At 50.3% G+C, this 115,343-nt stretch carries 103 protein-coding genes and 7 tRNA genes (2 of these 110 running past the window's edge); 75 read left to right on the top strand and 35 right to left on the bottom strand.

Annotation, left to right across the window (positions count from 1 at the left end):
* The 8 genes from rpmB to AC8GDC_RS06260 all read left to right on the top strand — a co-directional run.
* Nucleotides 1-158 carry the 3' portion of a 50S ribosomal protein L28 gene (rpmB, locus tag AC8GDC_RS06295; protein ID WP_506557801.1) on the top strand. 79 nt of this gene lie to the left of the window's left edge, so the window shows 158 of its 237 coding nt (coding positions 80-237); its start codon lies off the left edge, out of view; it ends in the stop codon at nucleotides 156-158.
* Between the two features lie 10 nt (nucleotides 159-168).
* A complete protein-coding gene (gene rpmG / locus AC8GDC_RS06290; protein ID WP_506557800.1) occupies nucleotides 169-336 on the top strand; it encodes a 50S ribosomal protein L33 in 168 nt (55 codons plus the stop codon).
* A gap of 2 nt (nucleotides 337-338) precedes the next feature.
* On the top strand, nucleotides 339-644 hold the full coding sequence (gene rpsN / locus AC8GDC_RS06285; RefSeq protein WP_506557799.1) for a 30S ribosomal protein S14: 306 nt from the start codon (nucleotides 339-341) through the stop codon (nucleotides 642-644).
* Nucleotides 645-750: 106 nt separating this feature from the next.
* Nucleotides 751-1,023 (top strand): HU family DNA-binding protein, encoded by a 273-nt coding sequence (locus tag AC8GDC_RS06280; RefSeq protein WP_506557798.1) that lies wholly within the window; start codon nucleotides 751-753, stop codon nucleotides 1,021-1,023.
* An 83-nt stretch (nucleotides 1,024-1,106) separates the two neighbouring features.
* Entirely contained in the window at nucleotides 1,107-1,571 is a 465-nt protein-coding gene (locus tag AC8GDC_RS06275; protein WP_506557797.1) for a methyltransferase family protein, read from the top strand.
* Nucleotides 1,568-3,520, top strand: a complete 1,953-nt coding sequence (locus AC8GDC_RS06270; protein WP_506557796.1) for a bifunctional copper resistance protein CopD/cytochrome c oxidase assembly protein — start codon at nucleotides 1,568-1,570, stop codon at nucleotides 3,518-3,520. The genes AC8GDC_RS06275 and AC8GDC_RS06270 overlap by 4 nt, the downstream gene beginning before the upstream one ends.
* Nucleotides 3,521-3,523: 3 nt before the next feature.
* Nucleotides 3,524-4,882 (top strand): ATP-dependent DNA helicase, encoded by a 1,359-nt coding sequence (locus tag AC8GDC_RS06265; RefSeq protein WP_506557795.1) that lies wholly within the window; start codon nucleotides 3,524-3,526, stop codon nucleotides 4,880-4,882.
* A 113-nt stretch (nucleotides 4,883-4,995) separates the two neighbouring features.
* Nucleotides 4,996-5,685, top strand: a complete 690-nt coding sequence (locus AC8GDC_RS06260) for a TMEM175 family protein (protein WP_506557794.1) — start codon at nucleotides 4,996-4,998, stop codon at nucleotides 5,683-5,685.
* A gap of 53 nt (nucleotides 5,686-5,738) precedes the next feature.
* On the opposite strand, the gene AC8GDC_RS06255 is transcribed toward AC8GDC_RS06260, so the two are convergent.
* On the bottom strand, nucleotides 5,739-6,200 hold the full coding sequence (locus tag AC8GDC_RS06255) for a nuclear transport factor 2 family protein (protein WP_506557793.1): 462 nt from the start codon (nucleotides 6,198-6,200) through the stop codon (nucleotides 5,739-5,741).
* Nucleotides 6,201-6,300: 100 nt separating this feature from the next.
* On the bottom strand, nucleotides 6,301-7,410 hold the full coding sequence (locus AC8GDC_RS06250) for a DUF2834 domain-containing protein (protein WP_506557792.1): 1,110 nt from the start codon (nucleotides 7,408-7,410) through the stop codon (nucleotides 6,301-6,303).
* 92 nt (nucleotides 7,411-7,502) lie between these two features.
* On the opposite strand from AC8GDC_RS06250, the gene dcd reads away from it, so the two are divergent.
* The gene (gene dcd / locus AC8GDC_RS06245) at nucleotides 7,503-8,099 is read left to right on the top strand and encodes a dCTP deaminase (RefSeq protein ID WP_506557791.1); all 597 of its coding nucleotides are present in this window, start codon (nucleotides 7,503-7,505) and stop codon (nucleotides 8,097-8,099) included.
* On the opposite strand, the gene AC8GDC_RS06240 is transcribed toward dcd, so the two are convergent.
* The gene (locus AC8GDC_RS06240) at nucleotides 8,096-9,433 is read right to left on the bottom strand and encodes an MFS transporter (protein ID WP_506557790.1); all 1,338 of its coding nucleotides are present in this window, start codon (nucleotides 9,431-9,433) and stop codon (nucleotides 8,096-8,098) included. The two genes, dcd and AC8GDC_RS06240, sit on opposite strands and share 4 nt — an antisense overlap.
* Before the next feature lie 212 nt (nucleotides 9,434-9,645).
* On the opposite strand from AC8GDC_RS06240, the gene dnaK reads away from it, so the two are divergent.
* Genes dnaK through AC8GDC_RS06220 form a run of 4 tightly spaced genes read left to right on the top strand, consistent with a single transcriptional unit; the run spans nucleotide 9,646 to nucleotide 13,405 of the window.
* Nucleotides 9,646-11,487, top strand: coding sequence for a molecular chaperone DnaK (gene dnaK, locus AC8GDC_RS06235; RefSeq protein WP_506557789.1), 1,842 nt, complete (start codon nucleotides 9,646-9,648; stop codon nucleotides 11,485-11,487).
* The gene (locus AC8GDC_RS06230) at nucleotides 11,487-12,053 is read left to right on the top strand and encodes a nucleotide exchange factor GrpE (RefSeq protein WP_506557788.1); all 567 of its coding nucleotides are present in this window, start codon (nucleotides 11,487-11,489) and stop codon (nucleotides 12,051-12,053) included. Before dnaK ends, AC8GDC_RS06230 begins: the two co-directional genes overlap by 1 nt.
* Before the next feature lie 4 nt (nucleotides 12,054-12,057).
* The gene (locus tag AC8GDC_RS06225) at nucleotides 12,058-12,975 is read left to right on the top strand and encodes a DnaJ C-terminal domain-containing protein (protein WP_506557787.1); all 918 of its coding nucleotides are present in this window, start codon (nucleotides 12,058-12,060) and stop codon (nucleotides 12,973-12,975) included.
* 16 nt (nucleotides 12,976-12,991) lie between these two features.
* Nucleotides 12,992-13,405: a heat shock protein transcriptional repressor HspR gene (locus tag AC8GDC_RS06220; RefSeq protein ID WP_506557786.1), complete on the top strand. Its 414-nt coding sequence runs from the start codon at nucleotides 12,992-12,994 to the stop codon at nucleotides 13,403-13,405.
* Here the strand turns inward: AC8GDC_RS06220 and AC8GDC_RS06215 are convergent.
* Nucleotides 13,402-14,175, bottom strand: coding sequence for an exodeoxyribonuclease III (locus AC8GDC_RS06215; RefSeq protein WP_506557785.1), 774 nt, complete (start codon nucleotides 14,173-14,175; stop codon nucleotides 13,402-13,404). The genes AC8GDC_RS06220 and AC8GDC_RS06215 overlap by 4 nt on opposite strands.
* Nucleotides 14,176-14,191: 16 nt before the next feature.
* Between AC8GDC_RS06215 and pyrE the strand changes: the two genes are divergently transcribed.
* Genes pyrE through AC8GDC_RS06185 form a run of 6 tightly spaced genes read left to right on the top strand, consistent with a single transcriptional unit; the run spans nucleotide 14,192 to nucleotide 18,982 of the window.
* Nucleotides 14,192-14,752, top strand: coding sequence for an orotate phosphoribosyltransferase (gene pyrE, locus AC8GDC_RS06210; RefSeq protein ID WP_506557784.1), 561 nt, complete (start codon nucleotides 14,192-14,194; stop codon nucleotides 14,750-14,752).
* Entirely contained in the window at nucleotides 14,753-15,988 is a 1,236-nt protein-coding gene (locus AC8GDC_RS06205; protein WP_506557783.1) for an MFS transporter, read from the top strand.
* On the top strand, nucleotides 15,988-16,644 hold the full coding sequence (locus AC8GDC_RS06200; protein ID WP_506557782.1) for a TrmH family RNA methyltransferase: 657 nt from the start codon (nucleotides 15,988-15,990) through the stop codon (nucleotides 16,642-16,644). Before AC8GDC_RS06205 ends, AC8GDC_RS06200 begins: the two co-directional genes overlap by 1 nt.
* A 45-nt stretch (nucleotides 16,645-16,689) precedes the next feature.
* The gene (locus tag AC8GDC_RS06195; RefSeq protein ID WP_506557781.1) at nucleotides 16,690-17,979 is read left to right on the top strand and encodes an adenylosuccinate synthase; all 1,290 of its coding nucleotides are present in this window, start codon (nucleotides 16,690-16,692) and stop codon (nucleotides 17,977-17,979) included.
* A 59-nt stretch (nucleotides 17,980-18,038) separates the two neighbouring features.
* Nucleotides 18,039-18,632 carry a hypothetical protein gene (locus AC8GDC_RS06190; protein WP_506557780.1) on the top strand — a complete coding sequence of 198 codons (594 nt, stop codon included), beginning with the start codon at nucleotides 18,039-18,041 and terminating at the stop codon, nucleotides 18,630-18,632.
* On the top strand, nucleotides 18,629-18,982 hold the full coding sequence (locus tag AC8GDC_RS06185) for a hypothetical protein (RefSeq protein WP_506557779.1): 354 nt from the start codon (nucleotides 18,629-18,631) through the stop codon (nucleotides 18,980-18,982). The genes AC8GDC_RS06190 and AC8GDC_RS06185 overlap by 4 nt, the downstream gene beginning before the upstream one ends.
* Before the next feature lie 17 nt (nucleotides 18,983-18,999).
* Here AC8GDC_RS06185 and purL read toward each other — a convergent pair whose 3' ends face one another.
* The 5 genes from purL to purD are packed head-to-tail and all read right to left on the bottom strand — an operon-like array spanning nucleotide 19,000 to nucleotide 24,369.
* On the bottom strand, nucleotides 19,000-21,282 hold the full coding sequence (gene purL / locus AC8GDC_RS06180; protein WP_506557778.1) for a phosphoribosylformylglycinamidine synthase subunit PurL: 2,283 nt from the start codon (nucleotides 21,280-21,282) through the stop codon (nucleotides 19,000-19,002).
* On the bottom strand, nucleotides 21,279-21,974 hold the full coding sequence (purQ, locus tag AC8GDC_RS06175; RefSeq protein ID WP_506557777.1) for a phosphoribosylformylglycinamidine synthase subunit PurQ: 696 nt from the start codon (nucleotides 21,972-21,974) through the stop codon (nucleotides 21,279-21,281). Before purQ ends, purL begins: the two co-directional genes overlap by 4 nt.
* Nucleotides 21,975-21,978: 4 nt before the next feature.
* On the bottom strand, nucleotides 21,979-22,230 hold the full coding sequence (gene purS / locus AC8GDC_RS06170) for a phosphoribosylformylglycinamidine synthase subunit PurS (protein ID WP_506557776.1): 252 nt from the start codon (nucleotides 22,228-22,230) through the stop codon (nucleotides 21,979-21,981).
* Between the two features lie 47 nt (nucleotides 22,231-22,277).
* A complete protein-coding gene (locus tag AC8GDC_RS06165) occupies nucleotides 22,278-23,192 on the bottom strand; it encodes a phosphoribosylaminoimidazolesuccinocarboxamide synthase (RefSeq protein ID WP_506557775.1) in 915 nt (304 codons plus the stop codon).
* Nucleotides 23,146-24,369 (bottom strand): phosphoribosylamine--glycine ligase, encoded by a 1,224-nt coding sequence (purD, locus tag AC8GDC_RS06160; protein ID WP_506557774.1) that lies wholly within the window; start codon nucleotides 24,367-24,369, stop codon nucleotides 23,146-23,148. The genes AC8GDC_RS06165 and purD overlap by 47 nt, the downstream gene beginning before the upstream one ends.
* Nucleotides 24,370-24,424: 55 nt before the next feature.
* On the opposite strand from purD, the gene AC8GDC_RS06155 reads away from it, so the two are divergent.
* Genes AC8GDC_RS06155 through purM form a run of 4 tightly spaced genes read left to right on the top strand, consistent with a single transcriptional unit; the run spans nucleotide 24,425 to nucleotide 27,633 of the window.
* Nucleotides 24,425-24,781, top strand: coding sequence for a sterol carrier family protein (locus AC8GDC_RS06155; RefSeq protein WP_506557773.1), 357 nt, complete (start codon nucleotides 24,425-24,427; stop codon nucleotides 24,779-24,781).
* The gene (locus AC8GDC_RS06150) at nucleotides 24,778-25,038 is read left to right on the top strand and encodes a hypothetical protein (RefSeq protein ID WP_506557772.1); all 261 of its coding nucleotides are present in this window, start codon (nucleotides 24,778-24,780) and stop codon (nucleotides 25,036-25,038) included. Before AC8GDC_RS06155 ends, AC8GDC_RS06150 begins: the two co-directional genes overlap by 4 nt.
* Complete coding sequence (gene purF / locus AC8GDC_RS06145; RefSeq protein ID WP_506557771.1) at nucleotides 25,035-26,546, top strand: amidophosphoribosyltransferase; 1,512 nt, start codon at nucleotides 25,035-25,037, stop codon at nucleotides 26,544-26,546. Before AC8GDC_RS06150 ends, purF begins: the two co-directional genes overlap by 4 nt.
* Nucleotides 26,539-27,633, top strand: a complete 1,095-nt coding sequence (gene purM / locus AC8GDC_RS06140) for a phosphoribosylformylglycinamidine cyclo-ligase (RefSeq protein ID WP_506557770.1) — start codon at nucleotides 26,539-26,541, stop codon at nucleotides 27,631-27,633. The genes purF and purM overlap by 8 nt, the downstream gene beginning before the upstream one ends.
* Here purM and AC8GDC_RS06135 read toward each other — a convergent pair.
* From AC8GDC_RS06135 to AC8GDC_RS06090, 10 genes are all read right to left on the bottom strand, one after another.
* Nucleotides 27,630-28,655 carry an ABC transporter ATP-binding protein gene (locus AC8GDC_RS06135; protein WP_506557769.1) on the bottom strand — a complete coding sequence of 342 codons (1,026 nt, stop codon included), beginning with the start codon at nucleotides 28,653-28,655 and terminating at the stop codon, nucleotides 27,630-27,632. The genes purM and AC8GDC_RS06135 overlap by 4 nt on opposite strands.
* Entirely contained in the window at nucleotides 28,655-30,196 is a 1,542-nt protein-coding gene (locus AC8GDC_RS06130) for an ABC transporter permease (protein ID WP_506557768.1), read from the bottom strand. Before AC8GDC_RS06130 ends, AC8GDC_RS06135 begins: the two co-directional genes overlap by 1 nt.
* The gene (locus tag AC8GDC_RS06125; protein ID WP_506557767.1) at nucleotides 30,196-31,176 is read right to left on the bottom strand and encodes an iron ABC transporter substrate-binding protein; all 981 of its coding nucleotides are present in this window, start codon (nucleotides 31,174-31,176) and stop codon (nucleotides 30,196-30,198) included. The genes AC8GDC_RS06130 and AC8GDC_RS06125 overlap by 1 nt, the downstream gene beginning before the upstream one ends.
* A gap of 109 nt (nucleotides 31,177-31,285) precedes the next feature.
* Nucleotides 31,286-31,483 carry a DUF3073 domain-containing protein gene (locus AC8GDC_RS06120; protein WP_506557766.1) on the bottom strand — a complete coding sequence of 66 codons (198 nt, stop codon included), beginning with the start codon at nucleotides 31,481-31,483 and terminating at the stop codon, nucleotides 31,286-31,288.
* 92 nt (nucleotides 31,484-31,575) lie between these two features.
* Entirely contained in the window at nucleotides 31,576-31,911 is a 336-nt protein-coding gene (locus AC8GDC_RS06115; RefSeq protein ID WP_506557765.1) for a fluoride efflux transporter FluC, read from the bottom strand.
* Complete coding sequence (locus tag AC8GDC_RS06110; protein ID WP_506557764.1) at nucleotides 31,911-32,315, bottom strand: fluoride efflux transporter FluC; 405 nt, start codon at nucleotides 32,313-32,315, stop codon at nucleotides 31,911-31,913. Before AC8GDC_RS06110 ends, AC8GDC_RS06115 begins: the two co-directional genes overlap by 1 nt.
* Before the next feature lie 4 nt (nucleotides 32,316-32,319).
* A complete protein-coding gene (locus AC8GDC_RS06105; RefSeq protein WP_506557763.1) occupies nucleotides 32,320-33,921 on the bottom strand; it encodes a DHA2 family efflux MFS transporter permease subunit in 1,602 nt (533 codons plus the stop codon).
* Nucleotides 33,922-34,085: 164 nt separating this feature from the next.
* Nucleotides 34,086-34,161: transfer RNA gene (locus tag AC8GDC_RS06100), tRNA-Phe, on the bottom strand.
* Nucleotides 34,162-34,223: 62 nt separating this feature from the next.
* Nucleotides 34,224-34,297 (bottom strand) — tRNA-Asp (locus AC8GDC_RS06095).
* Nucleotides 34,298-34,321: 24 nt separating this feature from the next.
* Nucleotides 34,322-34,394: transfer RNA gene (locus AC8GDC_RS06090), tRNA-Glu, on the bottom strand.
* 151 nt (nucleotides 34,395-34,545) lie between these two features.
* On the opposite strand from AC8GDC_RS06090, the gene AC8GDC_RS06085 reads away from it, so the two are divergent.
* Complete coding sequence (locus AC8GDC_RS06085; RefSeq protein WP_506557762.1) at nucleotides 34,546-35,760, top strand: C40 family peptidase; 1,215 nt, start codon at nucleotides 34,546-34,548, stop codon at nucleotides 35,758-35,760.
* Nucleotides 35,761-35,765: 5 nt separating this feature from the next.
* Here the strand turns inward: AC8GDC_RS06085 and ppa are convergent, their stop codons facing one another.
* Nucleotides 35,766-36,242: an inorganic diphosphatase gene (gene ppa / locus AC8GDC_RS06080; RefSeq protein WP_506557761.1), complete on the bottom strand. Its 477-nt coding sequence runs from the start codon at nucleotides 36,240-36,242 to the stop codon at nucleotides 35,766-35,768.
* Between the two features lie 59 nt (nucleotides 36,243-36,301).
* Between ppa and tilS the strand changes: the two genes are divergently transcribed.
* From tilS to AC8GDC_RS06005, 15 genes are all read left to right on the top strand, one after another.
* The gene (gene tilS, locus AC8GDC_RS06075; protein WP_506557760.1) at nucleotides 36,302-37,291 is read left to right on the top strand and encodes a tRNA lysidine(34) synthetase TilS; all 990 of its coding nucleotides are present in this window, start codon (nucleotides 36,302-36,304) and stop codon (nucleotides 37,289-37,291) included.
* A 3-nt stretch (nucleotides 37,292-37,294) separates the two neighbouring features.
* On the top strand, nucleotides 37,295-37,846 hold the full coding sequence (gene hpt / locus AC8GDC_RS06070) for a hypoxanthine phosphoribosyltransferase (protein WP_506557759.1): 552 nt from the start codon (nucleotides 37,295-37,297) through the stop codon (nucleotides 37,844-37,846).
* A gap of 39 nt (nucleotides 37,847-37,885) precedes the next feature.
* A complete protein-coding gene (gene ftsH, locus AC8GDC_RS06065; RefSeq protein WP_506557758.1) occupies nucleotides 37,886-39,979 on the top strand; it encodes an ATP-dependent zinc metalloprotease FtsH in 2,094 nt (697 codons plus the stop codon).
* Nucleotides 39,980-40,534, top strand: coding sequence for a GTP cyclohydrolase I FolE (gene folE / locus AC8GDC_RS06060; protein ID WP_506557757.1), 555 nt, complete (start codon nucleotides 39,980-39,982; stop codon nucleotides 40,532-40,534). It begins immediately after the preceding gene.
* Nucleotides 40,524-41,402: a dihydropteroate synthase gene (gene folP / locus AC8GDC_RS06055; protein ID WP_506557756.1), complete on the top strand. Its 879-nt coding sequence runs from the start codon at nucleotides 40,524-40,526 to the stop codon at nucleotides 41,400-41,402. The genes folE and folP overlap by 11 nt, the downstream gene beginning before the upstream one ends.
* 3 nt (nucleotides 41,403-41,405) lie before the next feature.
* Entirely contained in the window at nucleotides 41,406-41,777 is a 372-nt protein-coding gene (gene folB / locus AC8GDC_RS06050) for a dihydroneopterin aldolase (protein ID WP_506557755.1), read from the top strand.
* Nucleotides 41,777-42,274 carry a 2-amino-4-hydroxy-6-hydroxymethyldihydropteridine diphosphokinase gene (folK, locus tag AC8GDC_RS06045; RefSeq protein WP_506557754.1) on the top strand — a complete coding sequence of 166 codons (498 nt, stop codon included), beginning with the start codon at nucleotides 41,777-41,779 and terminating at the stop codon, nucleotides 42,272-42,274. Before folB ends, folK begins: the two co-directional genes overlap by 1 nt.
* Nucleotides 42,271-42,756, top strand: coding sequence for a DUF3180 domain-containing protein (locus AC8GDC_RS06040; protein ID WP_506557753.1), 486 nt, complete (start codon nucleotides 42,271-42,273; stop codon nucleotides 42,754-42,756). The genes folK and AC8GDC_RS06040 overlap by 4 nt, the downstream gene beginning before the upstream one ends.
* Complete coding sequence (locus tag AC8GDC_RS06035) at nucleotides 42,753-43,460, top strand: DUF2520 domain-containing protein (protein ID WP_506557752.1); 708 nt, start codon at nucleotides 42,753-42,755, stop codon at nucleotides 43,458-43,460. The genes AC8GDC_RS06040 and AC8GDC_RS06035 overlap by 4 nt, the downstream gene beginning before the upstream one ends.
* 9 nt (nucleotides 43,461-43,469) lie before the next feature.
* Nucleotides 43,470-44,324 carry a pantoate--beta-alanine ligase gene (gene panC / locus AC8GDC_RS06030; protein ID WP_506557751.1) on the top strand — a complete coding sequence of 285 codons (855 nt, stop codon included), beginning with the start codon at nucleotides 43,470-43,472 and terminating at the stop codon, nucleotides 44,322-44,324.
* Between the two features lie 15 nt (nucleotides 44,325-44,339).
* The gene (gene lysS, locus AC8GDC_RS06025) at nucleotides 44,340-45,827 is read left to right on the top strand and encodes a lysine--tRNA ligase (protein ID WP_506557750.1); all 1,488 of its coding nucleotides are present in this window, start codon (nucleotides 44,340-44,342) and stop codon (nucleotides 45,825-45,827) included.
* A gap of 10 nt (nucleotides 45,828-45,837) precedes the next feature.
* Complete coding sequence (locus tag AC8GDC_RS06020) at nucleotides 45,838-46,041, top strand: hypothetical protein (RefSeq protein ID WP_506557749.1); 204 nt, start codon at nucleotides 45,838-45,840, stop codon at nucleotides 46,039-46,041.
* Nucleotides 46,042-46,125: 84 nt separating this feature from the next.
* Nucleotides 46,126-48,585 carry an ATP-dependent Clp protease ATP-binding subunit gene (locus tag AC8GDC_RS06015; RefSeq protein WP_506557748.1) on the top strand — a complete coding sequence of 820 codons (2,460 nt, stop codon included), beginning with the start codon at nucleotides 46,126-46,128 and terminating at the stop codon, nucleotides 48,583-48,585.
* Nucleotides 48,586-48,594: 9 nt separating this feature from the next.
* On the top strand, nucleotides 48,595-49,098 hold the full coding sequence (locus AC8GDC_RS06010; protein WP_506557747.1) for an amino-acid N-acetyltransferase: 504 nt from the start codon (nucleotides 48,595-48,597) through the stop codon (nucleotides 49,096-49,098).
* 26 nt (nucleotides 49,099-49,124) lie between these two features.
* Complete coding sequence (locus AC8GDC_RS06005) at nucleotides 49,125-49,751, top strand: hypothetical protein (protein WP_506557746.1); 627 nt, start codon at nucleotides 49,125-49,127, stop codon at nucleotides 49,749-49,751.
* On the opposite strand, the gene radA is transcribed toward AC8GDC_RS06005, so the two are convergent.
* Complete coding sequence (gene radA, locus AC8GDC_RS06000) at nucleotides 49,748-51,082, bottom strand: DNA repair protein RadA (RefSeq protein ID WP_506557745.1); 1,335 nt, start codon at nucleotides 51,080-51,082, stop codon at nucleotides 49,748-49,750. The genes AC8GDC_RS06005 and radA overlap by 4 nt on opposite strands.
* Before the next feature lie 52 nt (nucleotides 51,083-51,134).
* Here radA and proC point away from each other — a divergent pair, with 52 nt between their 5' ends.
* A complete protein-coding gene (proC, locus tag AC8GDC_RS05995; protein ID WP_506557744.1) occupies nucleotides 51,135-51,965 on the top strand; it encodes a pyrroline-5-carboxylate reductase in 831 nt (276 codons plus the stop codon).
* Nucleotides 51,965-52,471 (top strand): ArsR/SmtB family transcription factor, encoded by a 507-nt coding sequence (locus AC8GDC_RS05990; RefSeq protein WP_506557743.1) that lies wholly within the window; start codon nucleotides 51,965-51,967, stop codon nucleotides 52,469-52,471. The genes proC and AC8GDC_RS05990 overlap by 1 nt, the downstream gene beginning before the upstream one ends.
* Here the strand turns inward: AC8GDC_RS05990 and AC8GDC_RS05985 are convergent.
* Both AC8GDC_RS05985 and AC8GDC_RS05980 read right to left on the bottom strand, forming a co-directional pair.
* Nucleotides 52,461-52,868: an arsenate reductase ArsC gene (locus AC8GDC_RS05985; RefSeq protein ID WP_506557742.1), complete on the bottom strand. Its 408-nt coding sequence runs from the start codon at nucleotides 52,866-52,868 to the stop codon at nucleotides 52,461-52,463. The two genes, AC8GDC_RS05990 and AC8GDC_RS05985, sit on opposite strands and share 11 nt — an antisense overlap.
* 11 nt (nucleotides 52,869-52,879) lie before the next feature.
* The gene (locus AC8GDC_RS05980; protein ID WP_506557741.1) at nucleotides 52,880-53,392 is read right to left on the bottom strand and encodes an SOUL family heme-binding protein; all 513 of its coding nucleotides are present in this window, start codon (nucleotides 53,390-53,392) and stop codon (nucleotides 52,880-52,882) included.
* 84 nt (nucleotides 53,393-53,476) lie between these two features.
* Between AC8GDC_RS05980 and AC8GDC_RS05975 the strand changes: the two genes are divergently transcribed.
* Together AC8GDC_RS05975 and AC8GDC_RS05970 are read left to right on the top strand one after the other, a co-directional pair.
* On the top strand, nucleotides 53,477-53,767 hold the full coding sequence (locus AC8GDC_RS05975; RefSeq protein ID WP_506557740.1) for a 2TM domain-containing protein: 291 nt from the start codon (nucleotides 53,477-53,479) through the stop codon (nucleotides 53,765-53,767).
* A 48-nt stretch (nucleotides 53,768-53,815) separates the two neighbouring features.
* Nucleotides 53,816-53,914 (top strand): 30S ribosomal protein bS22, encoded by a 99-nt coding sequence (locus AC8GDC_RS05970; RefSeq protein ID WP_005504750.1) that lies wholly within the window; start codon nucleotides 53,816-53,818, stop codon nucleotides 53,912-53,914.
* 4 nt (nucleotides 53,915-53,918) lie between these two features.
* On the opposite strand, the gene AC8GDC_RS05965 is transcribed toward AC8GDC_RS05970, so the two are convergent.
* A complete protein-coding gene (locus AC8GDC_RS05965) occupies nucleotides 53,919-54,647 on the bottom strand; it encodes an HAD family hydrolase (protein ID WP_506557739.1) in 729 nt (242 codons plus the stop codon).
* Nucleotides 54,648-54,663: 16 nt separating this feature from the next.
* On the opposite strand from AC8GDC_RS05965, the gene AC8GDC_RS05960 reads away from it, so the two are divergent.
* Nucleotides 54,664-54,939: a glutaredoxin family protein gene (locus tag AC8GDC_RS05960; protein ID WP_506557738.1), complete on the top strand. Its 276-nt coding sequence runs from the start codon at nucleotides 54,664-54,666 to the stop codon at nucleotides 54,937-54,939.
* On the opposite strand, the gene aspS is transcribed toward AC8GDC_RS05960, so the two are convergent.
* Entirely contained in the window at nucleotides 54,936-56,243 is a 1,308-nt protein-coding gene (gene aspS, locus AC8GDC_RS05955) for an aspartate--tRNA(Asn) ligase (protein ID WP_506557737.1), read from the bottom strand. The two genes, AC8GDC_RS05960 and aspS, sit on opposite strands and share 4 nt — an antisense overlap.
* A 60-nt stretch (nucleotides 56,244-56,303) precedes the next feature.
* On the opposite strand from aspS, the gene AC8GDC_RS05950 reads away from it, so the two are divergent.
* The 5 genes from AC8GDC_RS05950 to ccsB are packed head-to-tail and all read left to right on the top strand — an operon-like array spanning nucleotide 56,304 to nucleotide 60,677.
* Nucleotides 56,304-56,945 (top strand): histidine phosphatase family protein, encoded by a 642-nt coding sequence (locus AC8GDC_RS05950; protein WP_506557736.1) that lies wholly within the window; start codon nucleotides 56,304-56,306, stop codon nucleotides 56,943-56,945.
* A complete protein-coding gene (locus AC8GDC_RS05945; RefSeq protein WP_506557735.1) occupies nucleotides 56,942-57,529 on the top strand; it encodes a TlpA family protein disulfide reductase in 588 nt (195 codons plus the stop codon). The genes AC8GDC_RS05950 and AC8GDC_RS05945 overlap by 4 nt, the downstream gene beginning before the upstream one ends.
* A complete protein-coding gene (locus AC8GDC_RS05940; RefSeq protein WP_506557734.1) occupies nucleotides 57,526-58,260 on the top strand; it encodes a cytochrome c biogenesis CcdA family protein in 735 nt (244 codons plus the stop codon). Before AC8GDC_RS05945 ends, AC8GDC_RS05940 begins: the two co-directional genes overlap by 4 nt.
* Nucleotides 58,238-59,761: a cytochrome c biogenesis protein ResB gene (gene resB / locus AC8GDC_RS05935; protein ID WP_506557733.1), complete on the top strand. Its 1,524-nt coding sequence runs from the start codon at nucleotides 58,238-58,240 to the stop codon at nucleotides 59,759-59,761. Before AC8GDC_RS05940 ends, resB begins: the two co-directional genes overlap by 23 nt.
* 4 nt (nucleotides 59,762-59,765) lie before the next feature.
* Entirely contained in the window at nucleotides 59,766-60,677 is a 912-nt protein-coding gene (gene ccsB, locus AC8GDC_RS05930) for a c-type cytochrome biogenesis protein CcsB (RefSeq protein WP_506557732.1), read from the top strand.
* Nucleotide 60,678: 1 nt separating this feature from the next.
* Here ccsB and AC8GDC_RS05925 read toward each other — a convergent pair whose 3' ends face one another.
* Complete coding sequence (locus tag AC8GDC_RS05925; protein WP_506557731.1) at nucleotides 60,679-61,674, bottom strand: o-succinylbenzoate synthase; 996 nt, start codon at nucleotides 61,672-61,674, stop codon at nucleotides 60,679-60,681.
* A gap of 17 nt (nucleotides 61,675-61,691) precedes the next feature.
* Here AC8GDC_RS05925 and AC8GDC_RS05920 point away from each other — a divergent pair, with 17 nt between their 5' ends.
* From AC8GDC_RS05920 to AC8GDC_RS05910, 3 genes are read left to right on the top strand one after another with little or no spacing between them, the layout of a single operon-like run.
* Nucleotides 61,692-62,597 (top strand): 1,4-dihydroxy-2-naphthoyl-CoA synthase, encoded by a 906-nt coding sequence (locus AC8GDC_RS05920; protein WP_506557730.1) that lies wholly within the window; start codon nucleotides 61,692-61,694, stop codon nucleotides 62,595-62,597.
* 6 nt (nucleotides 62,598-62,603) lie between these two features.
* Complete coding sequence (locus AC8GDC_RS05915; protein ID WP_506557729.1) at nucleotides 62,604-63,710, top strand: AMP-binding protein; 1,107 nt, start codon at nucleotides 62,604-62,606, stop codon at nucleotides 63,708-63,710.
* Between the two features lie 4 nt (nucleotides 63,711-63,714).
* Complete coding sequence (locus AC8GDC_RS05910; protein WP_506557728.1) at nucleotides 63,715-64,599, top strand: 1,4-dihydroxy-2-naphthoate polyprenyltransferase; 885 nt, start codon at nucleotides 63,715-63,717, stop codon at nucleotides 64,597-64,599.
* Here the strand turns inward: AC8GDC_RS05910 and AC8GDC_RS05905 are convergent.
* Nucleotides 64,579-64,854 (bottom strand): DUF4229 domain-containing protein, encoded by a 276-nt coding sequence (locus tag AC8GDC_RS05905; RefSeq protein WP_506557727.1) that lies wholly within the window; start codon nucleotides 64,852-64,854, stop codon nucleotides 64,579-64,581. The genes AC8GDC_RS05910 and AC8GDC_RS05905 overlap by 21 nt on opposite strands.
* A 39-nt stretch (nucleotides 64,855-64,893) precedes the next feature.
* Between AC8GDC_RS05905 and AC8GDC_RS05900 the strand changes: the two genes are divergently transcribed.
* Together AC8GDC_RS05900 and menD are read left to right on the top strand one after the other, a co-directional pair.
* The gene (locus tag AC8GDC_RS05900) at nucleotides 64,894-65,253 is read left to right on the top strand and encodes a PLD nuclease N-terminal domain-containing protein (RefSeq protein WP_506557726.1); all 360 of its coding nucleotides are present in this window, start codon (nucleotides 64,894-64,896) and stop codon (nucleotides 65,251-65,253) included.
* Between the two features lie 41 nt (nucleotides 65,254-65,294).
* Entirely contained in the window at nucleotides 65,295-66,827 is a 1,533-nt protein-coding gene (gene menD / locus AC8GDC_RS05895; protein ID WP_506557725.1) for a 2-succinyl-5-enolpyruvyl-6-hydroxy-3-cyclohexene-1-carboxylic-acid synthase, read from the top strand.
* Here the strand turns inward: menD and AC8GDC_RS05890 are convergent.
* The gene (locus AC8GDC_RS05890) at nucleotides 66,824-68,065 is read right to left on the bottom strand and encodes an isochorismate synthase (protein WP_506557724.1); all 1,242 of its coding nucleotides are present in this window, start codon (nucleotides 68,063-68,065) and stop codon (nucleotides 66,824-66,826) included. The two genes, menD and AC8GDC_RS05890, sit on opposite strands and share 4 nt — an antisense overlap.
* A 71-nt stretch (nucleotides 68,066-68,136) precedes the next feature.
* Between AC8GDC_RS05890 and ubiE the strand changes: the two genes are divergently transcribed.
* From ubiE to AC8GDC_RS05870, 4 genes are read left to right on the top strand one after another with little or no spacing between them, the layout of a single operon-like run.
* Complete coding sequence (gene ubiE, locus AC8GDC_RS05885; RefSeq protein WP_506557723.1) at nucleotides 68,137-68,841, top strand: bifunctional demethylmenaquinone methyltransferase/2-methoxy-6-polyprenyl-1,4-benzoquinol methylase UbiE; 705 nt, start codon at nucleotides 68,137-68,139, stop codon at nucleotides 68,839-68,841.
* Nucleotides 68,841-69,851, top strand: coding sequence for a polyprenyl synthetase family protein (locus AC8GDC_RS05880; protein WP_506557722.1), 1,011 nt, complete (start codon nucleotides 68,841-68,843; stop codon nucleotides 69,849-69,851). Before ubiE ends, AC8GDC_RS05880 begins: the two co-directional genes overlap by 1 nt.
* Nucleotides 69,852-69,876: 25 nt before the next feature.
* Nucleotides 69,877-71,238 carry an FAD-dependent oxidoreductase gene (locus tag AC8GDC_RS05875; protein ID WP_506557721.1) on the top strand — a complete coding sequence of 454 codons (1,362 nt, stop codon included), beginning with the start codon at nucleotides 69,877-69,879 and terminating at the stop codon, nucleotides 71,236-71,238.
* Nucleotides 71,239-72,498, top strand: a complete 1,260-nt coding sequence (locus AC8GDC_RS05870) for an MFS transporter (protein ID WP_506557720.1) — start codon at nucleotides 71,239-71,241, stop codon at nucleotides 72,496-72,498.
* A gap of 7 nt (nucleotides 72,499-72,505) precedes the next feature.
* Here AC8GDC_RS05870 and AC8GDC_RS05865 read toward each other — a convergent pair whose 3' ends face one another.
* A complete protein-coding gene (locus tag AC8GDC_RS05865; protein ID WP_506557719.1) occupies nucleotides 72,506-72,994 on the bottom strand; it encodes a YajQ family cyclic di-GMP-binding protein in 489 nt (162 codons plus the stop codon).
* A gap of 103 nt (nucleotides 72,995-73,097) precedes the next feature.
* On the opposite strand from AC8GDC_RS05865, the gene AC8GDC_RS05860 reads away from it, so the two are divergent.
* From AC8GDC_RS05860 to AC8GDC_RS05850, 3 genes are all read left to right on the top strand, one after another.
* A tRNA-Tyr gene (locus AC8GDC_RS05860) sits at nucleotides 73,098-73,179 on the top strand.
* Nucleotides 73,180-73,238: 59 nt separating this feature from the next.
* Nucleotides 73,239-74,516: an MFS transporter gene (locus AC8GDC_RS05855; RefSeq protein WP_506557718.1), complete on the top strand. Its 1,278-nt coding sequence runs from the start codon at nucleotides 73,239-73,241 to the stop codon at nucleotides 74,514-74,516.
* Nucleotides 74,517-74,595: 79 nt separating this feature from the next.
* Nucleotides 74,596-76,692 carry an MMPL family transporter gene (locus AC8GDC_RS05850; protein WP_506557717.1) on the top strand — a complete coding sequence of 699 codons (2,097 nt, stop codon included), beginning with the start codon at nucleotides 74,596-74,598 and terminating at the stop codon, nucleotides 76,690-76,692.
* Here the strand turns inward: AC8GDC_RS05850 and AC8GDC_RS05845 are convergent.
* Together AC8GDC_RS05845 and AC8GDC_RS05840 are read right to left on the bottom strand one after the other, a co-directional pair.
* Entirely contained in the window at nucleotides 76,682-78,352 is a 1,671-nt protein-coding gene (locus AC8GDC_RS05845) for a glycoside hydrolase family 13 protein (protein ID WP_506557716.1), read from the bottom strand. The two genes, AC8GDC_RS05850 and AC8GDC_RS05845, sit on opposite strands and share 11 nt — an antisense overlap.
* Nucleotides 78,337-79,995 carry a glycoside hydrolase family 13 protein gene (locus tag AC8GDC_RS05840; protein WP_506557715.1) on the bottom strand — a complete coding sequence of 553 codons (1,659 nt, stop codon included), beginning with the start codon at nucleotides 79,993-79,995 and terminating at the stop codon, nucleotides 78,337-78,339. Before AC8GDC_RS05840 ends, AC8GDC_RS05845 begins: the two co-directional genes overlap by 16 nt.
* 156 nt (nucleotides 79,996-80,151) lie before the next feature.
* On the opposite strand from AC8GDC_RS05840, the gene AC8GDC_RS05835 reads away from it, so the two are divergent.
* The 5 genes from AC8GDC_RS05835 to AC8GDC_RS05815 all read left to right on the top strand — a co-directional run bounded on the left by AC8GDC_RS05835 (nucleotide 80,152) and on the right by AC8GDC_RS05815 (nucleotide 82,273).
* Nucleotides 80,152-80,223, top strand: a tRNA-Thr gene (locus AC8GDC_RS05835).
* A 34-nt stretch (nucleotides 80,224-80,257) separates the two neighbouring features.
* A tRNA-Met gene (locus AC8GDC_RS05830) sits at nucleotides 80,258-80,331 on the top strand.
* A gap of 63 nt (nucleotides 80,332-80,394) precedes the next feature.
* A complete protein-coding gene (locus tag AC8GDC_RS05825) occupies nucleotides 80,395-80,838 on the top strand; it encodes an FAS1-like dehydratase domain-containing protein (RefSeq protein ID WP_506557714.1) in 444 nt (147 codons plus the stop codon).
* The gene (locus AC8GDC_RS05820) at nucleotides 80,835-81,239 is read left to right on the top strand and encodes a MaoC family dehydratase (protein WP_506557713.1); all 405 of its coding nucleotides are present in this window, start codon (nucleotides 80,835-80,837) and stop codon (nucleotides 81,237-81,239) included. The genes AC8GDC_RS05825 and AC8GDC_RS05820 overlap by 4 nt, the downstream gene beginning before the upstream one ends.
* Complete coding sequence (locus tag AC8GDC_RS05815; protein WP_506557712.1) at nucleotides 81,236-82,273, top strand: UDP-N-acetylmuramate dehydrogenase; 1,038 nt, start codon at nucleotides 81,236-81,238, stop codon at nucleotides 82,271-82,273. The genes AC8GDC_RS05820 and AC8GDC_RS05815 overlap by 4 nt, the downstream gene beginning before the upstream one ends.
* On the opposite strand, the gene AC8GDC_RS05810 is transcribed toward AC8GDC_RS05815, so the two are convergent.
* Nucleotides 82,274-83,470 (bottom strand): pyridoxal phosphate-dependent aminotransferase, encoded by a 1,197-nt coding sequence (locus AC8GDC_RS05810; protein WP_506557711.1) that lies wholly within the window; start codon nucleotides 83,468-83,470, stop codon nucleotides 82,274-82,276.
* A 176-nt stretch (nucleotides 83,471-83,646) separates the two neighbouring features.
* On the opposite strand from AC8GDC_RS05810, the gene AC8GDC_RS05805 reads away from it, so the two are divergent.
* The 7 genes from AC8GDC_RS05805 to AC8GDC_RS05775 all read left to right on the top strand — a co-directional run bounded on the left by AC8GDC_RS05805 (nucleotide 83,647) and on the right by AC8GDC_RS05775 (nucleotide 89,000).
* Nucleotides 83,647-83,719 (top strand) — tRNA-Trp (locus AC8GDC_RS05805).
* Between the two features lie 28 nt (nucleotides 83,720-83,747).
* Nucleotides 83,748-84,014, top strand: coding sequence for a preprotein translocase subunit SecE (gene secE / locus AC8GDC_RS05800; RefSeq protein ID WP_506557710.1), 267 nt, complete (start codon nucleotides 83,748-83,750; stop codon nucleotides 84,012-84,014).
* A 32-nt stretch (nucleotides 84,015-84,046) separates the two neighbouring features.
* Nucleotides 84,047-84,976: a transcription termination/antitermination protein NusG gene (nusG, locus tag AC8GDC_RS05795; protein WP_506557709.1), complete on the top strand. Its 930-nt coding sequence runs from the start codon at nucleotides 84,047-84,049 to the stop codon at nucleotides 84,974-84,976.
* Nucleotides 84,977-85,014: 38 nt separating this feature from the next.
* The gene (rplK, locus tag AC8GDC_RS05790) at nucleotides 85,015-85,446 is read left to right on the top strand and encodes a 50S ribosomal protein L11 (protein WP_506557708.1); all 432 of its coding nucleotides are present in this window, start codon (nucleotides 85,015-85,017) and stop codon (nucleotides 85,444-85,446) included.
* Nucleotides 85,447-85,582: 136 nt separating this feature from the next.
* Nucleotides 85,583-86,278, top strand: a complete 696-nt coding sequence (gene rplA, locus AC8GDC_RS05785) for a 50S ribosomal protein L1 (protein WP_506557707.1) — start codon at nucleotides 85,583-85,585, stop codon at nucleotides 86,276-86,278.
* Nucleotides 86,279-86,422: 144 nt separating this feature from the next.
* Nucleotides 86,423-87,901, top strand: a complete 1,479-nt coding sequence (locus AC8GDC_RS05780) for an NAD-dependent succinate-semialdehyde dehydrogenase (protein ID WP_506557706.1) — start codon at nucleotides 86,423-86,425, stop codon at nucleotides 87,899-87,901.
* Between the two features lie 19 nt (nucleotides 87,902-87,920).
* Nucleotides 87,921-89,000 carry a DUF3048 domain-containing protein gene (locus tag AC8GDC_RS05775; RefSeq protein ID WP_506557705.1) on the top strand — a complete coding sequence of 360 codons (1,080 nt, stop codon included), beginning with the start codon at nucleotides 87,921-87,923 and terminating at the stop codon, nucleotides 88,998-89,000.
* Between the two features lie 114 nt (nucleotides 89,001-89,114).
* Here AC8GDC_RS05775 and AC8GDC_RS05770 read toward each other — a convergent pair whose 3' ends face one another.
* Nucleotides 89,115-90,407 (bottom strand): CDP-glycerol glycerophosphotransferase family protein, encoded by a 1,293-nt coding sequence (locus AC8GDC_RS05770; protein WP_506557704.1) that lies wholly within the window; start codon nucleotides 90,405-90,407, stop codon nucleotides 89,115-89,117.
* A 207-nt stretch (nucleotides 90,408-90,614) separates the two neighbouring features.
* Here AC8GDC_RS05770 and AC8GDC_RS05765 point away from each other — a divergent pair, with 207 nt between their 5' ends.
* On the top strand, nucleotides 90,615-114,083 hold the full coding sequence (locus AC8GDC_RS05765) for a fibronectin type III domain-containing protein (protein ID WP_506557703.1): 23,469 nt from the start codon (nucleotides 90,615-90,617) through the stop codon (nucleotides 114,081-114,083).
* Nucleotides 114,084-114,249: 166 nt separating this feature from the next.
* The gene (locus tag AC8GDC_RS05760) at nucleotides 114,250-114,870 is read left to right on the top strand and encodes an LON peptidase substrate-binding domain-containing protein (RefSeq protein ID WP_506557702.1); all 621 of its coding nucleotides are present in this window, start codon (nucleotides 114,250-114,252) and stop codon (nucleotides 114,868-114,870) included.
* 30 nt (nucleotides 114,871-114,900) lie between these two features.
* On the opposite strand, the gene AC8GDC_RS05755 is transcribed toward AC8GDC_RS05760, so the two are convergent.
* Nucleotides 114,901-115,299 carry a type II toxin-antitoxin system VapC family toxin gene (locus tag AC8GDC_RS05755; RefSeq protein WP_506557701.1) on the bottom strand — a complete coding sequence of 133 codons (399 nt, stop codon included), beginning with the start codon at nucleotides 115,297-115,299 and terminating at the stop codon, nucleotides 114,901-114,903.
* Nucleotides 115,287-115,343, bottom strand: the final stretch of a protein-coding gene (locus AC8GDC_RS05750; protein WP_506557700.1) for a hypothetical protein. It continues 213 nt past the right edge of the window; 57 of the gene's 270 nt are visible here — the last part of the coding sequence; the start codon falls outside the window, past its right edge; the stop codon is at nucleotides 115,287-115,289. The genes AC8GDC_RS05755 and AC8GDC_RS05750 overlap by 13 nt, the downstream gene beginning before the upstream one ends.

The following is a 115,343-nucleotide window of genomic DNA, read 5'->3' as shown; positions in this document are numbered from 1 at the left end:
GTCGCTTTAACCCAAACATCCAGAAGAAGACTTACTTCGTTCCTTCATTGAAGCGTAACGTGACCCTGCAGCTATCAGCTCGCGGAATCAAGGTAATCGATGCCCGTGGCATCGAGTCCGTGATTGCCGAGATCATGGCTCGTGGCGAGAAGATCTAAGGAGCGCTAAATGGCTAAAGAACGCGATATTCGCCCAATTATCAAGATGCGCTCGACCGCAGGCACCGGATACACCTACGTGACCAAAAAGAACCGTCGCAACGACCCAGACCGCATCGCTTTGATGAAGTATGACCCAGTAGTGCGCAAGCACGTTGAATTCCGCGAGGAGCGCTAGAAATGGCCAAGAAAAGCAAGATTGCTCGTAACGAGCAGCGCAAGCTAGTAGTCGAGCGCTACGCCGAGAAGCGTCTAGCCCTGAAAAAGGCCCTAGTTGACCCGAATTCAACCGACGACCAGCGCGAGGCGGCCCGTTTGGGTCTCCAGAAGCTTCCTAAGAATGCCTCCCCGGTAAGACTAAGAAACCGTGACGCCATCGATGGCCGCTCACGCGGAGTTCTTGCCAAATTCGGCGTTTCCCGCATCAGATTCCGCGATATGGCTCACCGAGGCGAGTTGCCGGGCATTACCAAGTCAAGCTGGTAGTTTCAAGCCATAGCAACACGCCGTGACGATTTGTAGGGTCTTGGCCAATTGGCCCCCGATAGATTGAAGCGGACATAACGTCACTGATATCGTCCAGGAGGACCACATGAACAAGAGCGAACTAGTAGCTGCAATCGCAGAATCAACTGGCGAGTCACAGGCAGCTGTCAACCGTATCGTTGACGCAATGTTTGACACCATCGCAACTCAGGTAAGAAAAGGCACCAAGGTCACCATTCCAGGTTGGCTTTCAGTTGAGAAGGGCTACCGCGCAGCACGTGCCGGACGCAACCCTCAGACTGGTGCAACAATCCAGATTGCAGCCTCAAACACCGTAAAGGTATCTGCAGGTTCCAAGCTAAAGGCTTCAGTTAAGTAATTCCTACTTAGCAACAAAAGACGCTGGCCTTCGGGGCAGCGTCTTTTTGTTTATCTCAAGCAACCGGAAGTTAGGCTAAAGCCATGACCAAGCGCCTAAAGGGAAATTTACTTGTCCTAGGACAGTTCATTTTGTTGGGGCTTTTGATCTTTGTTCCAAACAGTGGGCTAAACACTGGGGTGTTTAGCTACTTTCTTTCTGTCCTCTCGCTGACTTCATTGTTTATAGGGTTTGTAATCCTTGCACTTTCGGCACTTGCACTAGGCAAGTCATTGACCGCGCACCCGATGCCCAGCAAAAATGCGGTGTTAGTCACCGACGGTTTATACAGATACGTAAAGCACCCTATTTATTCAGGGCTTATCTTGACCGCCTTCGGGCTGATGATTACAGGTGGCTTTTTTCCGCACGTTATCTTCTTTGTCCTTCTAGTGCTTCTGCTGAATTACAAGGCCAGCTTCGAAGAGAAGCTGCTAGCTAGTACTTATGCGGGATACGCGGAGTATTCGAAAAAAACCGGAAGGTTTATACCTAGGCTTAAGAGGTGAACCCCTTTCAAACCAGAGCTTATTCCGCAGGCTTAATAGCAACCCTCGGGGTTTTGCTTGCAGTTCTTACTGGCCTTGCAATTGGCGGCGGAGCCGCAGCCCTGCAGTTTTCAGATCCCGGTCTAGTAATTCGCTACGGAGTTCCCCTAGCTAAAGGGCTTATGAATATCGCTATGGCGATAAGTATTGGTTCCCTTGTTTTTGCAGCCTTTGCGGCCAATGACAAATCGGTTGTTTTGCGCAAGCTGCTAAACCTTGCTTCAGCCGGTGCTGCCGGATGGGCAATAGCTGCGTCAGTGCATTTTGTGTTGAGCTTTGTTTCGGTATCTGGCGCTGAGCTGTCTTTAGAGCAGACCTTTAGCCAAGGCCTTTGGGTATACGCAACTGAGATAGAACTAGGTATTTCACTGGCACTAAATCTCTTAGCGGCCTTTGCAATCAGCATTCTGGCGCTATCTATTTCTTCCCTTACCGCTACGGCTTTGACGGCAGCCCTAGGACTTGGATCCTTGATTCCCCTGGCCCTGATTGGCCACGCAGCCGGAACCGCCAATCATTCATTGGCGGTGAATTCCCTTGGCCTTCACCTAGTTGGCATAGTGACCTGGGTTGGTGGGCTGATTGCCTTGTTTGCAATCAAGCAAGACGTGCTTAAAGATGCAAGGCCCATGGTGGCAAGGTATTCATCCCTTGCTCTTGCAAGCTTTGTGATTGTTGGTTTTTCAGGGCTTGGATCAAGCTATGTTCGCATCCCTGATGCAGCAGGGCTACTTAGCCCCTACGGGCAGATGCTGTTTATCAAGGCTGTGCTGCTGGTAATACTTGGAGCCTTCGGTGCGGTGTATCGAACCAGGATCTTGTCGAAGCTTTCAGAAAAAGGCAGCTTTTTCAAGCTGGCACTACTTGAGATATTCATCATGGGTGCAGCAATTGGCATGGGTACCGCGCTCGCAAGAACTGCTCCCCCGGTAAATCAAGGCGAATTCATCATTCCAACGCCAGCGCAGCTGCTAACTGGCGAACCACTTCCACCGGAGCTTTCAATGGTGACCTTCTTTACTCAGTGGAAGCTAGATATTCTCTGGGCCCTTATTGCCCTATGGGCAATCGGTGCCTATTTAGTTGCCGTAAGACGCCTCAAGGCCCGCGGTGATTCCTGGCCGATAGCTCGAACCATCTCTTGGGTATCGGGAATGCTGCTACTTATCTTTGTGACATCAGGTTCTCTAAACGTTTATCAGGAGTACTTGTTTAGCGTCCACATGGTCGCCCACATGTTCCTGACTATGGCTATTCCTGTGCTGTTAGTTCCAGGTGCCCCGGTCACGCTTTTGACCCGTGCGGTTCAAAAGCGTGCAGATTCCTCAAGGGGAGTTCGGGAATGGGTGCTTTGGGCAGTTCACACCAAATACGCCGAGTTTGTCTCTCACCCGCTGATTGCTGCTGCCAACTTCGCAGCTTCCCTGGTGGTTTTCTACTTCACCCCGTTGTTTGAGTGGGCTACCCGTGAACACATCGGGCATCAGTGGATGATTGTGCACTTTTTAATCACGGGCTACTTCTTTGTTCAATCTCTGATTGGAATTGACCCTGGGCCATCAAGGCTTGGCTATCCATTCCGGATAGTCACTCTTATTGGCGTGATGGCTTTCCACGCCTTCTTTGGTCTTGCATTGATGGGTGGAACAGGATTGCTGCTTCCCGATTGGTTTGGTGCCATGGGTCGAACTTGGGGCTTGCCACCACTAGAAGATCAGCAATCGGGTGGAGCAATCGCCTGGGGAATTGGCGAGATACCAACGATTATCTTGACCATCATTGTCTCTGTGCAGTGGTTTAGATCAGACAACCGAGATAGCAAAAGGCTTGATCGAGCATCAGATCGCTCAAACAACCAAGACATCGACGATTACAACTTGATGCTAGAGCGCATCAACAAGCAGAAGTAGCTCATGGAACCGATCAGGCTCTCAATAGAGCAGCAGAACCTCTTTGACTACATCGAGCAGTCCGAGAACAACATCTTCGTTACCGGTCGCGCTGGAACTGGAAAATCCACTCTGCTTAGCTATCTGGTCGAAAACACCCAGAAAAACGTAGCTGTTTGCGCACCAACCGGAGTTGCTGCGCTGAATGTTGGCGGCGTCACCATTCACTCCCTGTTTGGCTTCCCTTTTGGAATCCTGGGCGAGCACGATATCGCTCGGCACCTAAACCGCAGAACCAGAGAAGTTCTAGCAGCCCTCGATGTTTTAGTCATCGACGAAGTTTCAATGGTCAATGCAGACCTTATGGACGCCATCTCAAAGTCGATGGGAATAGCCCGTGGCCGTCGCAAGATTCCTTTTGGTGGAGCGCAAGTTGTTATGTTTGGCGATCCTTATCAACTCTCCCCTGTTCCAGGCAACAACGAAGAGCGCGCATACATGGCAGAGAACTATCAATCCCCTTGGTTTTTCGATGCGCACGTTTGGCGCGAAGATTCACTTGAAAGATTTGAACTCGGCGAAATCTTCCGTCAATCAGACGAAGAGTTCAAATCAATCCTGAATGCGATTCGCGTCGGGCAAGTTGAGCAAGCAATGCTTGACCGTTTGAATCAAGCAGGCAATCGCTTTCCTCCTCACGATGACGTGATTCGCCTTGCAACCATCAATGCGAGCGTTGATAGCACAAACCGCGAACGCATGAGCCGACTAACAACAAAACCCAAAACCTTCGAAGCTGTTTATACCGCAAGTGATGAAAGTGCTTTCGGTAAAACACTTCCAGCCGATCCAATGCTTGAGCTCAAAGTTGGCGCGCAGGTTATGTTCATCAAAAACGACGACGGCAAACGAACTGGCGAAGGAACCCTCAAGCGCTGGGTGAATGGAACCATCGGGAAAGTTGTTGATCTTCCATCCTCGGGTGGCGTGACAGTTGAGGTGGATGGCGAGAAGTTAGATGTTGGAAGAGCAACCTGGGAAAAGGTTCGCTACGAAATAGAAGAAGAGTTTGACGAAGAAACCGGCAAAGTCAAAGAAGTGCTGGTAACAATTCCCCTGGCTGAGTATCAGCAGATCCCGCTTCGACCAGCCTGGTCGGTCACTATCCATAAATCGCAAGGACAAACCTACGACGAAGTGGTTATTGACCTAGGCCGCGGTGCTTTTTCTCCAGGGCAAACATATGTAGCGCTATCGCGCGTTAGATCGCTTGAGGGACTGTATTTGACTCGGGCCATCAAGATGGGCGATGTGATGGTTGATAAAGATGTGATCAGGTTCATGAGTGCCGTTAAGCAAGCACCAATCGAAAAGCTATTCTGATTTGGCCCGAGTCTGAATTTACTTTCTATTCATCGACTTTCTCAGGCGTGTCTTAGCTTGCTCGGGGCTTCTTTGTTAGGTTTGTAAAAAATTTGAAGTGATTGGACAGCCAAATGGAAATGCACGTTAAGAACATAAGTCACAAATTTATTGACACGTTGAGCGATGGGGTATTTGCGATCGCACTCACACTCTTAGGTTTAGATGTTCTATCGTTAGCCCACGATATAAGTGAGGGCGAAGATTTTAACATTGCACTGTTCGAGCATTGGCCAACTTTTCTAGCTTACTTCTTCGGATTTATAGTCCTTTTTTCATGGTGGTACGAGTACCACGTGACGAGTCAATACGTCGTGGGAACTAACGGATTTATTGTTTGGAACCACGGAATTGTCTTGGCTTGGGTCGCCTTAATACCCTTCGGTGCTGCACTCCTGGCCGAAAACCTAAATACACCAAACATGAGTTGGGGAGTTTTCTGGTTCGGGGTCTGCCTGTTTGGGCAGTATTGGTCAATTTTGTTACAGACCTTACTGGCAAAAATCTTTAGAGCGGATAGAACTTTCACGTGGTCTGATGACTTTATATTGTCAAAATTCCCTCCAAAGGAGCAGCGTAAGAATCTTCTAATCTTTCAAGCGATTCCAGCAGTGATTGGGCTAATAACTGTTCCCTTTAGCCTGATTAATCCATGGATTGCCTTGGCTGGCATGATGCTCTACGTTGTTGCGACGGCTAATCCAGTAAAGAGCATTAATCGCTTAATCCCGATGATGCTGAAACTTCAGAAAGTGCAGATATAAAAAAGAAGTATTTCACGTTCCGACGAGCATAAAAGTCAAAGAGGGCGTTTAGATTAACTCACAATTTGGGCAGCACTTGCTTCGGCAATACCTGACTTTGCCTGTTTTTCAAGTCCGACCGTAACTGCAAAAGTATCTTCATAAACATCAAAGTCATAGGCTTTACCCCACCGCAATTTGATTACGTGAATGCCTGGATTTATGTAGGGGTCTCCGTTTTTAAGAGTGCATGTCGCTACCCAGCGGGCAACTACTGTCGTGTTCCATGGCCCACCTTGGACTAGGACACTTGTCACGTTAAACTCAAGCTCCGGAAAAACTGTTCCCACCCTCATAAACCATCGACGCATAGCCTCTTTGTCATGTCGAATACCACCCAGTGAATTAGGACCTGCAAAACGATGGGTTAGGTTCCTAGAGGACAGACCACCTAAAACATATTCGTAATCATGATTTTGCACGGCAAGAAATGTTTTACGAACTAACCTCTCGACAATGGAGCTATAAATTAGCATGTGCCTCAAACCTTTCGAATTCTGCATTTTGAAAAAAGCATTAGTAAAAACTGTACCCTTTGACCACACGTCCAGCAGGCACGCTATGGCGACGCGAACCCTAGCCTTTCAGCCACCAGTTAATCGGTAGGTGTACTCGCGCAGCCCAGGCCGGCTCATTGTGTCCTGTGCCGGGAAAAGTTGCACACGTCAAATCTCTATCGCGAACATAACCTTTGGCTTGCAAAGCTGCCACGGCACCGTGATGAAAGCGCTGGTAGAACATATCTAGTTCTTCTGTTCCCGCATCTGTGTAGATTTTGTGCTTGCCGGCATCAGGCATCAAAGCGGTGAGTTCTTGGAACATGTACTCGTGACCCAAGATCCAGTGCGTTGAAAAACCCAGTGCAGCACCAAAAACATCTGGGTACTTACTGAGTAGGTAAAAGGAAGCCAAACCACCCATGCTCGATCCAGCTATTGCTGTGCGCTCACGCGCGTGATCGATGCCGTACTTTTCCAAAACCATCGGCAAAATCTTTTCTGCTAGCAGCCGATTGTATTTGGCATTCATTGGGGTCTTTGCAACCGGTTGATACTCGTCGGGCAAGTTATCCCAGATATCTGGATGAGCCTCTGCTATTTCTTGCGGTGTGAGCTCAAGCATGCGAGTTTCCTTGGAGAGGCCATGCACGGCAACAATCAGGGGTTGAAGGTCGCCTTTGATGCGACCTTCGCGCAGTGCGTCTAGGACTGCCCAGGTATTTCCATCGGTTCCGGTTTTTGGATTAAAGACGTTCTTGCCATCGTGCATCATCAAAACCGGCGTATAGGAAAGCACTTTCTCGGGAACCCAGACTTCTACTTGGTGATCATCAACAACAAACTTGTCGATCTTTCCGCCAGCCAAGGCAATCTTTTCCTTTTTGAGTTCCCTAAAGGCCATGAATAGCGGGAATGTAAAGGCAAGCGCTGTGATGCCCGAAAGCAAGAAGTAAAGCCAGACCCGCTTCATTCCAAGCTTTCTTGCTTCGTAAAGCATGAAAACGATGGTTGCTGCAGCCACAATGAATAGATCCACCGAGAGCACCCAGTCCACAACCGAGCCAAACCAGGCAGACAAGTAGTTCGCACCCTCAAAGGAGGCAATGCCGTTTAGCACCCAGGCGGTGACGAGCCCAACGGCAGCAAGGGCGAAGTAGATACGAGCTCGAAGCTGATGACCGAACAAGACAAGACTTTCTATTGGAGTGGTTGTTCTTACCCTAGCAACGCCCTCGGGGCCGGATTATTCACAATCCCCCGAGGCGATAACCTAGACAAATGCTTATGTCAGATCGCGATATCCGCGCCAGTATCGAAGCCGGCCAGATTGGCCTAGAGCCACTCGAGATGGGTTTGCTTCAGCCAAGCTCTTTTGATGTTCGCTTAGATCGCTTCTTCAGACTTTTTGATAACCACAAATACCCATACATCGATCCTTCCGAGCAGCAAGATAACCTAACCAGGCTTATCGAAGTTGCCCCGGACGAGGCATTTATTTTGCACCCGGGCGAATTTGTTCTTGGATCAACATTTGAGTTTGTGACTTTGCCAAACAACATCGCAGCAAGACTAGAGGGCAAAAGCTCGCTTGGAAGACTTGGACTACTAACTCACTCAACCGCGGGTTTTGTTGATCCAGGCTTCAAGGGCCACGTGACCCTTGAGCTTTCCAACACCGCAACGCTTCCGATTAAGCTTTGGCCTGGAATGAAGATTGGTCAGCTTTGCTTTTTCCAGTTGACCTCAGCTTCTGAATTTCCTTACGGATCAGATAAGTACTCATCGCGTTACCAGGGTCAGCGTGGACCTACAGCGTCGCGCTCACACAAAAACTTCTACCGCACTGATGTCGGTAACACTCCGCTAGAAAACTAGCTCGCGTATTTAACCTGCGGGTTTGGATTCACACGAAGCAAAAGCAGCAATCCAACAATTAAGATCACCATCAGTCCAAGCACACCGTAGATTGTTGTGTTTTCTTCCCCAGTTGTTACCGCAGCAATTGTGATTGCTGTCGCCCAGAAGAAACCAGATAGGAAGCTGATCGCACGACCGGTTGTTTGGTAAAGACCAAACACTTCACCCTCGCGACCTTCAGGCGCGAAGCGAGATACGAATGTTCTCGAGGATGCTTGAGCAGGACCTACGAACAAGCAAAGCGCGAGGCCTCCAATCCAGTAAGTAATCTGGCCAGCGTCAGCGAATAGGAACACCGAGAATCCTGCGATTATCAAGCCGATGAGAGAAGCAACAATCACGTTCTTGGAACCGACTACGTCGTCGATTCTTCCGCCGATTACCGCACCGATACCGGAGACGATGTTGGCAGCCATTCCGAAGATGATGATTTCAGTTTGGCTAAAGCCAAATGCCAGCGAACCGAGCACGGCACCGAAAGAGAAAACTCCCGATAGTCCGTCGCGGTAAACCGCGGAGGAGATGAGAAACTTTAAAGTTTCTGGTGCTTGCTTGTAAAGACTCTTGAGCTGACCCCAAAGTGCTCCGTAAGACTGTAAAACGCTTTCCTTCTTGCGGTTCTTCTTGGCTTCTATTTCCGGAACTCTAATAAGAAGTGGAATTGAGAACACCAGTGTCCAAATAGCGCAGAACAAGAACACCGTTCTTACTTCGAGGCTATCCGTAGCAGGAACACCGAAGACTGTTCCAGGCAAAACAAAACCGAATAGCGCAACTGCCAGCAGGATGATTCCACCCAAGTAGCCAAGGCCCCAGGCATAACCTGAGATGCGTCCAATAGTTGATGGTGAAGAAACTGATTTCAGCATGGCGTAGTAGTTGATAAACGCCGTTTCTTGAATCACTGAACCAAGACCATACAAAACCAAACCAAATATTAGAAACTCAGCCTTTGGCTCGACGAAGAAGCTCGCGACCATGATCAAAACCAGGATGTAGGTATTGACCATCACCCAGAACTTGCGTCTTCCGCTTTCGTCAGATCGGCGTCCCAGAATCGGAGCGATGATCGCCAGCAAGAAGCCGGCGATACCGGTTGTTATACCTAGCAGGGCATCGGCATTGGTGCCTGCTTCAGCTACTGCCCCCGCGAGGTAGACCGGGAAGATGAAGGTCTGCATGATGGTGGGGTAGGGCTGCTCTGCCCAGTCCCATAGCGCCCATGCGAAGGTGCCTTTGCGGCCGAGTTTGGTCTTTGGGACCTTTAGAGGCCCTGTGGTGTCGTTTGTCATGCCAACAAGCTACTCCTTCCAGCCCTCGGAATCGGCCAAAAGGGCCTCTGGAACGGCAAATAGCAGATGAAAACTGAGAGTTGAGTGAGAATGACTCAGCTTTTGCCAAAACCACTTGACAATAATCTGGTGAAATGTGAAACTTGAGTCAATCGGGCTCAAGTTTGGGTTCGAAGCAGAAAAACCTCAGTAAATACAAGGAGAAAACAGATATGGCACGTGCAGTAGGTATTGACCTAGGCACCACTAACAGCGCGGTTTCAGTCCTGGAAGGTGGAGAGCCTAGCGTTATCGCTAACGCGGAAGGGTTTAGAACAACCCCTTCTATCGTTGCTTTCACCAAGGACGGCGAAGTACTGGTCGGAGAGACCGCCAAGCGCCAGGCCGTCACAAACGTTGACCGCACCATCGCTTCGGTAAAGCGCCACATGGGCACCGACTGGAGCTTCAAGGTGGACGGCAAGGACTACACCCCTCAGGAGCTTTCAGCTCGAATTTTGGCAAAGCTAAAGCGCGATGCTGAGACTTACCTAGGCGAGCCAGTGACTGACGCAGTCATCACTGTCCCTGCTTACTTCAACGACGCTGAGCGTCAGGCAACCAAGGATGCCGGTGAGATCGCAGGACTAAATGTTCTACGTATCATCAACGAGCCAACCGCTGCTGCTCTGGCCTACGGACTAGATAAAGGTAAGCAAGACGAACTGATCTTGGTATTCGACCTAGGTGGTGGAACATTCGATGTTTCACTTCTTGAAGTTGGAAAAGACGATGACTTCTCAACAATCCAGGTTCGCGCAACCTCAGGTGATAACCGCCTAGGTGGAGACGACTGGGACCAGAGAGTTGTTGATCACCTAGTCAAAAAGTTCAAGGACACCACCGGTGTTGATGTTTCCAAAGACAAGATTGCACTTCAGCGTCTAAAGGAAGCAGCCGAGCAGGCAAAGAAAGAATTGTCGCAGTCAACAACTGCGAACATTCAGCTTCCTTACCTTTCTCTTACCGAGAACGGTCCTGCCAACTTGGACGAGACAATTACCCGTGCTCAGTTTGAGCAGCTAACCGCTGATCTACTAGAGCGCACCAAGAAGCCGTTCAACGATGTGATCAAGGAAGCCGGAGTAAAGGTTGCCGACATCGCACACGTAGTTCTTGTTGGTGGATCAACTCGTATGCCAGCAGTCACCGAATTGGTGAAAACGCTAACCGGAGGAAAAGAACCGAACAAGGGCGTAAACCCTGACGAGGTTGTTGCTGTTGGTGCATCTCTTCAGGCAGGTGTTCTAAAGGGTGAGCGTAAAGACGTTCTACTTATCGACGTGACGCCTCTGTCTCTTGGAATCGAAACCAAGGGTGGCATCATGACTAAGTTGATCGAGCGCAACACTGCTATTCCAACCAAGAGAAGCGAAACCTTCACAACTGCTGATGACAATCAGCCTTCGGTTTCGATTCAGGTGTACCAGGGTGAGCGCGAATTCACCAAGGACAACAAGTCACTTGGAAACTTTGAACTAACCGGTATCGCACCAGCTCCACGCGGTATCCCACAGATCGAAGTGACATTTGATATTGATGCCAACGGTATCGTTCACGTTTCAGCTAAGGACAAGGGAACCGCTAAAGAGCAGTCGATGACAATCACCGGAGGATCATCTCTTCCGAAAGAAGACATCGAGCGCATGGTTCGCGAAGCCGAAGAGAACGCCGCAACTGACAAGAAGCGTCGTGAAGAGCAGGAAACCAAGAACACTGCCGAGCAGATGGTTTACCAAACCGAGAAGCTAATTAAGGACAACGACGAGAAGCTACCTGAGGATGTCAAGACTGACGTCCAGGCTGACGTTGATGCACTTAAGACCGCACTTGCCGGTGAAGACATCGACGCCATCAAGGCAGCCAACGAAAAGTTGGTTACCTCTTCCCAGAAACTAGGGGAGGCAATCTACGCGAGTGCTTCTGAGGAAACTCCAGCCGATGCAACTGCTTCTAACGAAGATGTTGTTGACGCAGAAGTAGTAGACGAAGAGCCAGCTGAAGAGAAGAAGTAATGACTGAGGAAAACACTTCCCCAGAAAACGCTTCTGAAAACATTGAGGGGCAGGCGGACACACCGCCTGCCAACCTCGATGAAGCTAGCGGTTCTGACGAACTTGATCAGGAACTTGCCGACTTGGTTTCCGAAACTGGACCGATAAGTAAAGAAGCTGAACTACTTGCTGATTTGCAGCGCCTTCAGGCGGAATTTGTAAACTACAAATCCCGCGTGGAGCGCGACCGCGATCAGTCGAGAAATGCAGCCATTGCTGAAGTCATTCGTACTTTCCTTCCAGCACTTGATGATCTTGAGCGCGCCGAAGCACACGGCGATCTTGAAGGGACACCTTTTGCTGCCGTTGGAACCAAGCTTCGAAGCGCAGGCGAGAAATTCGGCCTAAAGCGCTTTGGTGCCAAGGGGGAGAAGTTCAATCCTGAACTTCACAACGCCCTAGCTCAGACTCCAAGCGCCGATGTCACGGAAGAAACAATAAATGAGGTCATTGAGGCCGGTTATCAGCTGGAAGATCGGCTGATTCGCCCAGCAATGGTCTCAGTTTTGGTTCCTGAAGGAAAATAGCTAAATGGCATCTCAAGACTGGCTCGACAAGGACTTTTATAAGATCCTTGGCGTAGCAAAAGACGCCCAAGAAGCTGACATCAAAAAAACTTACCGAAAGCTAGCTCGTCAGTTCCACCCGGATTCCAATCCAGGCGACGCCAAAGCAGAAGCTAAGTTCAAAGAGATCAGCGAAGCGTTTTCAGTTTTGTCAGACAAAGAACAAAGAAAAGAGTACGACGCTGTTCGTGCCATGGGCGGCGGCGCCAGATTTACAGCTGGCGGACAAGGACAAGGCGGCGGATTCGAAGATGTCTTTTCCAATTTGTTTGGTGGGGGAGGTCGAGGATTCCCCGGAGGCTTTGGCGGCGGATTTGATTTTGGACCAGCAGCAGGGGTTGACCTAACAGCAAGAACCTCGATTGACTTTATTGATTCAATAAAAGGCGCAACAATCAAACTTGCCCTGCAGGGCATGGAACCACTGAACGTAAAAATTCCAGCTGGTGTGCAAGACGGTCAAAAGATAAAACTTCGCGGCAAAGGAAGACCTTCTCCAAATGGTGGACCATCGGGAGATCTAATCATCACCGTTCGCGTAAAGCCGCATCCGGTCTTCACGCGCGATGGGGCAAACCTTCGTGTCACAGTTCCTGTGACATTTACTGAAGCAGCACTTGGTGCAAACATTTTGGTTCCAACACTTGGTGGCGAACCGGTAAAACTAAAGATCAACCCAGGTTGTCCGAACGGTCGAGTCCTTCGCATTCAAGGTCGCGGAGTTGACGCTGGCAACGCACGCGGAGACCTACTTGCAACTGTTGAAGTAGCGGTTCCATCACACATGTCCGAAAAAGCCAAGAAAGCACTTCAAGACTTCCAGGCAGTTATGCCTGACGAAGATCCGAGAACGGACCTGCTCTCACGAGCAGGACTTCTATAAAGGAAAGGGGTAGCTGATGGCTGAGTTCGATGAGAACACACCACTGTTTGTGATTTCGGTCGCAGCAGAGCTTGCCCTGATGCATCCTCAAACTCTTCGTCAGTATGACCGCTTAGGTTTGGTTTCTCCTCGCAGGACCTTAGGTCAATCTCGTCGCTACACAATGCGCAATGTCGCTCAGCTAAGACAGATTGCAGCTTTGTCTGCTGAAGGAGTATCCCTAGAGGGGATCAAAAGAATTCTGGAACTAGAAAACAATAACGCTGAGCTAAAGCAGCGCGTTCGCGATCTCGAGCAAGCATTAGCTAATGAACTAATGAATAGACCAGGTGCGAGAGTGTTTGCAGCAGGCGATCAAGGAGTCGAATCTTTGGCTGCTGGTAAAAGACCAACAAGAGCAACTCAGGTTGTTTTGTGGCGGGCTCGCTAAATCTCAACAACAACTGGCACGTGATCGCTCGGGCCTTCGCCTTTGCGCTCATCGCGTTCAATGCTGGCTGACTTCACTTTTTCCGCGAAGGCTTCAGAGCCCAAGATGAAATCAATGCGCATTCCTTCGTTTCTCGGAAAACGAAGCTGCTGGTAATCCCAATAGGTATAGCCGTCTTGAACCAGCGGTCTAACAACATCCTGCAAACCAATCTGTTCAAATGCTTCGAATGCTTGGCGCTCTTCCGGTGTGACGTGAGTTGAACCTGCAAAAAAGTTAATGTCCCAAACATCGGTATCTAAAGGAGCGATGTTGAAATCGCCCATTAGCGCCAAGGGCACATCCGGTTCGTTCTCTAGGGTTTCTGCCGTGACGGCAGCTAACCGATCGAGCCATTCGAGCTTGTAAGGAAAGTGTGGGTCATCGAGTGTTCTACCGTTTGGAACATACAAACTCCAAAGCCGAATTCCATCGAAGGTTGCAGCAATTGCTCGAGCCTCCTGGACCTCTTTGAACTCGGGCATTCCAGAAAATCCGATTTCGACATCCTCGGCGGGGATCTTGCTTGCGAAGGCAACACCATTCCACTGGTTTAGACCGTGCATGGTGATTTGGTAGCCGGCATCTTCAAAAGCCTTATAAGGGAACTGATCTGGCTTGCATTTGATCTCCTGCATAGCCAAAACGTCAGTTCCACTGGATTCTAGGAAGCCAATAACCCGATTAACACGGGTTCTGACCGAATTTACGTTCCAGGTGGCTATCTTCACTCCTTAAACTTAAGGCATGTCCGAATCCCCGGTTTCCAAAGCACGCCTTATTGAGCTGATCAAGGAACTAGCCGTTGTTCACGGGCCGGTCACTCTTTCCAGCGGCATTCAAGCCAACTACTACGTCGATCTTCGTAGGGCCACCCTGCACCACGAAGCCGCACCTCTTATTGGCAAGGTGATGCTCGAGCTGCTGGATAAATCAGGGATCAAGGATTACGACTCAGTCGGCGGATTGACCATGGGAGCAGATCCGGTGGCAACCGCAATCATGCATCAGGCTTCCGCCCAGGGAAGAACCATCGACGCATTCGTTGTTCGCAAGGCTCCGAAAGATCACGGCATGGGCAGACAAGTCGAAGGACCTGATGTTTCAGGCAAAAAAGTGATTGTTCTTGAGGACACTTCAACAACCGGCGGATCACCGTTGACCGCAGCCAGAGCTTTAGAAAAAGCAGGTGCAACCGTGTTGGCTGTTGCAACAGTTGTTGATCGTGCCACCGGTGCTCGCGAAGCGATCGAGGATGCCGGCTACCGGTATCTGTTCGCCGTTTCGCTCGCAGACTTGGGTTTGTAATTGGCCAGACAAAAGGGCAGCACGTTGCCCTATTTCTTAGTTGAACTGTCCAACATCACCAGCGTTATTTCCGGCTCAATGGTTTTTATTGCGCTTCCTTGGCTAGCTCTTGAGATAACGGGATCAGCTGCAAGTGCTGGAGCACTTGTTGCCCTTACTTCCATTCCTGGAATTTTCTTTGGCCCTATTCTTGGAACGCTGATTGATCGAATTGGAAGGCGCATCAGCGGCTTTATTTCTGAGGTTCTGACAGCAGTGACTATTCTTCTAATTCCAGTTGTACATAACTCAATCGAGATTTCCTTTGCTCTGCTTGTTTTACTAGCACTAGGTCGAGCGATTGTTAGTCCAGCTTCTAGCACCGCAAGAAAGTCAATCATCCCTGATGTCGCAGGCCCTTCCGGATTATCACTTGAGCGAGCTAACTCAATTCACGAAGCGGTGTTCGCAACTGGTTTTGCAATCGGTCCTGCGGTTGCCGCATTGTTTATTGGCTTGATTGGACCCTTCGATGTTTTCTACGTTGTTGCGTTTTTCTCCACACTCTCAGCAACAGCATTGTTCTTCGTTAGAACTAAAGAATCCAGGGGAGACGGAGTTTCTGAAACCGGAAGCCTGCTTCAAGACACGATCCTCGGGGCTAAGACTGTCTTGAAAACCCCAGCGGTTTTGTTGGGACTGAGCTTTGTGATGACTCTCGCAATGATTTATCTTCCAATCGAGATGGTAGTTCTACCCGCTCACTTCAACGCCCTCGACTATGCCGAAGGCCTTGGAATACTTATCTCCACCATGGCCGGAGCATCGGTTGTTGGAGCACTGCTCTTCGAGAAACTGCAGAAGAAGTTCAAGTACTCAACCATTATGAAATTCGGCTTTATTGGGCTTGGATCTTCTGTGCTACTGATGTCCCTGCTCCCGCCATTTTGGGTTCTTTTGATTCTTGGCGCTGTACTTGGCTTTAGCTGGGGACCGCTAATGCCGATGCTAAACACCGTGATCCAAAGGGTTATCCCCGAGAACATGCGCGGTCGAGTCTTCGGTATCGAAATGACCATTTGGGGTGCGGGACCAACCTTGACTGCGGTTGCCGTTGGTATTGCAGTCGACGGTGTAGGAGTTCAGCCGGTTTACTTATTCCTGGCCGTGATTGTTTTGGTGTTGTCGGTGTTTGTTTCCTTCAATAAGTCAAATAAGCAGCTTGATGCCGCAAGAGATTTGGCTCCGGCGACCTAATGGAAACACCTGAAAACCCAAGCCCAGAACTAACTACCTGGGGAGTTGGACCGTGGCAAGGAGATCTTCCAACAGGTCCTGGTTCGGAAAAGTATGACCCTGAACTTCTTCAATATGGAGATACCAGAAACGTTGTTGACAAGTATCGCTACTGGTCAATGGAAGCAATTGTTGCCGACCTTGATAGCAACCGTCACAACTTTCACGTCGCTATTGAGAACTGGCAACACGATCTAAACATCGGATCTATCGTTAGAACCGCTAACGCATTTTTAGCCAAGCAAGTTCACATCATCGGCAATAAGCGATGGAACAGACGAGGTGCGATGGTAACCGATCGCTACCAACACATCCTGCATCACCCAACAGTCGAAGAATTTGTATCCTGGTCGAAAACTGCAAATGACGGTAAAGCGATTCCGATCATCGCAATCGACAACGTGCCAGGTTGCAAACAACTCGAAAGCTATAAGTTGCCTGAAACCTGCGTTCTGCTTTTTGGCCAAGAAGGCCCAGGTTTGTCCGATGCTGCAATTGCAGCATCAAAAGATGTTGTTGAGATCACTCAGTTTGGCTCCACCAGGTCAATCAACGCCTCAGCGGCGGCTGCAATAACCATGCACCAGTGGGTCATGCAGAACGTAGTTCGTGGCTAGCTTGGGCCCAGCAGGCCCAAAAGCCCTAGCTGGTAGGCTTTATCTGTGCCTGCAATAGTCCTAGTTGGCGCCCAGTGGGGCGATGAAGGCAAGGGCAAAGCCACAGACTTACTCGGTGATCGAGTCGACTACGTAGTTAGATACCAGGGCGGAAACAACGCCGGACACACAGTCGTTATCGGAGACAAGAAGTTTGCTTTGCACCTACTGCCTAGTGGCATCCTTACACCCGGAGTAATTCCTGTAATCGGCAACGGTGTTGTTATTGATCTTGCAGTTCTAATCAAGGAGCTTGATGGCCTTATCGAAAAAGGCGTAGATGTTTCCAAGCTAAAGATTTCAGCTAACGCTCACATCATCACCCCTTACCACGTCACAATCGACAAGGTCTCGGAGCGCTTTCTGGGAAAGCGCGCCATTGGAACAACCGGTCGCGGAATTGGCCCTACCTACGGTGACAAGGTCGGACGACTTGGAATTCGTGTTCAGGATCTTTTCGATGAGAGTATCCTTCGCCAGAAAGTTGAAGCAGCACTTTCTCAGAAGAACCAATTGCTTTCAAAGGTTTACAACCGAGCAGGAATCAAAGCAGAGGAAGTTGTTCGTGAACTTCTTAGCTTCACAGACCGCATTCGCCCGATGGTTTCAGACACCGCACTAGAGCTTCACAAAGCCCTAGAAGCGGGAAAGACAGTGCTGCTTGAAGGTGGCCAGGGAACACTTTTGGATGTTGACCACGGAACTTATCCGTTCGTGACATCGAGCTCACCAATTGCTGGTGGAGCAACTATCGGATCCGGAATTGGTCCAACCAAAATCGACTCGGTGATTGGAATCCTAAAGGCCTACACAACCCGCGTTGGTGCAGGACCTTTCCCAACAGAGCTGTTTGATCAGTGGGGTGAATTCCTTCGCGAGAAGGGATTTGAGTTTGGAACAACAACCGGAAGAGAACGTCGTTGTGGTTGGTTCGATGCACCGGTCGCAAAATTTGCGACCCGCATCAACGGATTAACAGATATCTTCTTGACCAAGCTCGATGTTCTAACCGGCATCAAGGAAATTCCAGTTTGCGTCGCGTACGACGTTGATGGTGTTCGGATGGAAGAAATCCCTGTTTCCCAGTCTGATTTCCACCACGCTAAGCCAATCTATGAAATCTTCCCTGGTTGGGACGAGGACATAACCTCGGCGAAGAAGTTTGAAGACCTTCCTAAGAACGCCCAGGATTACGTGTTAGCTCTCGAGAAGCTTTCTGGAACCAGAATCTCCGCGATCGGTGTTGGCCCAGATCGCAACGCAACTATCGTGCGTCACGACCTTCTTCGGGCCTAACCGCAAGCAATTTTCCGATTCTGGGAACGCGCAACGCAATTACTTGGTTGAATTAGTTCGTGACCCGCGCTGAATACGCCTCCCTACCAAACGATAAAGATGACGCCATCGATCGTTGGGGATCGGCTGCTAACGGCCAAGACCCTCTGGTTGCAAGCTTTACTCTCACGCCGTATTCGAAAGCCCGCCCTCACGTTCCGTTCTATCGGTTCTTTCACTACCCAGATGTTTTAGACCTTCGAAACAATGGCTTTGAAGTTGAAAGATTTATTCCGATCTTTGATTCTCTGGATAACGCCCGGTACTCCCAAGCGGTTCAGGTTTACCACTTGTTGAAGCACGGCCAAGGCTCGATGCTTTGGAACCCAAGGCGTGCACGTGAGATGGAGTTCGAAATTCGTGCAGCTTTTCACCGTCACGGTTTATCTGATGTTCCTACCCTGCTTCGAAGAATGTTAGGTCGAGCATTTCCTGATGACTCGGTAAGTTCACTTTCTGTGAGTTTGCTCAATGTCTATTTCTGGGCATGTCTTGCCGAGGTTGCTCGAGATTACGCTTGGAAAGAGCCAAAGCTCGCGCTGTACTCCGACTACCTCGACTATCCTCTGGAAATCACAGGACTTAGCCCGCAAAGGAACCAAGACGCCGCATGAAACTAATTGCCCTGTCTCTTGCTTCAGTATTTTTACTAACCGGTTGTTCATCACTTCTTGGTGAGGAATCCGACGCAGCTGCCTGCGAAAAGCTCGCAACTGTTGTTAGCACCGAGAACGTTTCCCTGGATACTTTCTCCCCAACAGAAGTAGCAGCAAAGCTGCGCTCCGATGTTTCGCCGATTGCCGCTGGAACACTTGCAACCCGAGTTGATGACCTAGCAACGGCTCTTGAGGGTGCCGAGGTTGATGTTACCGGAGCGGGTGCTGCAGCATCTGAAATTGGTGTGCGGTGTGCGCTATCGGGAGTGAACTTTGACTCCTCGGTTATTGGAAATCTAATCAACTAATCGAGATTGGTTCGCCTCTAGCCAAATAGCTCAGGCAGGGTAGCAACCCAAGAGCTACGAAGCTCATCGAGTTTCCAGGTCGCTAGATCTTGAACCTCAAGTTCACCGGTGTTGTCGGTGACCCCGATGCGAAGAACTGGAATGTTTCTGGCATCACACAGACCTACGAATTTAACATCATCTTCCCGACCAACGCTCACAAGCACCCGACTTGTACTCTCCGAGAAAAGAGCGGAGGTTCTATCGACGCCATCTCTCTCACACAGCTCGGTAATCCAAACCCTGGCACCCATATTGAAACGCAGCACCGACTCTGTAAGAGCTTGAGCAAGACCTGCTTCAGAAAGATCCGTTGCGGATGCAACAAGTCCTTGAAGGCTTGCCCCGTGCAATAGCTCAGCAAGTCTTTTCTCGAAATCAAGGTCAACTACCGGTGGTTTTCCGCCTAAGTGATCGTGAACTACCTCAGACCAAACCGAGCCATCTAATTCGTCCTTAGTAATTCCGAGAAGGTAAATGTTGTTGCCCTCGTCCTGCCATCCGGATGGAATCCTTCTTGCGACATCGTCGATCACGCCGAGGACTCCGACAACGGGGGTTGGGAAAATCGCTACATCACCGGTTTGGTTATAGAAACTAACGTTTCCACCGGTGACCGGAATACCCAGTTCAAGACAGCCATCGGCAAGACCGGTGGTTGCTTGCTTGAACTGCCACATGACTTCTGGGTTTTCGGGAGATCCAAAGTTCAAACAGTTGGTCACTGCCAGCGGTTTCGCACCGCTGGTTGCAACGTTTCTATAGGCCTCCGCAAGAGCAAGGCGTGCTCCCTGGTAAGGATCTAGCTGGCAGTAGCGACCGTTGGCATCAGTTGATAGCGCAACACCTAAACCGGTTTCTTCTGAAACGCGAATCATGCCAGCGCCATCAGGATAAGCAAGAGCGGTGTTACCGCCGACGTACCTGTCGTACTGAGCGGTGATGTAAGACTTATCGGCCTGGTTAGGCGAGGAGACGATCTGAACAAACTGCGCTGCAAGATCTGTTGTGTTGTCATTTGCACGGTAAAGACCGCGAGCCTTCACGGAATCTGCATTCAAAGCAGCTTGCCACTTAGGCAGTTCAACTGGGCGCTCGTAGACCGGTCCATCATGGGCCACGGTGCGAGGTGGGACATTGACGATTTCTTGTCTGCCCCAATTGATCAACAGGCGGTCTTTGTTTATGACCTTTCCAAGCACCGAGTATTCGACTTCGTGCCTGTCAACAATCTTTTTGAAAGCACGAAGGTGTTTTTTAGGAACAATCGCCATCATGCGCTCTTGAGACTCGCTCATCAAGATTTCTTCTGGAGTGAGTGACTCATCGCGAAGTAGAACCTTCTTGAGCTGTACCTTCATGCCCTTGCCACCGTTTGATGCAAGCTCACTTGTCGCACAAGAAATACCTGCACCACCAAGGTCTTGAATACCGGCCACACAACCCGCAGCAAATAGTTCAAGGCAACACTCAATCAAAACCTTCTCGGCAAATGGGTCGCCAACTTGAACGGCTGGTCTGCGGGATGGACCATCGGCGTCAAATGTCTCACTTGCCAAAACGGATACTCCACCGATTCCGTCGGCTCCAGTTCGTGCGCCAAACAAAACAACAAGATCTCCTGCTTCGTCAGCTTTAGCAAGCTTTAGATCTCCGTGCTTGAGTGCTCCGATGCTCAGTGCATTTACAAGAGGATTACCTTGGTAGACCTTGTCGAAAACAGTTTCGCCACCGATGTTTGGAAGTCCCAGGCAGTTTCCATAAAAGGAAATTCCATCAACTACGCCGTGAACTACTCGAGCGGTGTCTGGATTTTCTGGGGCACCGAAGCGAAGCTGATCCATCACTGCAATTGGTCTAGCCCCCATGGTCAAGATATCTCTAACGATTCCACCGATACCGGTTGCTGCACCCTGGAACGGTTCGATGTAACTTGGGTGGTTGTGGCTTTCGACCTTGAAGGTCACGGCCAATCCTTCACCGATGTCAACAACACCGGCGTTTTCACCCATGCCAACCAAAAGGTGCTGTTTCATCTCCGGCGTGACTTTCTCACCGAACTGACGAAGATAAATCTTTGAAGACTTGTAGCTGCAGTGTTCAGACCACATAACCGAATACATCGCTAGTTCTGAGCTAGTTGGACGACGACCAAGAATTTGCCGGATGCTGTCGTATTCGTCTTCTTTGAGGCCTAGGGCAGCCCATGGCTGCTCTTTATCGGCTTCTTTCTTAGATTGCTTTACGGTATCGATGATCATGCGGAAATCACTGAGCTCAACACCGACTGGAAAATCTTCAGGCCATCAACGCCTGATCGCATGGCAACAGGGGAATCCGGTCCAAAGCCAGGCTCAACTGCGTGCTCTGGGTGAGGCATTAATCCAACTACGTTGCCGCGTTCGTTTCTAAGTCCTGCAATGTCATTCATCGAACCGTTCGGGTTTACCTCTAGATACCTGAAGGTAATAAGTCCTTCGCCCTCGAGCATCTTCAGAGTATCTTCGGTTGCGATGTAACCACCCTCGCCGTTTTTTAGAGGGATGGTGATTTCATCGCCTTTTTGGAAAGCATTTGTCCAAGCCGAGTCAACGTTCTCAACGCGAAGTTTCTGATCTCTGCAAACAAAGTGCTGCTTTTCGTTTCGGATAAGACCACCTGGAAGAAGGTGTGATTCAACAAGGATCTGGAAGCCGTTGCAGATGCCTAGAACCGGAAGGCCCTCACCTGCTTTTTTGATGATGGTTTTCATAACCGGTGCTTGGGCTGCGATTGCTCCGCAGCGAAGGTAATCGCCGTAGCTAAAGCCGCCGGGTAGAACAACCGCGTCTACCTTCTTGATCGTGCTGTCGGCGTGCCATAGGGATACTGGCTCTCCGCCTGCAAGGCGGATAGCCCTGGCCGCGTCGCGGTCATCTAGGGATCCTGGAAAAGTGACGACGCCGATCTTCATCTAATTAGTCTTGCTCAATCGATACTTCGACTACGTCTTCGATAACACCGTTGGATAAGAAGCTCTCCGCAATCTTCTTGGCTTCTTGAAGCTGGGCATCGGTCGGAGTAGTTGCGTAGTGAAGTTCAATTCGCTTGCCGATGCGGACCGCGCTGATGGCTTTGTGTCCTGAGCGCTCTAGGGCTCTTGCAACAGCTTTACCTTGAGGGTCTAAAAGGTCCTGCTTAGGCATTACCTGAACGATGATTTTCGGCAACTTTTGGCCCCCTACGGTGGCTAAAACAACTTGGGAATACCTGAAGTTTACTGGTTAGAAGCAACGAGCTTTTCGCGCAACTCCGCGTACCTGGAAGATGTTCGCGCAACTACCTCTGGGGTTAGAACCGGAGGCTTAGAACCAGATTCTGGATCCCAGTTCTCAAGCAACCAATTACGAACGATCTGTTTATCAAAGCTCTCGTTTCGGTTTCCAGCCTCGTAGGCTGCCTTGTCCCAGTATCTGCTGGAATCAGGCGTGAGCACCTCATCGCCCAAAACCATCTGACCCGTTGCAGGATCTGAACCAAATTCAAACTTGGTATCGGCCAAAATCAATCCAGCTTTTTCGGCAATCACGCTCGCCGAGTCAAAAACCGAAAGGGAAAGCTTTCGCAATTGGTTCGCTACTTCTTCCCCAACAATTTCAATTACTTTCTCGAATGTGATGTTCTCATCATGGGATCCAAGATCTGCTTTGAAAGCTGGTGTGAAAATAGGTTGCGGTAGTTTGTCGCCATCTTTCAATCCCGAGGGAAGCTTCACTGCGCAAATTGCACCAGTTGCTAAATACTCTTTGTATCCAGAACCAGAGATGTATCCGCGCACTACGCATTCGATTGGATACATCGACAACTTCTTGGCTACCGTTGCTCGGCCAGCTACTTCTTTAGGCACCGCGACACCTTTAGCTAGGTGGTTTGGAACATCAAGTTTTTCAAACCAAAAGTTTGTCACCGATGTTAGGTTCTCGCCTTTGCCTGGAATTGCAGGATCCAGAATGTTGTCGAATGCGCTGATGCGATCAGATGCAACAATCAAAATCAAATCAGAAAGCGATGCATCCTCTGATTCGTAGAGATCTCTTACCTTGCCGCTATAGACAAGTTTCCAACCGGCAATTGTCTCTGCCAACTTACTCAGCAACCTTGGTTGCAATGTCGCTTCGGTAGTGCGAACCATCAAGTTTGATTCTTGCGATTGCTTTGTAAGCGCGCTTGCGCGCTTTCTTGAATGTCTTTCCAACCGCAACTACCGATAGCACTCGACCAACGCTCGAGGCGTAGCAAACCTCAACACCGTTTACCTTCTCAGCTTTTTCGATTCCCTTGACTTCTCTGACTGGAGCTTGGGTCGATGGGTACCCTTCGCTTGCCAGAACAACAGTGACCGCCATCTCGCTAGAGAACTGCGCTTCTGGTGCAGAATCCAAATGTCCGGTGGATGCTTTGTATAGAAGTGTCTCGAGGGATGTAATAAGTCTTGCCAAAACAACTTGTGTCTCGGGATCTCCGAAGCGGGCGTTGAACTCAATTACTCTGATTCCGCGCTCTGTCACGATAAGTCCGCAATACAGAAGCCCAACGAAAGGTGCTCCAAGTCGTGCGAGCTCTTGAATGGTTGGAAGTGCAACGGTGTCTTCAACTTTTTGTACGAAGTTATCTTCTAGCCAGGGAAGCGGGCTATACGCACCCATGCCACCGGTGTTTGGACCTGCATCGTTATCGAAGGCACGTTTGAAATCTTGCGCAGGGGCAAGTGGCATAACAGAGACACCATCAGATAAAAAGAACAGGCTTACCTCTGGCCCGGATAGAAACTCCTCAACCAAAATCCCCATGTCAATAAACGCCTTGGCGTGCTCTAATGCGGCAGCAGAATCATCGGTGACTATGACACCTTTACCGGCAGCTAAGCCATCGGCTTTGATAACGTATGGTGCTCCGAAATCTTCCATTGCTTGCTCAACCTCTGCAAGTGTTTTGCACTGCCTCGCCATAGCGGTTGGAACTCCGGCTGCTGCCATAACCTCTTTAGCAAATGACTTGCTTCCCTCAAGTTGAGCAGCTAACTTGCTTGGCCCAAAAACAGCAATTCCTTGAGAGCGGAGTGCATCGGACACACCCGCTACCAGAGGGGCTTCAGGACCGATGATGGCAAGCTCAATTGAGTTTTCGAGGGCGAATTTGGAAACCGCTAGAGGATCGTTTGGGTCGAGATCCACTTGGCACTCAACTTGCGCCGCGATGCCCTTGTTGCCTGGGGCAACAATGATGTGGCTGGGATTTGTTCCAGTTTTGATTAGGGACTTGACGATGGCGTGTTCTCTGGCGCCTTGACCCAAAACCAGAATCTTCATCTTCCCAAGCTTAGTTAGTTGGTAAAGCGCCAGGCTTTGTAGTCTGGTAGCTGTGATGCGCCGAAAAATAGCAAGGGCCGACGGCCTTGAGGCAATCTCCGCATACCTTTCAGGCAGCGTATCGGATGCTTTGGTCGCAACCGCAGTTAGGTTCTTGCTCGAAGAACTCGGCACAAATCACCCAGGCAATGCCGTTGAAGTTCGGATACCTCCCCTTGGAGCGGTGCAGTGCATTGAAGGTCCTACCCACACCAGAGGAACCCCGGCCAACGTAGTTGAAATGGATCCAACCAGCTGGCTTGAGCTTGCCTTAGGCAAACAATCCTTCGAGGAGCTAGCAGTTCTAGGCAAGTTAACCGCTTCGGGCAGTCGGTCAGATCTGGCTGGATTGTTCCCTATATTTAAACCATGAGCCAAAATCCCACTGTTTCCTCGGAAGAGGTAAGCATTCGGCGTGCTCCTAAATACCTTGCCTTTTCACTCACCGGATTTTTTCTTGGCGCAGTGATTGCATTTGTTGCAGGACTTGGAACAGCAGAATTTGCAGGACTACTTGTTGCCTTCGGTGGAATCTTCGGTGGGGGAATTGGAATCTTGGCTGCGCTTTTATTTGATGTCTTCTTGAGAGGTCGTGGCTCAAAACTTCAAGCCACGAAAATCGTAGAGTGATCCGCGGCGACGGCAGACTAAACCACGACCTTCTTCCAGGAGAAAAAGGTTCGCAGGATCAGTGTGGCGTCTTTGGAGTTTGGGCTCCGGGAGAAGAAGTCGCAAAACTTACTTACTTTGGTCTCTATGCACTTCAGCACCGCGGACAAGAATCCGCAGGTATTGCAACCTCTAACGGTAAAAAATTGACCGTCTACAAAGACATGGGTCTTGTATCACAAGTTTTTTCTGAGTCTGCTTTGGAATCTTTGCGTGGCCACGTTGCCATTGGACACACTCGCTACTCAACTACCGGTAGCTCCAGTTGGAGAAACGCTCAACCAACCCTTGGTCGAACTGCCTCTGGAACTGTTGCACTAGGACACAACGGAAACTTAACCAACACAGCTGAGCTACTCGAGATGCTTATTAGCCAATACCCAGATCAATCAGAAAACGAAATCACCGGCGGAAACACAACAGACACCGCTGTGCTAACAGCACTGCTTGCAGGAAACCCAGATAACTCCCTTGAGGGAACTGCAATGGAACTTCTTCCAAAAGTCCGTGGAGCATTTTCCTTGGTGTTCATGGATGAGCAGACTCTTTACGCAGCGCGCGACCCGCAGGGAGTAAGACCACTTGTACTTGGACGACTAAACAGCGGTTGGGTTGTTGCCTCTGAGTCGGCAGCACTAGATATCGTTGGAGCTTCCTTTGTTCGCGAGGTTGAACCGGGCGAACTAATCGTGATCGATGAAAACGGGCTTCGCTCAATGATCTTTGCAAAACCAAAGCGGGCCGGTTGCGTCTTCGAATATGTGTATCTGGCACGGCCAGATACCGCCATCAATGGCAAAAATGTTTACGACGCAAGAGTAGATATGGGCAAAGCCCTAGCTCGCGAATTCCCAGTCGAAGCAGATCTAGTTATTCCAACTCCTGATTCAGGAACGCCTGCTGCAATTGGCTTTAGCCAGGAATCCGGAATTCCTTTCGGTCACGGACTAGTGAAGAATGCCTACGTCGGTAGAACTTTCATTGAGCCAAGCCAGACCATACGTCAGCTTGGAATCAGACTGAAGCTAAATCCCCTAAAAGAAGTAATCAAGGGCAAGCGAATCATCGTTGTCGATGATTCCATCGTTCGAGGCAACACTCAACGAGCTCTAGTTCAGATGCTCCGCGAAGCAGGAGCAAAAGAAATCCACGTGAGGATCTCATCCCCACCGATTACCTGGCCTTGCTTCTACGGAGTGGATTTTGCTACCCGCGCAGAACTAATTGCAACTGGACTTGCTCCAGATGATGTTCGTGCATCAATCGGAGCCGATTCACTTGGCTACCTTTCTAAAGAAGGAATGATTGCAGCCTCAGAACAAAAAGAATCTGAGCTTTGCACAGCTTGCTTCACAGGTGAGTATCCAATCGAATTACCAACCGCTGACCGGCTGGGCAAGAACCTACTTGAAAAAGGCGTTGCATCAATTCCGGTCGACGGCAGCTTCAACAAGGTGGCTAATGACTGACGCCTACGCCGCTAGCGGCGTAGACACCGAAGCCGGAGACCTAGCGGTCTCCCTCATGAAAAAAGCAGTTAGCGCAACCCACAATGACAAAGTGTTCGGATCCCTTGGCGGCTTTGCCGGAGCGATGGATGTCTCTTTCCTAAAGTCCTATCACCAACCACTTCTTGCAACCTCAACCGACGGCGTCGGCACCAAGGTTGCAATTGCCCAAGCAATCGACAAACACGACACCATCGGCCAAGACCTAGTCGGCATGGTGGTCGATGACATCGTGGTGATGGGTGCCAAAAGCCTATTCATGACCGACTACATCGCCTGCGGAAAGCTCGTTCCAACCCGAATCGCTGATATCGTGCGTGGAATTGCCGAAGCTTGCAAGAAGGTGGACGTGGCATTGCTCGGCGGCGAGACCGCCGAACATCCTGGATTACTAGGACCCGATGACTACGACGTTGCAGGGGCAGCAGTTGGTGTCGTTGAAGCTGCGAAAGTTTTGGGTCCTGAAAAAGTCAAGGTCGGCGATGTTGTTATTGGAATGGCATCTTCCGGTCTTCACTCCAATGGCTACAGCCTGGTTCGCAAAATTGTTGCCGACAGCAAACTCGATTACAAAAAACCAGTTCCTGAATTTGGCAGAAGATCTTTGGGTGAAGTGCTAATTGAACCAACCATGCTTTACACGGGAATTCTGAACCAGCTTTTGGAATCAGAACTCGGGAATTCAGTTCATGCACTTTCACACATCACCGGCGGCGGAATTGCTGCCAACCTCTCACGCGTTCTGCCTGCAGGTGTTGCACTAGAAGTCGAAAGATCTTCTTGGTCACCAGATAACGTCTTTAGAGTTTTGGCGGAGTGGGGAGCTTATTCACTCGAATCACTCGAGGGAACTTGGAATCTAGGTCTTGGGTTTGCTGCTGTTGTTTCTGCAGACAAAGCCACGGGAGTTTCTGCGAAATTGAATTCTTTGGGTGTGCAGACCTGGCAGCTTGGAGTGATTGAAACTGCAAGTGATGTTTCAGGATTTGTAACATCCGCAAAGGGTGTTGAGGGTGGAGCAGTTAGGCTAACTGGCGCTTACGCCTAAGCCTCCGGATAGAAATTCACAGCACCGCGAACCCAGACGGTGACTTTCATGCCAACCTCCGGGGCGAACGGCCCAGAAGACCTAGCGCGAATCAGTTGCTTAGGAGTCTTTACTTCCACCACTGCATCGTGACCAAAGAACTGTCTTCCAACAACAATCGAGTCACCGTTTAGATCTGGTTGCAGATAAAAGTTCTCAGGTCTAATGGCAACCTTGCCACGGCTTGCTTCCTTGGCAGAGTTCAACAAAGTTAATTGACCCAAAGAAGTGCTGACCTTACCTGATTCAATTACTCCGTCAACAATCACAGAGTCACCTAAGAAGGTTGCAACACCTAAATCAACTGGAGCCGAGTAAATCTCTCTTGGGTTTCCAACCTGAGCAAAGTTTCCGTCACGAAGGAGTGCCACGCGATCGGCAATCGACAGGGCCTCTTCTTGATCGTGGGTGACGAGAATTGTGGTGGAAGAGACTTTGTCTAAAACCTGCTTGATCTCTTCGCGAATGCGGGCACGAAGCTCAGCATCTAAAGCTGCGAATGGCTCATCAAGCAAAATCAGTTCTGGTTCAGGAGCTAATGCTCGAGCGAGCGCGACGCGGTGTTTTTGACCACCAGAGAGTTCCGTTGCCGACTGACTTTCAAAACTTTCCATGGAGACAAGCTTTAGAAGCTCACGCACGCGATCAACGCGAGCTGCCTTGCTTAAGCCCTTGAGTCCAAAGGCAACGTTTTCAAAAACCGAAAGGTGAGGAAATAGTGCCGCATCTTGAGGCACGTATCCAACTTTTCTAGCCTCAGCCGCAACGAAGACATTCTTTGAAGCGACAAGCTTTCCAGAAATTGAAATCTCACCGGAATCAGGATCATCAAAGCCGGCAATCAATCTAAGAAGTGTTGTCTTACCTGATCCAGAAGAGCCAAGCACTGCAACGAATTCGCCCTCGGTGACTTCCAATGAGAGGTCATTAAGAACTCGATGTTTACTGAAAGATTTTGAGATGTTTGAGAGCGCAAGTTTCACTAGACACGCTCCAAATCGTTTATTGGCTCAAGATCTTTTCTAATTGCTCGATTTAGCAACCAGGCTGGAATTCCTGCCAGCAATACCAAAAGTAATGCATACGGTGCCGCTGTTGAAAATGAAGCCACTCCAGTCTCAGTCCACAGTCTCGTAGCTAAAGTCTCAACGCCAGTAGGGCGAAGCAGAAGTGTTGCCGGTAATTCCTTTAGAACTGTCAAAATCACAAGTGTTGTTGCGGCAAAGATTCCAGGTCCGGCAATCGGAAGCACTACTCTTCGGAGAGTCTGAAATTTCGTGAGCCCCAAAGACGCAGAAACCTCGTCAAGTGAAATCGGCGACTGCCGAAGCGGTGTTGAAATTGCAGACAAGGCGTTGGGCAAAAACAGAGCTACATATGCAATCAAAACTAGGAACAGAGATTGGTAGATCCACGGTGCAACTTGGTTAGAAAAAAACACCAAAGATAGCGCAACAACGATTCCTGGAGTCGCGTGAGTCAGCCAAACAGACCGTTCAAGTAACTTCGAGAAAGGCGTTCTAAATCTCACCACAACTATTGCTAAAGCAACTCCGAGCATGGCGGTTAGAAGCCCACCCGAAATTGAAAGATAAAACGAGCTAAACAGGGCGTCAAGAACTTGAGCCCAATCTGTTTCCGGAAGGCCAATTATTGACCATCGAATTAAGCTAGCCATAGGTACAACAAGACCAATGCTCGCGATCCCAGCAAGAAGTGCGACCAGCGGCGTTTTATAGTTTTGCAGATCAATTCTGTTTAGACGATTTGCAATCACTGTTCCTATGGGCTTATCCCTTTGGGATTTAGACTCAATGACTAAAACTAGAACTGTGACAGCGACCAAGATTAGGGCCAGGGTTGCGGCCAAGTTTCTATCGAAGCTTGCGCGATAAGCGTTATAGATGGCTCTAGTAAAGGTGTCGTATCGAACGATGCTGACTGCCCCGAAATCGCTGAGGACATATAGAGCGGAAAGCAATCCTCCCGAATAAGCGGCACCCTTGATGTTTGGCCAAGTGACTTTCCTAAGTACAGCAAATTTCCCTGCACCCAATGAAGAAGCAACTTCCTCAGTTGCCGAATCAAACCTTGCAAGTGCTGCTGAAACAGAGAGATAAACCAAAGGTGCTGTTCCCATGGTGAGTATCAACCAGGCTGCAAAAAAACCGCTGAGATAAGGAAACACGGCTAACCAGGAGTAAGCGGCGACATAGGAGGGTATAGCGAGTGGAAGCGCTGCTAAAACTGCGAAAACCTTCCGCCCTGGCAAGTTAGAGCGAACGGCAATCCACGCTTGAAAAGTCCCAATCAATATTGCCGAAACAGAGACTGCCAACGCAAGAAGGAGCGAACTCGTCATTAACTCGAGAGTTCGGGTTTCTTCCAATATTTCTAGGAAGGATTCAAAGCCTGCTCCAAAAACGCGAACTAGAAGATAGCCAAAAGGAATAAGGGCTAACAAGACAGCCAAGGCTGCCACTAACCAAATAGCTAGTGGCGGCCTTGCCTGCTTGTCATTCATTAGAGCAATCCGGCAGTACGTATCAACTCGAGTGTGACTGACAGGGTTGCCAAGTCAGAGAGATCAAACGTTGGAGATTCAACTTCGGTGATTGGCTTGATTCCATACATCGGTGCAAGGCCGATCAACGAGTACTCGGCAGTTTTTTCAACAAAGTACTGCTGAGCGGTTTTTCCAAGTAACCACTTGGCAAATTCATTTGCAGCTGGGTTATCAGAAAGTACACCAACCCCTGCAACGTTGATTAGGTTTCCCGCGTCTCCAGCTTGGAACCAGGCAACTTCCGATCGCATGTCCGTGACGCCAGTTTCCTCCGCAAGCTCAAACCAGTAGTAGTGGTTTATAAGACCAAGTTCAATTACTCCATCTTCAACAGCTTGAAGAATCTGTGAGTTCTTTTCAAACAGAACGGCATTTGCCTTCATCTCATTCAGAAACTCGCTTGCAGCCTGATCACCATCAAGAACTCGGATTGCAGTTACGAATGCCTGGAAAGATGCATTGCTTGGTGCAATACCGATCCGGCCTTTCCATTCAGGATTCGTTAGATCCATGTAGCTTTTTGGAAGTTCAGTGACTTTCTCTGGATCAAATGCCATGACGCGGCCACGACCGGAAACGCCAACCCACACTCCGGCATCGGAACGATATTGCGCTGGAACAAGTTCAAGCGTTTCGGAAGGAAGTGCCTTCAATAGACCTTCGTTGCCAAGTGCTCCAAGTGCTCCGGCATCTTGAGAGAAGAAAACGTCGGCGCGGATGTTGCTGCCTTCTTCGAGAATTTGAGCAGCTAACTCGGCTGAGTCGCCATAACGAACCTCAACCCCGATTCCGGTTTCGGCTGTGAAAGTTTCCAGAAGCTCGGCAATGAGATCTTCGCTTCGACCGGAGTAGATGGTAATTGATTCACCCGATGAGGAACCAGGGGTTTCGCTCGCGCAGGCGCTAAGGCTGACAATCGCGGCGAGTGCTAACGCCAAAGGCGCGAGCCTAGTTCTAACAAAATTCATATGAAGTTTTTCTCTCAGTTTCGGATCGAATATCATTTCGACCGTCTGTTTTGCCTGAAGGAGGTTGCCCGCAGGACTTTTAGGACTTAGCTTCGGTGTCTTCTTGCGGCTCTTCGTCTTCGTAGAGATCCGCCCACTTGTCTTCGTAGTCAGGTTCAGTTGAACCTGGAGCTTTGGTGAGTTCTTTTTCTAGCGCACTGTAATCAGTAGAAGGGCTGAAGTACTTCAGCTCTCTGGCTACTTTGGTGTGTTTCGCCTTTTGACGGCCACGCCCCATGGCGAGACCCCTCTTTCGTATCTTGTCCGTGCCAGATTGGGCCCAGAAAACCTGAAATCTGTTCTAAGTTTAGCATCCAGCCTGAAGCCTAGCTAGAGCCAAATCACAGCTGTTAGCAGGCTTAGAGCGGGCAGAGCCAAGTTCAAAACGAGATTGGCGATGGCTCTAAACCTTTGTTCATTCTTTAGGTACTCGTAGCTTTGGGCAGCGAAAGTTGAAAAAGTTGATAACCCGCCAGCTAGTCCAACAACCAATGCAATTTCATTTTCACCGCTTGAAACAGCAAGCCCCACCACAAACGAAGCAATCGAATTCACAGCCAAAATTCCCCAGGGCAAAGCTCCAGACCAGAAACCAGCGATGTGTCGAAGCACACTTCCTGCTCCACCTAACAGGGCAACTGCTGCAACTGAAATCAAAATTTCCATTAGCTTGCCGCCTTTTTAGATCTGCGGGAAGCCAGCTGTGTTCCAAGCCAGTAAGTCAAAACTCCAAGTACCAACTGGATTGCAACCACCATCCAATACAGGTAACCAACGCTGGAAAGTCCAAGCTCCGCTCCCGCGGTGATCAAAGCAAGACCGCTCATGGTGGTAAATCCACCAGCAAGACCTGGACCGAAAAAGCCTTTCCAGGTTTCTGAGCGAGAGGCACCAATTACATGCACAAACCCGAGCAAAAACGCTCCGGCCAAATTCACAATTGACGTAGCAATTAGCTCCTGCGACAAATCCTGAAGCGCTAATTCATCAACGCCCAAGATCACAAGAAAACGGGCGATGGAACCTATTGCGCCACCAAGAAATACCGCTCCAAGAACTTTTGCTTGCAAGGAACTACTTCTTCTTGCGACCAGAAGTCTTTACAGGCTTGCGAGAACCAAGGTTGAACGTGCTTGCAAATCCAAGCAGCAAGAATCCTCCGGCAACCCAAGCCGAAGCCTTAGCTCCGTCGGTGAATGCTTCACCGGCTGCAGTTTGGATTTCTGGGCTGATTGCACCAAGTTCAGGAATTGCAGCACCGGCTGATTCAACAACCGCGTCAACAATCACTACCTGCTGAGACGACTCAAGCTGAAGATCACTAAGTCTGGTTTCCAAACTTGCCTGTGTGGAGGTGAACAAAACTGTTCCCAAAACAGCAATTCCCAGAGCCGAACCAATCTGACGAACAGTTGACTGAGAACCTGAACCCTGACCTGATTTGTCCATCGGAACATCAACCATGATCACACCGGTTAGTTGCGCTGTTGCAAGACCGATACCGATTCCATAGACAAACAAGAATCCTGCAATCGAAGCCCAACCAGCATCGATGGTTGCATTCAGTGCAATACCTGCAACACCAATTAGTTCAAGCCCAACACCGATACGAACTGCCATTGCTGGAGCAAGCTTTCCGCTTAGTGCTCCACCAATTCCAGATGCCAGGAAGGCACCGGCTGCCAGCCATAGAAGAACAAGGCCAGAACTGATTGGAGAAAGACCTAGAACGTTCTGAAGCCAAAGTGGAATCGCGAACAAGATTCCAAATTCACCCATCGAGATAATCGCAGCCGCGATAGACCCGTTTCTAAATGAACCAATCTTGAATAGATCAAGATCCAAAAGAACATTCTTCTTTTCGCTCTCACGCTTTTTCTCCCAAAGGACAAAAGCGATTGTTGCAACAACAGAGATAAACAGCGAAATTGGAATTACTGAAATGCCATCAGTTGGCCAGTCGTAACCAAAAGCTGAGAACTGGTTGTTTGGATTGACATCCCACCAACCGTAGATTCTTCCTTCAATAAGACCAAACACGAGGGTGGAGAACATCACAACGGAGATTGCAGCGCCAACAAAATCGATGCCACCTGCACGCTGAGTTGATTTGGATTCTGGTACGAAATACAAAAGACCCGCGATGATGATGATTCCAATTGGCAAGTTAATGCCAAAGGCCCAGCGCCAGTCAAAATCAGTTGCTAGCCAGCCACCAAGAACCGGTCCAATAGCAACCATTCCTCCGATGGTTGCTCCCCAAACAGCAAATGCGATTCCTCGCTCTTTGCCCTGGAAGTTTGCGTTTACCAAAGACAAAGTGGTTGGAAGCACCATTGCGCCTCCGATACCCTGCACAACACGAGCCATGATCATCGCTGATGCACTCTCGGTAAGTCCTGCCCAAACCGAAGCAATTGTGAAAATCACGATGCCGATTATTAGCAGCCGCTTGCGACCAATACGATCGGCAATCGAACCAAACACCAATAGCAGTGCTGCGAAGACCAGGATGTAAGACTCTTGAACCCACTGAACTTCAGCGGAGGTAAGAGCTAGGTCAACAATAATTGACGGGAAGATGGTGTTCACGATGGTTCCGTCGATGATCACGATGGAAATTGCCATCGAGATAAAGACCAGGCCGATCCAGCGATTGCGTGTTTTTTGAGGCACGTGTGTTTGTCCTTGCGGTTTGAATTGGGCTGGCCGAAAAGGGGTTTGGGGCCAGCAGAAGATCTCTAAGTCCCAACCTACTCAGCAATTGTTTAGAAGTGTGTTAGCTGAGTAGTTGATTACGTAAGAAGAAATTTGCGTGGGTAAGGAAAATCAAGTGAAAGTGGTGGCTCCGACCGGCGTCGATCCGGTGACCTAACGATTTTCAGTCGTTCGCTCTACCAACTGAGCTACAGAGCCTAAAGGTGGTTTGACCCACCCCCATTCAATAAAAGCCCTCATAAGAGGGCTTCTATTTGAAGCGACCCTGACCGGACTTGAACCGGCGACCTTCGCCGTGACAGGGCGACGCGCTAACCAACTGCGCTACAGGGCCTCGTTGCTACGAGCCTACAATTTGTGACCCCAACGGGATTCGAACCCGTGCTACCGCCGTGAAAGGGCAGCGTCCTAGGCCACTAAACGATGGGGCCTACAAAGAGTGGAACTTCATAGCACCAGCTATAAACAGTAGCCCCCATAGGGCTCATTTAGCAACCCCAACGGGCTTGGAGGCCTTTATCTTTCGACACTCTCAGCCATCCTTCAGGTATTACTTCAAGGTTCCGTGTTAGCTTGAAAAATATGTCTTTTCGACTGAAAGCCCCCTTTGCCCTGCTCACGAGCTTGGCAATTCTTCTGGGCACCGTGCTTGCAGTCCCAGCGATGGCAAACCCGAACTACCCGAGTGCCGCCGAGGTGGCCGCCGCTAAGCGCAACGTAGTCGATAAGCAAAAGATGATCGAGCGAATCGAGAATCTCATTGCAGATCTCGAGGATGAAGTTGAAGTCCTAAACCGCGAAGCCAGCATCAAAGCTGAAATCTTCAACGTCGCTCAAGAAGAATTCGAAATTATCGAGCGCAAGGTAAAGGTATTAGAAAAACAGGCCAAGGCCGCGCTCGCCGAAGCTGACCAGGCTGCCGAGCAGCTTGGTCAAATTGCGTCTCAGATGCTTAGAAATGGTTCCGGCGGAACCTCGCTGAATCTGTTTCTAAACCCCGGCGAAGCCGATGACCTTTTGTATCAATTGGGAGCTCAGGAAAAACTGGCTGAGCAAACTGAACTGATTTACCAAAAATCCCTGGAGCGCCAGCGGCTTGCCAAAGCGCTAACCGATGAATTGGCCGCTGCCGAAAAAGAACTTGAAGCCAAAGCCGAGGTAGCTAAAAAAGCTTTCGATGAGGCCCAAGCTGCCGCCAATGCAGTTGAGGCCAAGGTCGCAGCAAACAAGCGTCAAAACAGAATCTTCTATAATCAGCTTGCTTCCCTAAAGGACACCGCAGCCGACCTTGAGCGCCAGCGCGCCGAAGGTCTGGCGTGGGAAAGAAGACAGGCTGCTGGAACCCGCGTTCCTGAAGCTCCTGAGCTTTACAAAGTTGGACCACCAAACCAAGACAAGGTTGATCGAGTAATCGCCTTTGCTAGAGCGCAGCTGGGTAAGCCATACATTCTTGGCGCTCGCGGACCCAACGCTTGGGACTGCTCTGGTTTGACCATGAAGGCCTACGAAGCAGCCGGTACTTACATCGGAACACATTCGGTTTCTAATCAGTTCATCAATGCGATGGACAAGCGTCAGCTTGTTCCGCTTCGAGACGTTGCAGCCGGAGATCTAATCTTCTGGTCAACGAGCAACAATCATCTAAACCGCGGTTATGGAGATAAGTACCACATCGGTATTTACATCGGCGGCGGATTAATTCTCGATGCACCAAACCCATCAAAACCGGTTCGAATAATTCCGATGAACCAGCGACTTGGTGAAATGGTTCCGTACGCTGCACGCCCTAGCGCGTAAAAATTTTAGTGCTTGTAGTTGGCTTTAGCCTCTGCGATTAATCTTTCCGCTTCAGCTTTGTTGGCCCAACTACCAAGCTTGACCCACTTGCCTGGCTCAAGATCTTTGTAATGCTCGAAGAAGTGAGCAATCTCGTTTTTGGTCTGCTCAGGGACATCGCCAATATCTTGGATATGTTCCCAGCGCTTGTCTTTAGCTGGAACACATAGAATCTTCTCATCCATCCCGCCATCGTCTTCCATTGGAAGTACGCCTACGGCACGAACGTTCACAACAACGCCTGGGAAAACTGGGAACTCAAGAAGTACTAGGGCATCAAGCGGGTCGCCATCGCCGCCTAGAGTCTTGTCGAAGTAGCCGTAGTCAACCGGGTAAACAAAAGGTGTGTAGAGCACACGGTCTAGGTGTACGCGACCGGTCTCATGGTCAACCTCATACTTGTTTCTCGATCCTTTAGGAATCTCGATTACGGCTTCAATCATTGCTCTCCTCAATAGGCTTGTTTCACCCACAAGATTACCCAACTTGAAGGAAACCTGAAGTGAGCGTGCGCAAGCGTCTTAGTCCCGCCCAGGGGCTAATTCGCCTTGCGGTTCGAAACTGCCTGACCTCAAACACCAAACCCGGACAAAAACTACTACTCGCCGTATCCGGAGGAGCTGACTCACTCGCCCTAGCAGCAGCTTGCGAATTCGAAGCTAAAAAACTTGGGCTCAAGATCGCAGCGGCAGTAATCGATCACTCACTTCAAAACAACAGCGACAAAATTGCTGCCCAAACAGCCAAGACACTTGTCGCACTTGGATTTGAAGAGGTGGTTGTCAAGAAAATTGCTGTTGGAAAAGCAGGCGGACCAGAAGCGGCAGCGCGCACCGCGCGCTACAACGCCCTTGAAACACTCCGCCAAAAAACCAAGTCGCACTTCATTGTTTTAGGCCACACTTCTTCCGATCAGGCAGAAACAGTCTTGTTAGGTCTAGTTCGAGGATCCGGTTCTAAATCACTTTCGGGAATGAGCGAAAAAACCGGACTGCTGCTTAGACCTCTGCTTGGCATCGAGCGCGCGACCACAGAGGCTTTTTGCAACGACAGCGGCATCAAGTACTGGTCAGATCCGCAAAACAAGGACGAGAAGTTTTTGCGCGTCATGATTCGAAAGCACGTTCTTCCCTTTTTGGAAAAGCAGCTCGGGGGATCGGTTGCCGCATCTCTAGTTAGAACTTCAGATCAGCTTCGTGAAGACAACACTTACCTGGAGTCACAAGCTGACAAGAGCTTCAAGAAGTACGCGAAGGTTTCAGGTTCTGGAATCAGTTTTGATGCAAAGGCACTAGAGAAATTGCCTGCGGCAATTTTGAATCGCGTTATCAAAAAGGCGTTAGATGGTTTTGGTTCGGAGTCGAGTCGGACTCACGTGCTGGCAGTTTCAGATTTAGTTTTGTCCTGGCATGGGCAAAAGCCTTTGGCGCTTCCAGGGGTTAGAGTAGTGCGTAAGGGCAACACCATCAGCTTTGAGCCAAACAGGAGATGACCAGTGGATCTGGAAACCGTAACCGCTGAAATCACTCAGGTGCTAATCACCAAAGAGCAGATTGAAACCCGCATCCAGGAATTGGCCAAGGAAATCGATGCCCACTACGCCAGCAAAGACGTTCTACTAGTTGGTGTTCTAAAGGGCGCTGTTATGTTTATGGCTGATCTTTCTCGCGCTGTTCAGTCAAGAGTTCAGATGGACTGGATGGCAGTTTCTTCCTATGGTTCAGGAACAACTTCCTCCGGAGTAGTTCGAATCCTGAAAGATCTTGACGCTGATGTTTTGGGCAAAGACGTACTTATTGTTGAGGACATCATCGACTCCGGTCTTACTCTTTCTTGGCTGGTTTCCAACCTAGAAGCTCGTGGAGCAGCCTCAGTTGAGGTTGTTGCACTGCTTAGAAAGCCAGATGCTGCCAAGGTTGACGTTGATGTTCGTTGGGTGGGCTTTGAGATTCCGAACGAGTTTGTGGTCGGATATGGCCTTGATTACAACGAGCGATACCGCACCCTGCCTGGGGTAGCGGTGCTTTCCCCTTCTGTTTACTCCTAGATTTTCACCTGTCAGTTTGGACAGGTAACCTAGGAAGCTATGAAGCTCAAGAAAATCCTTTCCGGTCCATTTATCTGGATCTTTGTGGCAATCGTCATTTTGATCACCGGAACAAGCCTTATCAATGCCCAGACCTTTCAGCAGGTTGACACCAAGTACGGCCTATCGCTGATTGAAACTGGCAAGGCCAAATCCGTCAAAATATTTGACGGTGAGCAGCGCGTTGACATTGAACTTCTAAATCCAGACCCTGAGTTTGGCTCGCAGGTGCAGTTCTTCTATGTCGCACCTCGTGGCGAGCAAGTCATTGACGCAATTTCGACTTCTGTAATCAGCGACGGCTTCAACGATGAAGTTCCAAACACTCCCTGGTATCTAGCCCTGCTTGGATCACTTCTACCTTTTATTTTGATTGGACTCATCTTCTGGTTCCTGCTGTCCTCAATGCAGGCTGGTGGCGGAAAAGTCATGCAGTTCGGAAAATCCAAAGCCAAGATGGTCACCAAAGAAACTTCACAAACCACCTTTAAAGATGTCGCCGGAATTGACGAGGCATTAGAAGAACTTGAAGAAATCAAAGACTTCCTCAAAAAGCCCGAACGCTTCAAAGCCCTGGGAGCCAAGATTCCAAGAGGTGTTTTGTTGTATGGGCCTCCGGGAACTGGAAAGACCCTGGTTGCCAAGGCTGTGGCCGGTGAAGCCGGAGTTCCATTCTTCTCGATCTCAGGTTCTGACTTTGTTGAAATGTTTGTTGGAGTTGGAGCCTCGCGTGTGCGCGATTTGTTTGAGCAGGCCAAGGCCTCATCGCCAGCCATTATCTTTGTCGATGAGATCGATGCAGTTGGTCGTCAGCGTGGAGCCGGTATCGGTGGCGGTAACGATGAGCGCGAGCAGACTCTAAACCAACTGCTAGTTGAGATGGATGGATTCGATTCCAGCGTCAGCGTGATTTTGATTGCGGCAACCAACCGCCCAGATATCTTGGACCCAGCCCTACTTCGACCAGGTCGCTTCGATAGACAAATTGGTGTTGGTGCACCGGATCTTGCAGGACGCGAACAAATCCTCCGCGTGCACGCTAAGAACAAGCCAGTCGATGACGATGTTGATCTTGCTCTAATTGCAAGAAGAACCCCAGGCTTTACCGGAGCAGATCTTGCAAACGTGTTGAACGAAGCTGCTTTGTTGTCTGCTCGTGAAAACCGCAAAACCATTGACGCTGCAACTGTCGATGAAGCAATCGATCGCGTTATCGGCGGACCACAGAAAAAATCTCGTCTGATGAAAGACGAAGAGCGCCTAAACACCGCGTACCACGAGGCAGGTCACGCACTGGTTGCCGCTTCCCTAAACCACTCAGACCCGGTCACCAAAGTGACAATCTTGCCAAGAGGTCGTGCACTTGGATACACCATGGTGTTGCCACTGGAAGATCGCTACTCAGTTACACGCAACCAACTGCTTGATCAGATTGCTTATGCCTTAGGTGGAAGAGCTGCCGAAGAGGTTGTCTTCAAGGACCCAACAACTGGAGCATCCAATGATTTTGAAAAGGCAACTAAGACTGCGCGTCAGATGGTCACGCTCTTCGGTTTCGCATCTTCTTTGGGAACTGTTTCTTACGGTGGCGGTGGCGAAGTGTTCATCGGTCGCGACATGGCTCAGGCCAGAGAATATTCCGACGAAGTTGCTCACCAGATAGATGTTGAGATTCGAAAGATTCTTGATGCAGCGCACGACGAGGCATACAAAGCCATCAACCTAAACCGTCGAGTATTAGACGCGATGGCCAAAGAGCTAATGGAGAAAGAAACTCTTAACCCTGACGACATCGCAAAGTTGTTTAAGTCAGTTAAGAAACTTCCAAAGCGCAAGCCTTGGCTTTCAAAATCCTCCAGACCCTCATCCAAAAAAGGCCCTATTGCAATTCCCACCAAGGGCTCAACAACTGCCAAGGTAGCAGCGAAGAAAAAAGCTGAAGCGGCCGAAGCAGCAGCTGCTAAGAAACCTGTTGTGAAAAAGGCAGCTAAGAAACAGGTTGTGAAAAAGGCAGCTAAGAAAACAGTTGCCAAGAAACCTGCTGCGAAAAAGCCCATTGTGAAGAGACCGAAAAAGGCTGTCAAGAAGAAGTAATTGGTTGACATCGATCGCATAAAAAATGCGGTGACCGAGCTACTCACCGCAATTGGCGAAGACCCCAAACGCTCTGAACTACAAGCAACCCCTGAGAAATTCGCAGAAGCATATCAAGAGTTTTTCAAAGGAGTTGGCGTTGATCCAATGTCGATTCTTGCTGATGCTTTCCCAGCCGAACAAAACGATGTTGTGATCTTGAAAGATATCGAACTGGTTTCGATTTGTGAACATCACTTGCTTCCCTTTACTGGAGTAGCTCACATCGCCTACCTGCCAAAAGACAAGGTGGTTGGCCTAGGCCGCCTACCAAAGCTTGTTGAGGTGCTTGCCGCCAGGCCTCAGCTTCAGGAGAACCTCACATCACAAATTGCCGAAGCTATCCAGACCGGATTGGATGCAGCCGGTGTGATTGTGGTTATTGAAGCCCGCCATCACTGCGTTGCATCAAGAGGCGCAAGACAACCAGAAGCCAACACCGTTACATTGCGAGCCCTCGGCACTTTCAGCGAGCCAGCTGCCAGAGCCGAGATTATGGCCCTGATTGCCAAATGAAAACATGGTTAATTTCACTAGACCTCTGATCATGGGTGTTATCAACATCACCCCGGATTCCTTTTCTGACGGCGGTCAATTTCTAGATTCGAACGAAGCAGTAAATCACGCGCTGGAACTTGTTCGCGAAGGTGCAAACATCATCGACCTTGGTGGGGAATCGACTAGACCAGGCGCTTTGCGAGTAAAGCTCGAAGAAGAACAAGCCCGTGTGCTGCCTGTAATTGAAGCACTGATGCAAAACGCTGAGTTCAAAGCAAGGGGTGCAATCATCAGCATTGACACCATGAACGCGCAAACCGCAGCGCTTGCAGTTGCCGGTGGAGCCGCAATTGTGAACGATGTTTCCGGTGGTCTTGCCGACGAACAAATGTTCGCGGAGCTAAAGCATCTGAAATGCAAATTCATAGTCAGTCACTGGCGAGGCTTTAGCGAAACTATGGATTCGCTGAATAACTACACATCCGTTGCTAAAGATGTTGCAGAAGAACTTATCGAGCGAGTTGCAAAAGCAGAAGCCGCGGGAATTTCTAGAGAACGGTTGATCATCGATCCAGGTCTGGGGTTTGCAAAAGACATTGCACAAAACTGGCACCTGGTTGCTCGCCTTGACGAATTAGAAAAACTTGAACTTCCAATTTTGGTTGGAGCATCCAGGAAGCGCTTTCTTGCTGGAGCACTCGAGCCGCAAGATGCAGCCGGAGTAAGCAACCAAAGACGCGATCTTGCTACTGCAGTTTTGACGGCGCTTTTACTCCAGCGCAAGCTTTGGGGCGTGAGAGTCCACAATGTTGCAACAACCCTTGATGCAATCAAGGTTGTTGAGGCCCTGGCGTTTGCGAATGAAGAGTCCAGCGGGCAGAGTTAAGCCATGACCCAAAAGATTCAGATCAAGGGCCTTCGGGTTTATGGCTACCACGGTGTGATGGAGCACGAGCGTGATGAGGGCCAGTACTTCATCATTGACGCCACCATCAAGGTTGATGCGAAGCGTGCTAGCTCCACAGACGATATTTCAAACACCGTCAGCTATGCCGAAATAGCTCAGCTAATCGCTGACAACGTTAGAAACAATCCAGTGAATTTACTCGAGACTCTTTCTCAGCGAATCGCTGATGAAGTGCTAACTGCGTCAGGACCTTGGGCAAAGTCGGTAAAGATAACGGTTTCAAAACCTGATGCGCCGATCGATCTTTACTTCGACACCGTGGCTGTAACAGCAAAGGCAAAAAGGCAGTCCTAGTGGGCACCTGGAAAATTGCGGTGCTGGCCCTTGGTGCAAACCTGGGCGATAGACAAAAAACCATCGAGACCGCTATCGAACAACTTGCTGCTCAGAAAAAGATCCGTGTGCTTGAGAGGTCCCCTCTAGTTGAATCAGTTGCGCTGACCGAGTCGGGCGAAGACAAGTCGCTACCTAGTTATCTGAACGGTGTTATCAAGATTGCAACTCAGCTTCGTCCAAAAAAGCTCCTGGAAGTCATCACCAGAATCGAGAATTTGCACGGACGGATTCGTCTGCACCGATGGGGTTCTCGAACGCTTGATATCGACATCATCACTTATGAAGATGTCTTTAAATCCTCCAAGCACCTAACTATTCCTCACCCACAAACCCACCACCGTCCATTCGTTCTAGTTCCGTGGACTCTGATGGATGAAGAAGCAATTTTGCCGGGGCATGGTCGAATAGCAGATCTTTCAAGTTCTATGACCGCGCAGGTGAGTGTGCTGAAATGAAACCCACCAAGCTATCGCTACTGCTACTTATATCTATTCCATCAACCCTCGCATCGTTTTTCGTTGCAAGCTTTATGGTTGGTCGCGGTCTTCAGGTTCCGGTATCGCCTAGCAATCTTTTGATCACCCTGGCTGCAATTTCTGCAGTGCTCCTTGTTCTTTCGATTCCTATCTGGCGCTACCGCAGCGCACTAAAGCAAAAATCCACTCAGCGCCCCAAGCGCGTTGATCCGTTCTACGCGGTTAGAGTTTTGCTGCTTGCCAAGGCAAGTGCATTAGCTGGCGTGCTATTTGCCAGCTGGCATTTGGGTGTGGTTATCTTCACTTTGTCGGGAGCCGTGGTGGTGCAGAGCTTGGTGTTGCAAAACAGCTTTGGATTTATCGCCAGCGTGATGCTGATTGTTGCAGCACTGATTACTGAGCAAATCTGCCGTCTACCTCAAGACAGTGACCCAGATCCAGATCAGGCGGTGACCTCTTGAAACAGGGAAGACTAAACGTTGGAGTAATAGGTACAGAGCCTGCTGGAATTGCGATGGGTCAAGCCCTAGCCACCGCCGGTCACATGGTGGTTGCCGTTAGCACCGCAACACAGGATTTAGACGATGCCCTAGATGTATTGCTGCCACAGGCAAAAAGATTGACCGATACCCAAATTCTTGAGGCGGCTGATTTAGTTCTGCTTGCTGTTCCAGCAGCAGAAATCACCGCAACCGTTTCAGATCTTTCTGATTCTTGGCGTGCTGGCCAACTTGTTGTTCATCTCGCTGCTGAGTTTCATCACGAAATTTTGAGCGAAGCGTTCGCAAAAGGTGCTATTCCACTTGCAATTCATCCAGCAATGCGCTTTACCGGAACCAGCTTGGATCTAAATCGCATGAAGGAAAGCTTTTTTGCGGTGAGTGCTCCAGCTGTTGCACTACCCATCGCTCAAGCTCTAGTTATTGAGATGGGTGCCGAGCCTATTGTTATTGCCAGCTCGGCACGGGCCAGCTATGCCGAGGCAATCGAGGTGGCAAGCAATTTTTCCGCAATGATTGTTAATCAAGCAATCGGATTGCTGGAGCAAGCGGGAGTTGAAAACCCAGCACTAGTTATTGCTCCGGTGATTGAGAGTGCGGTGGATCAGGCTTTGTCCAAAGGGCACCGTCAGATCAAGCCGGAAGATTTGATAGGGGACGCTTAGATGAAGGTCGTGAGGACAGTAGCGGATGTTGCGCTGTTGGTCTCGCGAACCAAAATCTCAGGCAAAAAAGTTTCATTCGTTCCAACCATGGGAGCAATCCACGAGGGGCACCTGTCCCTAATCGCTACGGCTAAAGAACATTCTGATCTGGTCGTTGCATCCATTTTCGTAAACCCACTTCAGTTCACAAGCACCGCGGATTTTGAGCTTTACCCAAGAAATGAAGACTCAGATGCCAAAGCGCTAAACAAAGCCGGAGTAGAAGTTCTATTTCTTCCAACCGTTGATGAGATCTATCCAGATGCGAATTACGCCATCACCCAGAAGGCTGGTCCGGTAGGCCAGACCTACGAGGGCGATTCAAGACCCGGGCACTTCGACGGCATGCTCACGGTGGTATCCAAACTGTTTGATATCGTTCAACCAGATATCGCAGTCTTTGGTGCCAAAGATGCTCAGCAGCTATTTCTCATTCGCCAGATGGTCAAGGCTCAGAATCCACTTGGCACTCGTGATCCAATTGAGATCATCGAGGCTCCAACCGTTAGGGATTCCAAGGGCCTTGCCCTTTCAAGTCGCAACAAGCGATTGTCTAAGGCTCAGCTTCAGCTGGCGCTGACTCTGCCAAATGCACTCAACGAAGCAAGCCTTGCCGCCTCTCGAGGAGGCGGACCATCCAGCGCCTACTTCTCCGCGAGCTCCGTATTTACTGCAAGTGGTGAGGCTAAACTCGATTATCTAGCCTTGGTGAATCCAGCAACCTTTCAAGCAATTGAAGAAGGATTCACTGGCCAGGCACTGATGATTGTTGCCGCAACCGTAGGTGACGTAAGACTTATCGATAACAGGTTGATCACCTTCTAGGAGAAACAAAGCGCAATGACCGACCAGCTAGAAAACGATTTCGAAGATCTTCCGGAGCAAATTGCCGTTCGCATGGCAAAGCGCGAAAAGCTCAACGAGCTCTCCGACGCCTACCCGGTCTCACTTCCAATCACACACACCATCGCTCAAGTTCGAGCCGAGTTTCCAGATCTAGAAATTGACGTTGCAACCGGAAAAACTGTTTCGGTTGCAGGACGCGTAGTTTTTGCTCGCAACACAGGCAAGCTTTGCTTCGCAACTTTGCAGTCAGGCGATGGCGAAAGAATTCAGGCGATGGTCAGCCTCGACAAAGTCGGCGAGGAATCCCTAGAGCTATACAAAGAACTAGTTGATCTTGGCGATCACCTATTTGTTGAAGGCGAAGTAATCACTTCCAAACGCGGTGAGCTAAGTATTTTGGTTGCAAGCTGGAAGATGGCAGCTAAAACAATTCGCCCACTGCCAAATTTGCACAATGATCTTTCAGAAGAATTCCGCGTACGCCACAGGTACATCGATCTAATCGTTCGCGACCGCGCACGTGAAGTTGTGAAGATTCGCTCTCAAGTTATGCAGTCAATGCGTAAGACATTCACCGAGGATAACTATCTAGAGGTTGAAACCCCGATGCTTCAGTCGATGCACGGTGGTGCATCGGCTAGACCGTTCAAGACCCATATGAACGCGTTCGACATGGAACTGTTTTTGCGCATCGCACCTGAACTTTTCTTGAAGCGTGCTGTTGTTGGAGGCATCGAACGTGTCTTTGAGATCAACCGCAACTTTAGAAACGAAGGTGCTGACTCAACTCACTCACCGGAGTTTGCAATGCTCGAGGCTTACCAGGCCTACGGCGATTACAACACCATGGCTGATCTAACGAGAAAGCTAATCCAAAACGCCGCGCAGGAAGTTTTTGGTACTCAGGTAGTCAAGCTCGAAGACGGGGAAGAAAACGATCTTTCCGGGTCTTGGAATCACATCTCAATGTTTGATTCATTATCTGCCGCAGCTGGAGTTGAAATAACACCAGAGACCCCGATGGCGGAGCTAAAGAAACTGGCTGACAAAGTCGATATCGAAATCGATCACCCGCTGCACGGTAAATACGTCGAAGAGCTTTGGGAGCACTTTGTGAAGCCGGGTCTTACATCCCCAACCTTTGTTATGGATTTCCCGGTGGACACCTCTCCTTTGACTCGCGATCACAGAAGCAAACCAGGTGTAGTAGAGAAGTGGGATCTTTACATCCGCGGCTATGAGCAGGCAACCGGATACTCGGAGCTAGTTGATCCAGTTATTCAGCGCGAGAGATTTGTGGCACAGATGGCACTTGCAAAATCTGGTGACCCAGAGGCAATGAAGCTTGATGAGGAATTCCTAAAGGCACTCGAGTTTGGAATGCCACCTTCGGGCGGTATGGGTATGGGAATCGACAGGCTGTTGATGAGCCTTACCGGTCTTGGAATTCGCGAAACAATCCTGTTCCCTCTTGTGAAGTAAACTTGACGTTGTGGAAGAAATCGAAGTAGTAGCCCTAACCCCCTTGGAGTGGCTCGCCGATTTTGGAATGTCCATGATCCCGCCGATTCTGATGGGCTTGTTGTTCTACGCGGTAATGCGAGGCATTTTCAGAGCCGACGCCACCGAGCGTAAGGTTTATGGCCAAATCGAGGCTGAAGAGCGCGCCAAGCGCAAAAAAGCCTCTAACGCCTAGGGCGAACAAGCCTTATTTTGAGCCTTCTGGCTGGTTAACATCTTTACCTAGGGCAATTTATTGCCCCCTTTCAAGGAGTAAAAGATGTTTGAGAAGTTCACCGATAAGGCCAGACGAGTCGTTGTCTTGGCCCAGGAAGAAGCGAAGCTTCTTAACCACAACTACATCGGAACCGAACACATCCTTTTGGGTCTTATCCACGAAGGCGAAGGCGTTGCTGCCAAGGCCCTCGAGTCACTCGGCATCAACCTAGACGCAGTCCGCGATCAGGTTCAAGAAATCATCGGACAGGGCCAGCAGGCGCCATCCGGACACATTCCTTTTACTCCTCGTGCAAAGAAAGTTCTTGAGCTTTCACTTCGCGAAGCACTTCAGCTTGGCCACTCTTACATCGGAACCGAGCACTTGCTGCTTGGACTTATCCGTGAAGGTGAGGGCGTTGCCGCTCAGGTCCTTACTCGTCTAGGAGCTGACACTAACCGCGTTCGTCAGCAGGTTATTCAGTTGCTTTCTGGTTTCCAAGGAAAAGAAACCGTTCAGGTTGGTGGAGAAACAGTTGCCCCACAAAAGGGATCACAGATTCTTGACCAGTACGGCAAGAACCTAACTCAGTCGGCAGCCGAAGGAAAGCTTGACCCAGTAATCGGTCGTGAGCGCGAAATCGAGCGCGTGATGCAGATTCTTTCTCGCAGATCCAAAAACAACCCAGTACTAATTGGTGAACCGGGTGTTGGAAAAACTGCAGTTGTTGAAGGACTTGCTCAGGCAATCGTTTCCGGAAACGTTCCAGAAACTCTAAAGGACAAGCAGCTTTACACTCTCGATCTTGGTTCCCTTATTGCAGGAAGCCGCTACCGCGGAGACTTCGAAGAGCGCCTTAAGAAAGTCACCAAAGAAATTCGAACCCGCGGCGACATCATCACTTTCATCGACGAGATCCACACCCTGGTTGGTGCCGGAGCCGCAGAAGGCGCCATTGACGCTGCGTCAATCTTGAAGCCGATGCTTGCTCGTGGAGAGCTACAGACCATTGGTGCAACTACTTTGGACGAATACCGCAAGCACTTTGAAAAAGACGCAGCGCTTGCTCGTCGTTTCCAGTCGGTGCAGGTTAACGAACCATCGCTTCCTCACACCATCAACATCTTGAAGGGTCTTCGCGACCGCTACGAAGCTCACCACAAAGTTTCCATCACTGACGGTGCAATCGTTGCCGCAGCATCGCTTTCAGATCGCTACGTCACCGACCGCTTCCTACCGGACAAGGCAATTGACCTTCTGGACGAGGCTGGAGCAAGACTTCGCCTATCGATTCTTTCTTCACCTCCGGAGCTTCGTGAAATTGAAGAGCGCATCGTTGGTGTTCGCGTCGAGAAGGAAAAGGCTATTGAAGGCCAGGACTTTGAACTAGCGGCATCTAAGCGCGATGAGGAAAAGAAGCTAACTGCCGAGCGCGCACAACTTGAGAAGCAGTTCCGCAAGGGCAACGTTGCAGCACAGGGTGTTGTTGACGAGGGTCTAATCGCTGAGGTTCTAGCTCAGGCAACCGGTATTCCGGTGTTCAAGCTAACCGAAGAGGAAAGCGCGAAGTTGATCTTCATGGAAGACGAACTACACAAGCGCGTCATCGGTCAGGAAGTTGCAATCGCAGCGCTATCCAAGACCATTCGTCGTCAGCGCGCGGGACTAAAAGACCCGAAGCGTCCTTCAGGTTCGTTTATCTTCGCCGGTCCTACCGGTGTTGGAAAAACAGAACTTGCCAAGGCACTTGCTGAATTCCTATTCGATGACGAGAACGCACTTATTTCGCTTGATATGTCCGAGTATGGCGAGAAGCACACCGTGTCTCGTTTGTTCGGTGCTCCTCCAGGATTTGTTGGATTCGAAGAAGGTGGCCAGCTAACCGAGAAGGTTCGCCGCAAGCCATTTAGCGTTGTGCTATTCGACGAGATCGAAAAAGCTCACCCTGATATCTTCAACTCACTTCTTCAGATTCTTGAAGAAGGTCGCCTAACCGACGGTCAAGGTCGAGTAATCGATTTCAAGAACACCGTGATCATCATGACCACAAACCTTGGAGCAAGAGATATCTCAAGAGGCGCAATGGGCTTTAGCCTTGAGGGTTCTTCCGACAACGATTACCAGCTCATGAAGGCAAAGGTTAACGAGGAGCTAAAGCGCAGCTTTAGACCAGAGTTCCTAAACCGCGTTGACGAAACAATCGTCTTCCCACAGCTAACCCAGACCGAGCTATTGCAGATTGTGGAGCTATTCATCAAGCGCCTATCGGTTCGTCTAGAAGAGCGCGACCTAACCCTCGAGCTAACCGATGCAGCCAAGAAGCGTCTGATGGAACTTGGCTGGGAGCCAAGCCTTGGAGCAAGACCGCTACGCCGTGCTGTCCAGAGAGAAATCGAAGACAAGATCAGCGAGCAGATTTTGCAGGGAGAGCTCAAGAACTCCAGCCACATCAAGGTTGACTTCGTTGGTGGCGAATTCGTATTCGTTAGCAACGTACGCGAATCTGTAGCCATAACCGCCTAGCATTTAGGGATGGAAGCAATCAAGGTTCGAGCTGCTCGAACCGGAGACATCAAAGCAATCGCAGATCTTTGCGGACCCCTGATTCAGTCGCGCGTGCTTTTGGGAAAAGAGCGAGTTGAGCTCTACGAATCCGTTCAAGAATTCTTTGTTGCAGAAGATGCCTCAGGCAAAGTCATCGGTTGTGGCGCTCTTCACGTGATGTGGGAAGACCTAGGCGAAGTAAGAACTGTGGCAGTTCACCAGGCCCACCAGGGAACCGGAGTTGGCAGGGCAATTATTGAAAACCTTTTTGAGCGTGCAAAGGCTCTCGGTTTGAAGAGAATTTTCTGCCTGACATTCGAAGTTGATTTCTTCAGCAAACTTGGCTTTGAGCCGATCGCCGATACCCCAGTTGAACCTGAGGTTTATGCCGAGCTGGTTCGCTCTCACGACGACGGTATTGCCGAATTTCTTGATTTAGCAAGGGTAAAGCAAAATACTTTGGGCAACACCCGCATGCTTAAGCTGCTCTAGCTAGACCCAAACCTAAAATTAGAGGCATGTCCCAGATGCCTAGATCCAGAAGACCGTCCCCAGAAGTATTTCGCCGTCGCCGAATTGCAGCAGCTCTTGTGCTGGCAGTTGTGGTTGGACTGGTGTGGGCGGGTGTGAGCGCAATCTCATCCTGGCTTGGTGGATCTTCAAGTACCCAACTACAACTTCCAGACGGCATGGCCGAATCAAGCGTTGTTGTTGAATCGGGAGAATTGTGCCCACCGGGAACAGTCGTTGTTGAAGCTCAGGTTGGAAATTCTGCCGGACAAACCATGACTGCCTTTGCAGCCGAAGAGACACCACACATTTGGTTTACTCTCACAAACACAAACTCAGTTGACTGCACATTCAACGCAGGCGCCAAAGTTCAGTACTTCACAATCCAAAGTGGCGACCAGGATATCTGGAGCTCCGCTCAGTGTGCAAGAGATTCTCTTGAAGATGGCAACATTGTCCTGCCTGCAGGAGAGACTATGTCAAGCTCACCTTCACCATGGGAGAAAGTTTTCTCTAGCGATTCAGGTTGTGGAGCAGATCAAGCACCCGTGACAACCGGTGGCGCTAGCTATCACCTAAAGGTTGATGTCAGCGGAGAGCTTTCAACAAACGACCAGCAGTTTGTTCTGAACTAGTTCTTTAGTCCCGCAGCTAACGCTTTAGTTAGTTGCGTGAAGTTCGAGTCAATTACTTTCGTAAAACCAAGTCGCTTTGCTTCGTTTTGTCTAATGACAGCTTGATTCACTTTTCGAATTTCTCCAGCAAGGCTGATCTCTCCAAAAGCAACAACGTCGTGCGAAATCGGCTGATCCTTGATGGCGGATGCAATCGCTAAAGCAATTGCAAGATCTGCTGATGGTTCGGATACTTTCACACCACCAACTGTTGATACATAAACATCTAGCTCTGAAAGTCTTAAGCCCGCTCTTCGTTCTAGAACCGCGAGAATCATCGCAACTCGCGATGAGTCAACACCGTTCGTCACACGCCTTGGCTGGGCGGTTGAACTTTTGACAACCAGCGCCTGAATCTCAGAAATAAGGGCACGTTTGCCCTCGAGGGTGACTGTCACGCAGGTTCCAGAAACTTCTGTTTCAGAGCGAGAGAGAAAAAGCCCGCTTGGATCTGGAACTTCGGAAATTCCATCCCCGGTCATTTCAAAGCAGCCAACCTCATCGGTTGGACCAAAGCGGTTTTTGAAAGAACGAATAAAACGAAGGCTGGTTTGGCGATCACCTTCGAAGTGACAAACCACATCTACCAAGTGCTCTAGTGCCCTAGGACCCGCAACCGTTCCGTCTTTGGTGACGTGGCCAACCAGGATGATCGGAAGGTTTGATTCTTTTGCAACGCGAATTAAATTTGCCGCAACCTCGCGAACCTGAGAGGGCATTCCTGCTGCGCCATCTATTTCGCCGGCGATGATGGTCTGAACCGAGTCAACAATCAAAAGCTCTGGCTTTAGGTGATCAATCTGGCCTAAAACAGTTGCCAGATCATTTTCGGAAGCCAAGTAAAGATTGTCTGAAAGAGCACCTGTTCTATCGGCACGAAGTTTGATCTGACCGGTAGATTCCTCACCGCTTACGTAAAGCACCCTCAGCCCCGATTTGGCACTGTTGGCGGCAACTTCTAATAGCAGGGTGGATTTACCAACACCCGGTTCACCAGAGAGTAAAACCACGGCTCCAGGAACAATTCCGCCGCCTAGAACTCTGTCGAATTCTCCAACTCCGGTTGGACGAGAGTGCACCTGATCGGTGGAAATAGAAGTTATTGGCTTGGCGGCAAAGTTATCGCCGATGGCTGCCGGTCTAATCGAACGAACGACGCCGATGCCTCGGCCTTGGCCTGAAGCAGATAACTGAACGGTATCCCAGGACTGGCATTCCCCGCACTGGCCAACCCACTTAGCCGTGCTCCAGCCACACTCAACGCAGGAGTACTCGGATTTAGTTTTTGCCATGGGTACCAAACTACCCTGACCCACCGATACCAATGAAGGTTAAGCTTGGAGTATGGAAAACAACAAAATCGCCGTTATTGGCGCGGGCTCAATGGGCGGAGCCATCTTGAGCGGCCTGATCGCCGCCGGCACCGCAGCCGATTCCATCACCGCTTCAACTGCAACAACCCAGAGCGCCAAGGCGCTTTCCGACAAATTTGGAATCAAGAGCTTCGCTCTTGATGCATCGCCTTCTGCCAACTCCGACGCTGCCGAAAACGCTGACGTTTTGCTAATCGCGGTCAAGCCCGCAAAGGTTTTAGAAACACTTGAAGAAATCAAGGGATCCGTCAAAGACGGCGCGCTTGTTATCTCGGTTGCAGCCGGAGTTACAACTGAGTCGATGGAGCAAGCAATTGGCTCTAAGGCATCGGTTATTCGAGCGATGCCAAACACTCCATCGATTGTTGGTCACGGTGTCACCGGCATCGCTAAAGGTAAAAGTGCAAACGATAACCAACTGTCCCTAGCTAAAGACCTTTTTGAAACCGTCGGTCAAGTGATTATGGTCGATGAAGAAAAGATCAACGCCCTAAGCACTATCTCAGGATCAGGGCCGGCATATGTTTTCTACTTCGCTGAGAAGCTGATGAGCGCAGCAAAGAAGATGGGCTTTAGTGAAAAGGAAGCCAACCTAATGGTTCGAGCAACCTTCTTAGGCTCAGCTACATTGCTTGCAGCTTCTAGCGATTCTCCCGAAACCCTTCGCGCGCAAGTCACTTCCCCTAATGGAACAACCATGCAGGCAACTGCGAGATTTGATGAAGCCGATCTAGAGAAAGTTTTCATTGAAGCAACCGAAGCCGCACTGGCTCGGGCAATCGAGTTAGGAAAAAACAAGTAATGAGCGACATCTTTAAAGTAATTGCAGACCCGAAGGCACGTCTAGTTCTTGAGAAGCTAGCAGCAAAGCCAGCTTCAACCGTTACAAAAGCAGCTACCGCCACAAAACTAACTTCCGCGCAGGTCACAACAATTCTTACCTCTTTGTCTGAAGCCAAACTTGTTAAGGGAACCGGTTCTGGTGCGAGCAAGAAGTACTCACTGAATGCCAAAGGCTTTGGCCCATACATCACCTGGCTTGCCAAGGTAGCCGAAGCTCAAGCTGTTGCGAGTTTGGAAAAAGAAGTCATGGTTCTGGGAGAAAAACTGGGCAAGGGATTGGCTGATGGTTCAGTTTGGGTTTCCAAGAGGCTCAAGCAAAACCTAGGTGTTGACACCAAGAAGGTTGCTAAGGACTTAGGCCGCAAAGCCGCTAACGCTAAGCGCGATGTTCAAAAGGAAGTCAAGGCAGTAAAGAAAGAAGCTAAGGCGATTGTGACCAAGGTCAAAAAGAGTGTTAAGCGCTAGCCTTCACTTCAGCTATTAGATTTTCAACTTTGGCTTTGATCTCGTCGCGGATTCCGCGAACGATTTCAATGGGCTGATCCTTCGGATCAGTCAATGGCCAGTCGAGGTATGTCTTGCCCGGAAAGTATGGGCAGGCATCTCCGCAACCCATTGTGATTACGTAGTCTGACTCCAAAACCTTTTCGTCTGAAAGCTTTTCTGGTTTTGCAGTTGAAAGGTCAATTCCTTCTTCCAGCATCACAGCCATGGCCATTGGATTGATGTCTGTGCCAGGTTGCGTTCCAGCAGAGAGCACTTTGATTTGATCTCCGGCTAGGTGCTTGAGATATCCCGCTGCCATTTGGGAGCGTCCTGCGTTATGAACGCAAACAAACAAAACTGTTGCAAGATTAGACATTTTTATTTCTCCTAGCCTTTGACCCGAATCAAAACCTCGTTGCGCTTTAGAAAGCCCGGCTTCCAGGGTGGATCGAACCTGGCAAAGTACAAGCTACCCACGGTTTGTAAACCAGAGCTTAACAACTCGCTAATTAGCTTCTCGCCTTCAAGATCAAACCTTGCTGGACTCCAAGAGCCCGAGAAGCGCTTGGCAGCAGCCAAGTGCTCAGGCACCTCAATGACCTTAACCCTTGGGTCAAGGGAGGCTGGAACATCCCCTGATTTCATTTCCTCCGGAAGAACAAATCTGACCATGTGTTTGGAGGCGCTAGCCGATTCTTGGATCACAGGGGCAGTCATGGCAATGGATTTATTGCCCTTGTTGTTTCCAGAGATGAACTGAACCAGTGGCCTAAAGCCCATGCTTCCTGCATTCACAAAATCGCCACCCACGGTGGTTTCGATCTGAATCCCCGCCGGATACTTGCGAAGCTCAAACCCCTTGTGCTGGGAAAGGACTGTGTAGGGCTGCTGTTGGGTCATGGTCTTAGTTTAGGTACCTCCAGGGTTGACAACTGGGCTCGCCAAGTAAAATAGCTCTCAAAGCTAGACATTTAGGAGGAACCAATGACAACAGCAGCTGATGATTCAAACCTTAGAAAATATGCCGGAAAACAACTCAAACTGAAACGTGAGTTTAAGGAGTATTTAGTTGTGTACGCATTTGTTAGTGCCCTCACTACAGGAATTTGGTTCTTAGCCACCCCTGGCTTTTACTTCTGGCCTGGCTGGGTGATGTTTGGAATGGGTATAGCAGCTGTGATTGCTGGCCTGGATGCCTATGGGAAACTCTCCAACAAACCCATTACTCAAGCGGAAATTGACGCCGAAGTTGAGCGCCTGAAAACTAAGAGATAAGCTTTGGGGGTTGCCGGATTTGGCGGCAATCAACAAGATGAGGTTTTCGTGGGTTCAGTAATCAAAAAGCGTCGCAAGCGTATGTCTAAGAAGAAGCACCGCAAGCTACTTCGTAAGACTCGCCACCAGCGTCGCAATAAGAAGTAAACCGCTAGTCGCGGTTTGCTTTTAGCTCACGCTTCTTAAAGTCATAAATCGGCCAATCGGCCGCCTTCGCATATCTAGTCAAAATTTTGTCTGGGTTAACTGCGACCGGATGTCCAACAGCCGTCAACATCGGTAGATCGTTGTGAGAGTCGCTGTAGGCGTAGGATTTTTTCAAACTCAGGTTTCGAGTCTTTGCCAGTTCCTTGATCGCAACTCTCTTGGCTGGACCGTGAACCGCTTTCCCAACTAGTTGGCCGGTCAGAATGCCATTTTTTCTCTCGACCTTGGTTCCGATTGCTCCGGTCAAATTCAATCTCTTGGCTATGACATCTCCAAGCTCTTGGGGAGCGGCAGTGACAAGCCAGACCTCTCGACCTTCGGAGATGTGGTCTTTAGCCAGGCGAACTGTTTCAGGCCAAAGCTTTAGCTTGATGTGCCTGTCGTAAACCTCGTCAACTAGTTCTTCTAGGTCACGAACTCGGTGGCCTTCAACTAGAGATAAAGCGCGATCTTTTAGAGCGGCTAGCTTGTTATTGTTCTCGCCCTTCCAGATAAAGCGAGCCTGAGCCAGGGCAAAGCGCCAAAAGTCTTTGCGGCTAAAGAAGTTTCTTTCGAAGGCGGACTTTCCAAAAAGAAATGAACTTGAGCCACGCAAAATGGTGTTGTCAACGTCAAAGAAAGCAGCAGCTTTCTTGGGTTGGTCCTTTGCGGCAGGAGACCTCTTTGACGGCACGAGGTAAGTTTAACCTGTGTCCAAGCTGATCTCACTCACACTGCTAACTAAGCCCGGTTGCCACCTGTGTGAAGAGGCCCAAAAAGCCATTGAACTAGTGATGTTTGAGTTCAGTAAAGAAAATTCAGACGTCGTTCAAATTGAACTAACTGAGCTAAACATTCTCGAGGACGAAGCTCTCAAAAATCAGTATTCGGAAGAAATTCCGGTGCTTCAGATAAATGGCGCAACGCATGCCTATTGGAAAATTGACTCAGAGCGTTTGATTGCTGCTCTGAACGAATTGGTTTAGGGCTCTAGGCGGTTTGGTCCGCGGAACAAGAATCCAACTTCTCTAATGCTTGGCTGGTGCAGCATCAGCATGATTACTCGAAGAAGACCCATTCCAAAACCACCGTGGGTAGGTGCTCCGTAGCGGAAGAAGTCGATGTAAGTCTTGAGTCCCTCTGGGTCAAGTCCTTTTTGCTTAGCCTGCTCGATCAAGATATCAATTCTGTGCTCGCGCTGTGCACCGGTAGTAATTTCTGTTCCGCGCCAGATCAAGTCGTAGCTCTTGGTTAGCTCAGGGTTACCCTCGTGTCTCATGTGATAGAACGGGCGAACGGTTGATGGGTAGTCGGTCAAAAATACGAACTCATGGTTGAAAGTTTCAGCAACGTGAGCTGCAATCTGGCGCTCACCTTCTGGATCCATATCTCCGCCACGGACAACTTCGTGTCCACGAGCTTTCACGATTTCCACAGCTTCAGAAAGTGGAATTCTTGGGAACGGACGGGTTGGAACAACAACATCAACATCGAACAGTTTCTTGATTTCCTCGCCGTGGTTATCTTTCACGGCTTGGATGGCTGCCACCATTAGCTGCTCCTGAAAGTTCATAACGTCTTCGTGGGAGTCGATCCAGGAAATTTCCATATCCACTGATGTGAACTCGGTAGCGTGACGGGAGGTGAACGACGGGTCAGCACGGAACACCGGACCGATTTCAAAGATGCGGCCAAGGCCAGCCATCATCGCCATCTGCTTATAGAACTGTGGGGACTGGGCAAGATATGCAACTGTCTCGAAGTACTCAAGCTTGAATAGCTCAGCGTTTGACTCAGAAGCTGATGCCATTAGCTTCGGGGAGTGAATCTCGGTGAAGCCGTTTTCTAGCCAGAACTTTCTCCAGGCTGCCTCGATGGTGGTCTGGACCTTGAAAACCAGGTTCATCTCAGGTCGACGCATGTCCAAAAAGCGCCAGTCCAGACGCTTATCAATAGAGGTGTCATCGGCAATTGGAGTCTCAGGATCTGCCAGGGTGACGATTTCTAATTCATCAAGCTGAATCTCAAGTCCGCCGAGCTTTACTCGCTCGTCGTGAACTAGGCGTCCTTTGATCCAAACAAAGGATCCATTGGTAAGAGTTGAGACTGAATCAGCAAGAGCGTCTTCGTCGGCAGGGCGTGGGTAGGTAACCTGAACGTCGCCTGTTTCATCCCTGAGAATGATGAACTGAATTCGCTTTTGATCTCTGAGCTTTTCAACCCAACCACCGAGGACAACTGGTCCATCTTGCATCGCTGCTAGGTCTTTGACGAGGTGGCGCTCACGCATAGTTCTTACTCTCTTATTTGGGCTTCAGGGGCCAAGTTTAGCTCGGGTTAGACTTGGAGCATGCCCGCCACCCGTATCCATCTGGTTCGCCACGGGGAAGTAGATAACCCCAACAAAGTGCTCTACGGGCGCCTTCCAAACTTTGCTTTAACTGCTCTAGGTCGCCAAATGGCGGAAGCAACTGCCCAGGAGCTAGCAAGCACCGGGGCCAATTACACAAGGCTTATTTCATCTCCCTTAATTCGCACCCTGCAGTCTGCTCGACCAATCGCAGAAGCGCTAAAGCTCTCGGTAGCTACCGAGTCACTGATCATTGAACCGACGAACATCTTCGAAGGTAAAAAAGTTGGACTTCCAACAGTTATGGCAAACCCGGCATATCTTCTAAAGCTTTACAACCCCCTAAAGCCTTCCTGGGGAGAGCCCTATAAGCAGATCGTGGCTCGCATGACCGAAGCCCTAAGACGTGCCTGGGATGAAACCGCAACCGGGGAAGTAGTCATGGTTTCCCACCAGCTTCCGATTTGGGCTCTTCACTTGGCAGCTGCCGGAAGACCGCTTTGGCACGACCCAAGATCCAGAAGGTGTGATCTATCGAGCATCACAAGCTTTGAATTCAAAAACAACAAGCTTGTCGAAGTTGATTACCGTGACCCAGCCAAATCCTTGAGAACCCAAGCAGTGGACAGCGGTGCCGTTTGAGAAAACTTCTAGCCGCGCTCGCGATATCTGCATTAGTGCTAACTACCTCAGCTTGCGCGAATGATTCACTTGCCGATCAGTTCCGTTCTGGAGATAACAAGAATTACATCGCAGGCGATGGCACAGTCACTGAGTTCGCACTTGGCTCAAGACCAAAGGCTGCCAGCTGGTCAGGTATCACCGAAAGCGGCGAAGAAATATCCAGCACGCAGCTTGAAGGCGTAATCACCGTTATGAACTTTTGGTACGCGGGTTGTGCGCCATGTCGAATTGAAATGCCTGAGCTTATTGAATTGCAGACGGAGTTTTTGCCTGAGGGTGTTCAGTTCATCGGTGTGAACGTGCGTGACAGTGCAGAAACTTCTTTAGCTTTTGCTCGAAGAATCAACATGAATTTTCCATCTGTAATGGATGCTAAAACCGGATCGGTAGTTTTGGGCTTTACCGGAGTCGTCACTCCTCAAGCTGTTCCAACAACTCTGGTGATTGATGCGCAAGGGAATGTTTCGGCGAGGGTGCTTGGACGAATCGATAAAGGCATTTTGACAACCTTGGTAAAAACTGTGATTGAGGAAAGAAAATGAGCCCGGGCGAAATAATCCTGGGCGGTTCGCTAATTGCAGCGATGCCACTTGCGCTGATTGCAGGAATCATTTCTTTTGTTTCTCCTTGCGTACTTCCATTGATTCCCGGCTACCTCGGATACATCTCCGGGGTTGCTGACGGGGGAGCAAAGAAGTCAAGAATCATTCTTGGCTCGGTTTTGTTTGTGTTGGGATTCACCGCGGTATTTGTTTCTTTCGGTGCTTTGTTTGGCGGTCTTGGTGCACTGATTTATATCAACAACCTCACCTGGGTTCAGCAGGTGCTGGGTGTGCTGATCATCCTGATGGGATTTGTACTGATTGGTCAGTTCTCGTTTCTGCAGAGAACATTCAAAACCGGAATCAAGCCAAGAGTTGGCCTGGTTGGAGCACCACTACTAGGTGTGGCATTTGGCCTTGGCTGGACGCCGTGTATTGGACCAACCCTCGCTGCGGTGCTTACGCTGGCATCTGATGCCGGTTCCCCAGGTCGTGGCGCACTGTTGGCATTTTTGTATTCGCTTGGAATTGGACTTCCGTTTATTGCAATCGCGGCCGGCTTTGGTTGGGCTACAAGATCTGTTGGCTTTGTCAAAAAGCACATTCGCACCTTCAACATTGCAGGTGGAGTGCTACTAATTGCACTTGGAATAGCACTTGCTACCGGTGTCTGGGTTGGTTTTGCAACCTGGCTACAGGGGGTGTTCGGTGTCTTCGTCCCAGCTCTATGAGGCTCCAGAGATTGGTCTAACCGGATGGTCGCGTTGGATTTGGCGACAGCTAACCAGCATGCGCACTGCATTGATTTTGCTTTTGCTGCTTGCGGCTGCATCAGTACCTGGATCGATTTACCCGCAGCGCTCAGCTGATCCAAATGGTGTTGCAAAGTATTTTGACGAAAATGCACAGCTTGCTGAAGTGTTGGATATTTTCCAACTGTTTGATGTCTACACATCGATTTGGTTCTCGGCAATTTACATTCTCCTTTTCACGTCTTTAGTTGGTTGTGTTCTACCTAGAACCAAAATTCACTTCGAGGCACTAAAGGCAGAACCGGTTCAAACTCCAACTAATCTTTCGCGTATGCCGGTGTTTGAAAGCACAACTGCACCCATTGGAATCGATCCGGTGGAAAAGGGGATGCAGATTCTCAAAAAACAGCGGTACCGCGTGATTCGTCGTGGGGATTCGATTAGCGCCGAAAAGGGATACCTGCGTGAAACAGGAAACCTGGTCTTTCACTTTTCTCTAGTCGGCGTACTGATTGCAATCGGAATCGGTGGAGGCCTTAGCTTCTCGGGTCAGCGAGTTCTCGCCGAAGGCGACACTTTTGTGAACAACCTCGCAGGTTTTGATTCACTTTCCCCAGGTACTTTCTTTAACCCAGACAACCTGGCACCGCTCAGTGTCACGCTGGACAAATTTGAAGTTGACTATGACTTTGCAAACGAGACCAACATTGGAGCACCGCTTGATTTTCGAGCAACTGTCACTGTTCGAAGCCCAGAAGATCAGGTCGGTAAGACCGCTCTAGTTCGAGTCAATGACCCTCTTGATGCCACAGGTGCCAGTGTCTATTTGACTGGTCACGGCTACGCTCCGCAAGTGACTATTCGTGATGCCAATGGTGATATTAGCTATTCGGGTGCCACTGTTTTCTTGCCGCAGGATAGCAACATGACTTCGATTGGAATCATCAAAGTTCCAGATAATCTGCCCGAGCAAATTGGAATTGTTGCTTTTTTCTATCCGAGCGTGATTGAACTATCTAGTGGCGCTTACACATCAATTTTCCCAGGCGTGATTGAACCCCTAGTTTCGCTAAATGTTTACACCGGTGATCTGGGACTCGATAGCGGAATTCCTCTAAATGTTTATGCGCTCGATACAGATCGCTTGACTCAAGTTGCAGGTCGAGGAACCCCGAATCCCGCGGTCGAAGTAAAACTTGGCGAGACTGCGGATCTGCCAAACGGTCTAGGAACTGTGACTTTTGATGGCGTCAAGAGATTTGCATCACTGGACATCGCTTACAACCCAGGACAATTTTGGGTCCTGATTTTCTCTCTTCTGGCCTTAGGTGCAGTCACCGTTTCACTTGTGACACCAAGAAGACGAGTTTGGGTGAAAGCAACAGCTGGTGGATTTGAAGTAGCAGCGCTTTCTAAGCGTGATGATCCAAAGCTCGAAGAAGTTGTTAGAGAATTAACTTTAAGCATAAGAAACGGATAATGAATTGACCTCGATCGTTTTGAACGAAGCGCTCTCCCAGCAGTCCCTGCTGGTTGTTTATGCCGCGATGGCAGTGTTTACCCTGGCCTTTTTGGTCTCGGTTTATCACCTGTCTCAAGCTGCCAGCCTGAAGGATAAAAACCAAAAGTCAGTTGTGGCCGTTGAGGGCATCGCCTTGGCGCTAACAATTCTTGCAACATTGATTTTGGCCATTGGTGTATTTATGCGGGGCTTTGCAGCCTCTCGAGTGCCTTGGGCCAATTTGTATGAATACTCAATTACTGGATCTTTGATTCTGTTGATGATTTACCTAATCTCAGTGCGTTCCAAAGAAGTTCGAATCATGGGAACTTTCGTTGTTGGATTTGTGCTCTTGGTTCTAGGAACAGCAGTTTCGATCTTCTATGTTCAGGTGGCATCTTTGATGCCGGCTCTGCAGAGCTACTGGTTGGTAATCCACGTGATGGTTGCACTATTGGCAACAGGCTTTTTCAGCCTGGCTGCTGCCCTTTCTGGGGCTTACCTTTTGAAAACTGCCAACTGGGTAGAAAATGCGAAAACTACCCGCACCAAAAACTTCAAAAAGATCATGGAGATTTTTCCTACGAAGGAAACTCTCGAAAGACTTGCCTACCGATTTAACATCATCGGCTTTGTGCTTTGGAGCTTCACATTGATTGCCGGTGCTATTTGGGCCGAGCGTGCTTGGCACCGCTACTGGGGTTGGGACACCAAGGAAGTTTGGACATTCATTATCTGGACGCTTTACGCAGGTTACCTACACGCCAACGCAACGCGTGGTTGGACCGGTAAGCGTGCAGTTTGGTTGGGGCTGATTGGTTTTGCTGCAGTTGTTTTCAACTTCACCATCGTGAACATGTTCTTCAAAGGACTACACGTTTACTCAGGTTTATAAATCAAGCCTCGAGCCCAATAAGCCTTCCGCAACGCTCAAGTCTTGCGATCCACCAGTCGTAGCGGTGATCTTCAGCTTTCAAAGTATCCAGTGCAGAAGTTGCAACCTCTGGTCTTCTAATTTCTAACACACCGTCAACTGGCTTTAGAGAATCTTTCACTAGATCCCCTGCAAATAGGTTCATGGTTCCAAGCCCGGCGTCAAAAGCAAGATTGTCCAAGCAAGCTGCGAAGTGAAGTTCTGCGCCTAAGCCGATTGAGGATTGCATCGCACTTGATGGAACAATCGGCAGCTTCGAAGAAGCTGCAATTTTAAGTGCGCTTGCAATTCCTCCAAGCGGAGCACTCTTTAGAACCAAGATATCCGCAGCCCCGGCAAGTTCAACAGCTAGCGGATCAGAGGATTTCCGAACCGACTCGTCGGCGGCAATAAGAGTTGTTTGACCGGTCTTGCTAATTTCTATTTTCATTTCGGCAAGCTCTGCGATAGTTGCAACTGGCTGCTCGAAGTATTCGAGTTCAACTCCTTCGAAGCTGATCTTTTCAAGTAGTTCCATAGCCTGAGAGATGTCGAATCCACCGTTGGCATCGAGTCTGATTTTGGCCTCTGGGTAGAGGCTCTGAACTTCAAGAATTCTTGCAAGATCATCCGCAATCACTTGACCTTTTTCAGCGGTCTTGATCTTTACGGTTGTGAACTTGCCTGCGCGGGTGAGGATTTTTGAAACATCTTGGGGTGCGACCGCAGGCAAGATGGCGTTGACAGAAACGCTTGTTCGTTTAGGGGTTGGAAGATCGCCGTAGCCCCATTCAATTGCAGCGGCAAGCCAGGTGGCTGCCTCCTCATCGGAATACTCGGTAAAGGCTGCCCATTCGCTAAAACCGTTAGGTCCTTCAAAGACAAGTAGCTCGCGCTCGGTGATTCCGCGGAATTTCGTTCTCAGCGGAATGCTGACTACGCGGGAAGTGGAAACTAGGTCTGAAAGGCGAGGGTTCACATTGTTAGTCTAGGAGTATGGCAAATCAAGTTTCTGAGCTCTTCGACGCTGCAATCTGGCAGCAAGTGGCAGGCTTTGAGAACCAAACCGACATCACCTATCACAGCCACGTGTCTATGGGGGTAGTGCGTATTGCCTTTAACCGTCCGGAAATCCGTAACGCCTTTAGGCCAAAGACCGTCGATGAATTAGCGGCGTCACTCGAGCACGCCAAGAACAATTCCAAAGTTGGAGTAGTTTTGCTAACCGGCAATGGCCCTTCACCAAAAGATGGCGGCTGGGCATTTTCCAGCGGTGGAGATCAGAACGTTCGCGGCAAAGATGGCTACAAGTACGCCGACGATGACAACCAGGCAGACCCAGCTAGATCTGGAAGACTGCACATCCTCGAAGTTCAAAGACTTATTCGCTTTATGCCAAAGGTTGTTATCGCACTCGTGCCAGGCTGGGCCGCCGGCGGCGGACACTCGCTGAACGTGGTTTGCGACCTATCTATTGCAAGCATCGAGCACGCCAGATTCAAGCAGACCGATGCCGATGTTGGCTCCTTTGATGCAGGATATGGCAGTGCTTACCTTGCTCGTCAGGTAGGTCAGAAATTCGCTCGCGAGATCTTCTTCCTAGGTCACGAATACAGCGCCGAAAAGGCAGTTGAGATGGGCGTTGTCAACAAAGCCGTGAAGCACAAAGACCTAGAAAAAGTCGGCGTTGCTTGGGCGGCCGAGATTATGTCCAAGTCACCAACTTCTATTCGCATGCTGAAATACGCCATGAACGCAATTGATGATGGCTTGGTTGGCCAGCAGCTCTTTGCTGGCGAAGCAACCAGATTGGCTTACGCCTCCGATGAAGCAGCCGAAGGTCGAGACGCATTTTTACAAAAGCGCGAACCAAACTGGGCGCCATACCCCTGGCACTTCTAAATCCAAATGACTAAACCGCTTGCGGTTGTTCCCGCCAACGACACCGTAGCTGCGCTATTGGTGATGGCTGATGTGATTGCTGGCAACAAAGCAATCTTTGTATCCCCAGCTGTTGTAAACGGCGAGCAAGCAAGCTTCGATGCAGTTCCAGAAACTGTTTCCGACAACATCGCTGCAATTGTTGAAAGCTCTGGCTCAACAGGCACCCCAAAGAGAATTTCAATCTCCACTTCGGCATTGCTGCACGCAGCACTTGCCGGGCAAGAAAGACTGGGGCCTCTAGGTCAGTGGCTTCTTGCACTGCCGATAAATTTCATTGCCGGCCAGCAAGTTTTGGTTCGCTCACTTCTTGCCGATCAGCAACCGGTGATTATGAATACCGCAGTTCCATTCACTGCTGAAGCATTTTTGCGATCGTCACTTCTGATGCAGCACGAAAACAAATACACCTCGCTGGTTCCCTACCAACTAGCTAAGTTGGTATCCGAAGCGGAAAACGACAAAGTATTGCTTTCGGCACTTCGAAGCTTCAGGGCAGTTCTTGTTGGTGGACAATCGACGCCGGAAGAGCTTCGATACAAAGCGTTGGATTTGGGCATCAGAGTTATCGTCAGCTACGGAATGACTGAGACAGCCGGAGGGTGTGTGTTTGATGGCGTTCCCCTTGATGGCGTGCGACTAAAGATTGCACCGGATTCCAGGTTGTTGATTTCTGGCAAAACTCTTGCCGAGGATCAGGACGATTGGATCTTTACCAATGACCTCGCCGAGCTATCTCCTGAGGGAAAACTAAACATCATCGGCCGAGCTGATCGAGTGATTGTCTCCGGTGGACTGAAGATCTCTCTAGAAAGAGTCGAGTATCTAGGTTCCGAGCTTCCAGGAGTTGAGCAGATCGCAGCTGTTGCAATCCAGGATGAGACTTGGGGAGAGCGCGTTGGAATTGCCTACGTTGGTTCACCTGAAGTTGCAGATGACATCGCAAATCAACTTGCGCACCTGTTGGGTCCTGCTGGAAAGCCAATAAGGGTTGTTCGCGTGGATAAACTACCTAAGCTTCACACCGGCAAAACCGATAACCGGTTGGTAGCCCAACTTTTTAGTCAGGAGTAATTAAGTGAAATCAAACAAGCTAAAACTTTGGATTGAGGGAGCAAGGCTTCGCACCTTGCCGCTTGCTATTGCACCTGTTGCAATTGGCGCCGGAGCAGCTGACTCGGTTCAGGCTTTTGATCTAACTCTTTCTCTTCTTGCACTTGCAGTTGCACTGTTTTTGCAAATTGGCGTGAATTTCGCCAACGATTATTCAGATGGCATCAGAGGAACCGATGACTATCGAGTTGGACCACTTCGGCTAACAGGATCTAAGTCGGTAAGGCCTGAGGCTGTAAAGCTTGCAGCGTTTGCATTTTTTGGATTGGCTGCAGCATCTGGTCTTGCAATTGTTTTGATCACGGGAATGTTTTGGTTGATTGCGGTAGGCCTTGCGGCAATTGTTGCAGCTTGGTTTTACACCGGAGGAAAAAACCCTTACGGCTACGCAGGCCTGGGTGAGCTTGCCGTGTTTGTCTTTTTTGGATTGGTTGCAACTATCGGGACGACTTTCGTTCAAGTTAGTTTCATTGAATTCAATGCGGTACTCGGCGGCATTGCCTCAGGTCTATTTGCGTCGGCTGTTTTGATGGTGAACAACATTCGAGATATTGAAACTGACAAGCTAGCGTCAAAGAAGACCCTTGCGGTAATGCTTGGCAAAAAGACCGCCACAGGATTGTTCCTTGTGATGATCTGGACGCCGTTTGTGATTCTTAGCTTTTTCACGCTGTTGTATCCGGCGACTCTGATGGGCTTTGCAAGCTTGTTGTTGGTAGCCCCGGCAACGCTTATTGTCTTGACTGCTAAGAGCGCGAAAGAACTGATTTTGGTTTTGAAGCTAACGAGCTTTGCTTCGTTGGCTTACGCCCTGGCCCTTGCGGCTGGGCTATTTATTGTCTTCTTTTGAATCCAAGATGGCGTTTTCAACGTCGGCGTCGGCATCTGGAACGCCATCGTTTTTGTCTCGGCGGGTTCGCTTGTAGATTTCGGTCGATAGGGCATCGCGCTGCTTATTCAAGAAAACCAGTGACACAGCCAGGGCTAGTACCCCAGCGATAACAGCGGAGTAGATGCCCTCGAATCCCAGCAGCAGAAATACTGTCAGGAATAGGGCAAACAGGCCGATTCGCGCGGAAATGAAGACCAGCCAGAGTTTTTTCACAGTTACATTCTAAGTTTGTCTCTCGCTTAGGCTTTACCTATGCCCCTAAGACTGTTGATCTTCATCGCCGTTGTTTGGTTGCTATTCACAGTGTTTGTAACTGTGTTTGCGGCAAGTGCAAACAAGAACGAAGTTAGAAACCTACCTAAGTGGTTGTGGGTTCTAATCTGCTTGGGTGTGCCAATTGTTGGTGGACTTTTGTACCTGGTTCTAGGCCGTCCACTCGGCGGACCAAAATCTCGTGGTGGCAAATCCAGAGTTGTAGCACCTGATGATGACCCAGCATTTCTTCGTGACCTATCAAGCAAGCTGGAGCCTAAGGAAGAAAAGCCAACAGATGTGCAAGCTAAAGACCAAAAGGATGAAGACCCAGAGTCTGATTCGAAGGACAAGTCCTAACATTGCTTCCAGCCGCTAGTCAGATATTTTCGGCCCACCTCATGGCCGCACTTACCGAGCTCGAAGTTGAACAGGCTTTTTTATCTCCGGGCTCAAGATCCCAGTCACTAGCCATCGCCGCCCAGCAACTTCATGACGTTGACCGACTAACTCTTCGAGTTCGTATCGATGAGCGCTCGATGGGTTTTACAGCTTTGGGAGCAGCAAGGGCAACGGGTATGCCGGTAGCCATCATCACAACATCTGGAACAGCGGTTGCTAACTTGCTTCCAGCAGTGCTGGAAGCTCACCACAGCGGTGTTCCACTGATTCTTTTAACCGCAGATCGCCCTAAAGAACTTCGTGGCGTGGGAGCGAACCAAACCACCAACCAGGTTGGAATCTTTGGCGATGCAGTTAGATTCTGCGAAGACATCGAAGCACCGAGTGGCGATGTTGATCTAGATGCAGTCAGGGCACTTGCCGAAAAGGCAGTGTCGGTAGCGATGGGTGATTTCACCCACCGCGCAGGACCGGTGCACCTAAATATTTGCTTTAGAGAACCACTGTCATCTTTGACTCCAGACGCAGCCGATGTTTACACCGGTGCGGAGTTTCCGGAGGAAGAACCGCAAATACCAAGCTTTGCAATTTTGAATGGTGAAGTAAACACCGTGGTTGTTGCAGGAGCGGAAGCTGGGATGTTGGCACTGGAGGCAGCCGAAGCATTCGGTTGGCCGGTGTTTGCCGAGCCAAGCTCGCGCTGTCGCTACGGTGCGAACTCGATTGTTGCTTACCCAGCTGTACTTGCTGAAGATCAAGAACTCACAAACAAGATCGAACGGGTTGTGGTTTACGGAAAGCCAACTCTTTCTCGTGAAGTGCAAAAACTAATTGCCAGGGAAGATATCGAACTGATTGTTGTTAGATCAGAACTAACCGGTTTGTTCAACCCTTACGGAAACGCAAGCGAAATTGTTGACGATCTGACCGTAAACGGCGAGGTGAGCAGTGAGTGGTTAGCCAGGTGGCGAGTAGCCTCGCACAACTGGATTTCAGCGCAGAACTACAACACCGGACTTGATCGCAGAAAAGTCATCGAGCTTGTTTATCAAGCCTCGCAGTTAGATGACGCAATCGTTCTTGGGGCTTCTCGAATGATTCGCGAAGCTGATATTTGGGCACCATCAAAGCCAATTCAAGTTTTTGCTAACCGCGGACTTTCTGGAATCGATGGCACCATCGCAACAGCTACCGGTATCGCGCTTAGCTCAGAGGGAGCTTTCACCAGAGTGGTGCTTGGCGATCTGACACTGATTCACGATGCCAGCTCGATGATTGAAGATCCCGAAGAGAGCATCAATTTGCAACTGATTATGGTGAATGATTCGGGGGGAAGCATTTTTGAAAAACTCGAAGTCTTTGAAGCAGTCGAGCAAGGCACCTTTGATCGTATTTTCCGCGCGGGCCAAAAGATCGACTACTGGTCTTTAGCTAACGCTTACGGATTTGTTTACATCACTCCAACTAACGAGCAAGAACTTCTCGATGCACTTGCAACTCCTGGCCGAGTGCTAATCGAAATCAAGCTCTAGCTAAGCGCGCCTCTAATTGGTGCAAACTTCAGCTCAGTTTCATCAAGCTCTTCTTCAGGTTCTGAATCTGCAACCAACCCACATCCTGCAAACGCAGTCAAAACGTTTTGCTCTATAAATCCACCGCGAAGTGCGATGGCCCACTCGCCGTCACCGTCAGCACCAATCCAACCAACTGGTCCTGCGTAGCCGCCTCGATCAAACGGTTCAAGCTCTGCAATTAGTGCCTGAGCTATTGCCCTTGGAGTTCCCGCAACTGCTGCTGTTGGATGCAAAAACGCGGCGAGATCCAAAACCGAAATGTTGTTCTTGAGTTTTCCGTAGACATCGCTAGCTAAGTGCCAAAGATCAGGAAGAGCCAAGCTAAATGGTTTTTCATCCGAATCCACAGTTGAGCAGAACGGAGTAAGGGCATCGACCATCGACTCAACTGCGAAGCGGTGTTCCTGCAAGTTTTTCTCTGACGCAGTCAAAGTATTGGACTGCACAACATCAGCTTCTGGGCTATCTCCGCGTGAAGTGGTACCAGCCAGAACTCGAGCAGAAACTTGACCGTGGGAGACCCGCACCAAAAGCTCAGGGGAAGCACCAAAGTTTCCAGCTACTGAATAAACCCAGCAGCTTGGATACTTCTTTGAAAGAGACAAAAGCGCAGATCTAATGTCGAAATCCTTTGGAAGCTGCGCCATTATTTCTCGGGCAAGAACAACCTTTTGTATCTTTCCTGAGCGGATCTTTGAAATTGCTTTCTCAGCCTGCTTCATAAAGCCAGCTGCGGTTAGAACTCCCTCAACGAATGAAAGCTTTGGGTTTGGGCGATAGCTCATTACTTGCGAATAGAAATTAGCTGTGGACTCAGCCTCTCCCTCGGGTGTGATCTTGGTGATCCAGCTTCTTCCATCGCGAGTTCCAAGAACAATTCTTGGAACTATTAGAACGGAGCTAAGTGTGCTCTCGGGAGAAAATGTTGCAGATCCAAAAGCAACTAGGCCAGTGCACTGAACTTGTAGCGGGTCTGAAATTTCAGCTAGGGCAACCTGATCACGCCAGAGACCTGCAAGCTCGGCGATTCGGTTCGGGCCACTTGCCTCAAAGCGGGCGGCTTCTCCGAAGCCGATGATTCCTTGGCCATTTCTAATAAAGGCGGTTGGGTTTTCTGGGAAGTGCCGAGTGATGTCAAAACCTGCGGGGGTCGCTAATTCACGCGTTTCCACGCGGAGTTTTCTAAGCGATGACATTCAAAGCCGTTTCGTTTTTGGGCCAAAATTGGCGGACTTACTCGATTCTAGGTCAAAGGTAGAATTGATAGGTGAGTAAAGCTGACCTAACCAAGAAGGCGCAGGAAGTTGCTGCGATGTTCGATGGTGTCGCTAAAAACTACGACAAAGCTAACGATCTACTCTCCTTTGGTTCGGCTCGCATCTGGCGCAAACAAGTTGCCAAACTGGTAAACCCACAAAGCGGTCAGACCATTTTGGATCTTGCTGCCGGCACCGGAGCTTCATCGGTTGCCTTTTTGAAACCCGGTGTTCGAGTTGTAGCCGCTGATTTCTCAAATGGCATGCTCGAAGAAGGCCGTAGACGACACCCAGAAATCGAATTCGTCTTTGCTGATGCCACCGCTCTTCCTTTCCAGGAAGCAGAGTTTGACACCGTCACTATTTCATTTGGACTTCGAAACGTGGAAAACATCGAGCTGGCGCTTTCCGAAATGCTCAGAGTTCTAAAGCCCGGTGGAAAGCTTGTGGTTTGTGAGTTCTCGGCAATTCCAAACAAGTTCTTACATTCGCTCTACCGCTTTTATCTGAAGAACCTGCTTCCTAGAATTTCAGCCTTGGTTAGCAAAACCCCAGAGGCCTATAGCTACCTGGCTGAATCTATTGATGCTTGGCCTAAACAAGCGGAACTAGCCAAACTAATCGAAAAAGTTGGCTACCAATCAGTTGGTTTCAGGAATCAAACCCTCGGCATTGTTGCTATCCATACTGGATACAAACCTCAGAAAGCTAACTAATGCCAAAAACCTCGCTGCCAAGGCAGCTGCGCAAGGTCGCTGACAAAGACCTACTTGCCGCACTCGAAGCCGGCCTTGAGCGCGTCGAGGAAGAGTTAGTTGCTGCCGTAAAGCACACTGACCCAATCGCAAAGGTCACAACCCGTCACTTGATTGATGCCGGTGGAAAACGTATTCGACCAACTTTGGTTTTGCTTTGTGCTCAGCTTGGTGAAGCCGCAACCGATGAGGTAATCAAGTCGGCTGTGGTGGTGGAGCTGACACACATCGGAACTTTGTATCACGATGACGTTATGGATAACGCTCCGAAAAGAAGAGGCGTTGATTCAGCTCATGAGATCTGGGGAAACAACGTTGCGATCTTGACTGGAGATCTACTTTTCGCACGAGCATCACAACTGGTTTCAAAGCTTGGTCAAAAAGCGCTAACGCTTCAGGCAGATACTTTTGAAAGATTATGTCTTGGTCAGCTGAATGAAACCGTTGGCCCTGCTGAAGGCCAAGATGTTATCGAGCACTACTTGAGTGTGCTGTCTGACAAAACTGGATCTTTAATTTCAGCATCCGCGGAATTAGGAGTTTTGTTCTCCGGAGCCGACCAAGCTCTTCGCGAGCCAGTAAGAAAGTATGGCGAGGCAATTGGTGTTGCCTTCCAGCTGATCGATGACGTCATCGACATTTACTCAGACGGCAAAACTTCAGGAAAAACTCCCGGAACAGACCTTCGAGCAGGTGTTCCAACCCTTCCGGTGCTTTATTTGAGGCAGGATGCCCAACATGATCCAGCATCGGCCAAGCTTGTTGAGATAATTGATGGCGGGCTCGATGACGATGCCGCATTAAATGATGTACTTGAGCAAATGAGAAAGCACCCAGCAACCGAGCGTGCTTTCCAGGAAGCTAAGCGCTGGGCAGATCAGGCAATTGCAGCACTAGAGGATTTGCCTGAGGGACCAGTTCGTGAAGCACTGAAAAACTTTGCTGATGCGGTAATCGAGCGTCAAAACTAAAAGAACTAAGGATACGAATTACAAGATGTCGAAGCTAAGGCTTGCAATAGTTGGCGCGGGACCCGCGGGTATCTATGCAGCAGATTTGCTTATCAAATCTGAACTTCGCGACTTTGACGTATCAATTGACCTTTTCGATTTACTGCCAGCCCCTTACGGTCTAGTTCGCTACGGTGTGGCTCCTGATCACCCGAGAATCAAGGGAATCATCAAGGCCCTTTACGAGGTGTTGGACCGCGGGGATATTCGCTTTTTCGGAAACGTCACCTACGGCAAAGACATAACCCTTGAGGATCTAAAGAAGCACTACAACGCCGTTATTTTCTCAACCGGTGCAATTGAAGATGCTGATCTAAAGATTCCGGGTATTGAACTGGAGGGCTCCTTCGGAGCCGCCGCATTTGTTAACTGGTATGACGCCCACCCAGATTTTGGTCGTGAGTGGGATTTAAGCGCCAAGGAAATTGCAGTTATTGGAAACGGCAACGTGGCTTTGGACGTAGCCCGCGTGCTCGTAAAATCCCCAGCCAAAATGCTTGAAACCGATATTCCTGAAAACGTTTACCAGGGACTACTTGCCTCAAAGGCAACCGATGTTCACGTCTTTGGTCGCCGTGGTCCTGCCCAGGTGAAGTTCTCACCGCTTGAGCTTAGAGAAGCAGTTCATGTTGAGGGAGTGGACACCATCGTTCACGATGAGGATTTCGTATACGACGAGGGCTCTAATAGGCAGATCGAATCAAATAACCAAACCCGCGTGATGGTCAAAACCCTGGAAGATCTGCGCGACAAGGAACAAACCGGAGCTGCAAGGCGTTTACACCTGCACTTCTTTTCATCTCCTGTTGAGATCATTGGCGAAAACGGAAAAGTGAAGGCCATAAAGATTGAGCGCACCAAGCTAGATGGTAATGGGGGAGTTGTTCCAACGGGAGAATTCCGCGAGATCCCGATCCAAGCGCTTTATAGGGCAGTTGGATACTTCGGTTCAGAGTTGAACGAGATCCCATTTGATTCCAAGGCCGGAATAATCCCAAATGACAAGGGCCGCGTGCTGGATTCATCCGGCAAGCACATCGAGGGTGTCTATGCAACCGGTTGGATCAAGCGTGGACCAGTTGGCCTCATTGGTCACACCAAATCTGATGCGATTGAAACCATCGCTCAAGTTATTGCCGACAAACCAACCTGGTGGCAGCCCAGTGCACCGGAAGAGCAAGCAATAGTTGCTCTTATGGAAAACCGTGGCGTTCAGTATGTCGGTTGGCCGGAGTGGCTAAAAATTGATGCTGAAGAAAAGCGTCTTGGTCAAGAGCAGTCTCGTGAGCGCATCAAGCTTGTTGAAAGAGAAGATTTCATGTCAGTTGCCAAGGGAGCCAGGTCCTAAATGCCGTTCTCATCAGCAAAATCAAAAAGCGCCCAGTTTGCCTTAGCTTCTGCTTTTTTCATTCAGGGTTTTCTAGCAATCACCTATCTTCCACGCATTCCGGAAATCATCGATCAAATCGGAGTTTCGTTTGCCGTTTGGGGATTGATTATCGGTCTTGCAGGTCTTGGTTCTCTAGTTCCACTTCTAATCACCAACCGCTTGATTGGAAAATTTGGAACTAGGCCGATAGTTCGAATCTCCAGCGTGATGATTGTGCTTGCAACTATAAGTCTTGGCTTTGCAACAAATGGCTGGATGTATTTCCTCTTTCACGCCTTGATGATGTTTAGCATGAGCTTTTTTAACATTGCCGTGAACGCTCAGTCAGTGATGCTCCAAAAACAAGTTAAGCAAGTCATCTTGGGTAAGTTCCACGCGGCCTGGAGTATCGGTGCTGGAATCAGCGCTGCGGTTTCAGGTGTTCTTGCAAGCTTTATGTCGCTGCAGCTGCACCTGATCTTGGTTGGCGCGGTGGCACTTGTTGCCTTCGAAGTTTCCGTTCGCAAGATGCTGGCGCCTTCAGAAGATGGCCACCACGAGGAAAGGCAAGCTTCAAAAAAGGTTCCATTCTTCAAATCCCCAACTCAGTTATGGCTCTTGGCCGTTGGATTCTTTGCCGGCGTCTTCCCTGAGCTAGTGATGATGGACTGGTCGGCAGTGTTCGCGAAGCGAATCATGCTGTTGAACCCAACCCTGGGAGCTATTCCATTTGCCTCATTCACACTTGCCATGATCGTTGGACGCCTTCTAATTGGCCGAGTGACAAAGAAGTATCACATCAGCGATCTTTCTAAGTGGGGAGGAATCTTCGGGGCGGTATCGATGCTTGTTGGAGTTTTGGTAGCCCCGCCGCTAGTTTCAACCAGCCCAATACTGGCCCTGGTTGTGTTGTCACTGTTCTGGGCAATCACAGGATTTGGTTTGGCTCCGATGGTTCCATCGTTCTTCGGTGCGGCAGGTCACGTCTCAGGACTGACTACCGCGCAGGCACTGTCTCGAATGTCACTGGTGAACGCAGTGGCCGTTATCGGAGCGAAGATCTTTATGGGAGCGTTAGCGCAAGGCATAGGTTTGGATTTGGCATTTATCTTGCCCGTGGCTCTGATGTTCATCGCTGGAATCTTGGCTGGAAGAGTTGCGAAGAGTTCCAAGCGTAAAGAAGCTATGAACAACGCCTTCCCGCTTACCGGGCCAATTACTGTTGTTGATGACCTGTAGGTCTTTTTTAGCGGTAGTTCACAAACTGAACGTCGACTTCTAAGTCTTTGCTTTTTAGAAGTGCTTGAACTTCTTGAAGATCATCGCGAGATTTGCTGCTCACGCGAAGCTCGTCGCCTTGGATTTGGGACTTTACGCTCTTCGGTCCTTCGTCGCGAAGGAGCTTGTTAATCTTCTTGGCATTTTCCTGAGAGATGCCCTCTTTGATTTTGCATTCGATGCGGAATTCTTTACCTGATGCAAAAGGCTTTCCATCATCCAGGCTCTTCAAAGATATGCCGCGCTTAACAAGCTTTGACTGGAAAACATCGAGAACGGCCTTGGCGCGCTCTTCACTATTTGCCTTGATCAGGATCTTGTCGCCAGATTCCTCAATAGAGGCACCAACACCCTTGAAGTCGTAGCGTTGCTCGACCTCCTTGGATGCCTGGTTTAGGGCGTTCGCAATTTCTTGCGGGTCAACTTTGCTTACGATGTCGAATGAGGAATCAGCCATGCAGACAGTTTATAAGGGCTGCCAAGAGCTGACTTCTTTATGCGGGGTATGGGCCATGGTGAAATATTGGTATTCTTTTAGGGCGCCGGAATCAAAAACGCATGGCTAGTTACCCAAGCGGCCAAAGGGAACTGACTGTAAATCAGCTGGCTCAGCCTTCGGGGGTTCGAATCCCTCACTAGCCACGAAACCCCAGCCCTCCACGGCTGGGGTTTTGTATCTCACTTCAAAAAGGAACGAACCTATGGATCAAATAGCCCAGGTGCCAACTAGCGCCGAGAGTGAGTCCATGCCGGGCTGGAAAAAGAAAGTTTCCGTTTTTCTAGTCGGCCAGACCATCACAACCTTCGGCTCGCTATTGGTTCAGTACGCGCTGTTGTGGCATTTGACTCTGACTACCAAATCTGGAGTGGTGCTTGCTCTGGCGGCGGTCTTTGGGTTCTTACCTCAGGCAGTTGTTTCAATCTTCGCTGGGGTTTGGGCCGACCGCGTAAATCGCAAATTGATGATTATTGTCTCTGACTCGACGATTGCTCTAGCGACGCTCGTTCTAGCCTTCTTCATGCTCTCCGGTGTTGATGACCTGTGGCTGGTATTTCTGGTCATGGCTGTTCGCTCAGTTGGTGCCGGAATTCAGATGCCGGCGATTTCTGCGCTTATTCCTCAGATTGTTCCTACCGACAAACTCATGCGGGTAAATGGAATCAATAGCAGCGTGCAATCTTCACTGTTGATCATCGGTCCTGTTGCTGCAGCAGGAATTTACTCAACAGTTTCGTTGGCAGCAATCCTGTTTGTCGATGTTGTCACAGCTGTTATCGGACTTTCCCTTTTGGGAACCATTGCTGTTCCAACACTTTCCAGGGCAGCAAGTAATGACAAGCCTTCTTACTTCACAGACTTGAAAGAAGGCTTGAGTTACATCTTCAGCCATGACCTGGTGCGCTGGGTGATGGTTATTTACTCGATTGTGTTTTTGTTAGTTGTTGCCCCATCAAATCTTTCCCCGTTGATGCTGGTTCGAACCTTTGGATCAGATGTTTGGCTGCTAACAATCCTGGAGCTTTCCTTTGGAATTGGAATGGTGGCCGGTGGAGCCCTAATGGCGATCTTTGCTTCCAAAATGGACCGGTTGGGAATGATGGTTGGAACATCCATTCTTTTTGGTGTTCTCGCCGTTGTCATGGGCTTTACAACAAACCTGATTCTTTTCTACAGTCTGTTTTTCCTAATTGGTTTAGCTGTTCCAGCGTTCTCGACTTCCTCTATGACGCTGCTTCAAGAAACCGTTGAACCAGAACGCCAAGGACGGGTCTTTGGTTTTGTTGGAATCGTTATGGCAGTTGCCATGCCGCTCGGCATGGCCGTTCTTGGACCACTTGCAGATATTGTCTCGGTTGAAATGCTGCTAATCGCTACCGGAGCAATAACTGTTTTGATTGCCGTGGTAGCTGTGCTGCTGCCAGCCGGCAAGAGAGCTATTGCTGCTGCCCATGCCTCAACTGGGCCAGAGGCTAAATAGACATTCAGGAGTCAATACCAGAGGTTTTTACTTGCCCGAGTGGGACAATGAACTAAACCCCAATTAAAAAGGATTCACCTTGAACGCAATTACCTCATTCATCACCGGCCGCAAAACAGCTTGGGTCACACTTCTTATAGGACTTATCTTTGCCGGCTTGGCATTTGGTCCCTTGAGCGCTCCGGAGTCTGACACTTCTCCGACCGATGGCTTGCCAGCGGACAATGAGACAGTTCTTGTGACTAAGGCCCTCGAAGATCTTCCTGGAACCGACGGCACTGTTGCCGTTGTTGTTTACGCATCCGAGACCGAGCTAACCGAAGACCAGAAGCTATGGATCACCGGAACCTTTGACCCAATGGCGCAGGGTTTTGTGGATGGCGCGGGAGATAAGTTTCTAGATTTCACCTCAGGTGAACTAAACGGCGAGGCTTTTGTTCCGCCAGCTCAGATTTCTGATGATGGCAAGGTTGCCGTAATCACAGTTCCACTGGATGAGATCGAAGAGAACGCCGAGCGCAACGAGCGTATGGCGGAAATGCGTGCGATTTCCAAGGAAGAAATGCCAGCAGGCCTTGAGGTTTACATCACCGGTCCAGAGGGCTTCCAGGTTGACATCTCCGGTGTCTTTGCTGGTGCAAACTTCACACTACTTTTGGCAACCGTAATAATCGTTGCCGTACTACTACTGATTACTTACCGCTCACCGGTTTTGTGGCTAGTACCACTTATTGTCATCGGTGTTGCCGATGGTATGGCAGCGCAGCTTGCTCCTCAGCTAGCAACCATTTTCCTTGGCGTGCCAGCTGATGGATCCATCACTGGAATTTTGTCGGTGCTGGTCTTTGGTGCCGGCACCAACTATGCACTGCTGCTTATAGCTCGCTATCGAGAAGAGCTGTTGCTGAACGAAGATCGCCACAAAGCAATGAACAAAGCTCTTCGCGGCGTATCACCAGCAATTATTGCTTCCGGAGGAACAGTTGCTCTAGCCCTGCTAACTCTTCTGTTTGCAGAACTAGGCGGCAACAAAACACTCGGACTTGTTGTTGCAGGTGGAATCGTGATGGCGATGTTCTCAGCCCTTGTGGTTTTGCCAGCAGCGCTAGTGGTATTTGGAAGAGGTTTGTTCTGGCCGTTCATTCCAAAATTTGGTGGAGTAAACAAGTCAGACAAGGGTCTTTGGGCCAAGCTTGGTCGCGGCGTTAGCAAGCGACCAGTGATTGTTTCAATCGCAGGATTTATCATCTTGGCCATCCTGAGCTTCGGAGCTACCGGAATCAAGGTTGGACTATCTTCAACTGAGCAGTTCCGCGTTGCCCCTGAGGCAGCAGTTGGTCAAGACGTTTTGGCCGAAGCCTTCCCAGCCGGTGCAACGTCGCCTGCAATCGTGATCGTAAACAACGGCTATGAGGATGAGGTTGCAGCTGCAGCTAAGTCAGTGTCCGGTGTTGCTGAAGTAATCGTTGGAGATTCAAACTCTGAAATCACAAAGATTGATGTGGTTATGGATGCCGAATCCCAGTCCGAAGCCGCCTACGAAACTATTCGAGCTCTTCGAGCTGAGCTAGGTGGCATCGAAGGAGCAGGCGCCCTTGTTGGTGGTCTGGACGCGCAGCGACTAGACGTCAAAGACACCTATGCTTCGGATCAGCTAACGGTGATCCCGTTGATTTTGATTCTGGTGTTCCTAGTTCTAGTTCTACTACTTCGCTCACTAGTAGCTCCAATTCTGCTACTGCTCACAGTGGTGGCATCGTTCTTCTCCGCGATAGGTGCAGCCTGGTTGCTGTTTGTGAACGTGTTTGGTTTGCCGGCACTTGACCTATCGGTATTCCTATTTAGCTTCCTGTTCCTGGTCGCACTTGGTATTGATTACAACATCTTCCTGGTGACCCGTGCCAAGGAAGAATCAGAGAAGCTCGGACTCAAAGAAGGAATGATCAAAGCTCTTGCTTCAACCGGTGGTGTGATCACAAGCGCCGGTATCTTGCTAGCAGCCGTATTCGCAGTTCTTGGAGTGCTACCGCTGATTGCGCTTTACCAAATTGGAATCATCGTAGGTATCGGTGTATTGCTAGATACCTTGCTGGTTAGAACAGTGATTGTTCCTTCTCTTGCATTCATCACCGGAAAATACTTCTGGTGGCCGAATCACAAAAAGGCTAAGTCCTAACCCAAACGCAACTGTTGGTTTCAAGTTGGCCGCTATTTAGCGGCTGGCTTGAAATCAGCACCTGCGCATCACCTAAATCAATTGGGCTCTTGCCGAAGTTGTAAATCACACGAATTCCCAAATTCTCATACGCTAAAGACTCCCCTCCAGTGTGACCATCTACCCAAGCAAAAGATCCTTCGCCAAGTGCAAGTTCTTTTCTGATAGCTATAGCACTCTTATAGAATGCAAGCGTCGAAGACTCATCACTTTCTTGAATTGATCTAGCAAGCTCGCGATAGCTTTCAGGTTGCGGTAGCCATGCTTTACCAGTTTCGTTAAAGCCACTTGAGTCAGAACTTTGGTCCCAAGGAAGCGGAACGCGACAACCGTCGCGCCCAACTCTTTTGCCCTTGGTTCTAGCAAAAGTGGGATCCTGACGGAACTTGTCTTCCAAAGTGGTGTGTTCAGGTAGACCCAGCTCCTCGCCTTGGTAAAGGTAACTTGCTCCAGGAAGACCGAGCATAAACAACGTTGCACCTTTAGCGATCTTGAGTCCTAGTTCGTTATCGGGCTGCGGTTGGTTTGGACCAACTCCATCGGAGGCTGTAGTGCGGCCGTAGCTTCCGCCAAAGCGCGAGCGATGTCTCATAACGTCGTGATTGTTTAGTACCCAGGTAGAAGGTGCACCAACACCATCAAAGGCTTCGAAGGACTCGTTGATGGCATCAAAAAGCTTGCTTGGGTCCCAGCCTGCATCTAGAAAGCGGAAATTAAAAGTCTGGTGAAACTCATCAGGCCTTACCCACTGAGCCATCAACGACAACGGATAGACATAAGCCTCGCCACACATCGCACGATCGCCGTCGTAGCTTTCTAATATCTGACGCCAGCGTCTAAAGATCGGGTGGACTTCCCCCTGGAACCACATCGGAGGATTCTCTCGTCCCTCGATAAAGCCAGCCCCTGCTTCGGCAACATACGGGTGATCAGGCAGACCCTTGGCCTTGGCCATCGCGTGCGGCTGATCAACTCGGAAACCATCGACGCCTCTATCAAGCCAAAACTTCAAGATCTCTTCGAATGCTTCTTGAACTTTCACATTGCCCCAGTCCAGATCAGGCTGGGAAGAATCAAACAGGTGAACATACCACTGACCCGGGGTTCCATCTTTTTCTTTGACCCTGGTCCAAGCAGGGCCACCAAACATAGATACCCAGTTGTTTGGTGGCAGCTCGCCGTTTTCACCCAAGCCATCTTTGAAGTGATAAAACTTACGCTCAGGTGAACCAGGCTCAGAAGACAGGGCTTTTTGGAACCACTGGTGCTGATCTGAAGTGTGGTTTGGAACCAGGTCAATCATTACTCGGATCCCAAGTGAATGAGCCTTTGCAAGCATCGAATCGAAGTCGTTGAGTGTTCCGAAAAGCGGATCAACATCGATGTAGTCGGCTACGTCGTAGCCGCCATCTTTTTGAGGAGATTTGAAAAACGGTGAGAGCCAAACGGCATCAACACCCAAAGCAGCTAATGAATCGAGCTTTTGCTCGATACCTTTTAGGTCTCCAATGCCATCACCATTAGCGTCGGCAAAAGAGCGCGGATAGATCTGGTAGATAACACCAGATCGCCACCACTCAGAGCCGGAGGTAGCCTTGTGAAGTTCTATAGCTTGATCCATGCTGTCTGGTCGTGCTCCAGGACACCTTCAACGGTTAGATCGTGCTGAGTGGTCACAAGAAGTTTTCCGGCAGGTACATTGACAGAATCTGGTCCGAAGTTGGAAATCACAAGGACACCGTTGTTGATGTAAGCGAGGGTTGAATCTGATGAATACTCCGGGGCAAAACGAAACTCGCCAGAACCAAGAGCAAACTCTTTGCGCTCTTTGATCAGTCTCTTGTAAAGCTCAAGAGTTGATCCGGCAACCCCTTCTTGCGCATCGCGAGCATATCTTTTGAAGCTTGCTGGAGCTGGTAGCCAAGATTTACCGGTTGTGTTGAAACCAAAAGATGGTCCACCGTTAGCTTCCCACGGAAGTGGTACGCGACAACCGTCGCGACCGACTTTTTCTCCGTTGGTTCTAAACCAAGTTGGGTCTTGACGGTATTTGCCTTCAAGCATGGTGTGCTCTGGAAGCCCTAGTTCTTCACCTTGGTAGATATATGCTCCACCTGGAAGCCCCAGCATGAATGCTGACGCAGCTCGTGCTTTTCTTAAGCCCATTGCTTCATCAGGCTGCTCACTGTCAGGACCAATACCCTGGCCGTGAAGCGGAATGGATGCAACACCGTACTTAGAGGTGTGACGAATGGTGTCGTGGTTTGAAAGTACCCAAGTAGATGGTGCTCCTACTTTTCCAAACTCGCGCAGTGATTCAGCGACAACTTTCTCCAGAGCGTTTCTTTCCCAAGGAGTTTCTAGGTAGCCAAAATTGAAAGTCTGGTGGTACTCATCTTCTCTAACCCACTTGGCCATGCGGGAAAGCGGAAGCACCCAAGCCTCAGCACACATCGCACGATCGTCGTAGCGATTTAGTAGTCTGCGCCAGCCGCGAATGATCTCATGTACACCTTCTTGACCCCAGAACGGGTGCTCGGCCTGGTCGACAACGTGAGTTGCCCCAGCTTGCACATCAGGTAGTCCAACTTCCTTGACTAGTCCGTGGGCAACATCGATGCGGAAACCATCAACGCCTTTGTCTAGCCAGAAGCTCAGAATGTCTTCGAATAGCTCGGTGACTTTTGGGTTCTCCCAGTTGAAATCAGGCTGAGATGAATCAAAGATGTGTAGATACCACTGACCTGGTGTGCCATCTGGATTCGTAGTTCTGGTCCACGCGTTGCCGCCAAACACCGACTCCCAGTTGTTCGGCGGCAGTTCTCCATTTGCTCCCTTGCCATCTCTAAAAATGTATATCTCGCGCTCAGAGGAGCCAGGAGCAGCCTTTAGGGCTGCTTGGAACAGTTCGTGCTGGTCAGAGGAGTGGTTAGGAACAATGTCAACGATGATGCGAAGGCCAAGTGAGTGGGCCTTAGCTAGCAGTTCATAGAACTCTTCGTTAGAACCAAAAAGCGGATCAATAGTTTTGTAGTCGGCTACGTCGTAGCCGGCATCTTTCTGAGGGGATTTGAAAAACGGAGAAAACCAGATTGCGTCGATGCCCAAAGACCTGAGTGATTCAAGCCTGGCGGTAGTTCCAACTAGATCCCCAATGCCATCGCCATTGCCGTCGGCAAAGGAGCGAGGGTAGATCTGGTAGATCACAGCGGTTCTCCACCACTGCGGAGACTTGATTGATTTATGCAAAACGGTTGAGTCCATGGGCTCCAGCTTAGAACAATTGGTAACTGCCCCTTAGAAGCTTCAAGGCGCTTAGGTTGGCCTTGGTAGGAGGCAGCAAATCGTTTGCCAGCAATAAACCAAAGGTGGTAATCTCGTACGGTTGCTTGGAGATGTGCTTAGGCAACACCAATAACCGCCCCGATAGCTCAGTGGTAGAGCACTTCCATGGTAAGGAAGGGGTCGACAGTTCAATCCTGTCTCGGGGCTCGACTTATTTAAGCGCCACACGTAATAAGTCCCCGGCGGGGTAGCTCAGGTGGTTAGAGCACACGACTCATAATCGTGGGGTCGCGGGTTCGAGTCCCGCCTCCGCTACTAGTTCAGCCATTGCCTAAATCCCTTACCTCTAAAGCGCCAACTCGGCTCTACAGTTAAACAATGGTCAATCCACAAATCGAGGGCAAAACCTATCCTCGAACAGCCTCCTACTTAGTCGGTCGCGAAAAAATTCGCGAGTTCGCCAAAGCTGTCTTCTCGAAAGACCCAGCCAACCTTGACCTAGATGCTGCCAAGTCCCTTGGCTATAAAGACCTAATTGCCCCGCCAACATTTGCTGTTGTGATTCAAGAGCGCTCGCTAACCACCGTCTTGGCAGATAAAGAAGCAGCCATAGATTTTTCCCGCGTGGTGCACGGCGATCAGAGGTTTATCCACGTCAGGCCGATAGTTGCAGGCGATGAGCTAACCAGTGAGCTAAAGGTAGCAAGTGTAAAAACCCTGGCTGGAAACTCTATGGTCACCTTCGAAACCCAAATCTTTGATTCAGGCAATGCTCTGGTCTGCACTGCCATCTCAACACTTGTTGTCAGGGGTGAAGCGTGAACCTAACCGTTGGCCAAGATCTTCCGGCAAGAAGCTTCAAGATAACCCGTGACTCACTGGTGCGCTACGCCGGAGCATCAGGCGATTTCAACCCAATTCACTACCGCGATGATTTCGCTCAGGCTGTTGGGCTTCCAGGGGTTTTAGCCCACGGCATGTTGACCATGGGACTGGCTGTTCAAACAGTGGTGGATTTTGTTGGCGACTCAGGCAAGATTGTGGACTACCAAGTTAGGTTCACAAAGCCAGTTCTGGTTGATGCCAAAACCGGAGCAACGGTAGAAGTATCTGCCAAGGTCATCGAAATCGATGAAGAGTCAAAGACTGCACGAATTGACCTAACTGCTGTTTGTGCTGAGCTCACTGTTCTCGGTAAGGCCCAAGTAAGGGTAAAGATTTGATTCAGCCGCTCAAAGAACTAACTTCAATGCGCGTTGGTGGAGTACCGGCAAGCATCACGGTTTGTTCAACTCGCGAGCAGCTGATTGAAAAAGCCCAAGAAATTTGGTCCACCGGAGAAGACTGGATCGCACTAGGTGGCGGAACAAACTTGGTCTTTGCCGAAGATGTTTCTAACCTTCACGTGCTGCAGATTAGAACCAGCGGCATTGAAAAAACCAAGCTTGATGGCAAACAGGTTTGGAAGATTCAAGCTGGTGTTGACTGGGATCAGCTGGTAGCCGAAAGCGTTGCTGCAGGGCTAGCCGGTATTGAAGGCATGAGCGGAATTCCTGGAACATGTGGAGCGGCACCGGTGCAGAACATCGGAGCCTACGGCCAGGAACTAAGTGATGTGTTTTTGAGAGCAGAATTCCTGGATTACGAATCGGGAGAAGTCGTAATTTTGGAACCAAGAGATTTGAAGTTTGGCTATCGCGACAGCGCAATCAAGCGGGGCAGAAGCGGAATCATCACCTGGATTGAGCTTGAGCTAATTGACCTAGAGGGTCTATCCCGCCCGCTTTACTCAGGACAGATCGCAGGCGCACTGAATTCTGAAATGGGCAAGCACGTCAGCCTCAAAGACGTTAGAGATTCAGTCCTAAAACTTCGCGCAGCCAAGGGCATGGTTCTGGATCCCCAGGATCCAAACTCAGTTAGCTGTGGCAGCTTTTTTACTAACCCAATTGTTAGTGACACCTTTGCAAGAACCATTTCCTCTGATGCCCCGAAGTGGGAAACCCAAGAAGACGATGGACTAACCGTGAAGCTAAGTGCTGCGTGGCTTATCGAACAAGCTGGCATCGGTAAGGGATTTAGCTTGGCCGGTTCAAACGCCGCAATTTCTTCCAAGCACGCTTTGGCGATTGTGAATAAGGGCGGAGCAACCGGTGAGCAGATTGCCGAGCTCGCAAGATACATCCAAGAACGAGTGGCAGCGAAGTTTGGAATCAATTTGGTTCCTGAGCCAAACCTGATTGGCTTTAGCGCTTAGCTAGTTGAAAAGCTTCTGCAGTCTCTGAATTCCTTCAGTGATTTGGGCATCGCCTAGGGCGTAGCTCATACGAACGTAACCCGATGGACCAAAGGCCTCTCCTGGAACAAGTGCAACCTCGGCTGCATCAAGGATGTAATCGCAAAGCTCCAAAGATGTGTTGATTTGCTTGCCGCCCCAGCTCTTGCCAAGAAGTCCTCGAACATCCGAGTAAACATAGAAAGCACCCTCCGGCGTTGGAGCAAGCCAACCGTTGATTTTTGCAAGTTCGGAAACCGCTAAGTGCCGGCGACGATCGAATGCTTCGACCATTTTCTTGACCTCGTCCTGCGGACCGGTCAAAGCAGCAATCGCTGCGCGCTGGGCAATGTTGTTCACATTCGATGAAAGGTGTGACTGCAAGTTGGCTGCTGCCTTCATGGCATCAAGAGGCCCAGCCATCCAGCCAAGTCTCCAACCGGTCATGGCGTAGCTCTTTGCAACACCGTTAACCATGATGGTTAGATCCTTCATCGCAGGAACTACCTCGGTGATTGAGTAAGCCTTTTTGCCGTCATAGATCACGTTCTGGTAGATCTCGTCAGAGACAATCCAGATCTGGTTAGCCAGTGCCCATTCGCCAATAGCTTTGATCTGCTCTTTCGAGTAAACCGAACCAGTTGGGTTAGAAGGTGAGCAAAGTAGCATCGCTTTGGTCTTTGGTGTTCGAGCTTTTTCTAGTTGCTCGACGGTGACCATGTAGTTCTGATCGCTGCCTGCAAAAACCTCAACGGCCTTGCCTCCGGCGAGCGCGATTGCTTCCGGATATGTAGTCCAGTAAGGAGAAGGCAAGATCACCTCATCGCCTGGATCAAGCAGCACTGCAAAGGCTTGGTAAACAGCCTGCTTGCCACCGTTTGTGACAACTACCTGCGAGGCGGTAATTTCGGTGCCTGAGTCAGCCTTGGTCTTTATCGCAATGGCTTCACGAAGCTCGGGAAGGCCAACAGCTGGCGTATAGCGGTGGTTCTTAGGGTCTTTGGCTGCGGCTACGGCTGCTTCAACGATGTGAGCTGGAGTTGGGAAATCTGGCTCGCCTGCGGCGTAGCTAATTACAGCCTTACCTTCAGCCTGAAGGGCCTTGGCCTTGGCATCGACCTTTAGGGTCGCAGACTCGGCGATGGCAGCGATTCGCTTGGAGATTCTTGGCTTGGTCACATCCCTAGCCTATCGGGGGCCATATGGCCCTTTGCAATCTAAGGGCGGGCAGATTAGAGTAGAACTCAAGTAGTTGACAGCTGCGGGAAGCCTAATCTGGCAAATTATCCATATTTAGATTCAATCTAGAAGTGTGTCTTTTGTCCGGTGGTCAACTGAAGCTGTTTAGCCCCTAAAGGGCGGTGGCTCAATTGGTAGAGCAGCGGTCTCCAACACCGCAGGTTGCAGGTTCGAGTCCTGTCCGCCCTGCAAAACGATAAGGAAAGAAGTAAAGACCATGGCAGAAGAGCTCCAGCCAACGGATGACTTAGTTGAAAAAGCTAAGGCAGATCGTGCTGCAACTCGCAACATCTTCGGTCGCGTTGCTCTGTTCTTCAGACAGGTCTATGCAGAACTTCGTAAGGTCACAAGACCTACCTACAAAGAGCTTGTTAGCTATACCGGTGTTGTCCTAGCCTTCGTGGTGCTTGTGATGATCATCCTTGCCGGCCTTGACTTCGTGTTTTTGAACGTCGTAACTTTCGTATTCACCCCAACCGCATAGTTTTTCAAAACCTAAAGAACAGGAACCTTCAATTGAGCGAGATCGAACAGAGCGAGCTAGAGACCGAAACCACTTCGGCTCCGCTAGATGCTGCCGATATTCCAGCCGCAGCGTTCTCAGCTGTTGAAGATGTTGTTGCTGTTGTTGCCGCCGAGTCAGCCGTTGTTGCTCCAACCTTCGGAGAATCAGCCGAGCAGCCTGTCATGGAAGAGCCTTACTCACCGCCGGTAGATATGGAAGTTTCCGAATCAGCTGAGACTTTCTCTGCTGAAGCTGCCTCTGAGGTAATTTCAGAAGCTCCTGCCGCAGAAGGCACCGAAGAGCCACAAGACGAAGACCCATACCGCGTCTTCCGCGCCGAGCTTCGCTCCCAGCCAGGCAAGTGGTTTGTTGTTCACTCTTACGCCGGATACGAAAAGCGCGTAAAGCAGAACATCGAGAACAGAAAGCTCGCCATCGAAGGTGGCGACCAGATCTTCCAGATTGAAGTTCCGATGGAAGACACCATTGAGATCAAGAATGGTCAAAGAAAATTGGTCTCTAAGGTCCGTATCCCAGGATATGTTCTTGTCCGTATGGACATGACCGAAGAGTCATGGTCTCTTGTTCGCCACACTCCAGCCGTGACCGGCTTTGTTGGCAACTCTCAGAACCCGACACCTCTTCGACCAGACGAGGCATTCGAGATGCTGAAGTCGCTCTACGTTCTTCCTGAGGAAGCTGCCGCAAAGACAGCTGCCAAGGGCAGCCAGATGGTCAAGGGCAAGGCTCGTGCAATTCCTGTCAACGTTGATTTCAAGGTTGGCGAGTCGATCATGATCAAGGACGGATCGTTCGCAGGACTTCCTGGAACCATCTCCGAGATCAAGCCAGAATCAGGCAAGCTCACCGTACTTGTTTCTCTGTTCGAGCGTGAAACTCCTGTGGAGTTGGGCTTCGAGCAGGTCGGACCACTGAACTAAAGATTTATCAAACCTAAACAAAAAAAGGAAAAGAAGAAATGGCACCCAAGAAGAAAGTCACCGGATTAATCAAGCTACAGATCCAGGCCGGAGCTGCTAACCCAGCCCCACCGATTGGTCCTGCCTTGGGTCAGCACGGTGTAAACATCATGGAGTTCTGCACCGCGTATAACAACGCGACCTCAGATCAGAAGGGTAACGTAATCCCGGTCGAAATTACCGTTTACGAAGACCGTTCCTTCACCTTCATCCTGAAGACTCCTCCAGCAGCCGAGCTAATCAAGAAGGCCGCCGGAATCGCTAAGGGTTCATCAACCCCTCACACCGACAAGGTGGCTCACCTATCCAAGGAGCAGCTACTAAAGATCGCTGAGACCAAGATGGCCGACCTAAATGCCAACGATGTTGAGGCAGCAGCCAAGATCATCGCAGGAACTGCTCGCTCAATGGGAATCACCGTAGACGCGTAAGCAAAAGCTTTACCACCAGCAACACCGCTCCAAACAGCACCAAGGAAACAAGGAACCAAATACAACTAAAGAAGTCGTGGGAGAACCAAGCGAGGTTCGTCTAACCACAACTGTGACCAGAAAAGGAATAACAGCTATGTCAAAACGCTCAAGGGCTTACATCGAAGCCGCAAGTAAAATCACCGAGGGTAAGTACTACCTTCCAGCCGAGGCCGTAGCCTTGGTTCGCGAGACCGGATCAAAGAAGTTTGACTCAACTATTGAAGTTGCAGTCAAGCTAGGAGTTGACCCTCGCAAAGCAGATCAGATGATTCGTGGAACTGTATCGCTTCCTCACGGAACCGGTAAGACTGCCCGCGTTATCGTATTCGCAACCGGACCTGCAGCTGACGCTGCACGTGCTGCCGGAGCCGACGAAGTCGGTGGCGACGAGCTGATCGAGAAGGTTGCTGCCGGATGGGTTGATTTCGACTCAGCAGTTTCCACACCAGAACTTATGGGTAAGGTCGGTCGTCTTGGAAAGGTACTGGGCCCAAGAAACCTAATGCCTAACCCAAAAACCGGTACCGTGACCCCAGATGTTGCCAAGGCGGTTACTGACATCAAGGGCGGAAAGATCGAGTTCCGCATTGACAAGCAGTCAAACCTCCACTTCATCATCGGTAAGGCTTCCTTCACAGCTTCCCAGCTGTCAGAGAACCTAGGAACAGCCCTGGATGAGATCCAGAGACTAAAGCCATCAAGCTCCAAGGGTAAGTACATAATCAAGGCTGCCGTTTCAACAACCTTCGGTCCTGGCATCCTGCTAGACACCACCGTTGCAAAGGCCTAAGGCTAGAAACAAACCACAAGATCTAAAGGGGATCGGGGCCATAGTGCCCCGGTTCTTCCCTTTTCCGGAAGCTAGCCTTCGGTCAAATAGACTTAGCCGCAGGGCCGCCTAAGCTCAATCGATGAATCAAGGAAAGTCAAAAAGATGTTTTCTGCAGCCGACGAAAAGCGCGTATTAGACATGGTCCCTCGCGGGATCTATATCAACGGTGAGTGGAAAGACGCTGCCGACAAAAAGACTTTAGATGTCATTGATCCGGCGACCGGCAAGACCCTCGTCTCAATCGCCGATGCCGCACCAGCTGATGGCCTAGCGGCCATCGATGCAGCTGCCGCTGCCCAAGAATCCTGGGCCAAGACTGCACCCCGTGTTCGAGCTGAGATCCTAAGAGCTGCCTTCGAGAAGGTCATAGCTATGGCTGATGACTTTGCACTGTTGATGTCTCTAGAGATGGGTAAGCCAGTATCAGAGGCCAAGGGAGAAGTTGCCTACGGGGCTGAATTTTTGCGCTGGTTCTCTGAAGAAGCAGTTCGCGTCACTGGTCGCTACGGAACAGCACCGGATGGCAAAAACCGCATCATGGTTCTAAAGCGCCCCGTTGGACCTTCCCTTTTCATTACCCCGTGGAACTTCCCACTTGCCATGGCAACCAGAAAGATGGCACCAGCCATCGCAGCTGGCTGCACCATGGTGCTAAAGCCAGCAGCGCTAACGCCACTAACCTCGATGTTGTTTGTGAAGGTGCTAGAGGACATCGGTCTTCCTAAGGGAGTAATCAACGTCATTCAGACCACCCGTGCAGGCGATGTCACAGGACCAATCATCAAGGACGAAAGACTAAGAAAATTGTCTTTCACTGGTTCAACAGGAGTTGGAAGAAGACTTATTGCCGACTCAGCAGATCGAGTACTTAGAACCTCCATGGAGCTAGGTGGCAACGCGCCATTCCTAGTGTTCGAGGATGCAGATCTTGATAAGGCAGTAGAGGGCGCGATGCTAGCCAAGCTTCGCAACATGGGTGAGGCCTGCACCGCAGCCAACCGGTTTATCGTTCACGAGTCAGTGGCTGCGGATTTCTCAGCTAAGTTTGCTGCCAAGATGGCATCACTCAAGGTCGCACGTGGAACCGAAGAAGGATCCAACGTTGGACCGCTTATCGATGAGAAATCACGAGCCGGAGTTCACTCCCTAGTTGCAGATGCGGTAGCCAAGGGAGCAAAGGTTCTAACTGGAGGAGAGATTCCATCAGGCGAAGGATATTTCTACCCGCCAACAGTTTTGGCCAATGTTCCAGCAAACGCTGAAATTCTCAAAGAAGAAATCTTTGGTCCAGTAGCCCCGGTGATAACCTTCAAGACCGAAGACGAAGCAGTAAAGCTTGCCAACAACACCGAATACGGTTTGATTGCCTACGCCTTCACCGAGAACCTAAACAGAGGTCTTCGCCTTGCTGAGCGTCTTGAGGTTGGAATGTTTGGGCTGAATGCCGGAGTCATCTCGAACCCAGCAGCCCCATTCGGAGGAGTCAAGTCCTCCGGACTTGGCCGCGAAGGTGGCTTCGAAGGAATCGAAGAATATCTAGAAACCGTTTATGTCGGCATTGCTGACCCGATGGTTAGCTAAACAGGACAACAATAGAGAAGTGAAAATCAAACCCCTAAAAACCCTTGCCCTGCTTTCTGTTTCTGCTCTAGTTCTTGCCGGCTGTGCCGAGCCAAGACCAGATGCCATTGAAACCCCAACACCAGAAGCGAAGGTGTTTGTCACCGCACCTCTTACTGGCCTCACCGTTGAAGAGGGCACCGCAGGATCAGAGACATTAGCAGCACCATCGGTTGCCTGCAAGGTCGACAACGTTGAGGCTGCAAGACCACAGTTCAACCTCAACAAGACCGACATCGTCTTTGTTGAGATGGTCGAATTCGGTTTGACAAGACTTGTTGCCGTATGGCAATCACAACCAGTTGACCAGGCAGGTCCTGTTCGCTCGGTTCGTCCAATGGATGCTGATATCACAGCACCGCTTGCTGGAATCTTTTGCTTCTCCGGTGGACAGCTACCGTTTGTGAACGCAGTGAAAGACACCGGACAGTACATGGCCAGTGAAACTAGCGAACAAGCGGAAAACCTTGGAAGCTTCTCCAGACTTTCTTCCCGTGGTGCACCACACAACGTGATGGTTGATGTAGCCCTTCTACAGTCTCAGCACACCGACTTGAAGGCACCAAAGCCAATGCTTCCGATGGTTGCCTTTGATCCTGCAACCGAAAGCTACGAGGTAGCTTCAACAGAGGCTGGCGAAGAAACAATTAGCTTCCGCATCAAGTACCCACAAGCTGAAAGTGGCTGGAAAGCTGAAGGAAGCTACTTCGTTCGATCCCAAGATGGCGATCAACACATCGATGGAGCATCCAACGAGATCCTAAGAGCAACCAACGTAGTTGTTATGCAGACCAAGACCGACAACTCATTCAAAGATCCTAAGTACGGACCGATTCCAAGAACCGTGATGATCGACTCAGGCATGGCATGGGTCTTCAGTAACGGAAAACGCGTCAAGGGGACCTGGACCAAGGCATCACAAAATGCACCGATTCAACTTTTCGATGCAGCAGGAGCTCCAATCAAACTTGCTGTTGGAAATACCTGGGTTGAACTAATGGGTGAACCATCCAAGATCACTATTAAGTCTCCTGAACCACCTGCGTCAGAAGACGAATAACCCTAAGCAAGTCGCCTAGAGACTGCTCCAGGCCAGCACCCCTACAGCCCAGTAAATACGCGGGTTTTGGGGGTTTTTGCTTGGAATCGAAAGCCCAAAAATGGACCCTTCGGACTAATCCAGGAACGGCTCGCGCCCTGCAACAAGCTCCCAAGGCACTTCCTTGATCTTTGATTTGTCGATCAAAGGGGATGGACCATTCGGTCCAGTGAAATCTTCAAAAACTTTCTCCACAATCTTCTTTGCAGACTCACCAGGGTATGGAGAACTTGCTTCAATTAGTTTTTGAATTTGTTTTGATCGATCAGGCAAACCATTTGTTCGTGAATTGAAAATTTCTTTTTCAAGTTCAGCAAAGGTTTTCACACGCACAGATGCATCAGCTGCCAATTCACCAGTTGCAGTAAGCTGCCAGTGACCTTCGTTTTCAAAAAAGATGGTTGGCTTACCGGAAATCAACGGATACTCACCCAAGAAAGAGATTCCATCGGTGACCAATATGTCTGTTGCTAGAAACAACTCAGCGTAAGAGCCATCTTCATCGACAAAAGTGTTCGGTAACTGATCCCAAGCACTTCTCCATGACGTTAACTCTTCAACAGAAAGAACATTTCTGTCGGTGAGTGTTCCCCAAAGGAACGGATGAGGTCGCAAAACAATTTCAATGTCTGGATTTGCTTCAGCAAAATCCAGCATCTGATCTTCTATCTTGGAAAAAACCCCGAAGTTAAGCCAATGTGGGGAGTATGAGTGATGTGGTGCCCACACAACCCTGAATCCATTGCCCTTTATGGGCCAACTAGCGATGCCTTCTTGTGCCTCTTTACGCAAATTATCAATTTTTGGTGAACCAAAAAAGTGAACGTGAGAATTTCCACTCTCGGTTGATGCATATGCATCCAAAACATTCTTGTCTTGTGTGAAAACAAGTGAGGCAAGTTGGTGAAGACGCTGCTTGTAGAGGTGAGTAGCAACCAAAGAACCAACTTGACCACCACCTGGCTCGTCATCAGGCTCGTCAACCATCACAAGTGAGAAATATGGAACGTAGGCGAGCCTGGAAAACTCCACCAGGTGGTCAAACCTGACCGCAGGTTGGTAGTTACGCTGCCAGGGGTAGTTCACAAACACATAATCCGGAGCCAGATCCCTCAAAACAGCCAAACCTTCAAGGTTTTGGCTCCCCGAACCCCCGGTATTTAGCCGAATATGGGGGATATCCTGGCTTTCGAAGAAGTCATGGGCCTTTTCCTCCTGGGCATAGGCCAGCTGACCCGTGAGTTTCCGGGGCATTGAGACCACAATCGGCTCAAAACGGGGGTCTTTGGCCATGATTTGGTAGATCTGATCAAGGGCATCCCAGGACTCGAAGTACAGACCTAGAAATACGACTTTGATGGGCACCATCCCCTAAACCTAGCAAAGACCTAGGAAAGAGCCCTTTTGGGCAAATTTCAAGAAACTTTCGCAAAAGACACGATTTGGGGCCTTAAAACGTGGGGTTAGCTACCTGTTTCCAAGTACCCAATATAAGGGTGAAGTTATTCTGATGGGGACCCCCAAAAACCAAGGAAAACCAATGGATTCCTTGGCCCCAGGCACAGAAGGTTTGAGATGAATATCCGGGCATTCGGAAGGCTGCTGTTTAGCGGCTTTGGCCTGCCAAAGCTGGCCTACCGGGAGTCAAATTTCCTGCCAGAGCCTAAGCCAAAGGGCCTGTTTGGAGCCCTGAGATCCAAGCGCGTTCTCAAGTGGATGGTCCCAAGCGTCGCCTTTTTTGTGCTTTTGGCCTCAACGCAGGCATCGAGCGCGGCAACTCTTTCTTCGAATTCGAACCAATGTCAAACCGAAGTCGGGAGCCTATCTGGAGTATCAATTGGTCTTTATTCAAACAAGTGCGTAATAACTTTTTCTGGAACCGGCTCTCACACTTGGACCGCACCATCCGGTGTTACCACCTTCGACACTCTTGTTGTAGCAGGTGGTGGAGGTGGTGGTGCCGACGGTGGTAGCGGTGGTGGATCTGGTTCGCTTTATGAAGCAACAGTCAACCTCAACGGAAACACGGGAAGACAATTCGCAATTTCAGTTGGAGTTGGTGGCACACGAATAACTCACACAGCAGTAAACGGAGAAGCGTATACTCCTAACGGTTCAGCAGGTGGAAACTCATCCATAACTCAAAGCGGTCTTGGATTCTCAATCACTGCCTATGGTGGAAACCCGGGTTTCTGGCCAGGATCCAACTACAACGTGGCCGGCGGTTCGGGTGGATCACAACCGGTTGCTAACGCTGGTTCTGCTTCCCTCACAAATGTTGGTTCCTACGCTGGACGACAGGGCGCTACCGTTGGTGGTTATAACTGGGCACAATCGGGGTACGATGGCGCTGCTGGAGTAACGTCGAGTCTCTTTAGTGGACAGTTCATTGGTAGCGGTGCAAGCGGTGCCCACCTAGATGGGAATCTAAGGCCTGGAGGAAATGGTGGCGCTGGTGGTGGTGGGCGCGGTTCCGGAGGTAATGCCAACGACGGGTGGGCTGACTACTTTGCTGGACATGGTGGAACGAACACAGGTGGTGGTGGTGGTGGTTCCCGAAACGGAAACGTGGAGCAATACACTATCGACGGGCGAAGTGACGCTTCAAGAAACGGTGGTACCGGAGGCTCGGGTGTTGTAAAGATTGCCTACATAGCGCCCGCTCTATCCCTGACCACAAGCGCAAACGGCGCCCGAGTAGGGGTGGACATGCTTGTCCAGCCAGCTATTCAGCTGAAAAACAGCGCCAATAGCAACTTTGCTTCCAGCGGTGTAGTTGTAACCGCGGCAGTTACCTCTGGCACAGGGGTCCTCTCCGGAGCCACGGCAACGACCAATAGTTCTGGAGTGGCCCAGTTTACAAATCTGAGGTTTACCACGGGAACCGTGGGGACACTCACCCTGACCTATAGCGCCCCTGGGTTCGTCAATGTCACCCAGCAAATTAAGCTACAGACTCTTTCGACTGCCATAACAATTTCGGGCTCGAGTAGCTCCGGTGGAAATTTTGTGCAGGGTGTTTGGTTGGCAGATGCGGCTGGCGCTACCAACATTCTCAACACAGATCTTCAGACCCACATGCAGTCCTTCTCCACAACAGTTGAGTCGAGCGGAAGCATTTCCGTAGAGGCAAACATCGGCTCGACCTCTGCCGGAAGAGGATTAACCCTCAAAGCAATCTCAGATGTCTCCGTGAATCCCAATCTCACGCTTTCAACCAATAACGGAAACTTGGTGCTTTGGGCTCGATCGGGATCCACACAGAACACAAGTAGTCAGAGCGGCCAGGGACGTATCTCGATAGGAAACGGAACATCAATAACCACAAATGGCGGCGCTATTGTGCTGGCTGGATCCAGTTCAATTGATGCCTCAGGTTTTCCAAACGGTCACGCCTTCACTGATGCCTCGTCCGGAAATAGGTACGCAATTGCGCTTGGAACCAGCAACAGTGCTAGCGGTGTGAGCCTGAATTCCGCAGGTGGTCTCATTCGGCTTTACGGCCAAACCGGTTCATCAGCCACTCAAGCCTACGCGGGAGTAGCGTCGACCACTTCTCAGACAACAGTTGATTCAGGTTCAGGCAGGCAAGATTGGAATTTCATAAGTGCTACAACAGCCGATAACGCCTTCGAATCCTGGGGCGCACTAACAATCCAATCATCGGCTAACGCTAACCCATCAACTCCTGCAATTAACTTTGTAGTTCGCCATAACACTTCAAGTACGACTTTCACCCCTGTTCAAAGCCAAGGTCATCGACCTTTCCACAAGTTCATCGCTTCCGGTGGTGGAGATTTGAATGTTTCAGTTACATCCTCGGCAGACGTCTACGCAGTAGACAACGTCGCCGGTTTCCAATTCCTGGCAAGCAGCGGCCAGATAACGATTGATACCGGAACCAACGGATTGAATCTAACTGGCCCCAGTGCCACAGACAGCAAGCAATTGTTTTTTGGGGCTGATGGATCTGGTTCGTCATCGTCAAATGTGAAAATCATTGGCAATCGCTTTGTTGAAGCTACTGCAAATAGTGGCACCGGAGTGGTCGTCGCAAAGACTTCCGGAACGGTATCTATCGAATCCTCTTCCACTTCGTTCAGGGACGCTCAGACATTCGATTCAACTTGGGCGTTCACAGGAAACACCGGTCTGACAATTGGAAAAACTGGCAATACCGCTGGAGTCACTGTTTCAGGCACAAACTCGGTTGCCGGAAATCTCAGCATCATTGGCGGCGCCATTGCCATAAACGGGAACCAAACTACAACAAGCTCCGGAAACATGGTGATCACTCCCTCTGGGGCCTACTCAGGTTCGGGGGTTTTGAACTCTGCTGGAACGTTGACAATTAGCGGAGGCACGACCCTAGACCCAACTGGAAACCTTCGTTCTGGTGGAAACATCACCTTAACAAGTTCTGCGAAGAGCACTCTCACCACTTCTATCTCGTCTACTGGCGGTGAGATTTCCGTAACTGCAGGATCGACTTCCTCTAGCCCTGCCCTTGAATTAGCCGGTGCAAAGATCACCACAAGCAACAACAGGATTAGCTTGACCGGAACAAGCACTTCATCCTGGGGAATTTATGTGAAGAACTCGTCCTTAATTCAGACAGTCTCTGGGGACATCAACATCAATGGTGTTGGTACCGGCTGGGGAGTGGGTTTTGCAGCCGCAGAAGTTCTATCAACCAGCGGTGCCATAACCATTAATGGAGGAACACTGGGAATTGTCGCAGGCGATGGCGCGACGACTACTTTAGGCGCCACGGCCAGCACATCAGCTTCGGGAGACATTACCTTGATTGGTGACAATTACTGGGGCTCGTCGACAGCGGTTAACGTAAAAACTTCAGGAACTGTCCTCATCAGATCCGCTGCGCAACAGTTCTCAGGTGCGATCACTATCAACAACCACACATTCTCCGGTCACGCAAGCTTGACAGTTGGAAGATCCACTAATCAGCGCAATGTGACATTGACTGGTGGTTCAGTAAGCGTTGTAAACGACTACACCGTTTACGGAGGTGCGATTACTCAGACTTCGAACGTCACTTCTTCCACCGGATCGATTTACATGTACCCAACAGGTGCATTCTCAGGAGCTGGATCCTTAACATCTTCCGAGGGAACAGTCCGAGTAACTGGTGGAACAAGTGTTGACCCGACAGGTGCAATCCAGGCTTACAGCAACGTTGTGCTTCGCGGCTCTGGGCAAATCACAACAGCAACAAACGCGACTATCACCTCCAGAACTGGACTTGTTGAGGTGACAACCTCAGGGGGCTTGGTGACTCTAGGGAAGGACGTGACGGCCAACGGATCAATTGCGGTAAGTCTGACTGGGGCTTATTCGGGTGCGGGAACACTGACTGCAACTACTGGAACCATTACCCTGAGCGGTGGCACCAGTATTGCACCAACCGGTGCTTTTACGGCTGCAGGCGACATAACAATCAGCGGAAGCGCCCGAGGCACATTCGCCTCTCAGGTGCAATCCACTGCAGGAGCTGTAACTATAAACACTGGCTCACTAGCTAGCACAAGTGGAGGTTTGTATTTCACTACTGGATCAGTTGTAACAAATGCTGGAGACGTAAATCTGACAGGGAATGCGTCTGCAGAATGGGGCGCTTACTTCGAAAATGCTGCCATGGTCTCGACCAATACAGGCGATATCACCATCACTGGAAATGCCCCGTGGAATGTTTGGGGTGTTTATCTCAGGGAGACAGAGATTTTATCTACCAGTGGAAACATCGTCATCTCCGGAGGAACTTCTTGGGGGTTGTACACGGGTTATGTCGGTACTTCCGATATAGGGTCCATAGCAACCGGTCCAATTTCAACCAGTTCAGTGACTTTAATTGGAGATACCTACCAGGCACACACGGCCGTTCGAATAAGGACCTCGGGACCAGTCGTAATCGAATCGAACGCAAACCAGTTCACGGGTGCCACGACAATTACCTCCCACACTTTTACGGGTCACTCAAGTTTGAGAATTGGAAAGACAACCAACGCCACGGCATTGACTGTAAGCGGAGGCTCGACAAGCATCGTTGGCGATTACACGGTTTATGGATCTGCTGTTTCTCAAAACGCGGCTGTGACCTCTTCAAATGGCTCAATCCTATTTAACCCAACAACTACTTACGTAGGTTCTGGTACATTAACTGCTTCCGCCGGTACGGTTCGAATAACTGGTGGTTCAAGCATTGCTCCGACCGGTGCGATACAGGCAAGCAGCAATATTGTCCTTCGCGGAACCGGTGACATCAGCACCGCTACTAGCGCTACCCTCACCTCCTCCACGGGAACCGTTGAAGTTAATTCGAGCGCGGGAAAGATTGAACTGGGATTGGACATTAGAGCTGCGGCTAGCGGCGCTGGAGTCATCGGGTTCTTGGCCAAGACAACCGATCGAATTTACATGAGCTCAAGTGCTGATGTAGAAACCTCGGGATCAGACATTGTCTTTTGGGCAGATTCAGATGACAACGGGGTAGGGCCAATATTCTTGAGCGGCACTAATTTAGTCAAATCGAACGGCGGAAAAATAGTTTTTGGTGGTGGACTCGACAACGGTGGAGCTGGTGATCTTTCTGGCAGAACGGCAAATGATGGAGTGCCGGATGGCTACGCCAAAGCGGTAAGTGGCTTTAGCTTTGAGGGGACAAATCACGCAGGAATTGGGTTTGAAACTGGATACCAGCTGCTTTCGGGTGGTGGCAACATCGAACTCATGGGTCAGGGTGTGATCGGAGGCGGTGTTGGCTTCGACCATGGCATAGCGCTAAAGGGTGGATTGATTTATTCTGACACTGGTCGTATATCGATTGTTGGTAAAGGCCCTAACACTTGCACGTCCAACTATCACCGCGGTATTTTCACTGGCTGGGTGGGAAATACCCATATCGTTTCAAATTCCACTGCAAGTGATGCGATATACATGCGTGGAAACACTGACGCATGCAACAACACCGGGACAGTTAATGCAAGTGCAATACAGGGCTGGAGCGAGAAGACCTTTGTTGCAACGCCAAACGGTGGCGGAATTGTCCTTTCAGGTACGCAAGGCAACGCAAGTCATGTAAACAGCTGGTATACGAGCGACATGCTTTTGCTAAGTGGCTACCAGCTGATTTCAAACACTGGGCCCATAACCATCAACGCGACCAAGGCAACCACAAGTACCACCAAAGGAGTTAGTTTCAGAGATAACGGTGCCGGAACTACCTACCTAGGTGCCCTAGCGAGCAATCACTCAACTACCTACTTGGCCTATCCGACAATTGCAGCAGTTGCAAGCAGCTCGAATGTAACAATCAACGCTGATTCAATTGAGACTAAAGCAACATCATTCAACGCCACTGGGCATATTATTTTGCAACCTAATGCCGTGAGTTTTGATATCGCGCAAACTATGACCGCTGCTGACTGGTCAACATCTTGGCCCCGAACTTACGCGAGCGTGACAATTGGTAAGCCTGGATCCGTTGCCGCGGGTCAAACTCCCAATGACATTTCCTTGGATGCCATATCAGCAACAGGTGAAATCAAGGTCTACGGCAAAAACATCGCACCGAAAGCGCTCACAAGTGGCGAAAGAATCATCTTGTCTGGAACGGAAGACGTGACTCTAAGTGCAACCACTACCGCTGGTTCGGGAGGGGTCAGTGTAACGGCTGGCCGCGATACTTTCATAAACGCAAGCACTTCCGCAGGTTCTGGTGGACTTAACTTCAAGGCCGGGAGGGACGTTCTTGTTAACACCGCCACCAAATCGATTACTACATCCTCTGCCGGCAACATCGTGTTCTGGGGAAACAGCGCAGGATCAGGCGGTGAGGTTGATACGGGTGGAGCTAACGTGACCATCAACTCAAGCGGTGGCGACATTGTGATTGCCGGTGGAGCCGACGATGGAGCAAATGGCGGAACCAGTGCTGATGGCATTCCGGATAACTACTTACTTGGCCGTACTTGGAATCACACTGCTCGACTACTGGCCTCTATGACATCAGGTAACGGAGATATTCTGGTTCGAGCCCAAGCAACATCCGGAAGTACTGCAAGTGCTCAGAGTGCTATTCGCGTAAACGCCGGAGTTCAAATCACTGCAACCGCCGGAACGATTCGATTTGACGCTCGCCAGAATTCAGGCAACACATCAGCCAGTAACCAATACGGAATCTGGCTGGGTAATGAAGGAGCCAAAGCTGTAATTAGGTCTGCCTCGGGAGACGTGATTCTTAACGGTGACGCCAGCCAGTCGAACCGAGCTCAGCGAAGGGGTATTGCTCTTCTGGGAGTGGACATCGTTGCAACCGCCGGAAATGTTGAGCTAAACGGTAACTCTCCAGCTCAGGTCGAATCATTCGATGTTCTAGGTTGGGCAACTTCGACGGTGACGGCCGGAGGAAACATCCTGGTCTCTGGAGCGCGAACTTCCGCTACCGAGTTCATCACTTTCAACGCCGGGGGAACAACCACCCTCACTGTCGGTCAGTTAATTGGTGGCGATGCTGGAACTAACACCAGCACAACCACAAGCGTGGCAACTGCGTTTGCAGGAAGTGGTTCAGTTGTTATCCAGCCCACCTCAACAAGCTTCACAGCAGCACAAACTTTAGCCAACGTCACAATGGCTTCGAGCCTTACCGGGCTGACAGTTGGTAAATCTGGCAATACAGCAGGAGTCACTCTTCCGGTTGCTTACTCCATTGCAGGTGACATCAATGTATTCAGTGGTGCTGTAACCGTTAGTGCAAACCAGGCAACCACTAACTTGGGAAACATCACAATCACCGCATCTGGCGATTACACAGGATCTGGAACCTTGACTTCAGCAGGGGATCTGCTAATCAACGCTGCTGCTACAACGGTTGGTGCTGCAATGCAGGCAAATGGTGATTTGGATATCGTCAGCACATCATTATCGGTGGCTCGCAGCCTTACCTCAACGGTAGGAAGAATTAACCTCAAGTCGGCAGATAACATTGTTATTCAAGCGGGATCATCTTTGAGCAGCAAAACCAAAATCCAGGCACCTGCTGGTGACATCACATTACAGTCAGACTCCGACGGAGACAACGATGGCTACATCTGGATTCAGAACTACACCAACATTTCGACCGGAAATGGCGGCGGCGACATCCTGCTCTCTGGAGGATCAAACCCAGCTACTGGATTCGCAACCGCTGCTAGCGTCGATGCCACTTACCGCCCAGGTGTTCTGTTAGGAGAATTCCCAGCCAATGCCGGTTATGCAGATGGCGTCACCCTAGCTTCGGGTACAGGAGACCTTACAATCCGCGGTAAGGCGATTGGAAACTACAATTCTCGCGGAGTGCTGATTCCGCTTTCAAGTACAGAAGCAAACAAGTCATCGCTTACAGGAACAAATATCACAATTGTTGGTGAGTCCGCAGGGGCTAACAGCTGGTATGGAATCGAAATTGGAAATGCCGGAAGCTCGACTGCGACGAACGTAAAGACTATCTTCAACGCCATCGGGACATTGTCACTAACTGGAACAAGCTCTAACTACGATGGTGTTGGCGCTTGGGGTAATTACGAATTCATCGGAAATCGAATCACCATTACAGGCTCAGGCCCTCGACGTCCCGTAGCTCTTTTCTATGGTGCCTCCTCACCTTCATCGATAGCTGCAGGCTCAGGTGGCTTCAGCTTCTCGGCTACCAAGTCTGGAACAGTCGTTGACGATGACGCGGCTATCCAACCCGGGTTATTTAGTTCTTCTGGTTCCGTATCACTAGTTTTCGACGCCTCAACATCTTCGGTTGCGGCTTTGACAGTAGGGGTGCCAATGTCTGTCACAAACACTGACGTGACTGTTCGTTCAAACAACGTGAGTTTGACTGGTTCAATCAATACCGGAACGGGAGCAGTTAAGTTCGAACCCTTCACATCCTCAAGGGCACTTACAGCTGGGACCGAAGTGGCGGGCACATTGTCGCTAACTGCAGCTGAGCTAGGAACAATCACAGCAAGCACGCTCAGGTTAGAAACCGGCGGAAATCTTGATGTCACAAGCAGCCTAACCTTCACAAACAAGGTTTCAACCCTGGCTATTCGAGCAGGCGGTAACGTCACTGCGGCCTCCGGCCTTTCAGTGGTGGTAGCGAACTTGGGTATTGACGCTGGAGGGAACATTAGCTGGCCAGGTACCGGTCATAACGCAGCAGTAATCGCCTTGAATGCAGGGGCTTCCGGAACCATCAGTTTTGGTCAAAGTGCCAACTATTCCGTAGCTGTCGTGGACGGCATCGATCCCGAATTTGGTTTGGCAACAAAGTTTGTCCTGAGCAACGTCGATCGCACCAATACCGTCGATCGATTCATGGCGGTTACCTTCAATCCACCACCTGCCGTGGTTCTTCAAGACAAGTTCAACAACCCTCTAGCTTCAAACAACTTGTCAGCCTCTGCCTACGTGGTTCGCTCAACCATGTCAGTCACAAGAACTGACAGTGGAACACTTTCCTTAGATGGTTCAACCCCAACCAGCCAGGGTGGAACCAGCACCTTTACCGCACTTCGTGTAAATGGTGGAACTGGTCTTGTAGCTATTAGCTACTCTGCAGTTTCCTCCACCGGAACTGCACTTGTTGATGCAACCTCTGGTTCAACCTCCACCGCAGCCAACTATCTAGTTCGTGCCGGTGAACCAGCCTCCATCGAACTGACCTTCTCATCGACTACCACCCGCGCGGGTCTAACTGGTCTTTCCCCAATGGCCACCTTGAAGGATTCAACCGGCAGCACTCTGACCACAGGTGATTACAAGAACGCCACGGTCACAATCACCATGACCGGTGACACTAACCGGATCATCTCTGGTTCAACTGCGCCTACAACCGATGGTGTTGCCAGATTCCCGAACCTGGTTGTTGCGGGTACCGCAGCAACCAATGGCTACACCCTGACTTTCTCGGTGTCATTCCTAAACTCCTCGAATGTCACTCAGACCGTAAGTCGTTCTCAGGTGATCTCGATTACCGCTGGTACTCCGACCACGCTTGCTATTAGCTCAACTTCGCAGACCGTCGTCAACCGCGCCACACTGTCCGACATCGCCCTTACTGTTTTGGATGACTACGGCAACCCTGCCGCCTTCGGTTCGCCAACTTCTGTCGCCGCAACTGTAAGTGCTGGTTCGAACCTGGGTCTAACCCCAACTGTTTCTGGAACTACAACGAGAAGCACCGACAGCAATAGCTCGATTGCAACATTCAGCGGCCTTTCACTGTCTGGAAAAGTTGACACCTACACCCTTACATTTGCATCGAGTGGCCTTACCACAACCACTCACACCGTCCGAGTCACTCACGGCGCTGCGAGTGCTCTAACAATCTCAGCTCCGTCAACTGCCGCCAACGATCGCAACTTCGGATCCAACGTTGTTGTTGACATCGTTGACCTTGACGGAAACGTTGTGACCAGTGGTGACCAGTCAACCCAGACCATCACACTGGATGCGAACACGACTTTGACCGGTACAAGGGCTATGTCTGCAACAGCTGGTCGCGCCACATTTACTAACCTCAGAATGCTGGGTCTAGTTGGAACCAAGACTCTCGAGGCAAGCATTGGGGTTCCTAGCTCAATCTCAAACACGGCGAACATTGTTCTTGAGTTCGGTGACGCAACAAGAGTTGCGCTAACGCGCCAAGCTGCTGGAATAGTGAACCGGGCTGACTTTACAACTCAGCCTGTGCTTGCAGTTCTTGACTCATCGGGCAACGTGGTCACAAACCACTCCCAGTCGATAACGGTGACCAGAGCTGCAGTTGATGCGGCTAAGCCTGCAACGCTAACGGGAACTCGAACCATACTTCCAAGCTCGGGTGTTGTGACCTTCACCAACCTGCGCCTGGAAGGAAGGGTAGGGGAGTTTGACCTAACCTTCGAGTCCGGTTCTATAAGCTCAACGACCCAAATGGTCACCTTGACTCACGGTGCCGTTGAGAACGTTGTTATCACCGGCGCAACTACAGCATCTAACGCCCGAACCTTCGGCTCAGCTATCCGAGTTGAGATTCAAGACTTCGATGGAAACCTTGTCACTTCGGGAACTGCAGCTAGCCAGAACGTAGTTCTTTCAGCTTCCGGATCGACACTTTCTGGAACGACCACCAAACAGGCTGTGCTTGGAGCGATCGAGTTCAATGACCTTGTACTCACTGGTTCCACTGGTGCAAAGACACTAGCCGCAACCATCTCGGATCCAGCTACAAAGGCCGGCACCCGAACCATTACCGTGGCTCACGGTGCTGCAACGCAGCTTGTTCTAACTACCTCGGCCTCTCAGGCAGTGAGCCGACAGAACCTCGGGGTTCAACCAGTTATTCAGGTCCGAGATGTTTCTGGAAACCCAGTTAGCGACTTTGTTGGTCGAGTATCGGTTGCAGTTTCTCGTGTTAGCGGAACACCATTCTCGCTAACTGGGACAAGAGTTATTGACCTAAACGGTTCACCAACCGCCACATTCTCAGGTCTTGGTCTTTACGGAGCGGTTGGTGATTTCACCCTCACCTACACAGGTCTTGATACTGCAGCTAACCAGAACCTAACTTCTGCCACGCAGAGCATTACCTTGGCGCACGGAACGGCATCAAACCTGCTGATAACTTCACCTGCCTCCGCCCGAAACGCCATCACGCTCGGTGGCAACATAACCGTCGAAGTCCGTGACCAGGACAATAACCGCGTGACCGGCAGCAACGAACAGGTCACCTTGTCGATCTCTGATGCCACAATTTCGGGAACCGCCCAGAGAAACGCAGCAAGCGGTATTGCCACCTTCGGCTCCCTTGCCTTCATTGGTGCCGAAGGTGCCAAGACATTGACAGCAACGCTGGCTTCACCATCGATTACAGAAACTGCTGACCTAACTCTTGAGTTTGGTGAAGCTAGCAAGCTTGCAATTTCTCAAGCTGCCAGCGGAGCTGTCAACCGAGCTAACTTCAGCGTCCAGCCAATCATCCAGGCTCAGGACGTATCTGGAAACGTGGTTGATGATTACACCAGCTCGGTCTCGATTGCAGTTTCAAGATCGGCTAGCGCTGTTGCCTTTGGATTATCTGGCACAGGTGCGCTGAACGCTTCGGCCGGTGTTGCAACATTTACAGGTCTTGGTCTGTTTGGTGAAACCGGGGACTACACACTGACATATAGCTCGGGCTTACTGACCACGACTTCACAGACTCTGCGAATGACTCACGGTGTTGCTACCCAGGTCAAGATCATCGACGGACCTGGTGGAGTTCAGAATGGAGCCACGTTTGGTCTCTCTATCGCCACACAAATCCAGGACCAAGATGGAAACACTGTTACTACCGGTAGCGATGCAACTGCAATTGTTACGCTGACTCCTAGCGGGGCGACCTTGACCGGTACACGCAGCAAGGCTTCCAGTTCTGGTACCGCTAGCTTCGGTGGCCTAGTGATGACCGGTACCGCAGGAGCCAAGTCAATCACTGCAACCACCGCAACCTTTACAAGCGAGCCATACGCCATCACCCTAAACGTTGGTGCGGCAACCAAGCTTGTTCTAACCACCTCGGCTACGGGATTTGTCAACCGAGTTGATTTTGCTACCCAGCCGGCTGTTACTGTTCAGGACTCATCGGGTAACACAGTCACTACTTACTCAACTGATGTGACCGTGACCGCAACCCCGGTTGATGGTTCAGTAACTGCGACAATCACGGGAACACTATCTAGAACCCCAAGCACAGGTATCTCTACCTTTACCAACCTGCGCCTGGATGGAAAGGTTGGTCAATACGATTTGACCTTCAGCTCGGGATCAATAAGTTCAACCACCCAGAGAGTGACTCTCACTCACGGTGCCGTTAGCGCAGTTGTTCTAACTGGTGCAACAACTGCCTCCAACGCTCGAACCTTCGATTCTTCAGTCACGGTTGAAATCCAGGACGCTGACGCTAACCGAGTCACCACCGGAACCGCAGCTAACCAGTCGATTGTTATAACCGCAACGGGTGCAACAATCTCGGGAACTACAACAAGGTCCGCAAGCTCGGGTATTGCAACCTTCAATGACTTAGGTCTCACTGGATCGGCTGGCTCCAAGACCTTGACCGCAACTATCTTGGATCCAAGCAGTCGGACTGGAACCAGAGCAATTGATCTTGCCCACGGTGTTGCCACCCAGTTGGTTGTTGTTAGCTCTTCAACAACTTCTGTCAACAGAACTGACTTTGCTAGCCAGCCGGTGATCTCGGTTCGAGATGTTTCTGGAAACCCAGTAAGTAGCTTTGTTGGAAGAGTAGAAGTTGCTGTCAGTAGCGGCGGCTCTAACGTGGCCGTATTGTCTGGAACGGTCTTTAGGGATCTAAGCTCTTCGCCAACTGCAACATTTACTGATTTACGCCTAAACGGTGAAGTTGGAAACTACACACTTACTTTCACCAGCACAACCGCTGGCATCTCATCGGCTACTCAAGCGATGGCCCTTACTCCAGGTGCTGCGGACAACCTCGAATTGGTAGTTCAAGCTAACGCTGCTAACGCGACCGTAATTTCTGATGTTGTGGTTCGAGTCAGGGACGCTAACAACAACGTCATTTCTGGAAACACCTCGTCGATTGTCTTGACGGTTTCCAACGCAACAATCTCTGGTACCGCAACTAGATCTGCTGTAGCTGGAGAAGCTACCTTCCCAGGTCTGGCAATTGTTGGTACCACTGGATCCAAGACATTGACCGCCACAATGACTTCGCCTGTTTCATTGACTCAGACAGCAAGCATCCAGCTAACATTTGGTGCAGCGACCAAGCTTGCGGTGACCACCGTGGCAACTGGCGCTGTGAACAGAACTACCTTCACCACCCAGCCAACGGTCACTGTTCAGGACGTTTCTGGAAACGCTGTCACTAGCTTCAACGGTGATGTCTCGATTGCAGTTAGCCCTTCAGGTGCAGCGATTTCCGGAACAACTACTCGCACCCTGACTGGCTCTGCTAACGCAGGATTCACCGGTCTTGGTCTAAATGGAACCGCTGGGGATTACACCCTGACCTTTACCTCGAGCGGTCTAACTGCAACCAGCCAAACCATCAGGCTCACCCACGGTGTTGCGGTATCGCTTTCCCTAACCGGCGCAACAACTGCAGCCAACGACCGCACCTTGGGATCTGCTGTTGTGGTTGAAATCCTTGACGAAGACTTGAACCTGGTCACAACCGGAGCCCAGTCAACCCAGACAATCTCGGTCACAGCTTCTGGTGCAACTCTGAGCGGAACTACACAAATCAGCGCGACTGGAGGTCGCACCTCCTTTGGATCCCTCAAGCTAGTTGGCGAAATAGGAACCAAGGCCCTAACCTTCAAGATTCTTTCGCCTCAGGAAATAACCGCTAGCCGCAACATGGAGCTTGGCTTTGGTGCTGCAACCAGTGTCTACTTGAGCAACTCGGCTTCAGGCATTGTCAACGATGTGGATTTTGCCACCCAGCCAGTGTTGATTGTTCAAGACTCTTCTGGCAATAAGGTGACCAACCACGCAAGCAACGTCACCGTCACCGTCACTGCAGTTGATGTCAATAAGCCTGCAACGCTGTCTGGAACAAACAGCGTTGCTCCTGGATCTGGAATTGCAACCTTTACTAACCTGCGCCTCAAAGGAAAGGTTGGCCAGTTCGATCTAACCTTCAGCTCCGAGAACCTAAGCACCACTACCCAAAGGGTGACCCTGACTCACGGAGCAGTCGCGGCCGTTGTGCTAACTGGTGGAACAACTGCTGTGAACGCAGGGGCATTTGATTCGCCGATTACCGCTTCGATCCAAGACGCTGATCAGAACCTGGTGACAACCGGCGTTAGTTCAACTCAGAACATCGTGCTTTCGGCGACCGGGTCGACGCTTTCTGGAACTTTGACTCTTGCAACCACAGCCGGTCAAGCGACCTTTAGTGACCTGAAGCTAACTGGCTCCACGGGAGATAAGACTCTAACGGCAACTATCACTACCCCGAGCACCTTCATCGGTGATCGAGTAATCACCGTAAGCCACGGTGTTGCTCACTCAATCTCGCTACAGGTTCAGCGCAACGCCGTCAACAACCGTGTGATCTCTGATGTTGTCGTTCGAATCTTTGACGAGAGCTTAAACCTTGTGACAAGCGGAGCACAAGCCAGTGCTTCAATCTCGCTAGTTGGCTCATCGCCTGAACTAACTGGAACGCTAATCAGAAGCGCATCGGCTGGTATTGCAACTCTTGATGCTCTTAGGTTCCTAGGCTCTACGGGAGACAAGAACGTCAACGCACAGGCGGCCAGTTTGTCACTGACTTCCACGACAACCACCGTCGATGTCACCCACGGTGTTGCCACCAAGATAGTGCTTACCACCGCGGCAACAGGGGCTGTCAACAGAGCGGGCTTTGCAACTGTTCCGGTTGTGACCCTCAAAGACATCTCCGATAACACCGTCACCGACTCGAGTGCCGTCGTTGAGGTTTTAGAAAGCTCCTCCGGTCTGGATCTATCCGGCACTGAATCCAGAACACCTACTTTGGGTGTTGTGAGCTTCACCGGCCTTGGACTAATTGGAACTGTAGGGCAATACACACTTACCTACGCATCAACTGGTCTTACCTCAATCACGCAAACGGTCGAACTAACCCACGGAGCGGCAACCAAGCTCAGTGTCTTTACCCCCGCCGGCAGCTCGCGCTCCGGAGTGAACTTCGCTACCCAGTCGGTAATTCGAATCCTGGACCAGGACGACAACTTAGTTTCAACTGGTCCATCCTCAACCGAAACAGTCACTGTTGCTTTGGATAACCTGAACGCTCCATACCCTGTAACACTCTCTGGAGATGTTGACATTGATGCAATCGGTGGTCAGGCAAGCTTTGTTGACCTTCGCCTAACCGGAACGGTTGGCACCTACGACCTTGAATACACCGCTGCCTCATTGGCCCCTGCTAGCCACAGCATCCAGGTGCTCGCTGGTGAAGTGAGCTCCATCAGGGTTGTTACGGCTCCAGCTAATGCCGTTGCCGGTGTGAATTTTGGCAACACCGTCAGCGTTGAGCTACTGGATGCCGCCGGCAACCGAGTGCTTTCTGATTCGTCTACCGACGTCACCGCAACACTTGTTGCATCTACCGATGTTTCCTCCCGCGGTGTCACGGCAACAACCGCTAGGGCTTCAAGTGGTCTTGTCAGCTTTACTGGCCTTGACTATGAACTAGCTGGTGATCACAAAATCAGCTTTGCGGTTGGAAACATAAGCCAGCTCAGCACCTCGTTTACCATTACCCACGCCATAGCTAGCAAGTTCGTGATCAATACCCAGCCGGGCACAATGCGAAACGACATCGTTGTTGAAGATGCCCCGGCCCTTGCAATATTCGACGCATTCGATAACCCGGTTCTTTCAGGCTCTACGGTGTCGGTTACTGCAACGGTTGAAAGTGCCAATAAGAATGACATTTCCGAGATCTCAGGCAACACAACCTCGAGTACCGCCAACTTGAACCTTGTGAGCTTGCCGAACCTAAAGCTCAAGGGTAAGGCTGCCGACTATGTGATCCGCTTCACAGGAGCGGTTGACAACACCACCTTCTCGATTGATTCGCGCTCTACTGCTTTGACCTTCGGTGCTCCTACCCAGCTGGCCATTAGCCAATCGGCTGCCGGGGCAAGGGCCGGAAGCGCCTTTGAGACTCAGCCTTGGGTTGAGATTCGGGATAACTCAGCCAACTTGGTATCGAATAGCACCCTGAGTGTCTCGGCAACAGTTGCTGGCCGAACCATGGTTGGTACAACAAATGTTGCGGCTAGCGAGGGTGTTGTTAGATTCTCAGGGTTAGGAATTGAGGGTGCAGCTGCAACTGGGTTGGTACTTCGATTTACCGCTGAGTATCCAGCCGGTACCACTTTCCAAACAACGCAGACCATCAATCTAACTGCTGGTTTGGCTACCAAGTTCTCGATTATCCAGCAGCCAACTACCGTAAAGACCAGAGCGGAGTTCACAAACGCCGTATCGGTTCAGCTACTTGACCAGTTCAATAACCCGGTACCAACTGATTCCACGACGGTGATAACCGGTCAGCTCTACAAAGATCTAGCCCTGGCGTCGGCCACGGTGAATCGAACCATGCCGACAATTTCTGCTCAGGCCAGCGGGGGAGTTGCCACCTTCACAGGTCTTGCCCTGCCGGTGCTTCCAAGCAATGACTACTTCCTGCGACTTGCCTTAGACTCTTTCTCTGTTCTTTCGAGTCAGTTTGAAGTCTTGCCAGGTGATGCAGTCACGGCAACCATTACTCGTCAGCCATCTAGCACGGTTGGTTCTGGATTGATGAAGACCGGAGATCTGCTACCAATTCAGCCAGAGATCACTTTGTATGACGAAGATGGTTATATTGCCCGCGGTGACACTGGAAACGTAACCGTTTCCATTAGCTCCGGAAGTGGCGGAACAATCACTGGAACAACCTCTCGCTCGGTTGTAAACGGCATCGCTGACTTCAGTGACATTCGCCTAATTGGTACCCCGAGCCAGGGCGGGGCCCCGGCTCAGCAATACAAGCTGACATTTAGCTTCGGAAACATCAGCTCTGCCGCCTCCAATGTTCTTTCTGTCACTAACGCCGATGCAGCAAAGCTTTCAGTTTCTTGGACCTCACCTACCGGTGTTGCCGGTGAGATCTTTACTGATAAGCCAGTTGTTACAATTCTTGACCGCTTTGAAAACGTGGTTGAAACCGGCAACGATTCATCGTTGGTTATTTCAGCAACCGCTCCTTTGGGTGGAAACCTTGGATCGTTTGGATTCATGGCTCAGGCTTCGGCCGGTAAGGCAACCTTCAGTACTTTGAACTTTGGTGGAACTGCCGGCACTAACTACTCGATTAGATTCGCCGCTCTTGGTCGCTCTGACATAACAGCAGCAACCAGGACCGGTGTTCAGGTCACCTATGGTTTGCCATACAAGGCAGTTTTGACCACCGAGCCACTATCACTAAGTGGTGGAGTGCTTACCAAGACTGGTTCACCTCTTGCCGCCCAGCCGGTTGTTCAGATTCAGGACTACTACGGAAACGTGGTGCTAAACAGCAACCTGACGGTATCGGTGACCCTGGATCGAGTCGGTGATTCACTCGATGCCAAGGACCGTTTGATCAACGGCCAACTTGCTGCCACCAACGGTGTTGCGACCTTTACCAACTTGGCCGTTGTTGCCAGACCTGGAACATCGAATGTTGGACCGCGTCCGGAATACCGCTTAGGCTTCAGTGCCGATCTTCAGCTTTCAGCTACCAGCGAGAAGCTCAGTTTCAGACACGGCGACCCAACCTCGATTGACATAGTGCGGCAACCAAGCTCCGTTATTTCAGCTGGGGTGCTCACCAAGACGGGAAGTGCACTCGAAGGATCTAACCAGCCAATTGTTCGCCTGCTCGATTTTGACGGCAACTTAGCTACCGAAGTCTCTGACGTTTCTGTTTCGGCAAGTGTTGTGCGCGGTGGCGGAGAAGCGCTAACTGAAGTTGGAGCCGGCAGCATTCCAAAGAACACCGCCACATTCACCGAAGGTGTTGCCACCTTCGCGAACCTCTCGATTGTTGCCCTGCCGGGAGTTGAGCAGGCCGTTCGCTTCGAGACGGCTGTTGGAAGTAGCACGCTTCAGTCGGTTGAAAGTGCTGGAATGAGCTTTACCCACTCCTATGCGCACCAGCTTGCTGTTTCCACTCAGCCTTGTACCGGCGATGTCGTAAACGACGTGTGTGAGGTTGGAATCACCGGCAACAACCTGAGCGTTCAACCAGTAATTGAAGTTCAAGATCGCTTTGGCAACCGGGTTGTGAACTACCAGGGCAGTGTTGTTGTTACCACGGCTAGCTCAGAAGCCACTCTTCGAAATGCCTCGATGGTTTCACAACCTTCGGTTTCAGTGAGCGTTTCCAACGGTCTTGCAACCTTTACCGACCTGCGACTGGTTGCTCTGCCTGGCACACCCGTTGCCCTTGATTTCTCGAGCAGTTCACTTCTTCCGGTGTCCTCAAGCCAACTCAGTGTTCTTGCTGCCAACGCAACCCAACTTGCAGTTATCACCCAACCGGTTGGCGGCAGAACCGGAGCCACCTTGGCGGTAGCCCCGGTTATTGAACTTAGGGATCAGTTCAATAACCGAGCCCTTAGCGATGACACCTCAAGGGTGAGTGTCACAGCTTCTTCTGGAACTCTGTCTAGAACAATGAGCGTCACGGCCACCGCCGGTCGAGTTAGCTTCTCAGATCTTGGATTTACCGGAACACCGAAGCTTGCCTACCAGCTCACCTTCACTGGCCTTGATTCCAACAACCAGTCGCTGACCCAGGTTGTTTCAAACGACTTCACAGTAAGCAATGCCTTTGCTAACAGTTTGGTGATTACCCAGCAGCCAACGGTCACCAAGACCGGTGAAGCCCTAGGAGCCACAGTTCTTGAGCTTCGAGACTTTGATGGCAACCTGGCCGAGGATGACTCGGAGACCGTAGTTAGGGTTGCAATCACCGGAGGCGATGGTTTGGCCAGGTTTGTTGATGGTTCAGATCAAACAGTTGATTACAGCACCACCTCGACCATTTTGCGCGCAACCGCTTCGGCCGGTGTTGTTCGATTCGATGGACTGCGCCTGGTTGGTACACCTAACGTGAACTACCAGTTGATCTTTACCGCCAACCCGGATGATCCAAACATCGACTACGACAGCTTGGCCTCTAACGCACTACCAATGACTCACGCCGATCCGACGAGTATGACCGTCACCCGTGGACCCACCGCTGATCGAACCGGTGAAGCACTAACGATTCAGCCAAGACTTGAGCTCAAAGACCGCTTTGGTAATTTGGCTACCCTGGATTCGGCAACCGTTGTCACGGCAAGTATTTACTCCGGCACCGGAGGATTGCTAGTTAGTGGAACTACCGCTCGGGCGGTAGCTGGTGTTGTCACCTTTGAAGGCCTTACCGCAACGGGTACTCCTGGTGAGCTTTACAAGCTATCCTTTAGCGCAAGCCCTGCAACGGGTGGAACAATCGTTGTTCAAGAAGCAGTTGGCTTTAGGCTCAAAAAGAATGTGGCGATAACACTTAGCTACGCAACTACAAGCTTTGTGGCCGATGGCTTGGTATCCAAGACCTTCACAAATGACTCACCTGGCGTGCCGGTTTTCTCGACTTCCAGCCCATCGACCATCTGTTTGGTGAATTCCTCAACCGGTCAAGCAACCATCAAGGGAGTTGGTACCTGTAGCATCGCGGTCACCGTTCCAAACACCGAGTTCTACTACGGTGCCAGCGGTAATGCCAACTTGGTTATCTCCAAGGCCGACCAGCAGGAGCTTGCCATCACAAGCGCAGACGAGGTGAACTACCTAAGTACCTTGAGCCTGACCCACAGCGGTGGTGATGGAACTGGGGCTGTTAGCTACACAGCCACCGGAAACCACTGTCGTGTGGCCGGAAACACCCTGTACACAATGGGTGCTGGAACTAGCTGTACCGTGTTTGTGATTCAAGCAGGAGATGCCAACTACAAGGCGGCAGTATCAGAAGGCTTTGAAGTTGAGGTCAAGAAGATTGCCCAGACTTCTCTTCGCTTAGCTAACGCCACTGCAGTTAGCGTTGGGGACCTAACGTTGTTTACCCGGGGTGGCTCTGGTGACGGGTCAGTAAGTTACGCAATCACCGCAACCGGAACTCCGAACCCGGGCTGTTCGATTGTTGATGGCAACAAGCTTCGTGCTACTGGCAACGGCAGTTGTGGTGTCACCGCAACCAAGGCTGCCTCGGCTAACTACAACCTGATTATCTCTACCCAGCAGACAATCACATTCAGCAAGGCTGAGCAGAGCGTGTTCTTCACTTCACCTCTAGTTGAGCTACCACTACCTGGTGCACTGTACACACCGATTGCAGAAGCCACCTCGGCACTCCCAGTGACCTACTCGATCACCGTGGGTGATGGGGCAGCTTGTGAGTTTGACTCTACGGATCCTTCGAAGATCAAGTTCTTAGCCTCCGGTAGTTGTGAGATTACCGCGACCCAGGCTGGAAACTCTCAGTATGTTCAAGCAAGCGCGACCCGAATGATTCAGGTTGGCTTTAGAAACCAGACCATCACGTTCTCGCCAATTACTGACCGACGCTTTGGTCAGCCTGCCTTTATGCTCAGCGCTACCGCTAGCTCAAACCTTCCCGTTGGCTACAGCCTTGATCAGTCGGTAAGCCCGCAGGCTTGTAGCGTTAGCACAACCGGTCTTGTGACCTTGACTCGCTCAGGTAATTGTTCAATCACCGCAAGCCAGGGCGGAAACCAGGTCTTTATGGCCGCAACGCCTGTGACCCAGCTGTTTAGAGTTGCCCCCGATACCGCCGGAGCCCCGCACGTCATCTCGGTCTCGGCTGCTAACCAGTCAATTACTGCCCTTTTCAACCCACCAAACTACAACGGTGGATCAAGCATCACCGCTTACCGCCTAGAAGCAGTGATTGAAAACACCACCGACACCTTCGTGAACCCAGGTTGTGTTATTGGCACTGCACCAATCACCTGTACAATCGTCGGCCTCGACAACGACGTGAACTACAAAGTTCGCGTTGCCGCAATTACCGAAGCGGGAGTCGGAACCTTCTCGAGAGATTCAATGTTGATGAGGCCAACAGAGAACAGCTCCGCTGTTCGAAACATGATTGCCACACCATCTGGTTCTCAACTAGATCTTGATTGGCTTGCCCCTCTAGCACTTGATGGAATCTTCGATAGCTATGAGGTGTACGTTTGGCCGCTGGGCACCAATGAACCGAGCGATCCAACCGAGGTGGTTCGAACTTCATCGCAGACCAGCGTCAGCTTCTCGTTGACGGAGCCAATCTCACAAAGCTTCAGTCTCTTCAGTTTCTTTAGTTCCTTTAGCGCACCTTCAATGACTGAAGTCACTAAAGCCGATGGCTACAACATCAAGATTGTGACCATAACAGACAAGCTAAACGATGAGGAACCAGAAAACACCACAATTGGTGCGCAGCAGGCCTTCTCTACTCCTGGAATTCCTGCCGCCATTGAGCTAACTAATGGATCCGATCAGATCATGGTTGGTTGGTCCACCCCCGCCTTTGATGGAGGACACGAGGTTCTTGGCTACCAGGTCATGCTCAATGGAGCCCTTGCTTGTCCGACAATCAGTGTTGACAATCAAAGTGTTTGCTCGGACACAGTAAACCGAGTCTTCCAAGTTCAAGACATCGAGGCGGGTCAGACCTACACCTTCCAGGTTGCCGCGGTGAACACCCTGGGTGTTGGTGCAATGGCAACCATCTCGCACTCCGTTCCGGCACCGGTGGTAAGCGGTGGCGGTGGAGCTAGCGCTGCACCTCCTGCTGCCCCGCCAAATCCAGTTAAGCCTCCTGCCCCGTCAAAACCGAGCCTTCCCGCTCCTCCGGTTGCGCCGGCCGCACCTCCAGCTGCTGCTCCCGCTGCGCCTAGCGGTCCCGGTGCCGGCTCAGGCGATTCTGGTTCGGGTGATTCTGCCGCGGGAACAGAAGTTGGTGCGCCTGCTGACGATGATGCGCCGCCTGTTCCTTTCGATCCGCTTGCTACCCCTGAAGGCGTGAAAGCCCTTACCGACGCGCTCGGAAATGCTGCCGCAGCCGTTGGTGCAATTGCTGCAGCCGCAGCTGCTGCCGCAGCAGCGGCCGGTGCTGCCGGAGCGGCAGCCGGTGGAGGATCTTCCGGTGGTTCTGGTTCTTCAGGCGGTTCCGGTGAAGGTGGTTCGATTGCGACCATTGATACCGCTCACGAGCGCTACGTTAACCGTCGTCGTGGCCGCGGAGATAAGTGGAAGATCTGGAAGAACAAGTGGTTGACCTTTGCTGACAAGCCTTCTATCTGGCTTGTTGTGAAGTCCGCTTGGCTATCTCCGCTGTTCTCCAAGATTGCCGTTGATGGAGCATATCTCCGAGCAGCCTTTGGCTCTTTGGGACTGCTGCCTACCATTGCAGCGGCAGCCATTTCGGTGATGAGCGTTTCCATGAACGATGGAGCAGTCCTGACTCCGCAGTGGCAGTGGTTTATTGTCCTTGCGGTAATCGGTATCTTCGATGCCTTCGCAGGTTTGGTCGGAACACTGATCTTCGTAGCAGGAACGGTTGCAACTGCCGGAACGCTAGGTATTGACGATGTCAGGCTATTGCTTGGTGTGATCATTGTGGGCTACGGACCAGCACTTCTTGCTAACGCCTTCAGAGCTTTCCGTAAGGAACCTGAAGAAGGCGAAGAGTATTGGTATGAGCGACTAGTTGACCTAGTAGTTCTTCCGTTCATAGGTGGCTGGGTAACCGCAACCATGATCAGCATCTTGCCAGCCCTTGCTGGAACCACCATGGCGGTAGCCAACCACGTCAACGAGTTTGCTATTGCGATTGCTATTGCAATCACACTGCGTGTGGTCTTCGAAGAGTTTGTTGCCAGATGGTTCCCGGGCAGACTAGATGTCCTGCACCCAACGGATGTAAGCGATCCAGTTCCGGTGCAGAAGTGGATTTCGGTTAGCTTCCGTCTAGCAATCTTCATCTTCGTGACAGCAGCACTTATGGGCAATGTCTGGCAGGTCTGGGTTGGATCCGCGCTGTTTATCTTGCCGACCATCATTGGTTTCTACTCTCACAAGTTCAGGAACGTGCCTTGGATCTGGCGCATTATGCCAACCGGTATCCCGGGACTAGCCTTTGCCTTGATTGTTGCCTCGGTCACAACCTCGATTGTGAACAGTTGGTTTGGAGCAACCCCTGATTTGGCCCTATGGTCCTTTGCATTGCTGCCAATTCCAATGCTTGGAATTGCCATCCTGGCCATGATTGGCCGCGAGGGCAATGAGGGAGAGGTCCGTTGGATTAGAAGACCTGGCTTCAAGTGGGTCTACCGAATCGGTGGAGTCTTCATGCTTTTGGCCACCATGGAGCTAGCTGGAGTCCTGGATATCTTCCCGTTCTAGGGCTGTATAAAGAAGTATCAATTGATACTTCTTTATACTCACTATAAAGAGGTAGAAACCCCTTGAACCTAAGCCTGAATAGGCCAATACAAGGGGTTTATCCCGTTCTTTAGCTATTTATCGAGGCTTACCATTGCTCTGTGATCAACTTTGAGGCTTTTGCCTGATGCCTGTTATCCCAATGTTCCCGCTGGGTTCAGTGCTGTTGCCAGCGATGCCGCTACAGCTTCGGATCTTTGAGCCTAGGTACCTAAAGCTGCTGGGGGATCTGGTTGCCTCCGAAAAGCCAGAATTTGGGGTTGTGCTGATTGAGCGGGGCCAAGAAGTTGGCGGCGGGGAAAAGCGTATGGAGATTGGAACCCTGGCCTCGGTTTCTGAAATAGGTACGACCGAAGATTTTCTAGGACTGCAATCAGTTGGCTCTTCCCGCTTTCGCGTTAACGCTTGGCTACCGGATGATCCATACCCGGTTGCTGATGTTGAGTTTTTGCCTGATCTGATCTGGGATGACTCACTGATGCCAGCTCGAGTTCATCTGGAAACTAAGGTTAGACAGCTACTTGCATTCGTTAGTGAATTCGGTGATCTGCAGTTTGCTGCCGACACAGCACTAAGCGATGACCCGATGGAATCTTGTTGGCAGCTGGCTGGCATCTTGCCAGTTGGACCACTTGATCAAGTTGACTTACTTGAGTCCCAATCAGCTGAAGAGCTAATTGCTCGAACTTACGAGATGGCGGTAGCTGCTGAGAAAACTCTTCGGGCGATTATGGATCAGCAAGCATAGAACGAAGAGCCTGGTTTGTAGTCAGGTTTTCTAATTAGGTGAGAAAACCCCAACACCTTTGCTTTTTGCTACCTGCGCCAACTGGTTATCGGTTGTTGCAATAGAGCCACTTACCTTCATCGCCTGGTGCAGCACACACGCATCTGGCATCTTGAGTGCTGTGGTGGCTCGAAGTGTTGCAAGCTTGCTTGCATCTGGGCCTTCGATAGATGTGACCACCAAACCTAATGCGCTAAATGTTTTTAGGAATTTATCCAGCTTTCCATTTCGGGCTGGGTGAACCAGAGACTCGGCTTGGCTAAGGGCGGTCATCTGCAAATCAAAGCTTGCGGTGTCTCGAAACATTTCAAGAGCCCACTTGTGGTGAGGGTCATTTGAAGACACCAGTGCGATAAGGGCACTGGCATCCAGAACTACTACTTCGGCCAATCCCCACCCAATTCTTGTTTCCAGTTAGCAGGCCAGGTGCCATC

The organism is Rhodoluna miladensis (SeqCode) (assembly GCF_965234705.1).
Classification (GTDB): Bacteria; Actinomycetota; Actinomycetes; order Actinomycetales; family Microbacteriaceae; genus Rhodoluna; species Rhodoluna miladensis.
The sequence above is the reverse complement of the archived record's forward strand: the minus strand, read 5'-3'. Positions and strand labels throughout refer to the sequence as shown.

Coding starts and splice junctions, on each gene's coding strand:
- rpsN (WP_506557799.1), top strand. CDS start 339: ATGGCCAAGAAAAGCAAGATTGCTCGTAACGAGCAGCGCAAGCTAGTA.
- rplK (WP_506557708.1), top strand. CDS start 85,015: ATGGCACCCAAGAAGAAAGTCACCGGATTAATCAAGCTACAGATCCAG.
- dcd (WP_506557791.1), top strand. CDS start 7,503: ATGCTTATGTCAGATCGCGATATCCGCGCCAGTATCGAAGCCGGCCAG.
- AC8GDC_RS05875 (WP_506557721.1), top strand. CDS start 69,877: ATGTCGAAGCTAAGGCTTGCAATAGTTGGCGCGGGACCCGCGGGTATC.
- AC8GDC_RS06275 (WP_506557797.1), top strand. CDS start 1,107: ATGACCAAGCGCCTAAAGGGAAATTTACTTGTCCTAGGACAGTTCATT.
- ppa (WP_506557761.1), bottom strand. CDS start 36,242: ATGATTGAAGCCGTAATCGAGATTCCTAAAGGATCGAGAAACAAGTAT.
- AC8GDC_RS06260 (WP_506557794.1), top strand. CDS start 4,996: ATGGAAATGCACGTTAAGAACATAAGTCACAAATTTATTGACACGTTG.
- AC8GDC_RS05780 (WP_506557706.1), top strand. CDS start 86,423: ATGTTTTCTGCAGCCGACGAAAAGCGCGTATTAGACATGGTCCCTCGC.
- AC8GDC_RS05760 (WP_506557702.1), top strand. CDS start 114,250: ATGCCTGTTATCCCAATGTTCCCGCTGGGTTCAGTGCTGTTGCCAGCG.
- AC8GDC_RS05890 (WP_506557724.1), bottom strand. CDS start 68,065: ATGTCATCGCTTAGAAAACTCCGCGTGGAAACGCGTGAATTAGCGACC.
- AC8GDC_RS05825 (WP_506557714.1), top strand. CDS start 80,395: ATGGTCAATCCACAAATCGAGGGCAAAACCTATCCTCGAACAGCCTCC.
- AC8GDC_RS06240 (WP_506557790.1), bottom strand. CDS start 9,433: ATGACAAACGACACCACAGGGCCTCTAAAGGTCCCAAAGACCAAACTC.
- purD (WP_506557774.1), bottom strand. CDS start 24,369: ATGAAGATTCTGGTTTTGGGTCAAGGCGCCAGAGAACACGCCATCGTC.
- AC8GDC_RS06150 (WP_506557772.1), top strand. CDS start 24,778: ATGAGCCAAAATCCCACTGTTTCCTCGGAAGAGGTAAGCATTCGGCGT.
- AC8GDC_RS05900 (WP_506557726.1), top strand. CDS start 64,894: ATGCCCCTAAGACTGTTGATCTTCATCGCCGTTGTTTGGTTGCTATTC.
- purQ (WP_506557777.1), bottom strand. CDS start 21,974: ATGAAGATCGGCGTCGTCACTTTTCCAGGATCCCTAGATGACCGCGAC.
- pyrE (WP_506557784.1), top strand. CDS start 14,192: ATGTCCGAATCCCCGGTTTCCAAAGCACGCCTTATTGAGCTGATCAAG.
- AC8GDC_RS05840 (WP_506557715.1), bottom strand. CDS start 79,995: ATGGACTCAACCGTTTTGCATAAATCAATCAAGTCTCCGCAGTGGTGG.
- AC8GDC_RS06225 (WP_506557787.1), top strand. CDS start 12,058: ATGGCATCTCAAGACTGGCTCGACAAGGACTTTTATAAGATCCTTGGC.
- AC8GDC_RS06005 (WP_506557746.1), top strand. CDS start 49,125: ATGTCCCAGATGCCTAGATCCAGAAGACCGTCCCCAGAAGTATTTCGC.
- AC8GDC_RS06220 (WP_506557786.1), top strand. CDS start 12,992: ATGGCTGAGTTCGATGAGAACACACCACTGTTTGTGATTTCGGTCGCA.
- AC8GDC_RS05940 (WP_506557734.1), top strand. CDS start 57,526: ATGAGCCCGGGCGAAATAATCCTGGGCGGTTCGCTAATTGCAGCGATG.
- AC8GDC_RS06165 (WP_506557775.1), bottom strand. CDS start 23,192: ATGGTTCGCACTACCGAAGCGACATTGCAACCAAGGTTGCTGAGTAAG.
- menD (WP_506557725.1), top strand. CDS start 65,295: ATGGCCGCACTTACCGAGCTCGAAGTTGAACAGGCTTTTTTATCTCCG.
- AC8GDC_RS05865 (WP_506557719.1), bottom strand. CDS start 72,994: ATGGCTGATTCCTCATTCGACATCGTAAGCAAAGTTGACCCGCAAGAA.
- AC8GDC_RS06230 (WP_506557788.1), top strand. CDS start 11,487: ATGACTGAGGAAAACACTTCCCCAGAAAACGCTTCTGAAAACATTGAG.
- proC (WP_506557744.1), top strand. CDS start 51,135: ATGGAAAACAACAAAATCGCCGTTATTGGCGCGGGCTCAATGGGCGGA.
- ftsH (WP_506557758.1), top strand. CDS start 37,886: ATGAAGCTCAAGAAAATCCTTTCCGGTCCATTTATCTGGATCTTTGTG.
- AC8GDC_RS05845 (WP_506557716.1), bottom strand. CDS start 78,352: ATGGATCAAGCTATAGAACTTCACAAGGCTACCTCCGGCTCTGAGTGG.
- AC8GDC_RS05980 (WP_506557741.1), bottom strand. CDS start 53,392: ATGACCCAACAGCAGCCCTACACAGTCCTTTCCCAGCACAAGGGGTTT.
- AC8GDC_RS06265 (WP_506557795.1), top strand. CDS start 3,524: ATGGAACCGATCAGGCTCTCAATAGAGCAGCAGAACCTCTTTGACTAC.
- secE (WP_506557710.1), top strand. CDS start 83,748: ATGGCAGAAGAGCTCCAGCCAACGGATGACTTAGTTGAAAAAGCTAAG.
- AC8GDC_RS06010 (WP_506557747.1), top strand. CDS start 48,595: ATGGAAGCAATCAAGGTTCGAGCTGCTCGAACCGGAGACATCAAAGCA.
- AC8GDC_RS06040 (WP_506557753.1), top strand. CDS start 42,271: ATGAAACCCACCAAGCTATCGCTACTGCTACTTATATCTATTCCATCA.
- dnaK (WP_506557789.1), top strand. CDS start 9,646: ATGGCACGTGCAGTAGGTATTGACCTAGGCACCACTAACAGCGCGGTT.
- AC8GDC_RS05985 (WP_506557742.1), bottom strand. CDS start 52,868: ATGTCTAATCTTGCAACAGTTTTGTTTGTTTGCGTTCATAACGCAGGA.
- AC8GDC_RS06255 (WP_506557793.1), bottom strand. CDS start 6,200: ATGCTAATTTATAGCTCCATTGTCGAGAGGTTAGTTCGTAAAACATTT.
- AC8GDC_RS06280 (WP_506557798.1), top strand. CDS start 751: ATGAACAAGAGCGAACTAGTAGCTGCAATCGCAGAATCAACTGGCGAG.
- purM (WP_506557770.1), top strand. CDS start 26,539: ATGACTGACGCCTACGCCGCTAGCGGCGTAGACACCGAAGCCGGAGAC.
- lysS (WP_506557750.1), top strand. CDS start 44,340: ATGACCGACCAGCTAGAAAACGATTTCGAAGATCTTCCGGAGCAAATT.
- AC8GDC_RS06185 (WP_506557779.1), top strand. CDS start 18,629: ATGAAACTAATTGCCCTGTCTCTTGCTTCAGTATTTTTACTAACCGGT.
- AC8GDC_RS06085 (WP_506557762.1), top strand. CDS start 34,546: ATGTCTTTTCGACTGAAAGCCCCCTTTGCCCTGCTCACGAGCTTGGCA.
- AC8GDC_RS05950 (WP_506557736.1), top strand. CDS start 56,304: ATGCCCGCCACCCGTATCCATCTGGTTCGCCACGGGGAAGTAGATAAC.
- AC8GDC_RS05915 (WP_506557729.1), top strand. CDS start 62,604: ATGACTAAACCGCTTGCGGTTGTTCCCGCCAACGACACCGTAGCTGCG.
- purL (WP_506557778.1), bottom strand. CDS start 21,282: ATGATCATCGATACCGTAAAGCAATCTAAGAAAGAAGCCGATAAAGAG.
- folB (WP_506557755.1), top strand. CDS start 41,406: ATGACCCAAAAGATTCAGATCAAGGGCCTTCGGGTTTATGGCTACCAC.
- AC8GDC_RS06200 (WP_506557782.1), top strand. CDS start 15,988: ATGGAAACACCTGAAAACCCAAGCCCAGAACTAACTACCTGGGGAGTT.
- AC8GDC_RS06155 (WP_506557773.1), top strand. CDS start 24,425: ATGCGCCGAAAAATAGCAAGGGCCGACGGCCTTGAGGCAATCTCCGCA.
- AC8GDC_RS06015 (WP_506557748.1), top strand. CDS start 46,126: ATGTTTGAGAAGTTCACCGATAAGGCCAGACGAGTCGTTGTCTTGGCC.
- AC8GDC_RS05870 (WP_506557720.1), top strand. CDS start 71,239: ATGCCGTTCTCATCAGCAAAATCAAAAAGCGCCCAGTTTGCCTTAGCT.
- AC8GDC_RS05765 (WP_506557703.1), top strand. CDS start 90,615: ATGAATATCCGGGCATTCGGAAGGCTGCTGTTTAGCGGCTTTGGCCTG.
- AC8GDC_RS05920 (WP_506557730.1), top strand. CDS start 61,692: ATGGCAAATCAAGTTTCTGAGCTCTTCGACGCTGCAATCTGGCAGCAA.
- AC8GDC_RS05880 (WP_506557722.1), top strand. CDS start 68,841: ATGCCAAAAACCTCGCTGCCAAGGCAGCTGCGCAAGGTCGCTGACAAA.
- rplA (WP_506557707.1), top strand. CDS start 85,583: ATGTCAAAACGCTCAAGGGCTTACATCGAAGCCGCAAGTAAAATCACC.
- AC8GDC_RS05975 (WP_506557740.1), top strand. CDS start 53,477: ATGACAACAGCAGCTGATGATTCAAACCTTAGAAAATATGCCGGAAAA.
- AC8GDC_RS06115 (WP_506557765.1), bottom strand. CDS start 31,911: ATGGAAATTTTGATTTCAGTTGCAGCAGTTGCCCTGTTAGGTGGAGCA.
- AC8GDC_RS06120 (WP_506557766.1), bottom strand. CDS start 31,483: ATGGGGCGTGGCCGTCAAAAGGCGAAACACACCAAAGTAGCCAGAGAG.
- AC8GDC_RS05770 (WP_506557704.1), bottom strand. CDS start 90,407: ATGGTGCCCATCAAAGTCGTATTTCTAGGTCTGTACTTCGAGTCCTGG.
- AC8GDC_RS05855 (WP_506557718.1), top strand. CDS start 73,239: ATGGATCAAATAGCCCAGGTGCCAACTAGCGCCGAGAGTGAGTCCATG.
- AC8GDC_RS06130 (WP_506557768.1), bottom strand. CDS start 30,196: ATGAATGACAAGCAGGCAAGGCCGCCACTAGCTATTTGGTTAGTGGCA.
- rpmG (WP_506557800.1), top strand. CDS start 169: ATGGCTAAAGAACGCGATATTCGCCCAATTATCAAGATGCGCTCGACC.
- AC8GDC_RS05990 (WP_506557743.1), top strand. CDS start 51,965: ATGAGCGACATCTTTAAAGTAATTGCAGACCCGAAGGCACGTCTAGTT.
- radA (WP_506557745.1), bottom strand. CDS start 51,082: ATGGCAAAAACTAAATCCGAGTACTCCTGCGTTGAGTGTGGCTGGAGC.
- aspS (WP_506557737.1), bottom strand. CDS start 56,243: ATGCGTGAGCGCCACCTCGTCAAAGACCTAGCAGCGATGCAAGATGGA.